Annotated in this window: 93 protein-coding genes, 3 tRNA genes, 2 rRNA genes and 2 other RNA genes (2 of these 100 cut by a window edge); 34 read left to right on the top strand and 66 right to left on the bottom strand. The window is 52.9% G+C overall.

All coding sequences use genetic code 11. The features are described 5' to 3' along the window. Positions 1–113, top strand: the final stretch of a protein-coding gene (barA, locus tag LQ901_RS02230) for a two-component sensor histidine kinase BarA (protein ID WP_233671944.1). 2725 nt of this gene lie to the left of the window's left edge; the window shows 113 of its 2838 coding nt (coding positions 2726–2838); its start codon lies beyond the left edge, outside the window; it ends in the stop codon at positions 111–113. A 175-nt stretch (positions 114–288) separates the two neighbouring features. On the opposite strand, the gene acpS is transcribed toward barA, so the two are convergent. The 11 genes from acpS to rpoE all read right to left on the bottom strand — a co-directional run bounded on the left by acpS (position 289) and on the right by rpoE (position 9559). After that, positions 289–669 (bottom strand): holo-ACP synthase, encoded by a 381-nt coding sequence (gene acpS / locus LQ901_RS02225; protein WP_010864370.1) that lies wholly within the window; start codon positions 667–669, stop codon positions 289–291. Beyond that, positions 669–1400 carry a pyridoxine 5'-phosphate synthase gene (gene pdxJ, locus LQ901_RS02220; protein ID WP_106911923.1) on the bottom strand — a complete coding sequence of 244 codons (732 nt, stop codon included), beginning with the start codon at positions 1398–1400 and terminating at the stop codon, positions 669–671. The genes acpS and pdxJ overlap by 1 nt, the downstream gene beginning before the upstream one ends. Then, positions 1393–2109 (bottom strand): DNA repair protein RecO, encoded by a 717-nt coding sequence (gene recO, locus LQ901_RS02215; protein WP_152108472.1) that lies wholly within the window; start codon positions 2107–2109, stop codon positions 1393–1395. Before recO ends, pdxJ begins: the two co-directional genes overlap by 8 nt. Positions 2110–2130: 21 nt before the next feature. Beyond that, on the bottom strand, positions 2131–3039 hold the full coding sequence (gene era / locus LQ901_RS02210; RefSeq protein WP_010864373.1) for a GTPase Era: 909 nt from the start codon (positions 3037–3039) through the stop codon (positions 2131–2133). Then, on the bottom strand, positions 3036–3713 hold the full coding sequence (rnc, locus tag LQ901_RS02205; protein WP_010864374.1) for a ribonuclease III: 678 nt from the start codon (positions 3711–3713) through the stop codon (positions 3036–3038). Before rnc ends, era begins: the two co-directional genes overlap by 4 nt. Before the next feature lie 15 nt (positions 3714–3728). Next, positions 3729–4625 carry a signal peptidase I gene (gene lepB / locus LQ901_RS02200; protein ID WP_039045167.1) on the bottom strand — a complete coding sequence of 299 codons (897 nt, stop codon included), beginning with the start codon at positions 4623–4625 and terminating at the stop codon, positions 3729–3731. A gap of 13 nt (positions 4626–4638) precedes the next feature. Beyond that, entirely contained in the window at positions 4639–6432 is a 1794-nt protein-coding gene (lepA, locus tag LQ901_RS02195) for a translation elongation factor 4 (RefSeq protein WP_010864376.1), read from the bottom strand. Positions 6433–6515: 83 nt separating this feature from the next. Continuing rightward, on the bottom strand, positions 6516–7019 hold the full coding sequence (locus LQ901_RS02190; RefSeq protein WP_084977666.1) for a SoxR reducing system RseC family protein: 504 nt from the start codon (positions 7017–7019) through the stop codon (positions 6516–6518). Between the two features lie 101 nt (positions 7020–7120). Beyond that, complete coding sequence (rseB, locus tag LQ901_RS02185; RefSeq protein WP_112866378.1) at positions 7121–8227, bottom strand: sigma-E factor regulatory protein RseB; 1107 nt, start codon at positions 8225–8227, stop codon at positions 7121–7123. Then, a complete protein-coding gene (gene rseA / locus LQ901_RS02180) occupies positions 8227–8835 on the bottom strand; it encodes an anti-sigma-E factor RseA (protein WP_010864379.1) in 609 nt (202 codons plus the stop codon). The genes rseB and rseA overlap by 1 nt, the downstream gene beginning before the upstream one ends. Positions 8836–8983: 148 nt before the next feature. Beyond that, entirely contained in the window at positions 8984–9559 is a 576-nt protein-coding gene (rpoE, locus tag LQ901_RS02175; protein WP_010864380.1) for an RNA polymerase sigma factor RpoE, read from the bottom strand. A gap of 244 nt (positions 9560–9803) precedes the next feature. Here rpoE and nadB point away from each other — a divergent pair, with 244 nt between their 5' ends. After that, positions 9804–11462 carry an L-aspartate oxidase gene (nadB, locus tag LQ901_RS02170; protein ID WP_084977662.1) on the top strand — a complete coding sequence of 553 codons (1659 nt, stop codon included), beginning with the start codon at positions 9804–9806 and terminating at the stop codon, positions 11460–11462. Between the two features lie 187 nt (positions 11463–11649). Here nadB and LQ901_RS02165 read toward each other — a convergent pair whose 3' ends face one another. Both LQ901_RS02165 and sdhE read right to left on the bottom strand, forming a co-directional pair. Next, complete coding sequence (locus tag LQ901_RS02165) at positions 11650–12186, bottom strand: protein YgfX (RefSeq protein ID WP_178026491.1); 537 nt, start codon at positions 12184–12186, stop codon at positions 11650–11652. After that, positions 12167–12433, bottom strand: a complete 267-nt coding sequence (sdhE, locus tag LQ901_RS02160; RefSeq protein ID WP_112866422.1) for an FAD assembly factor SdhE — start codon at positions 12431–12433, stop codon at positions 12167–12169. Before sdhE ends, LQ901_RS02165 begins: the two co-directional genes overlap by 20 nt. A gap of 278 nt (positions 12434–12711) precedes the next feature. Between sdhE and ygfZ the strand changes: the two genes are divergently transcribed. Beyond that, a complete protein-coding gene (gene ygfZ / locus LQ901_RS02155; protein WP_112866380.1) occupies positions 12712–13704 on the top strand; it encodes a tRNA-modifying protein YgfZ in 993 nt (330 codons plus the stop codon). Positions 13705–13897: 193 nt separating this feature from the next. On the opposite strand, the gene LQ901_RS02150 is transcribed toward ygfZ, so the two are convergent. The 3 genes from LQ901_RS02150 to LQ901_RS02140 all read right to left on the bottom strand — a co-directional run bounded on the left by LQ901_RS02150 (position 13898) and on the right by LQ901_RS02140 (position 18405). Further along, a complete protein-coding gene (locus tag LQ901_RS02150; protein ID WP_233671943.1) occupies positions 13898–16612 on the bottom strand; it encodes a glycosyl hydrolase family 18 protein in 2715 nt (904 codons plus the stop codon). A 323-nt stretch (positions 16613–16935) separates the two neighbouring features. Further along, on the bottom strand, positions 16936–17589 hold the full coding sequence (locus tag LQ901_RS02145; RefSeq protein ID WP_047708995.1) for a hemolysin III family protein: 654 nt from the start codon (positions 17587–17589) through the stop codon (positions 16936–16938). A 309-nt stretch (positions 17590–17898) separates the two neighbouring features. Beyond that, positions 17899–18405 carry a DinB family protein gene (locus tag LQ901_RS02140; RefSeq protein WP_233672382.1) on the bottom strand — a complete coding sequence of 169 codons (507 nt, stop codon included), beginning with the start codon at positions 18403–18405 and terminating at the stop codon, positions 17899–17901. Between the two features lie 309 nt (positions 18406–18714). Here LQ901_RS02140 and LQ901_RS02135 point away from each other — a divergent pair, with 309 nt between their 5' ends. Next, a complete protein-coding gene (locus LQ901_RS02135; protein ID WP_233671942.1) occupies positions 18715–19923 on the top strand; it encodes an acetylornithine transaminase in 1209 nt (402 codons plus the stop codon). A 164-nt stretch (positions 19924–20087) separates the two neighbouring features. On the opposite strand, the gene dcuC is transcribed toward LQ901_RS02135, so the two are convergent. The 8 genes from dcuC to LQ901_RS02095 all read right to left on the bottom strand — a co-directional run bounded on the left by dcuC (position 20088) and on the right by LQ901_RS02095 (position 31861). Then, a complete protein-coding gene (gene dcuC, locus LQ901_RS02130; RefSeq protein ID WP_010864389.1) occupies positions 20088–21440 on the bottom strand; it encodes an anaerobic C4-dicarboxylate transporter DcuC in 1353 nt (450 codons plus the stop codon). A gap of 576 nt (positions 21441–22016) precedes the next feature. Next, entirely contained in the window at positions 22017–24941 is a 2925-nt protein-coding gene (gene gcvP / locus LQ901_RS02125; RefSeq protein ID WP_233671941.1) for an aminomethyl-transferring glycine dehydrogenase, read from the bottom strand. Between the two features lie 209 nt (positions 24942–25150). Beyond that, positions 25151–25567, bottom strand: coding sequence for a glycine cleavage system protein GcvH (gcvH, locus tag LQ901_RS02120; protein ID WP_047708992.1), 417 nt, complete (start codon positions 25565–25567; stop codon positions 25151–25153). 182 nt (positions 25568–25749) lie between these two features. Beyond that, positions 25750–26847, bottom strand: coding sequence for a glycine cleavage system aminomethyltransferase GcvT (gene gcvT, locus LQ901_RS02115; protein ID WP_233671940.1), 1098 nt, complete (start codon positions 26845–26847; stop codon positions 25750–25752). A 468-nt stretch (positions 26848–27315) separates the two neighbouring features. Continuing rightward, positions 27316–28521 carry an FAD-dependent 2-octaprenylphenol hydroxylase gene (locus tag LQ901_RS02110; protein ID WP_039045176.1) on the bottom strand — a complete coding sequence of 402 codons (1206 nt, stop codon included), beginning with the start codon at positions 28519–28521 and terminating at the stop codon, positions 27316–27318. Beyond that, positions 28508–29755, bottom strand: coding sequence for a 2-octaprenyl-6-methoxyphenyl hydroxylase (gene ubiH / locus LQ901_RS02105; RefSeq protein WP_233671939.1), 1248 nt, complete (start codon positions 29753–29755; stop codon positions 28508–28510). Before ubiH ends, LQ901_RS02110 begins: the two co-directional genes overlap by 14 nt. A gap of 64 nt (positions 29756–29819) precedes the next feature. Next, complete coding sequence (gene pepP, locus LQ901_RS02100; RefSeq protein ID WP_152128145.1) at positions 29820–31148, bottom strand: Xaa-Pro aminopeptidase; 1329 nt, start codon at positions 31146–31148, stop codon at positions 29820–29822. 143 nt (positions 31149–31291) lie between these two features. Then, positions 31292–31861: a UPF0149 family protein gene (locus LQ901_RS02095; RefSeq protein WP_039045179.1), complete on the bottom strand. Its 570-nt coding sequence runs from the start codon at positions 31859–31861 to the stop codon at positions 31292–31294. A 209-nt stretch (positions 31862–32070) separates the two neighbouring features. On the opposite strand from LQ901_RS02095, the gene zapA reads away from it, so the two are divergent. The 5 genes from zapA to LQ901_RS02070 all read left to right on the top strand — a co-directional run bounded on the left by zapA (position 32071) and on the right by LQ901_RS02070 (position 37994). Further along, positions 32071–32406, top strand: coding sequence for a cell division protein ZapA (gene zapA, locus LQ901_RS02090; RefSeq protein WP_010864397.1), 336 nt, complete (start codon positions 32071–32073; stop codon positions 32404–32406). A gap of 152 nt (positions 32407–32558) precedes the next feature. Then, positions 32559–32742, top strand: a non-coding RNA gene (gene ssrS / locus LQ901_RS02085) — 6S RNA. Positions 32743–32996: 254 nt separating this feature from the next. Further along, positions 32997–33677 (top strand): 5-formyltetrahydrofolate cyclo-ligase, encoded by a 681-nt coding sequence (locus LQ901_RS02080; protein WP_233671938.1) that lies wholly within the window; start codon positions 32997–32999, stop codon positions 33675–33677. 204 nt (positions 33678–33881) lie between these two features. Beyond that, a complete protein-coding gene (locus tag LQ901_RS02075; protein WP_233671937.1) occupies positions 33882–34943 on the top strand; it encodes an efflux RND transporter periplasmic adaptor subunit in 1062 nt (353 codons plus the stop codon). 9 nt (positions 34944–34952) lie between these two features. Further along, complete coding sequence (locus LQ901_RS02070; protein ID WP_115150014.1) at positions 34953–37994, top strand: efflux RND transporter permease subunit; 3042 nt, start codon at positions 34953–34955, stop codon at positions 37992–37994. 153 nt (positions 37995–38147) lie between these two features. Here LQ901_RS02070 and ric read toward each other — a convergent pair whose 3' ends face one another. The 6 genes from ric to fbaA all read right to left on the bottom strand — a co-directional run bounded on the left by ric (position 38148) and on the right by fbaA (position 45138). Next, complete coding sequence (gene ric, locus LQ901_RS02065) at positions 38148–38849, bottom strand: iron-sulfur cluster repair di-iron protein (protein ID WP_233671936.1); 702 nt, start codon at positions 38847–38849, stop codon at positions 38148–38150. Between the two features lie 347 nt (positions 38850–39196). Continuing rightward, a complete protein-coding gene (serA, locus tag LQ901_RS02060; RefSeq protein WP_010864402.1) occupies positions 39197–40426 on the bottom strand; it encodes a phosphoglycerate dehydrogenase in 1230 nt (409 codons plus the stop codon). A gap of 279 nt (positions 40427–40705) precedes the next feature. Beyond that, the gene (gene rpiA / locus LQ901_RS02055) at positions 40706–41365 is read right to left on the bottom strand and encodes a ribose-5-phosphate isomerase RpiA (RefSeq protein ID WP_010864403.1); all 660 of its coding nucleotides are present in this window, start codon (positions 41363–41365) and stop codon (positions 40706–40708) included. A gap of 229 nt (positions 41366–41594) precedes the next feature. Continuing rightward, positions 41595–42311, bottom strand: a complete 717-nt coding sequence (locus tag LQ901_RS02050; protein ID WP_233671935.1) for an oxidative stress defense protein — start codon at positions 42309–42311, stop codon at positions 41595–41597. 602 nt (positions 42312–42913) lie between these two features. Next, positions 42914–43792, bottom strand: a complete 879-nt coding sequence (gene mscS / locus LQ901_RS02045) for a small-conductance mechanosensitive channel MscS (RefSeq protein ID WP_010864405.1) — start codon at positions 43790–43792, stop codon at positions 42914–42916. A gap of 269 nt (positions 43793–44061) precedes the next feature. Continuing rightward, positions 44062–45138, bottom strand: a complete 1077-nt coding sequence (gene fbaA, locus LQ901_RS02040; RefSeq protein ID WP_010864406.1) for a class II fructose-bisphosphate aldolase — start codon at positions 45136–45138, stop codon at positions 44062–44064. 24 nt (positions 45139–45162) lie between these two features. Between fbaA and LQ901_RS02035 the strand changes: the two genes are divergently transcribed. Further along, the gene (locus LQ901_RS02035) at positions 45163–45402 is read left to right on the top strand and encodes a hypothetical protein (protein WP_156128858.1); all 240 of its coding nucleotides are present in this window, start codon (positions 45163–45165) and stop codon (positions 45400–45402) included. Positions 45403–45463: 61 nt separating this feature from the next. Here the strand turns inward: LQ901_RS02035 and pgk are convergent, their stop codons facing one another. From pgk to LQ901_RS02005, 6 genes are all read right to left on the bottom strand, one after another. After that, a complete protein-coding gene (pgk, locus tag LQ901_RS02030; RefSeq protein WP_039045184.1) occupies positions 45464–46627 on the bottom strand; it encodes a phosphoglycerate kinase in 1164 nt (387 codons plus the stop codon). 102 nt (positions 46628–46729) lie between these two features. After that, positions 46730–47743 carry an erythrose-4-phosphate dehydrogenase gene (gene epd / locus LQ901_RS02025; protein WP_010864408.1) on the bottom strand — a complete coding sequence of 338 codons (1014 nt, stop codon included), beginning with the start codon at positions 47741–47743 and terminating at the stop codon, positions 46730–46732. 306 nt (positions 47744–48049) lie between these two features. Next, the gene (gene tkt / locus LQ901_RS02020; RefSeq protein ID WP_152136916.1) at positions 48050–50047 is read right to left on the bottom strand and encodes a transketolase; all 1998 of its coding nucleotides are present in this window, start codon (positions 50045–50047) and stop codon (positions 48050–48052) included. Positions 50048–50304: 257 nt separating this feature from the next. Beyond that, positions 50305–50751 carry a flavodoxin gene (locus tag LQ901_RS02015; RefSeq protein WP_010864410.1) on the bottom strand — a complete coding sequence of 149 codons (447 nt, stop codon included), beginning with the start codon at positions 50749–50751 and terminating at the stop codon, positions 50305–50307. 63 nt (positions 50752–50814) lie between these two features. Beyond that, the gene (gene truC / locus LQ901_RS02010) at positions 50815–51648 is read right to left on the bottom strand and encodes a tRNA pseudouridine(65) synthase TruC (RefSeq protein ID WP_010864411.1); all 834 of its coding nucleotides are present in this window, start codon (positions 51646–51648) and stop codon (positions 50815–50817) included. Further along, positions 51648–51971 carry a YqcC family protein gene (locus tag LQ901_RS02005; RefSeq protein ID WP_010864412.1) on the bottom strand — a complete coding sequence of 108 codons (324 nt, stop codon included), beginning with the start codon at positions 51969–51971 and terminating at the stop codon, positions 51648–51650. The genes truC and LQ901_RS02005 overlap by 1 nt, the downstream gene beginning before the upstream one ends. 108 nt (positions 51972–52079) lie before the next feature. Between LQ901_RS02005 and LQ901_RS02000 the strand changes: the two genes are divergently transcribed. Next, complete coding sequence (locus LQ901_RS02000) at positions 52080–53117, top strand: DUF3549 family protein (protein WP_152136436.1); 1038 nt, start codon at positions 52080–52082, stop codon at positions 53115–53117. Between the two features lie 2006 nt (positions 53118–55123). Beyond that, the gene (locus LQ901_RS01995; protein WP_084977621.1) at positions 55124–55408 is read left to right on the top strand and encodes a hypothetical protein; all 285 of its coding nucleotides are present in this window, start codon (positions 55124–55126) and stop codon (positions 55406–55408) included. A 106-nt stretch (positions 55409–55514) separates the two neighbouring features. Here the strand turns inward: LQ901_RS01995 and syd are convergent, their stop codons facing one another. Continuing rightward, complete coding sequence (gene syd, locus LQ901_RS01990) at positions 55515–56081, bottom strand: SecY-interacting protein (RefSeq protein ID WP_010864416.1); 567 nt, start codon at positions 56079–56081, stop codon at positions 55515–55517. A gap of 60 nt (positions 56082–56141) precedes the next feature. Between syd and queF the strand changes: the two genes are divergently transcribed. The 5 genes from queF to xni all read left to right on the top strand — a co-directional run bounded on the left by queF (position 56142) and on the right by xni (position 63822). After that, entirely contained in the window at positions 56142–57005 is an 864-nt protein-coding gene (queF, locus tag LQ901_RS01985; protein ID WP_047708978.1) for an NADPH-dependent 7-cyano-7-deazaguanine reductase QueF, read from the top strand. A 119-nt stretch (positions 57006–57124) separates the two neighbouring features. Then, on the top strand, positions 57125–59467 hold the full coding sequence (locus LQ901_RS01980) for a lipopolysaccharide assembly protein LapB (protein WP_115150021.1): 2343 nt from the start codon (positions 57125–57127) through the stop codon (positions 59465–59467). A gap of 51 nt (positions 59468–59518) precedes the next feature. After that, complete coding sequence (locus LQ901_RS01975) at positions 59519–61066, top strand: diguanylate cyclase (protein ID WP_010864419.1); 1548 nt, start codon at positions 59519–59521, stop codon at positions 61064–61066. A 131-nt stretch (positions 61067–61197) separates the two neighbouring features. Next, on the top strand, positions 61198–62562 hold the full coding sequence (ppnN, locus tag LQ901_RS01970; RefSeq protein ID WP_116545910.1) for a nucleotide 5'-monophosphate nucleosidase PpnN: 1365 nt from the start codon (positions 61198–61200) through the stop codon (positions 62560–62562). Positions 62563–63027: 465 nt separating this feature from the next. Continuing rightward, entirely contained in the window at positions 63028–63822 is a 795-nt protein-coding gene (xni, locus tag LQ901_RS01965) for a flap endonuclease Xni (protein WP_152136438.1), read from the top strand. 77 nt (positions 63823–63899) lie between these two features. On the opposite strand, the gene rlmM is transcribed toward xni, so the two are convergent. The 3 genes from rlmM to LQ901_RS01950 are packed head-to-tail and all read right to left on the bottom strand — an operon-like array spanning position 63900 to position 66376. Continuing rightward, positions 63900–65021, bottom strand: coding sequence for a 23S rRNA (cytidine(2498)-2'-O)-methyltransferase RlmM (gene rlmM, locus LQ901_RS01960; protein ID WP_010864422.1), 1122 nt, complete (start codon positions 65019–65021; stop codon positions 63900–63902). Further along, positions 65014–65403 carry a DUF423 domain-containing protein gene (locus tag LQ901_RS01955; protein ID WP_152136439.1) on the bottom strand — a complete coding sequence of 130 codons (390 nt, stop codon included), beginning with the start codon at positions 65401–65403 and terminating at the stop codon, positions 65014–65016. The genes rlmM and LQ901_RS01955 overlap by 8 nt, the downstream gene beginning before the upstream one ends. 58 nt (positions 65404–65461) lie before the next feature. Further along, complete coding sequence (locus tag LQ901_RS01950; RefSeq protein WP_010864424.1) at positions 65462–66376, bottom strand: transcriptional regulator GcvA; 915 nt, start codon at positions 66374–66376, stop codon at positions 65462–65464. 378 nt (positions 66377–66754) lie between these two features. Here LQ901_RS01950 and csdA point away from each other — a divergent pair, with 378 nt between their 5' ends. Together csdA and csdE are read left to right on the top strand one after the other, a co-directional pair. Further along, a complete protein-coding gene (gene csdA / locus LQ901_RS01945; RefSeq protein WP_233671934.1) occupies positions 66755–67972 on the top strand; it encodes a cysteine desulfurase CsdA in 1218 nt (405 codons plus the stop codon). A gap of 21 nt (positions 67973–67993) precedes the next feature. Then, a complete protein-coding gene (gene csdE / locus LQ901_RS01940) occupies positions 67994–68434 on the top strand; it encodes a cysteine desulfurase sulfur acceptor subunit CsdE (protein ID WP_064978126.1) in 441 nt (146 codons plus the stop codon). Between the two features lie 141 nt (positions 68435–68575). Here the strand turns inward: csdE and LQ901_RS01935 are convergent, their stop codons facing one another. From LQ901_RS01935 to mltA, 3 genes are all read right to left on the bottom strand, one after another. After that, positions 68576–68773 carry a hypothetical protein gene (locus LQ901_RS01935; protein WP_152136912.1) on the bottom strand — a complete coding sequence of 66 codons (198 nt, stop codon included), beginning with the start codon at positions 68771–68773 and terminating at the stop codon, positions 68576–68578. 69 nt (positions 68774–68842) lie between these two features. Then, complete coding sequence (tcdA, locus tag LQ901_RS01930) at positions 68843–69667, bottom strand: tRNA cyclic N6-threonylcarbamoyladenosine(37) synthase TcdA (RefSeq protein WP_039045197.1); 825 nt, start codon at positions 69665–69667, stop codon at positions 68843–68845. A 57-nt stretch (positions 69668–69724) separates the two neighbouring features. Beyond that, positions 69725–70786: a murein transglycosylase A gene (mltA, locus tag LQ901_RS01925; RefSeq protein WP_064978508.1), complete on the bottom strand. Its 1062-nt coding sequence runs from the start codon at positions 70784–70786 to the stop codon at positions 69725–69727. Between the two features lie 137 nt (positions 70787–70923). On the opposite strand from mltA, the gene LQ901_RS01920 reads away from it, so the two are divergent. From LQ901_RS01920 to LQ901_RS01900, 5 genes are all read left to right on the top strand, one after another. Further along, on the top strand, positions 70924–71076 hold the full coding sequence (locus tag LQ901_RS01920; RefSeq protein WP_233671933.1) for a hypothetical protein: 153 nt from the start codon (positions 70924–70926) through the stop codon (positions 71074–71076). A 150-nt stretch (positions 71077–71226) separates the two neighbouring features. Continuing rightward, positions 71227–71303, top strand: a tRNA-Met gene (locus LQ901_RS01915). A 651-nt stretch (positions 71304–71954) separates the two neighbouring features. After that, entirely contained in the window at positions 71955–72686 is a 732-nt protein-coding gene (locus LQ901_RS01910) for a nucleoside recognition domain-containing protein (protein WP_010864430.1), read from the top strand. An 11-nt stretch (positions 72687–72697) separates the two neighbouring features. Continuing rightward, the gene (locus LQ901_RS01905; RefSeq protein ID WP_010864431.1) at positions 72698–73159 is read left to right on the top strand and encodes a YjiG family protein; all 462 of its coding nucleotides are present in this window, start codon (positions 72698–72700) and stop codon (positions 73157–73159) included. Positions 73160–73176: 17 nt separating this feature from the next. Beyond that, positions 73177–74289, top strand: a complete 1113-nt coding sequence (locus tag LQ901_RS01900; protein ID WP_233671932.1) for a M20 family metallopeptidase — start codon at positions 73177–73179, stop codon at positions 74287–74289. A 401-nt stretch (positions 74290–74690) separates the two neighbouring features. Here LQ901_RS01900 and LQ901_RS01895 read toward each other — a convergent pair whose 3' ends face one another. After that, positions 74691–74909: a hypothetical protein gene (locus tag LQ901_RS01895; protein WP_133240532.1), complete on the bottom strand. Its 219-nt coding sequence runs from the start codon at positions 74907–74909 to the stop codon at positions 74691–74693. Between the two features lie 383 nt (positions 74910–75292). Between LQ901_RS01895 and argA the strand changes: the two genes are divergently transcribed. After that, positions 75293–76627, top strand: a complete 1335-nt coding sequence (argA, locus tag LQ901_RS01890) for an amino-acid N-acetyltransferase (RefSeq protein WP_064978128.1) — start codon at positions 75293–75295, stop codon at positions 76625–76627. Positions 76628–76786: 159 nt separating this feature from the next. Here the strand turns inward: argA and recD are convergent, their stop codons facing one another. The 12 genes from recD to LQ901_RS01830 all read right to left on the bottom strand — a co-directional run bounded on the left by recD (position 76787) and on the right by LQ901_RS01830 (position 97389). After that, complete coding sequence (gene recD / locus LQ901_RS01885) at positions 76787–78724, bottom strand: exodeoxyribonuclease V subunit alpha (RefSeq protein WP_152136442.1); 1938 nt, start codon at positions 78722–78724, stop codon at positions 76787–76789. Positions 78725–78735: 11 nt separating this feature from the next. Continuing rightward, positions 78736–82569 (bottom strand): exodeoxyribonuclease V subunit beta, encoded by a 3834-nt coding sequence (recB, locus tag LQ901_RS01880; RefSeq protein ID WP_233671931.1) that lies wholly within the window; start codon positions 82567–82569, stop codon positions 78736–78738. A 192-nt stretch (positions 82570–82761) separates the two neighbouring features. Further along, a complete protein-coding gene (gene ptrA, locus LQ901_RS01875) occupies positions 82762–85638 on the bottom strand; it encodes a pitrilysin (protein ID WP_370635674.1) in 2877 nt (958 codons plus the stop codon). A gap of 62 nt (positions 85639–85700) precedes the next feature. Beyond that, the gene (gene recC, locus LQ901_RS01870) at positions 85701–89165 is read right to left on the bottom strand and encodes an exodeoxyribonuclease V subunit gamma (protein WP_233671929.1); all 3465 of its coding nucleotides are present in this window, start codon (positions 89163–89165) and stop codon (positions 85701–85703) included. 364 nt (positions 89166–89529) lie between these two features. Then, complete coding sequence (locus LQ901_RS01865) at positions 89530–90504, bottom strand: ABC transporter permease (RefSeq protein WP_064978133.1); 975 nt, start codon at positions 90502–90504, stop codon at positions 89530–89532. Further along, on the bottom strand, positions 90504–91607 hold the full coding sequence (locus LQ901_RS01860; protein ID WP_064978134.1) for an ABC transporter permease: 1104 nt from the start codon (positions 91605–91607) through the stop codon (positions 90504–90506). The genes LQ901_RS01865 and LQ901_RS01860 overlap by 1 nt, the downstream gene beginning before the upstream one ends. Next, a complete protein-coding gene (locus LQ901_RS01855) occupies positions 91604–93214 on the bottom strand; it encodes an ABC transporter ATP-binding protein (RefSeq protein WP_064978135.1) in 1611 nt (536 codons plus the stop codon). Before LQ901_RS01855 ends, LQ901_RS01860 begins: the two co-directional genes overlap by 4 nt. Positions 93215–93369: 155 nt before the next feature. Continuing rightward, positions 93370–94368, bottom strand: coding sequence for a BMP family protein (locus tag LQ901_RS01850; RefSeq protein WP_064978136.1), 999 nt, complete (start codon positions 94366–94368; stop codon positions 93370–93372). Between the two features lie 130 nt (positions 94369–94498). Then, the gene (locus LQ901_RS01845) at positions 94499–94930 is read right to left on the bottom strand and encodes a prepilin-type N-terminal cleavage/methylation domain-containing protein (protein WP_064978137.1); all 432 of its coding nucleotides are present in this window, start codon (positions 94928–94930) and stop codon (positions 94499–94501) included. Continuing rightward, the gene (locus LQ901_RS01840; RefSeq protein ID WP_152136444.1) at positions 94914–96032 is read right to left on the bottom strand and encodes a hypothetical protein; all 1119 of its coding nucleotides are present in this window, start codon (positions 96030–96032) and stop codon (positions 94914–94916) included. Before LQ901_RS01840 ends, LQ901_RS01845 begins: the two co-directional genes overlap by 17 nt. Continuing rightward, on the bottom strand, positions 96029–96892 hold the full coding sequence (locus LQ901_RS01835; protein ID WP_064978139.1) for a type II secretion system protein J: 864 nt from the start codon (positions 96890–96892) through the stop codon (positions 96029–96031). The genes LQ901_RS01840 and LQ901_RS01835 overlap by 4 nt, the downstream gene beginning before the upstream one ends. Beyond that, complete coding sequence (locus LQ901_RS01830; RefSeq protein ID WP_064978140.1) at positions 96889–97389, bottom strand: Tfp pilus assembly protein FimT/FimU; 501 nt, start codon at positions 97387–97389, stop codon at positions 96889–96891. Before LQ901_RS01830 ends, LQ901_RS01835 begins: the two co-directional genes overlap by 4 nt. A 103-nt stretch (positions 97390–97492) precedes the next feature. Between LQ901_RS01830 and LQ901_RS01825 the strand changes: the two genes are divergently transcribed. After that, on the top strand, positions 97493–97864 hold the full coding sequence (locus LQ901_RS01825; RefSeq protein ID WP_064978141.1) for a type IV pilin protein: 372 nt from the start codon (positions 97493–97495) through the stop codon (positions 97862–97864). Positions 97865–97903: 39 nt separating this feature from the next. Here the strand turns inward: LQ901_RS01825 and LQ901_RS01820 are convergent, their stop codons facing one another. Further along, on the bottom strand, positions 97904–98746 hold the full coding sequence (locus LQ901_RS01820; RefSeq protein WP_064978142.1) for a M48 family metallopeptidase: 843 nt from the start codon (positions 98744–98746) through the stop codon (positions 97904–97906). 179 nt (positions 98747–98925) lie between these two features. Between LQ901_RS01820 and LQ901_RS01815 the strand changes: the two genes are divergently transcribed. After that, positions 98926–100188 carry an MgtC/SapB family protein gene (locus tag LQ901_RS01815; RefSeq protein ID WP_233671928.1) on the top strand — a complete coding sequence of 421 codons (1263 nt, stop codon included), beginning with the start codon at positions 98926–98928 and terminating at the stop codon, positions 100186–100188. 277 nt (positions 100189–100465) lie between these two features. Here the strand turns inward: LQ901_RS01815 and dnaJ are convergent, their stop codons facing one another. Together dnaJ and dnaK are read right to left on the bottom strand one after the other, a co-directional pair. Then, entirely contained in the window at positions 100466–101599 is a 1134-nt protein-coding gene (gene dnaJ / locus LQ901_RS01810) for a molecular chaperone DnaJ (protein ID WP_010864449.1), read from the bottom strand. A 91-nt stretch (positions 101600–101690) separates the two neighbouring features. Next, positions 101691–103610 (bottom strand): molecular chaperone DnaK, encoded by a 1920-nt coding sequence (gene dnaK, locus LQ901_RS01805; protein WP_010864450.1) that lies wholly within the window; start codon positions 103608–103610, stop codon positions 101691–101693. A gap of 358 nt (positions 103611–103968) precedes the next feature. On the opposite strand from dnaK, the gene LQ901_RS01800 reads away from it, so the two are divergent. Further along, positions 103969–104568, top strand: a complete 600-nt coding sequence (locus tag LQ901_RS01800) for an acetate uptake transporter (protein ID WP_197665205.1) — start codon at positions 103969–103971, stop codon at positions 104566–104568. A gap of 138 nt (positions 104569–104706) precedes the next feature. Here LQ901_RS01800 and grpE read toward each other — a convergent pair whose 3' ends face one another. Continuing rightward, positions 104707–105297 carry a nucleotide exchange factor GrpE gene (grpE, locus tag LQ901_RS01795; protein WP_010864452.1) on the bottom strand — a complete coding sequence of 197 codons (591 nt, stop codon included), beginning with the start codon at positions 105295–105297 and terminating at the stop codon, positions 104707–104709. Between the two features lie 139 nt (positions 105298–105436). Between grpE and nadK the strand changes: the two genes are divergently transcribed. From nadK to bamE, 3 genes are all read left to right on the top strand, one after another. Beyond that, positions 105437–106318, top strand: a complete 882-nt coding sequence (gene nadK / locus LQ901_RS01790; RefSeq protein WP_010864453.1) for an NAD(+) kinase — start codon at positions 105437–105439, stop codon at positions 106316–106318. A 136-nt stretch (positions 106319–106454) separates the two neighbouring features. After that, a complete protein-coding gene (gene recN, locus LQ901_RS01785; RefSeq protein ID WP_064978143.1) occupies positions 106455–108116 on the top strand; it encodes a DNA repair protein RecN in 1662 nt (553 codons plus the stop codon). Between the two features lie 91 nt (positions 108117–108207). Continuing rightward, a complete protein-coding gene (bamE, locus tag LQ901_RS01780) occupies positions 108208–108561 on the top strand; it encodes an outer membrane protein assembly factor BamE (RefSeq protein WP_010864455.1) in 354 nt (117 codons plus the stop codon). Between the two features lie 209 nt (positions 108562–108770). Here bamE and LQ901_RS01775 read toward each other — a convergent pair whose 3' ends face one another. Further along, a complete protein-coding gene (locus LQ901_RS01775) occupies positions 108771–109061 on the bottom strand; it encodes an RnfH family protein (RefSeq protein WP_010864456.1) in 291 nt (96 codons plus the stop codon). Then, positions 109054–109488: a type II toxin-antitoxin system RatA family toxin gene (locus LQ901_RS01770; RefSeq protein ID WP_010864457.1), complete on the bottom strand. Its 435-nt coding sequence runs from the start codon at positions 109486–109488 to the stop codon at positions 109054–109056. The genes LQ901_RS01775 and LQ901_RS01770 overlap by 8 nt, the downstream gene beginning before the upstream one ends. Before the next feature lie 146 nt (positions 109489–109634). Between LQ901_RS01770 and smpB the strand changes: the two genes are divergently transcribed. The 3 genes from smpB (at position 109635) to LQ901_RS01755 (ending at position 112357) form a co-directional block, all read left to right on the top strand. Beyond that, positions 109635–110120 (top strand): SsrA-binding protein SmpB, encoded by a 486-nt coding sequence (smpB, locus tag LQ901_RS01765; RefSeq protein ID WP_010864458.1) that lies wholly within the window; start codon positions 109635–109637, stop codon positions 110118–110120. 80 nt (positions 110121–110200) lie between these two features. Further along, positions 110201–110564: a transfer-messenger RNA gene (gene ssrA / locus LQ901_RS01760) on the top strand. A 266-nt stretch (positions 110565–110830) separates the two neighbouring features. Further along, the gene (locus tag LQ901_RS01755) at positions 110831–112357 is read left to right on the top strand and encodes an EAL domain-containing protein (protein WP_064978144.1); all 1527 of its coding nucleotides are present in this window, start codon (positions 110831–110833) and stop codon (positions 112355–112357) included. A 224-nt stretch (positions 112358–112581) separates the two neighbouring features. Here LQ901_RS01755 and LQ901_RS01750 read toward each other — a convergent pair. From LQ901_RS01750 to LQ901_RS01735, 4 genes are all read right to left on the bottom strand, one after another. Beyond that, positions 112582–112657: transfer RNA gene (locus LQ901_RS01750), tRNA-Trp, on the bottom strand. A gap of 7 nt (positions 112658–112664) precedes the next feature. Continuing rightward, positions 112665–112741: transfer RNA gene (locus tag LQ901_RS01745), tRNA-Asp, on the bottom strand. A gap of 46 nt (positions 112742–112787) precedes the next feature. Further along, positions 112788–112903 (bottom strand): 5S ribosomal RNA (gene rrf / locus LQ901_RS01740). Between the two features lie 145 nt (positions 112904–113048). Continuing rightward, positions 113049–115343 (bottom strand): 23S ribosomal RNA (locus LQ901_RS01735) (it continues 609 nt past the right edge of the window).

Below are 115343 nucleotides of genomic sequence, written 5' to 3'. Positions count from 1 at the left end.
TAGAACAACAGCTGCGCCACGGCGTGGCTCCCGCAGAGCTAGAGCCGGAATGGCTGGAGTTACTCGATGAAATTGCCAATGTGCGTCATGAGGCGGCTGAAGTTTTATCCTGACGCCAGCGCAAGCATCAGCGTATATCGCTCGTAGGATGAGGCATTCGCGTTTAGTCGACGCATCCGCCGATATTAAAAAGCCCACCGCTTTCGCTTGTGGGCTTTTTTGTGGCTCGCCGTTGTGATGAGCCAGTTTATATCATCAGTGATACCCAGTACTGACATCACACGCCGGTCAGCACTCTAACAGCACCGTTGCGACCGCATAGTGCCGCTCATCGGCAATAGTGACATGCAGATGGGTAATGCCATAGCGCGCGGCCATTTCAGCCGCCACACCGTGCAAATGCAAACAGGGTTTACCGAGCGCATCATTGCACACTTCAAACTGATTAAACGCCAACCCGCTGCGAATACCGGTTCCTAGCGCCTTCGCCGCCGCTTCTTTGACCGCAAAACGCTTAGCCAAAAAACGCACCGGCTGCGCACTGGCCTGATATTGCGCCAACTCATTAGCCGTTAAAATGCGCTGCGCCAGCCGATCGCCAGAGCGCTCATGCACCTTAGCAATCCGCTCGATTTCAACGATGTCAGTCCCTAGGCCGAAAATCGCCATTATGCACGGGCGTTTTGCATGATTTGCTTCATGTCGGCCACGGCATTTTTCAGGCCATCAATTACCGCGCGACCAATAATGGCATGCCCGATATTCAGCTCATGCATTTCTGGCAGCGCCGCAATGGCCGCTACGTTGTGATAGGTCAGGCCATGTCCGGCGTTCACCATCAGGCCACGACCAGCGGCATATTCAGCGGCGGCAGCAATCTTGGCCAGCTCCATCGCTTGCGCCTCTTCAGTTTCGGCATCAGCGTACGCGCCGGTATGCAGCTCGATAAACGGCGCACCCACCGCCACGGCAGCATCAATTTGCTGCATGTCAGGGTCGATGAACAGAGAAACTTTAATATCCGCAGCGTGCAAACGTGCCACGGCAGCGGTCATTTTTTCCAACTGACCAGCCACATCCAGACCGCCTTCGGTGGTCACTTCTTCGCGCTTTTCCGGCACCAAGCAGCAGTAATGCGGACGAACCTCACAGGCGATATCCAGCATCTCCTCGGTCACGGCCATCTCCAGATTCATACGGGTCTGCAGCGTCTGGCGCAAAATCCGCACATCACGATCGGTAATGTGACGACGATCTTCGCGCAGGTGTACCGTGATCCCATCGGCACCGGCTTGCTCGGCAATAAACGCCGCATTCACCGGATCTGGATAAATCGTTCCGCGGGCATTACGAATAGTGGCGATATGATCGATGTTCACGCCCAGCAACAGCTTAGACATTTTTCGTCTCCTTGGAAAAATGACGGAAAAGTTCCCGACTTTTTAATGGTTTGCCGCCAAGATACGGTTTTAGCGCCATCCGTGTAAAGCGTTTCGCCGCTTTGAGCTGCTCGGCGCTGTCAAACTGACGTGCCGCCAACGCTTGCAACTGATCGCCGGTAAATGACAAAGGATCGACAATCATGGAGGCGATAAAACCTTTTTCGCTGCGATAGCGATAAGTCATGCTCGGCTCGACCGCGAGCCCGCTACCGGCACAATGCAGAAAATCCACCCCATAGCCGAGTGCTGGCAGTAACGCCAGTTCAAAACGGCGCAATGCCGGTTCTGGATTTTTTGGGTATTGGGCCAGCTCGCGCAAGCAGGTGAGATAATCGGTGAAGACCCCGCTATACGGAGTTTGTGGCTCCAGCACACGGGTAACCAGCTCATTGACATACAACGCGCTGTACAGTGCGATGCCACTGAAAGGCAGCGCTAAAGCAGCCGGCTCGGCGCTGCGTAAGGTTTTCACCTCACCACGACCGCTCCAGCGTAATAACAATGGCGTAAAGGGCTGCAAGCAGCCCTTTAACTGAGAACGACGACTTCTGGCACCTTTGGCCAGCATCCGCACCCGCCCCTCTTCTTCAGTGAAGATATCCAGCAGTAAACTGGTTTCACTGTAAGGACGTCCGTGCAACACAAAACCGCGCTGCCAGCCTTCCATCGCAAGCCTCGTCAGTGAGGCTTAGAGATCGTCGGTGTAGCCCAGACTGCGCAAGGCGCGCTCGTCATCGGCCCAACCGGATTTCACTTTCACCCACAGTTCAAGGTGAACTTTGGTGTCGAACATCTCTTCCATATCGCGACGCGCTTCGGTACCGATGACTTTGATTTTGCTGCCTTTGGCACCAATCACCATCTTCTTCTGACCATCACGCTCCACCAAGATAGCGGCATTGATGTCATAGCCGCCCATCTCGTTTACCACAAAGCGCTCAATCTCAACCGTTACCGAATACGGCAGCTCTTCACCCATAAAACGCATCAGCTTTTCACGGATGATTTCAGAGGCCATAAAGCGCTGAGAGCGGTCGGTTACGTAATCTTCTGGGAAGTGGTGAGTGCCTTCCGGCAGATGGTCATGCACGATACGCGCAATTTCATCAACCCCAGTGCCATTTTCCGCAGAAATTGGCACCACTTGCAGGAAGTTCATCTTCTCGGACAACATTTGGATATGCGGCAGCAAAATCTCTTTTTGCTTGATGCAATCCACTTTGTTGATCGCCAAGATCACCGGACAACGCGCTTGTTTTAGCTTGCCCAGCACCATTTCGTCATCGTCGTTCCAGTTGGTGCCTTCGACCACGAAAATGACCAGCTCCACATCACCAATCGAGCTGCTGGCCGCCTTGTTCATCAGGCGGTTAATCGCACGCTTTTCTTCGATGTGCAGACCCGGGGTATCCACATAAATTGCCTGATAAGCGCCTTGCGTATCGATACCGACAATACGGTGCCGCGTGGTTTGCGCTTTACGCGACGTGATGGAGATCTTCTGTCCCAGTAACTGGTTCAGTAGTGTCGATTTACCCACATTTGGGCGACCGACAATCGCCACAAATCCGCAATGCGTTTTTTCAGTTTCGGTCATACCTGCTCCAACTGCTTCAGTGCCAGATCGGCCGCGGCCTGCTCGGCTTTACGTCGGCTTGATCCCACGCCCACCACTGGTTGCGCCATTCCTTCGACTGAACAATGGATGGTAAATTCCTGATCGTGCGCTTCACCACGCACCTGTATTACCTGATAGACCGGCAACGGTAAACGACGCCCTTGCAGGTACTCCTGCAAACGGGTCTTTGGATCTTTTTGGCGATCGCCCGGACGAATTTCTTCCAAGCGAGCCTGATACCAGCGCAAAATCAGCTCACGCACCGCTTCCAGACCGGTATCCAGATACACCGCGCCAATAATGGCCTCCACGGTATCGGACAGAATTGATTCACGACGGAAACCGCCGCTTTTCAATTCGCCGGGGCCCAGACGCAAGTATTCGCCCAGCTCAAACTCACGCGCCAGCTCAGCCAGCGTATTGCCACGCACCAATGAAGCACGCATACGACTCATATCACCTTCGTCCACTTTCGGGAATTGGTGATACAAGGCATCGGCAATCACAAAGCTCAAAATGGAATCGCCCAGAAACTCCAGGCGCTCGTTATGTTTACCGCTGGCACTACGATGGGTCAGTGCCAGTTGCAGGAAATCAATATTTGTAAAGGTATAGCCCAGCTTACGCTGCAGCGTATTTAATGATGCATTCATCAACTACATAACCGATTAATGAATCGCCCCAATCCGGTTCAGGCGCACACCGGTCGGCCACTGGCCCGGTTCTTTATCAAAACTCATCCAGATAGCGACCGCTTTACCTACCAGATTAGCGCTCGGGACAAAGCCCCAGAAACGACTGTCCTGACTGTTGTCACGGTTATCCCCCATGACAAAGTATGACCCCTGTGGCACGACCCACTCACCCACCGGCTCACCCGGTTGTGTGTAGTAATAGGCGGTAGCCTCTGGAGCATACGGATTGATCAGGATATTGTGCGCCACCGGCCCCAACTGCTCAGTTGCTTGAATCAACTGCTCATTACGTTGGAAGAACTGACTCGGGTGCACATTGCTGTACTCGAGTTTGGTCAGCGGCTGACACTCTTTTCCTGATGGACAGGCTGGCTTGATATACAGCTGTTTATCTTTATAAACCACTGTATCGCCCGGTAATCCGACTACGCGTTTGATGTAATCTAAGCTCGGATCTTCTGGGTATTTAAATACCGCAATGTCACCGCGCTTAGGTTCACCCGTTTTAATCAGCGTTTTCTGGAAAATCGGGTCTTTAATACCGTAGGCAAACTTCTCCACTAGGATGAAGTCGCCTACCAGTAAGGTTGGCATCATAGAGCCGGACGGAATTTGGAACGGCTCATAGATGAAAGAGCGCACCACCAACACCACCGCAATCACCGGAAAGACGGAAACGCACGTTTCGACCCAGCCCGGTTGTGGAGCCACACTGTTGAGTGTGGCCTCATCAATATTGCCGCCGGCCTTCGCGCGAACGTCCTCGACTTTGGCTTTACGCTTGGGGGCCCAAACAAATTTGTCCAGACACCACACGATCCCGGTAAATACAGTCACCAGCACCAGAATCAGCGCGAAGGTGTTAGCCATGCCCACTCCTTAATTAATCTTTACCAACATGCAGAATCGCCAAGAAGGCTTCTTGCGGCAGCTCGACGTTACCGATCTGCTTCATGCGCTTTTTACCTTCTTTCTGCTTCTGCAACAGTTTCTTCTTACGGCTCACGTCACCACCGTAACATTTGGCCAGTACGTTTTTACGCAACTGCTTCACGGTAGAACGGGCAATAATTTGGTTACCGATCGCCGCCTGAATCGCAATATCAAACTGCTGACGCGGGATCAGTTCTTTCATCTTCTCAACCACTTCACGGCCACGGCTCTGTGCGTTGGCGCGGTGGGTAATGATAGCCAAAGCATCGACGCGATCGCCGTTCACCATGATATCAACACGCACCATGTCAGCCGCTTGGAAACGCTTGAAGCCGTAATCCAATGACGCATAGCCGCGCGAGGTTGATTTCAGACGGTCGAAGAAGTCGAGCACCACTTCACCCATCGGAATTTCGTAGGTCAGCGCCACTTGATTGCCGTGATACACCATGTTGGTCTGCACGCCACGTTTTTCAATACACAACGTGATCACGTTACCCAGATATGGCTGTGGCAACAGCATATGACACTCAGCGATTGGCTCGCGGATCTCGGCAATGTTGTTCAGCGGTGGCAATTTAGCCGGGCTGTCTACATAGACAATTTCGCCGCTGGTCATCGCCACTTCGTACACTACGGTTGGTGCGGTGGTGATCAAATCCAGATCGTATTCACGCTCCAGACGCTCTTGGATGATCTCCATGTGCAGCAGACCCAAGAAACCACAGCGGAAGCCAAAGCCCAGCGCCGTTGAGTTTTCTGGTTCGTAGAACAAGGACGCATCGTTCAGGCTAAGTTTACCCAACGCATCACGGAAAGCTTCATAGTCATCCGAGCTAATCGGGAACAGACCGGCATACACCTGCGGTTTTACTTTCTTAAAGCCTGGCAGGGCTTTTTCCGCCGGGTTACGTGCCAGCGTCAGGGTATCACCTACTGGCGCGCCCAGAATGTCTTTAATACCGCACACAACCCAACCTACTTCGCCACAGTTCAGCTCAGTACGGTCGATTTGCTTCGGTGTGAAGATCCCCAGACGGTCAACGCCCCATGTCTGGCCGGTGCTCATCACCTTGATCTTGTCGTTTTTGCGCAGGCAACCGTTTTTGATACGTACCAGAGACACCACGCCCAGATAGTTATCGAACCAAGAGTCGATAATCAGGGCTTGCAGTGGCGCTTCCGGATCGCCTTCAGGCGCAGGAATGCTTTGAACCAGACGCTCCAACACATCCGGCACGCCAACCCCGGTTTTCGCCGAGCAGCGCACCGCATCGGTGGCATCGATGCCCACGATATCTTCAATTTCTTCCGCTACCCGCTCCGGCTCAGCCGCTGGCAGGTCAATCTTGTTCAGAACCGGTACCACTTCCAGATTCATATCCAAAGCGGTATAGCAGTTCGCCAGTGTCTGGGCTTCTACGCCTTGACCGGCATCCACCACCAGCAGCGCACCTTCACAGGCGGCCAGTGAGCGGGATACTTCATAGGAGAAGTCAACGTGACCCGGCGTGTCGATGAAGTTCAGCTGATATACCTGACCATCACGGGCGGTATAATCCAGCGTCACACTCTGCGCTTTAATGGTAATACCGCGCTCACGCTCCAAATCCATGGAGTCCAGAACTTGGGCTGCCATTTCACGATCAGACAAGCCGCCGCAGATTTGAATGATACGGTCAGACAGCGTCGACTTACCGTGGTCAATGTGGGCTATGATGGAAAAGTTACGAATATGCTTCATCAGTATTTGCGCGACCTTTGCTAGGAATCAGAGCAGAATCAGGATTAATAATTTAAGTGAATGGATTCTACCTGAATCACCGGTCAGTCGCTATCCTTGCGCACATTCACTTGCAGATTCACTGCGTCGGCAGAATTACAGCTCAGCGGCACCCCTAAATTTCGCAGGATCACCGGTTGATATGTGGCCTGACGGCTCAGATGACGGGCTAAATAACGTGACACGCCAATCCCGACAGCCGTTCCGGCCATCGCGACAGCAATAATAGGCAGCTCATTGGCAGTAAAGAGTGATGCCAGCACCGCACTGATAATCAAACCGAGTAGCGGCACGCAATACATAACGAAGGCAGAAGAGAGCAGGCTGCGCTCGGAAATCCCGATTTCAACCTGCTGCCCGACCTGCAGCGGCTCGCGGCAGGTCAGTTGCAAAGTATGTTGATGCGGATTATCGCCCGTGAGTTTTTCCAGTGCGCTCATGCCGCACTGGCTGGCGCTAGCGCAGCCACTACATCCAGACTTTTGTTGGCAACTGACAGTCGCCACCCCGTTTTCATACGCCACTACCGTGGCTAATTCGCGGATCATAACGGATGGCTCATCAGGTGATTACACATAAACCCGTTGCTCGGTACTTTCAGCACAACCACTCTCGGCACAGTTATATCAATTATGACGCAAAGCGCCCACTATTGCGCAGCTGGCGCAGAGCTACCGGCGAACTTCACGCCGTGGGCGATACGCTTCGCGGTTGCCGGCGGCAATTCGCCAACAACGGTCACCTCGTACTGGCCTTGCTGCTCGGTCTGTACCGTACGGCGGCCTTGACGCACCAGCTGTTCGCGAATATTACGCCCTTCGGCAGGCGAAACATACACGGTAAAGCTAAACAGCCCATCGGAGTACAATTTAGACTCCACCGGAACATCGACATTTGGCAGACGATGACGGCTACGCGAGATCTCCGCAAAGCCCCCTGGCAACCATGACGGCGACCAGCTCATATCCAGCTTGGTTTGCGGCTCGAAGGTGATCACTGGCGGTAATGCCACTTCATTGAGTTTGGCCATGGCTTTCGACAACTCAGGCGCAATCAGGTAGGAAATCACCCGATACTGCTCCAACGTTTCGCCATCGCGATCCAACAAATCAGCCCGTAGCAGTAATTTACTCTCTTCGTCTAACCACACCACATAGCTGTAGCGAAAATCATCGCGCGGCACAATGCGCACCACTTGCGCAGGGCGATCGACCACCCGCGCCCGACCGACCGGCACAAAATCATAGTACTGGCTGAGCAGTTGGAAATCGGCATGCAATACCGATGGCATGGAATCAACGATATGCGAGCTGCGGATCGTAAACGGCTCCACGCCCGGCTCGAAATAGCTGATTTCACCACCGCGTTGCAACACTTCACGTCGAGGGCCATCGAGCTGCAACATCTGGCTCAAATCCAGATTGTTCACGCGCGCATGGCGGTAACGCATAGCGTCGATACTGCTTTTGTTCACGCGAATAAACGACATCTCATAGCTGAGATCCTGCGCCGCTTGCGTCATGCGCTCCAGCATTTGCTGCGCCGAAGGCGACGCCGCAGTGGTGCTCGCACTGGCAGAAGAGGTAGCGGGAGTCGTTGCCGTATCAGCCACTGGTGCTGGCGCAGATGAGGATTCGACAGGAGACGGAAGTGGTTTAGACACTACAGAGGACGGATCGGCCGTCCCCTGTGAGGAGAATGCGGAGGTGCTGTAACAACCCAGCACTGCAAGCAAAAAAACAACCCATTGCTTCATTATCGCTGCGCATTCCCGACTTGCTGTGCCATGTCGCCCTGACGCTGCTCGATATTTTCGGCATTCAGACGACGTTGTAACTCATAATCTTGCAGCATGGCGCTGATGCGCTTGCGCTGCTCTTGCAGTTGCTGATCGCTTGGCATACCGGAGGTCGGTACGCTGTAGCTCACCGGCGATGCTTGTCCACCAATCGGTAAGGTATTGAAGACTGGCATGTCTTGCGCCGCACCGTCTGGCTGATTGTAATACTGTACGCCCACGATCACGCCCAGCGATACGCACGCCGCCAGCCCTAACTGGCTGACATTGCTCAGTACCGGACGGATCTTGTTCCAGAAGGACAGCTTGTGCCAAGTTTCCGGCGTCGGCTGCTGCTCTGGTACCGCATTAGGCACCAACAGGGTTGGCTCATTTTCCAACTCGGCGGCAACCCGGGCAGTAATATCAAAATGCAGTACCTCTGGTACGTCACCGCGCAGAGTATCACGGATTAAATGATAGTCGCGCCACGACTGCTGCAGTTCACGGTCAGCGTACAGTTCACTTAACAGTGCGCTATCTACCGTTTCGCCGTCCATCATGGCGGAAAGTTGCTCTTTCTGCATGCCTATTACCTATTATTGCTTATCCTACCCGAGGTTACATTCCAGTACTGTCTGCGCCATTCAAACCACTCACACACTTCACATAACAGGAGCACACAGAGAAAAACCGGATACGCACCAACCTCTTTTCATTTTGATATTGCTGCTATTAGCGCTGAATTAACGGCTGGATCTTACTGTCGATAAATTCACGCGCACGGAAGATCCGCGAACGAACCGTTCCTACCGGGCAATCCATGATACTGGCAATCTCTTCATAGCTTAGGCCATCTAGCTCACGTAAGGTAATTGCCATTTTCAGATCTTCCGGTAAAGCTTCAATAGCACCAAATACCACCCTCTTCAGTTCATCTGACAACATCAGATTCTCTGGGTTCGATATTTCTTTTAACGCACTACCCGTTTCGTAACTTTCTGCGTCTTCAGCATCGACATCACTGCTTGGTGGACGCCGCCCCTGAGCGACCAAGTAATTTTTGGCCGTATTGACCGCCACACGGTACAACCACGTATAAAAAGCACTCTCGCCACGGAACGACCCCAAAGCACGGTATGCTTTGATGAAGGATTCCTGCACAACATCAGGCACATCGCCCTGTGGGACATAACGGGAAACCAATCCAGCCACCTTATGCTGATAGCGGGCAACCAGAAGATTAAAAGCGCGTTTATCCCCCTGCTGAACACGTTCGACCAACACTTGGTCTGTCAACTGCTCGCTCATCCGAGGTGTCTTCTCCAAAACATTCTTTGTACAGCATCTCGTATTACTCCGCCGCCCACGGGGTGACACAGCGTAATATTGAGCCAGCTGATTTATTTGATTTAATTATCCCGCAGAAGTTCAACGTTGTACTAAATTCTGTGAGCTGAACTTCGCTGATGCTGTAAAAACGGTAACAAATATGGGGTGAGCTGATCTACCATACGCTCACTTATTAGTCATCTATCAGTATCTATCATACGTTATGGAACAATCCCTTGAACATCTTTGTGATGTGCTCGTGATCGGAAGCGGCGCTGCCGGTCTCTCTTTTGCCCTTCGGGTCGCGGCACACAGCAAGGTGATCGTACTGAGCAAAGGACCGCTTGCTGAAGGTGCCACATATTACGCCCAAGGCGGCATCGCTGCGGTGTTCGATGAAACTGACAGCATTGAATCACACGTTCAGGATACACTGATTGCCGGTGCTGGGCTGTGCGATAAAGCAGCAGTTGAATTCATTGCACAAAATGCACGAGATTGTGTGCAATGGCTCATTGATTATGGCGTACCGTTTGATGTGGAAGAGCACGATGGCGCGCAAAAATTCCACTTAACCCGCGAAGGCGGCCACAGCCACCGCCGTATTTTGCACGCCGCCGATGCCACCGGCAAAGCGGTGCAAACGACCTTGGTCGATAAAACCCGTCTACACCCTAACATCCAGTTGTACGAACGCTACAACGCTGTTGATCTGATCACGACCGCTAAACTGGAGTTAACCGATAGCACACAGCAATCCAATCGGGTGCTGGGCGCCTATGTTTGGAACCGTGAGCTGGAGCGGGTCGAAACCATCCGTGCGAAAGCGGTGATCCTAGCCACTGGCGGTGCGTCCAAGGTGTATCAGTACACCACCAATCCAGATATTTCCTCCGGTGATGGCATCGCCATGGCATGGCGTGCAGGCTGCCGCGTGGCCAACATGGAATTTAACCAGTTCCATCCGACTTGTTTGTACCATCCACAGGCACGTAATTTTTTGCTGACCGAAGCACTGCGCGGGGAAGGCGCCTATCTGCGCCGCCCTGATGGTAGCCGTTTCATGCCAGACTTTGACTCGCGTGCTGAACTGGCTCCGCGGGATATCGTGGCACGCGCAATTGACCATGAGATGAAGCGTCTCGGGGCTGATTGCATGTACCTCGATATCAGCCATAAACCGGCAGAATTTGTTCAGGCGCATTTCCCAACCATTTATGAAAAATTGCTCACGTTAGGTTTGGATCTGACCGCCGAGCCTATCCCGATTGTACCGGCAGCACATTACACCTGTGGCGGGGTGATGGTCGACCAACACGGGCGTACTGATGTCGATGGGCTGTATGCCATCGGCGAGGTCAGTTATACCGGCTTGCACGGCGCCAACCGGATGGCGTCCAACTCGCTGCTAGAATGCGTGGTGTATGCCTGGTCAGCGGCGGAAGATTTGCTGCAATGGCTACCGTATGCCGATGTGGTCGATACCCTGCCGGCGTGGGATGAAAGTCAGGTCGAGTGTTCAGATGAAAAAGTGGTGATCCAACACAACTGGCATGAGCTGCGCCTTTTTATGTGGGACTACGTCGGGATCGTGCGAACCACCAAACGGTTAGAGCGCGCACTACGCCGCATCAATATGCTCAAACAAGAGATTCAAGAGTATTACGCGCATTTTCGTGTCTCGAATAACCTGCTGGAGCTGCGCAACCTAGTACAAGTTGCCGAGTTGATTGTGCTGTGCGCCCTGCAGCGTAAAGAAAGCCGCGGTCTGCACTACACGCTCGATTATCCGCAAACGCTGGATGAATCGCGGCCTAGCGTGTTGACCCCGTCAGCCGGTCAGCCAACTGAGGCGCTTTCCGACGCAAATCTTCTCCAGTAAGCCGCCTCTCACCCTGTAGTGGCGCGGTGTCGGTCGCGCCACTATCTGGCGATCAATATCGTGCAATATCGCACGAATATATGTCGCTAACTATCACTGACTGAAAGCAACGCAACAACCAAGATTGCGCAGTTATCTCAGGGGAACATCGGTGGGTAAGTCGAGGATGTGGCAGACAGAGCCGGATTTAGCGATACTCCGCCAATAACTGTTCGGTCTGTACTAACTTACCACATAAGCGTCGCCACTCGGCGTTTGACAGCATATCTGGCAATAACCAAATCGGCTCGCGGCTAAAACGCACAAACTGCGGCCAACGTGCCGAGCTTCCCTTTGAGGTATCGGCTGAGTTATACGCTGCTGTATCGATATCCGTTGAGGCGTCGATATGCTCTCGACGTACCCAAATCACGACGCCCGCTCGCCCTAAAAACAAGGCGGAACGATACGACCAACGCTGACCTTGCCAGCTGATGCCAAGCCCCTCATCCCACGCCAAGATGCCGTGTTGTGCTCTCAAGCGCCGATAGCGATGCCGAAACTCAATGCTAAGGGCCACTAACAACGCGCCGCCCAATAGCCACCACAGCGAACTGAGCGACTCGCTGAACAATGTCTCAGAGACTAAGTAATAGCACGCCAGCAGCGCCAATACACCATAACCGGCGCTCAGAAGTTGTACGCTGCGGCGTGAGGGCCGCACATTAAACGGCAGTAAATCCACGCGCTTTATTCCGCGCTTTAATCAACGCGACCATGGCTTCCAGCGCCGGTTCTTCTGGACGGGTATTGTTCATAAACCAGCGGAACAAATCCGGATCGTCACGCTCCAGCAAACGGATAAAGGTCGCTTTATCTTCATCGCTCAAGCCTTCGTATTCATGCTCAAAAAACGGCATGATCACCACATCCAGCTCCAGCATACCGCGGCGGCACGCCCAGCGAACCCGGGCACTATTATTCACATCAATCACAACTTAAACTCCGTCCCGTCATTAAAAAGGGCTGCCCCTTTTTGCACAGCTTTCGATCCTAGCACTGATCTTGAAAATTACCGCCGCGCAGCGCCCAAAATTTGTGACTAAGTTCAGTGTTTTGAGCAGTTTTCAGCGACAGAATTTCACCCTGCCCCGTAGTCAGCTCAGCAGCAGGACGCTATATTGAGAGCCATAAGCACACCTTTTCTGCATGTAACCCGGCCCTCAACTATCGGGCCGCACTCAGATTATCAGATGATACGGACACCACTATGACAGCCTCTGTTACTGCTCCTTTTGCCGCCGCCCCGTTGCTACCGGCCGCTCAATTGCCATTGACGTTGATGTCTTTGGAGCATTTGGCGTTATTGACCATCACCGGACCGGATGCAGCCAAATACCTGCAAGGCCAAGTCACCTGTGACGTACAAGCACTGGCACCCGAACATTACACGCTGGGCGCACATTGTGATGCCAAAGGAAAAATGTGGAGTGTTTTCAAATTGTTCGCGCTGGATGGCGGCTTTGGCTGGTTGCAAGCAGCCGACTTAAATGAACGCCAACTGCCGGAGCTGAAAAAATATGCCGTGTTTTCCAAACTGACTATCAGTGAAGATAACAACTACACCTTGCTGGGATTGGCGGGCGCTGATGCACGGCAAGCCTTAGCGGCGCTGTTTAGCCGTTTACCGGATGCTGATGCTCCATGTGTCAGCAGTGAGCACTGCACGCTACTGTGGCAAGCGCAGCCTCAAGAGCGTTTTACGTTGTTGGTGCCACACACGGAGTTAAACCGGGTGTTAGATGGCTTACAGCAAGCCGCGCCGAGCTATAACAACCACCAGCAGTGGTTAGCGCTGGATATTGAAGCAGGGGTACCGCAATTATCCGCCGCGACCTGCAATGAATTTATCCCGCAAGCACTGAATCTGCAGGCGCTGGATGCGGTCAGCTTCAGCAAGGGCTGTTACGCCGGTCAAGAGATGGTGGCGCGCGCCAAATACCGCGGCGCCAACAAGCGCGCGCTGTATACTTTAGCCGGTGATGGCCATACCGCGCCACAAGCCGGTGATAGCTTAGAGTTACAACTGGACGAGAACTGGCGTCGAACCGGTACGGTGCTGGCCGCAGCACTGTTGCAAGACGGTCAACTGCGGGTACAAGCGGTGCTGAATAACGAGCTAGATAGCAATGCACACCTGCGCGTTGTCGGTGACAGCGACAGCAGCCTGCATCCGGTCGCGCTGCCTTATAGCCTCGAATAAATAGCGTCGAATAATATCGCCCGCGCCACGGCATACAAAACAGCGCGATAGGCGTAGGTTAATGATAAAAAACCCCGCAATGCGGGGTTTTTACTGTGGCAGCCACTAAGGCTTCTATCTTTAAGACATCTATCTTTAAGACATCTATCTTTAAAACGTCTACCGTCGAGCCTTCATCGATTGGTGCACGCGATTAGCTTACTTTTTTCCACGCACCAGACTGGCTGCTTCCCGGCACTTCACCTTGTGTCCACCACTGTGCCTGCCAAGTCGCGCCGTTATAGGTTACTTTGGCGCCGCCCGAGTAAGCGGTGGTCGCATTCCAGCTTGCCACCGTCGTACTGCCACCACTGCCATTACCGGAAGAAGCACTCACCACCTCCCATGGACCGCCTTGGTCTGGCTGATTGCCTTGCGTCCACCACTTGGCTTTATACTGCACGCCGTTAAACAGCACGGTATCGCCACCAACATAAACTTTAGCCGGATCCCAGGTGGTCTGGCCGCTATTACCGCCAGTCGATGGTACGTCTTTGACTGTCACCACCACCGATTTGGTCACGCTGAGCTTGCCATCACTGACCGTTACCGACACCGTGTAGTTACTGTCAGCGGTCACGCTTGGCGCAGTCAGTGTAATACTGGCGGCATTGGTCGCATTGGCCGTTAAACCGGCAGTATTCCAGCTATAAGTCAACGGATCGCTTTCGGCATCTTTAGCGTCCGCGGTCACCACTAACGTTTTCCCTTCATCAACGGTTAACGTTGCCGGCAAGGTCAGGGTTGGCGCAGTATTCAGTGGTGGCGTCACTGCCGCTTTGACCGTGACAGCAATGGTTTTGTTCACCACATTGCTGCCATCGCTCACTTTCAGCACCAGATTATAGACGGCGTCTTTATCCACCTGTGGCGCAGTTAAGGCCAGCGTCGCTTTGGTGAGATCGGGCGCGCTAAAGCCGGCCGGTAATGTCCACGCATAGGTGAGCGTTTGGCCTTCCGGATCGGATGCCGATGCCTGTACGTTGATACTCTTACCACTATCTACACTCAGTGCACTGCTGACACTCACCACCGGCGGTTGGTTGGAGGTGCTGCCACCGCCGCCACTACCGGCGACAGGGTGCGACAGTGATTCATGCATCGCATTAAGGATATCGCCGTTATCGCCGTCAATCTCCCATGAGAACAAACCGCCCAATCCGTTGGCACGGACATAATTGCCCTTGGCCAATACCGAGCGTGGGTTATCGTACGTGATCAGCTCACCGGTTGACTGATTCCAAACGTACGGGGCTTGCGCTTGCTCATCATACCCATACTGGAAACCATTCACGCCAGTGCCATTGGTCGAGCCTAATGCGCGTTTGAGAATATCCCAATAATCCACCACGCCCGCTTCGAAGGTACCTTTAACCGCGCCAGCTCCGGTGCCAGACATCGGGTTACCGGCAATCTTCAAGCTCGCCGGCATGACCCCACTCCAACCACGGCCATACATGGCAACGCCAACGTTCAACTTGCTGGCTAACACTTTTTTCGCCAACATCAGTTTGATGGCGTTATCAGTGTTGTAATCCGGCTTGTTGGTGTAATCCTTCCCACTGGAGTCTTTGCCCGTGCCTTGGCAGCGAGCTGCTTCCAAGTGAGAGCCACAGTACAGCGCCGCCTGATGGCCGGGCTCATTATTCCATGCCCCATAGAAGTCATAGGTCATCACATTGAAGCGATCGACATACTGCGCCGCATCCGCATAATTGATGATGCCAATTTTGTCGTAACCGGAGCCAATCGCGGAAGTCAGCTCATAGCGCTTACCGGTTTCGGCGCCCACCCGATCCAGCATTTCACGCAGCTCGCGCATCAAGGTGACATAAGTGGCACCGTCTTTAGCCGGATCGCCCAGTTTCGGATTCACCCCCTTGCCGCCCGGGTACTCCCAGTCAATATCCACCCCGTCAAAGAATTTCCAGGTACGGATAAACTCCTCCACCGAATCAACGAACACTTTACGTTTCGCATCATCGCCAAAGAAGAAGAATGGATCGGAGAGCGTCCAGCCGCCGATAGAAGGCAGGATCTTCAGGTTCGGATAGCGTTTTTTCAGCGCCATCAAACTGCCGAAGTTACCCTTATAGGAATCAAACTGCCCTTGCCCGGGTTGTGGCATTTGCAGCGCAGCCCACGGATCATGGATAGCAACTTTGAAATCCTCACGCCCCAAGCACGCACGCTGCAAGGCATTGAAACTGTTGCCGTTATCTACTTCCTTCAGGCCATCATTGATACCATTGCCACCGCAAATCGGGGTAAAACCGTAATAAATGTGGGTCAGATTCTGCGCGGGGATTTTCGCTACCGGATATTTGCGATCGTATACGCCCCACTCAACAAAGTAGGTGCCGACCTGCATGCCACTGGTATTGGTGTAGGTTTTGTTATTCGGATCAACGCTCATGGTCAGCGGATCTAAATGACTACCATCGGTATCCGCCACCACGATCGCTTTGGCATCACTCAACGTACAACTCTCGCTGGCGCCACTGCCGCTACACAGCGCAACCTGCATCTGGTATTTGCCGCCTTTTTTCACATACACGGTGGCACTGTCTTTTTGCGAGGCGGCTGCACTAACACTTTTTTCAAATACCGATTGGCCATTGAGCAGCACTTTCCAGCGATCGCCTGCCTCGCCAGACCAGCGATCCCACGCGACCGGCACCGGCGCGCCATCTTTATTGACCTTCACCAGCGCGTTGTACGATGTCGCTTCCTGATTGACTTGCACAATCGCAAAGTTGGTTTCACTCCAGGCCAATACCGGTTTACCGGGCGCGGCCTGCGCCTGACCAATGCCAGCCAGCATCAGCGAACAACATAGAGCAGAAAGGGGGAATCCTTTAGATTGCATTTACCCGTATCCTTGTAAGGTAGAGCAAACATAAATGACGGTAAGCGGGCTACAGCCGCGAAGGGTACAACGTAATAACCGGCAGAGCTCTCTCACCATCCCAACAGGTGTTACATTGTCTTGGCTTATTTTTAGACAATAAAAATGATTGTCTGCACTTAACAAAAAAGCAACATGGGAAGGTGTGAAAAGCGGGGCTTACAAATTTGGCATGCGCTGACAGCGAAATGCTTCTCATTTTAAGGCAAAACCGCCGGTGCACAGTGGCAATCCAGCGGTTTTAGGCTACGCAAATAACAGCGAAATCAGCAACGTTAGTCAGGTTATTTTGCAATATAAAAGTATATCGCGAGGAAGTGACACACAGCGCCGCCGAGGACAAACAAATGCCAAATGGCATGGCTAAACGGCAGACGTTTGGCCAGATAGAAGATCACGCCCAAACTGTATAGTGCGCCACCCGCCGCCAAAAGAACCAAACCGCCGAGCGGTAACGAGATGGCCAGTTGATAAATCACTACCAGAGATAACCAGCCCATCAGTAAATAGGTGCTGACCGACAGAATCTGAAAGCGGTGCACGAAAAATAACTTAAACACGATGCCCACTGCCGCGAGCGCCCAAATCACCACCATCAAACCTGTCGCTAACGGGGTATCTAGCGCCACCAGCAAAAAGGGAGTGTAGGTACCGGCAATCAACAGATAAATGGCACAGTGATCAAAGGTTTTCAGCCAACGCCGCGCTTTGGGGATCAAAATGGCGTGGTAGAGGGTCGAGGCCAGAAACAGCACTATCATACTGCTACCGTATACCGCATAACTGGCCAGTGCTCGGGTCCCCTGATGCTCTACGGCGCCCTGCATCACCAGCAGCACCAACGCCACAATCCCGAAAATAACCCCTAACCCGTGAGTGATACTGTTCACCCATTCTTCGTGAACAGAATACGCCGTAGATGAACTAACCGATGACATACAGTGACTCCGACACTCAACAATACCTGACCTGGTGGCCATCCATCATGCCGCATGACGTGCTGAGCACGTCTGCGATGATGACAGTATACCCTTCTCGGCGTACACGTGTAAGCTGAAAATACAAAAACTGCACGGCCTCGCCATTCAGCATGGCAGTAGCGAGAAAACCCCCGTAAGCAAACCAATAAGAAAAGTAGATAAGCAAAATGACGTGAATGAAATGCAGGAAATCCGTGACGTAGGCGCAGCCATCAGACGATGACTGCATCCACAAAGGCTCGCAGCGCAAACCTCTCTATCACAGAATTAGACGTGGTCAGTGATGACCTCAGCGTGCTGTGCTGCCGCCTGCGCGACTTGTGCGCGTCGAAAGGCAGCAAAATCAATTCCCGGCGCGGGGTAACCTTGATTGGTCATCACCGCTGAGATTTGGCCGCGATGGTGCACCGCATGCAAAATGACTTCACTGATTTGAATATCGGCGTCATGGCGCTGGCTTGGTGCTAATTCCGCCAGCTGAGTGGTGATCGCCAGCCACTGGTCACAGGTCTGCTCCAGTTGCTCAAACAACGCCGCAGTATCGATAGTGACAATGGTATCCGGCGCCAAATCCGGTACCGGCTGGTGCAGCACTCGAGCTAATTGCTGACGTTCAGAAACCAACAAATGATTGAGTGTATTGAGAATTGAGCCAAATGACAGTCCACTGTCTTGTACGAGCAACGCGGTGGGTAACCCACGTAACTGACGCTGCAAAATACGGTATGCCCAGCGGTGGTAGAGCAGTTGCTGCTGAAGGTGATGCGGTAACATACTCACAATGCGCTCACTCCTTGGCTGACAGATCTTCACGGGCAAAGAGGCACCGGCGTGGTGCGACTCTTTGGCTGGGCGGATTCTAACCGTTAATATACGAGTTGTTAACGTTTAAGATTTGTACAGCAGATAAAGCCATCCAAAGATAGAAAAAGATCACAAACTCCTGCCGCACCTGTTCACGCTAGTGCAACTTTCCATTGTGGTGATGCCGGAATTTTTAGTCACAAAAAACGATTGAACATTCAGTTTTTATTCACTACATTGCCAAAATCAGACCGCACAAAGCAAATGCAGGGAGCAGAGATGACCACACTGAACACGGACGCGTTGATGACCATCACCCACCGGCCGGAGCTCTATTTCACCCACGGTAAGGGACACTGGCTGTACAGCAGCGATGGCACCGCGTATTTGGATTTTGTCCAAGGCTGGGCCGTGAACTGTCTGGGCCATTGCCCTGATGAGCTGGTCCAAGCGCTAACCCAGCAAGCACAAACCCTGATCAATCCAAGCCCAGCCTTTTTTAACCAACCCATGGCGCAATTAGCCACACGCTTAGCGACCCTATCAGGACTGGAGCAGGTGTTTTTTACCAACTCAGGCGCCGAAGCCAATGAGAGTGCCATCAAGCTGGCTCGCCGCTACGGGCAAAAACATAAAAATGGCGCTTATCAAATCATCACCTTTGACAACAGCTTTCACGGACGAACATTGGCCACCATGTCCGCCACCGGCAAGCCGCAATTTGCGGCGCTGTTCGAGCCAAAAGTGCCCGGTTTTATCAAAGTGCCGTATAACGATTTAGACGCTGTGCGCCAAGCGGTCACAGACCAAACTATTGCGGTAATGTTGGAACCAATCCAAGGTGAAGCGGGCGTTATCCCAGCCCAGAAAAGCTTTATGCAAGGGCTACGCGCACTCTGCGACGAGCTCGGTTTATTGCTGATTGTCGATGAGGTGCAAACCGGCATTGGCCGTACCGGTACCCTGTTTGCTTTTGAGCATTACGATATCGTGCCGGATATGGTCACGCTGGGTAAAGGGTTAGGCGGCGGGATCCCGCTGGCCGCGCATTTGGCGCGTGTGGAGGTCGCTTGCTTTGAGCCCGGCGATCAAGGTGGTACCTATTGCGGTAATCCGCTGATGTGTGCTGGTGGGTTAGCCGTGGTGAACACGGTGGCACAGCGCGACTTTTTACAACAGGTACGCGACAGCAGTGCGCAGCTACGCGCGGGTCTGGAAGCGTTAAGTGCCGAACTAGGAATGGGCGAAGTGCGTGGTCACGGTTTATTACTGGCGCTGGATGTGAAATATCCGATAGCCGAAGAGGCGGTTGCGGAAGCCCGCTTGCAGCAGTTGCTGCTGAACGCGCCGCGCCCGAACCTGTTGCGCTTTATGCCTGCGCTGACCTTGAGTGGGCATGAAATTCAGTTGATGCTAGGACGTTTGCAGCTGATTTTACGCAGCCTGATGGCGCAATATCAGAAAAAACCACAACCGAATCTGGCCTAAACTGGCGCAAAGTAACAATCACCACGCGCGTCTTATCGCTATCGGGATAGGAGCAACACTCGGTTATCCTGCAAAAAAATGCCCGGCTATCACGGCAGATAGCAGGGCATTACCATTAAATGATTATCTTAGTTACCTAAGATCTCTATATCTAAGAGACAGGCTTATACCGGCACCATAATCTCGGTTGCGATAATAACCACAATCAAGCCAACCAGTACGGGCACTGAAGTACGCTTCACCACTTCAAACGGAGACAGTTTCGCCATACCGGATGTCGCCACAATAACCCCAGAAACTGGAGAGATGGTACGACCCAAGTTGGACGCCTGCAGCATCGGGATAATCAAGAAGGCTGGGTTAATCCCCATCTGCGCCGCCAGTTTCGGGATCAGCTCGACAAACGCATAGAAAGGCGCGTTACCTGAACCGGTAGTGAAAGCAGCCAATGTGGTAATAATCACCAGCACCATCATCATCACAAAACCGCCGTTGCCGAACGATTGTGCCAAGCCGAGCAGGTTGTTGATAAAGCCCACTGTAGTCAGGCCTTGCGCAAAGACCCCTGCTGCCACCAACAGCATCACCACGCTAGCAAACGCATCGGCCATGCCGCGGTATGCCACTTCCAGACCTTTAAACACCTCTTGCGCGCTGAATTTACGAATAAATTCAATCAGCGCAGTCATGATCATACAGATGACCAAAATAGTGATGATGTGCAATTTCGGGCCCAGATCACCGTTAAAAATCAGCACCCCGATAATCGGCGTAAAAGGCAAAATCGCGTAGAACGATGGGGCATTAACTTGGATTTCGCTAACATCCAGACGCTCATGGCTGACGCCTTCTTTGTTATCCAGATAGCGCTGCCAGAAAAAGTGCGCCACTGCCATACACAAAATCGCCACGATGGAGATTGGCAGCGTGGTTTTAAACGCAAAATCAATCAGATCCAAACCGGCGGCGTTGGCTGCTACCACCACATCACCGGAGGTTGGAGACAAAATAATCGCTGCTGGGGAGGCACAGATTGCCGCCGCCGCACCACGGCTGATCCCCACGTTGACCATTAATGGGAACAAGGTAGCCATCAGCAACACGCCCAAGCCGGTTGCCGATGACACGGCCAGCGACATCAAGCAAGCCACAAAATAGGCCGCCACCATCAGTACATACGGGGATTTGATCTTCTGCAGTGGCTTAGAGGTCAGCTTCACCACCATATCATTCGCCCCGATATGGGTCATGTAGGTAGCAAAACCGCACAGCATCATGATCATCATGCCAAGATCGCCACCGCGATTCATCAGCAGATATTTCACATACTCCACCACATCGGTCGCCATATTACCGGTGGATTCCACCCCTTTTGGCAGCACCGAATGCCCCAACAAGGCGGCAATAATCAGCAGCAACAGGCCACCGGTCATCAGTACACCGGTGGCTGAATAACCTTTGAAGATATACCGCCCCACGCCGGCGGCCACAAGAATGCCGATTAACAGCTCCAGCATAACAATCCCTCGATATGATTCAGATTCAAGTACAAATTAAAGATAGGCTAACAACAGTGAATAACTCTAAATGAGCCGGTTTATGCCGACTATCTTTTTACGAATGCCGCGTGATGAATATCTCTATTTATCAGACGAATTGGAAAGCATAGCACGCTTTCAAACAATTATGTAACAGTCAGACCGGTTAATGGCCGGTATCACGGTGCATTGTGCTGGCAAAATCGGCTGTTTCACGCGTATCGCGTGCTTGTCATCAAGGAATATAAAATGAGTGTTTATCGCGCATGCTAGCGATTTTCCACTGGTTAAAATCGAGTTTACACTGCGCAATACGTCATAAAATGGCGTCCGGACACCAAAATATGCGCCAAGCGATTAAAACTCATAGCTAAGCCCACAGTAAGAACGAATATTGGCGCAAAAATCACGGAGCCAAAAAGCACCAGAGAAAAGAAAAACGCCGACAGCATGTCGGCGTTATAGCAAGAGCGTGGGCGCTACGATTTAGTGTGATTACGCAAAGAGCGGCACGAAGTACTACGGCAAAGTACTACGCTAAATGACTCTGCGAAATTACTCCGCTGACAATGCACCATATTCGGCAGTTGGAATACAGGCACAGAACAGGTTGCGGTCACCAAATACATCGTCTAAGCGTTTCACCGTTGGCCAGTATTTATCACTGCGTAAACCCGTCACAGGGAATGCGGCAACCGCACGCGAATACGGGTAAGACCACTCATCGGCGCACAGCTCAGCTTGGGTGTGCGGGGCATTGACCAACGGATTATTATCACGCGGCCACACGCCCTGCTCAACCTGAGCTATCTCGTGGCGGATCGCCAGCAAAGCATCGGCAAACCGATCCAGCTCCGCCAAACTTTCCGACTCCGTCGGCTCGATCATCAAGGTTCCCGCAACCGGGAAGGACATCGTCGGCGCGTGGAATCCGTAGTCAATCAAACGCTTGGCCACATCCATCTCGCTGATCCCGGAGCGCTCTTTCAGCGGACGCAAATCCAAAATGCACTCATGCGCCACCCGCCCTTGTCGGCCGCTATAGAGCACCGGATAGGCCGTCGACAAACGGCTAGCCAGATAGTTGGCATTCAAGATAGCCACTTCGGTGGCGTGACGTAGCCCTTGGCTGCCCATCATCCGGATGTACATCCAACTGATCGGCAAAATCGAGGCCGAGCCAAACGGCGCCGCCGATACCGCAGGGCCATTGCCACACAAGCCCGGCAGCTGCAAACAGGCATGGCCCGGTAAGAACGGTGCTAAATGGGCTTTGACCCCGATAGGCCCCATACCCGGTCCGCCACCGCCGTGTGGAATACAGAAGGTTTTATGCAAATTAAGGTGCGAAACATCCGCGCCAATATAACCCGGGCTAGTCAGCCCAACCTGCGCATTCATGTTGGCGCCATCAAGGTATACCAGTCCGCCAAGGCTATGCACAATCTGGCACGCCTCGCGAATGGTTTCTTCATACACGCCATGGGTTGAAGGATAAGTGACCATGATGCAAGAAAGCGCTTCACCGGCTTGCTCGGCTTTGCTACGTAAATCGGCCAAATCGATATTACCCTGCCGATCGCAGGCCACCACCACCACCTGCATGCCCGCTAGCTGCGCCGAAGCCGGATTGGTACCGTGCGCCGACGCGGGGATCAGGCAGATATTGCGCGCCGCTTGCCCTTGCGCGCAGTGGTACTGACGAATGGCCACTAAACCGGCATATTCTCCTTGCGCGCCGGAGTTCGGCTGTAAGCTCACCGCATCATAACCGGTTAACGCGGCCAGCCAGTCGGCCAGTTGGCGCAGTAAAATCTGATAACCTTTGGCCTGCTCTGGCGGACAAAATGGATGCAACGCCGCAAACTCTGGCCACGTGATTGGCAGCATCTCGGCGGTGGCATTGAGCTTCATGGTGCAAGAGCCCAGAGGGATCATAGCGCGATCGAGCGCCAAATCGCGGCGCGCCAAACGCTGCAAGTAACGCAGCATTTCGGTTTCGCTGTGGTAACGATTAAACACCGGATGCGTCAATATCGGCGCACTACGCACCGCGCCCAAACGTGATTGCGCAGCCACCTGCCCGTCGAGCACCGCCCATTCAGGCACCTCTTGCTCGCGGCCGCTGACGATCTGATACAGATCGGTTAAATCCGCTAATGTTGTGGTTTCATCTAGCGTGATCCCTACGTGGCCAGCACGATCGAGGCGCAAATTGATGCGCCGTGCCAACGCACGTTCGCGAACCGCGGCGGTATCACTAAGTGCAAAGGTCAGAGTATCAAACCAGCGCGTATGAAGCGGCGCTATCCCGATATCCGTCAAGGCTTGCGCGAGCATGCCGGTCAACCGGTGTACCCGCTGCGCAATACGGCTAAGCCCCTTAGCGCCGTGATACACGGCGTAGAAACCGGCCATGTTGGCCAGTAACACCTGTGACGTACAGATATTGGAATTGGCCTTTTCGCGCCGGATATGTTGCTCGCGTGTTTGCATCGCCATACGCAGCGCAGGCTGACCAGCGGCATCACGAGACACACCAATCAAGCGCCCCGGCATGGCACGCTTATACGCATCACGGGTGGCAAAAAAGGCCGCATGTGGCCCGCCGTATCCCATCGGCACCCCAAAACGCTGCGCCGAACCAAACACAATATCAGCGCCCAGCCGCCCGGGCGCTTCTTGTAACACCAGGGCCAACGGATCAGCGGCCACACTCAGTAAAATCTGCTCCGGCTGCAAGATGGCCGATAACGCCGCCAGATCTGGAATATCGCCACTGCTAGCCGGATATTGCACCAAGACGCCACACAGCATCGCACGCTCGCCGCGCTCTAGCGCCATCAGCGCATCCAACGAGCCACGCTGTAAGCTGATTCCTAACCCCTCGGCACGAGTTTGCAGCACGCCCAATGTTTGCGGGTGGATATCGTCCAGCACCCAAAATTGCTGCGCGCCTTTACGCTTACACACACGCGCGCTCATCGCCATTGCTTCCGCCGCTGCTGTGGCCTCATCCAATAATGAGGCCGAGGCGACATCCAAACCGGTGAGATCGAGGGTCAGCTGCTGGAAATTCAACAAGGCTTCTAAACGCCCCTGCGCGACTTCCGGCTGATACGGGGTATACGCGGTGTACCATGCGGGGTTTTCCAGCACATTACGCAAGATCACCGGCGGCGTGACTGTGTTGCTATAGCCCATGCCGATAAAGCTGCGAAAAATCTGGTTTTGCGCAGCGATGCGTTTGAGCTCTTGCAAAGCCTGCGGCTCATCCGCAGCCGGCAGTGACACCGGAGGTCGCGAGAGCAAAATATCCGCTGGTACGGTCTGAGTGATCAGTTCTGATAAGCTGGCGACACCGAGGCTATGCAGCATCTGCTGCTGCGCCTGCTCATCTGGGCCGATGTGACGGGCAATGAATGCATCGGGGGCAAATAACGCCGGCACCAACGGGGTCGGCTGCGAGGAAGTGGTCATAAGTGGCAGTCCTGAATCAGCCGAAGCGGCCTCGTCCAGACCGACTTTCGGCAAAGCGCACGAGAAAACAGCCATCGCGCAGGCGAAGGCCGCCATACCTAAACTGCCGAGCAACGCGATGCTGACGATACCATCGCACAATAATACAATCGGCGACTAACGTATCGCCGGCACAGGTTGCTCGGGCATATCGCCATCAATGGCGCGAATTACTCTTCGTCTTCGCCGCTGTCATCATCTTCGGCAGCGATCAACTGGGCGTACTCCTCGGCGCTCAACAAATCATCGAGCTCACGCGGATCGTCAATGCGCAATTGGAACAACCAGCCATCGCCATACGGATCGCTATTGACCAACTCAGGCTGATCGGCCAGATCCTCGTTGACTGCAATCACTTCCCCCGCCAGCGGAGCATAGATATCCGATGCCGCTTTAACCGACTCCGCCACCGCACAATCATCTCCAGCAGCCACGCTGGAGTCGGGATCCGGTAAGTCAATAAACACCATGTCACCTAATAGGGCCTGCGCATGATCGGTGATACCCACGGTATAGCATCCGTTGCCGTCTTCACGCACCCATTCGTGGGTGTCGGTATACCGTAATTCAGAGGGAATATGGCTCATAACAAAATCCTTTCGTATCGGTTAGAGACGTTTATACCCTTCCTACTTGAAGCTGCAGCGGTGTTGGCTACGTTCGTTCACCCCAATCACATAGTTTGCCTATGCTCATGGGGATTCACTCACTTGCCGCCTACCTGCAACTTCACGTTGTTTGGGTATATTTTTAGACTCATATTTAAGGCTCAGCGGACGATTGCTTTGCCATGGCGCACCCAACCTGGTGCGCCGACCGTGACCGGCAACGCGCGGTTACGGATCAGCACGCTGGCCTGCGGCGGAATATCGGCCGGCACGCGAGCCAGCGCGATGCTATAACCTAATGTAGGCGAAAAACTGCCACTGGTGATCACGCCTTGCTCTTCGGCGCCCAAGGCATTGATAAAATGTACCGTCTGACCGTGGCGCAGCACCCCTTTTTCCTGCAAAGTGAGCCCCACCAATTTGTGCGATCCTTGCTCACGTACCTGCTCTAGGGCATGGCGGCCAATAAAGTTGCGATCTTCCGGTTGCCAGCTGATCGTCCAGCCCATATTGGCGGCCTGCGGGGTCACGCTCTCATCCATGTCCTGTCCATAGAGATTCAGCCCCGCTTCTAAGCGCAGCGTATCGCGTGCGCCTAAGCCACACGGGGCAACGCCTTGTTCGCAAAGCGCTTGCCACAGCGCTGGTGCTTGCGCGGCAGGCAGCATAATTTCATAGCCGGCTTCACCGGTATAACCGGTCGCCGCCACCAACCATTCGCCCATCGGCAACGCAAAAAAAGGTTTCAGGTTTACCAAGGCACTGCGCTGTTCAGGCGGTAACAGGGGCTGTAACTTTGCCTGTGCCTGCGGGCCTTGTAGGGCCAGCAACGCCAAATCATCGCGTAGACGCACGTCCACTTGGTAATTGCGTGCATGGGCGCGGATCCACGCTAAATCTTTGTCGCGCGTCGCGGCATTCACCACCAAACGGAAATAATCTTCGCGCAGGAAATAGACTATTAGATCATCGAGCACCCCGCCTTGCTCATTGAGCATCGCGCTGTATAGGGCTTTACCCGGCGTAGTGAGGCGCGCGACATCATTGGCCAGCAAGATGCGTAAAAACGGGCGGCAATGTTCACCATGCAGGTCAATAATGGTCATGTGTGACACATCAAACACCCCTACACTGCGGCGAACCTGATGATGTTCTTCCAACTGCGAACCGTAGTGCAGCGGCAGCTCCCAACCGTGGAAGTCAACCATGCGTCCACCGGCGGCCAAGTGCTGCCGATAAAGAGGCGTATGCTTTGCCATGATAGCCATCCTTCTTCTGTGGTGCGTTGTTGTTATCATGCCGTTTAACCGCTGAAAGGTGGCCTTGCCACCTCTCGCTATAGACACCCAGTCACGGCCAGTATCACTGCATTATGTTACAAACACATCTTCGCATTGATGTTAAAACGTTAACAAACTATATACCGGCTTGTCCGAGAACCCTATCGGATAAATAACAGGCAGTGAGCCGGATCAAATGCAAAATTGCAGCGCGCCTTTTCCCTACCTCCAAATGGAAATAACCACAGAGTGAGGATCAAGAGATAAGACAACGCGATAAGCGCAAAGACAGAAGACAGAAGACAGAAGACAGAAGACAGAAGACAGAAGACAGAAGACAGAAGACAGAAGACCAAAATAAAACCGGCGCTACTGCGAAGACAGTAACGCCGGTTCAATCTGTTTAAATTCAATAAGGTACAGTGATGGCCCTTAACGCTGCAGCCGTTAAGGACGCGCCAGTTGCGGTAGCTCACCGCTTAGGCCACAGGCATGACGGATCAGCTGTGGTTTAACGCCCGGTAATTGGCCGGCCAGCACTAAACCCACATCGCGCAGCAGTTTTTTCGCTGGGTTATCGCCAGCAAACAGATCGCGAAAACCCTGCATAGCCGCCAACATCAAGGCCGCCTCGCTTTTACGCCAGCGTTCATAACGGCGCAAATGCGCATGCAAGCCGATATCGCGCCCACTTTGATGCAAACGCACAATCTCCTGCGCTAGCGCCGCCGCATCTTGTAAGCCGAGATTCACGCCCAAACCCGCCAGTGGGTGAATGGTGTGCGCGGCATCCCCCACCAACGCCACACGGTGCGCGGCAAAGCTGCGCGCGTAACGGGCAGTCAGCGGGATCACCTGACGCTCAGAGACCAGCTCACACAGCCCCAAACGCAAATCAAATGCCGCGCTTAGCTGAGCGTTGAACTGTTCGGCAGGTAGAGCCTGCAACTGAGCCGCCTCTTGCGGTGGTAATGACCACACAATCGAACACAGATTAGGTTCACTCAAGGGTAAAAAGGCCAGTGGCCCTTGTGGGCGGAAAATTTGCCGCGCGCAATTCTCATGCCCTTCGGCGACGCGAATATTGGCCACCAGCGCGCTATGGCCATAATCCCAAAACGTCAGTGGAATATCAGCTTGCTGACGCAGCCACGAGTGCGCGCCATCAGCGCCAACCAGCAGACGGGTAGTCAGCATCTGACCATCATCCAAGGTGAGGAAGGCTTCATTTTCCCCGAATGCCGCTTGTTTCAGCTGCGCTGGTGCCAGCAGTGTCACGCCCTCTAAACGGCTGACATGCTCCCACAGCGCTTGCTGGATCACGCTATTTTCAATGATATGGCCTAAGTGCGGCGCATTGATCTCATTCGCGGCAAACGCGATACGACCAAAGCTGTCTTGCTCCCACACTTCCATCTTGGCGTATGGCGTACTGCGACGCGCCATGATGGCCGACCACACACCCAAACGCTGCAAAATATTCTGACTGGCCAAATTGATGGCCGATACGCGCACATCCGGTTGCGCAGGCAGCGTGCTCGGCGGCAGCTGACCTTCCAGCACCGCCAGACGTAATCCGCTGTCATGCAGGGCCGCAGCGACGGTCAATCCGACCATTCCGCCGCCAATAATCACCACATCATAAGCCTGCACACGGCACTCCTTTTGTTGATTCACTCTCCCCCAGCATACGGCGCGCGAGTTGGTCACGCCACGGGGTCAGGGCCTGCATTAAGAGCAGACCGGTATTGCGTCCTGCCACTAACGGTGCGTAGCTGTTGGCAAACAGCCGCACCAGTCCGTCAGTAGTATCAATGGTGGTTTGCTGGTCATCGCGGCGGCGGCGTTGGTAGTGGCGTAGCACCTGATAATCACCAATATCGACCGCGGAGTTTTCCACATTGTTTGGCAACGCATCAGCCAAAGTCTGTGCCAGCGCCATCACATCGCGCAAGCCTAAGTTAAAGCCTTGGCCGGTAATCGGATGCAGTGTCTGCGCCGCATTACCTACCAGTGCTAAACGGTGATGCACATGTTGAGGATGCTGATATAACGCCAGCGGATAAGCATGTCGCTCACCGACCGCAGTAAAGCGCCCCAAGCGCCAACCAAACGCCTGTTGTAACTGCTGCAAAAAGGTGGCGTCATCCCACGCCAACACCGATTCACGCTGTGCGCTCGGATGGCACCACACCAGTGAGCAAAGATTGTCGGCTGGCGCACCATCGCCGGTCGCTAGCGGCAACAGCGCGAGCGGGCCGTGCGCGGTAAAGCGTTCAAAAGCTTGCCCCTGATGCGCCACGGCACTGCGTACATTGGCAATAACGGCAACCTGTTCATACGGCTGCGCTGTCGGGCGAATGCCGCACTGCGCCAACACCTGAGAGTGCGTACCGTCCGCCGCCACCAGCAACTGAGCCTGCAACGCCTGACCGTTGTCTAAGGTGACCGTAACCTGCTCAGTTTCTCGCTGCACGTCACGCACACTGGCTGGACAATGCCAGTGAATCGATGGGCGTTTAGCCAGCAGCTGCAGTAACGCCTCACCGGCGCGGCGCAGCTCTACCACCTGACCGAGTGCCGGCAAGGCATAATCCGCGGCGTCCAGCTGCACACGCCCAGCGTGACCGCGATCGGATACATGGATGCGCCGAATCGGTGCCGCATGAGTCGCTAATGGCGCCCACAGCCCCAATTGTTCGAGCTGCTGACAACTGCCATGCGCCAACGCGATGCAACGCGCATCAAAGCCGCTACCGCTCATCGCTTGCGGTAACTGCGCCTCAATGACATCGATACGCACACGACCTTGACTCAAGGTATCAAGCGCCAAGGCCAGCAGAGTACCGGCCATGCCGCCGCCGGCAATGATCACGGAAGGCTGCATCCTACTTCTCCTTCACTTGTACTCACTTAACGGAATAAGCAACTCTGTTCATGTAAACGAATAATTAATGCGCACTAACGCTGTGGCGTGCCGCAGCCATCAGCGCTTCAATGGCGTCAGGGTCTTTCGGAGCCCCGGAGGTCAGCACCTGATTGCCCCCTTCCACCATCAGCAGGTTATCTTCGATACGAATACCGATCCCGCGATAGGCTTCGGGGACATCCGCATCCGGCGCAATATACAGCCCCGGCTCGACCGTCAGCACCATACCGGGTTGCAAAATACGCTCGCGGGCAGGGGTGCTGTAATCGCCCACATCATGCACATCCAAGCCTAACCAATGGCCAAGGCCGTGCATATAAAATGGTAAGTAGGCTTTCTCTGCGATCAGCTGCTCGGTTTCACCGTGCAAAATGCCCAGCGCCACCAGCCCTTCGACCATAATGCGCAGCACCAGATCGTTGGCTTGCTTGATGCTATGCCCTGGCACCAACACCTCAATCGCGGCCAACTCGGCGCGTAATACGATGTCATACAGCGCACGCTGGGCAGCGCTAAACTTACCGCTCACAGGGAAAGTCCGGCTGATATCACCGGCATAACCTTGGTATTCGGCGCCCGCATCGATCAGCACCAAATCGCCATCGCGCAGCTCGCTCTCGTTTTCGGTGTAATGCAAAATACAGGCGTTATCACCACTACCGACAATGCTGTTATAGGCAGCAAAGCGGGCACCATGACGGGAAAACTCGTGCTGAATTTCCCCTTCCAGATGGTATTCGAACAAGCCTGCGCGCGCTTTTTCCATCGCGCGGCAATGGGCTTTCGCCGAAATCTCCGCCGCGGTGCGCATCAGGGCAATTTCCGCCGGCGATTTGAACAGGCGCATCTCGTGCACCAGCGGACGCCAATCCATCTGGGTATTGATGGCACGCAGCCCTTGGCGAAAACCGTTACGCAGCGTAGTTAACACTTGCGCCACCGCTTGGTCGGCGTAGTCATACTCGCCTTCAGCGTGATACAGCACGTCCAAACCACTGAGCAAAGCAGGCAGCTCTTGTGCCAGCGCGGGATAGGCAAACGCCTGATCCACCGCCAGCGCCGCGGGAGCAGCACTTTGGCCTAAACGGCGGCCATGCCACACTTCCGCCAACGGATCTTTTTCCCGGTTGAATAACACGCTACGGGTACCATGCGCGTCTTTGATCAGCAGCAGTGCTGCTTCCGGTTCATTTAACGGACAGAAATACCAAAAATCACTGTTTTGGCGAAACAGGTAGTCGCTATCACGGCTGCGAGTCCGCTCTGGTGCGGCAAAAAAGAGCGCCGCACTGTTCGGTGCCATCTGAGCCAACAGGGCCTGACGGCGGTTAATCCATTCTTGAATATCCATTGTGTTTATCCTCACATAACCTGATGCGCGATGACCTGCTCGCTTATGTTCTGTACCTGCTTTTCTGTAGTTGCGCGTTATTTTTTCCGTGGCCTAGAGCCATGGCATCAATCCATGCCATCGCAATGTTCAGCAGTGAACCATCAATGCAGCGTTGGTTTAGCGTTCTCGCCGGCCAATGGCGCACAAGCAAAGGTGTTAAAGCACAGCATCGCGCCCATACGGACGTATTCGGCCACTTCTTCCAGTGACTGCTCCAGCTCTTCTTGATCTTCATCCAGATCGTAACCCAGCTGCGAAATGCTGGTGAGGTCATCAATCATCTCACCCACTTCAGCATGCCCTTTTTTCAGGCCCGGCTGCGCCACGCCCAATCCAACCAGGAATTGGCTTACCCATTCAGCCAGCGCATCCACGCGATCAAACACCGACTCATCATCTTCTGGCAGCAACAAGCTAAAACCAAACTCTTCCTCATTCAGGGTTTGTTTGATTTGCAGATACATGGTGCGGGCCACTTTCGCCAGTTCAGACGGATAAGCTTGACCATCGTTGGTCAGATCGTGCATCCAGACCTGCCAGCTGTCATCTTTAATACCGCCACACAGCAAGCCGCTCAGCAGGCCGTGCAATTCTGCCGCGCTGATGGCGATGCCTTCGGCCATCAAAGAAGCGGTCAGGGAGGAGTAATCTGGAAGCGCGCTCGTATTCATCTGTTGAGATCCCGTTTTTGCGGTATAAAGCTAAGAGTGATATTGGTATGCTATCACCAGCCCACGCCTGCCGCCAGAAAGCGCTTGAATCTTATGAGGTCCGCCGATATAGTGGCGCCCGCTTGTCATGGGGCAACCCGGTGTCATGTACGAAATATCGACACTTCTGGTACAGGCTTTTTAACGTAAAAACCAGGCAGGAGCTTGGCATGAGCACAGCAGAACCGGTTGATATTCAGATCCTCGGGCGCGTAATTCGCGTAAATTGCCCGGAAGAACAAAAAAATGCGCTATTTCGCTCTGCTGATGAGTTGAATAAGCGCTTGCAAGAGCTAAAGCAACGCTCTAAAGTGACGAATACCGAGCAACTGGCTCTGATCGTAGCCCTGAATATGGCTAACGAACTGGAGCTGGAACGCCGTAAGACTCAAGAATATGCTGCCAGTATGGAACAGCGAATTCGGATGCTGCAAAGCACCATCGAGCAGGCACTCGTAGAACAGGGACAGTTAACGCATACGCGTCATGGCACAAGATTCGAATAATCTGCTTGTCTGTCGCGAATAAGCTGGTATAACAAACGTAAGGCCGATATCTGATATGCAACGCGTCGGGTATCACCGTCTGATTAGTGAGTATGATTTAGCTAATGTAGACAAGGCCAGTCAGGGATTGACGCCAGCCGTTGAACAAGAATTTGTCCCTGAGATGTTCGCCAGTGGGTTCGTCCCCTGAGCCGATATTCAACATCTCCAGAGTCCGTCGACTATGCGGCCTGTGAGCATGCTCAGTTCGCTGAGAAGCCTAATGGTTGTAACGATGGGCTCACCTTGAACCGCGGGTTCAAGGGCTACTACCCGCAGCGGCATCTTGGGGACTCTCGCTTTTCTTCTGTATCACTCTTCTCTTTATCCTTTACTCCCAAGTTTTACTCGCACGCTCGCGCTACCTGCTCATATTCTCAGTATTCTCTGATCCCCCACACCGCTGATATACCACCGACACAATTTTTGTACCTCCCGATTGGCACGCAGACTTAAGCTGCTATGCTGGCATAAACCGTCATGCTCACCGCTTTCCCATCCGCATGATGGCTCGTTAACTTTATTTTCTTTTGACCAGCAGGACTGCCTTGATGAGCGCCCATTCCGTTACCCCAAACGTGCCGCATGCATTGTCACCGGATCCGCACAGCGCGGCGCTGTGCCAGCAACTGCGCCGGACGGTACGTGAACGACGCCGTCGGTTGTCAGCACCGCAACAGCATGCCGCGGCCCACGCACTGGCTGAGCGGGCATTGCAGCATCCGCGTTTTCAGCAGGCGCAGCACATTGCGCTGTATTTGGCGGTCGATGGTGAGCTAGATACCCAACCGCTGATTGACGCGCTGTGGCAGCGCGGCAAGCAAGTCTATCTGCCGGTGTTACATCCGTTTAGTCGCGGTCATTTATTGTTTTTGGCCTACCGCCCCGATAGCCCGATGCGCGCTAACCGCTTTGGCATTTTAGAGCCAGAATTGGATTTGCATGCGGTCTGTCCGCTGCATCAGCTGGAGTTAATCGCCACGCCGCTGGTAGCGTTCGATGCCCACGGTCATCGCCTGGGCATGGGCGGCGGCTTTTATGATCGCACTTTGGCACCAATCCATCACAGTAGTCAGCCGCACGCCTTAAATAGGGTGCATGCCGCACGCCCTTATCCGATCGGGCTGGCGCATGATTGCCAGCAGGTGGCACACATCCCTCGCCAAATTTGGGATATTCCATTACCAGAGATTTTAACGCCGACGCGACATTGGGATTGGTGCAACAGCTAAGCTGACTTACCGGCAAAACCACGCTCGACACCAACCACGGTGGTGACGCTTTATCCCTTTCTTTAATTCGCTGTGCAGGTTCTTGAACTTAAGAGCTTGAACGCTGGCTGACTATCAATCACACGAATCGCAAAACCTTGTTACATTATTGCTGCGACAATAGCGCACCTCATCATCAGGACGAGCATTTAATAAGGTTGTTGCATGAAGTTGCGCATTGCTTTGCCCCTTATCACCCTGACCCTGTTACTGCAGGGCTGTAAACCGGATGCCGAAGCACCCCAAGTGCCGGTATCACGCCCCGTGAAGCTATATACCATCGCTACCGAAACCCATAACACCGCGACCCTGCCAGGTCGTCTGGAAGCGGGGCAACGGGCGGAGCTGGCCTTTGAAGTGGCTGGCCGACTGGTACAGCTGCCCGCTCAGGAAGGGCAAGCCATCAAGGCCGGTCAGGTACTGGCGCAACTGGATAACCGCGACTTCGCCAGTAAAGTGCGTAGCGCGGAAGCGGAATATCAGCGTGCACATGCCGATTATCTGCGTGGCCAGACCCTGTTTAATGGCAAACAAGCCATTTCCCGCGCCGAGTTAGAAAAACTGCGCACCCAATCAGCGGTGGCAAAATCTGCGCTGGAGCAAGCCCGTAAAGCGCTGCGCGATACACAAATCACAGCGCCGTTTGATGGCATCGTGAGCCGCGTGCTAGTCAACAACCACGAAAATATCAATGCCAAGCAGCCGGTCGTGATTGTGCAGGATGTCAGCTATTTTGAGATCCGCTTGCACGTTACCGAGCGTAATTTGCTGGAGCGCCATGACCGCAATACGCCGCTGTTTGCCCGTATCGAAGGCATTCCAGGACGTGAATTTGCCTTAAGTTTCCACTCTGTGGCGAAAGAGCCTGATCCGCTGACCGGTACCTATGAAGTGGTGCTGCGCATGCCTGCACCAGCCGATTTGAATCTGTTCTCCGGCATGACGGTGACCGTTGGCGCGGGCAATCCACCGGCCAGCGACCAAGCCAATGCGCATTGGTTGATCCCCGCGGTCGCCGTACTGAGTGACAGCGACAACGGTGAGCACTATGTCTGGCGTTATAACCCGACCACTCAGTTGACCGAAAAAGTGCCGGTAAAAACCGGACAGATTCAGGGCAACAATATAGAAGTTATCAGCGGCCTGAGCGCCGGTGAACAAATCATCATTGCTGGCGTGCACGCGGTGCAGGCAGGCATGCCGGTTCATCCGTTGGTCACGCAATAAGGAGCGCGGATGAATCTCGTCAGATTCTTTATCGATAAAAAAGTCGTCAGCGCCTTTTTGGTGATCTTGCTGCTGCTGGCTGGTTATTCCAGCTTTCAAAAGCTCGGCCGCTTTGAAGACCCAGAATTTACCATTCGGGTAGCTGCCATCACGACGCCATTTCCGGGCGCCAGTGCGGAGCAAGTCGCCACCCAAGTCACCGACAAAATTGAAGAGGCGCTACAACAGCTGCCAGAAGTGGATGAAATCCGCTCTAACTCTTATCGCGGACTCTCCAGCGTGCAATTTGAAGCGCGCGTAGCCTACGACAAAGAGAGCCTGCAGCAAATCTGGGACAAACTGCGCCGCAAAATGCAGGCGGTGGAACGTCAATTGCCACCGGGAGCCGGCCCAATCCTGATTGATGATGACTTCGGGGATGTGTACGGCCTGTTCTATGCCTTAACGGGTGAGGGCTACAGCTTTAGCGAGCTCAAACAGACCGCCGATATGCTGCGCAAAGAGCTGGCGTTAGTGCCGGGGGTAGCGAAAGTGGCACTGTGGGGCGATCAGCCCGAGCAAGTGTATCTGGAGATCCCAACCGGTAAGCTGGCTAACCTTGGCTTACAACCAGAGCAGATTTATCAGCAGCTGCGTAATGCCATTACCCCGACTGCCACCGCCAATATTGATGTCGGTCCTGAGCGACTGGCGGTCGGCCCGATGAACACTATTGCGGATGTCAGCGCGCTGAACGAACTGCTGCTCAGTGACGGCAAAGGCCAGACTTTCCGTCTTGGCGATATCGGTCAGGTGTCATTGGGCTATCGCGAGCCGGCCACCAGCCTGCTGTACTTTGATGGTCAACCGGCGATTGGTCTGGGGATCAGCAATATCTCCGGCGGTAACATCGTAACCCTTGGTGAAAATGTCAGCGCCCGTTTGGCCGAACTAGAATCACGCATTCCGCTGGGGATGCAGCTCAAGGTTATCTCCCATCAGGGCGAAACCGTGGATGCCTCGATTGGCGATTTCGTCGATAACCTGATTGCCGCGGTACTGATTGTGGTGGTCACCTTGCTGCTGTTCATGGGCATGCGCTCAGGCCTGCTGATTGGCTTTGTTCTGCTGCTGACCGTGGCGGCGACCTTGATCATCATGCAGTTCGATGGCATCGACATGCACCGGATCTCACTCGGCGCGCTGATTATCGCCCTCGGCATGCTGGTGGATAACGCCATCGTAGTGACCGAAGGGATTTTGATCCGCAGCCAGCAAGGTGAATCGCCGCGCGATGCAGCACTGAAAATCGTCAAGCAAACCCAGTGGCCACTGCTCGGTGGTACAGTAGTCGGCATCATGGCGTTCAGCGCCATTGGCCTGTCACCGGATAACACCGGTGAATATGCCGGTAGCCTGTTCTGGGTGATTTTGTACTCCATGCTGATGAGCTGGTTGCTGGCCGTTACCCTAACGCCACTGTTCTGCGTATTGCTGTTCAAAAACACCAAGCCAAACCCGAACGCCGGGACTGGCAAGTTTTTGCTCGGTTATCAGCGCCTGCTGGCGGCCTGTATCCGTCTGCGCTGGCCAACGCTGGGCGCGTGTTTAGTCCTTCTGGTGCTGGCCGTGGTCGGCCTCAAATATGTGCCGCCGGGCTTCTTCCCTGCCTCAACGCGCGCGCAATTTGTGGTGGATTACTGGTTGCCGCAAGGCACCAACATCGAGCGTACTAACAAAGAAGTCGGCGAAATTGCCGAGTTTGTACAGACTCTGCCAGATGTGACTGCCACTACCACACTGGTCGGTGCCGGTGGCCTGCGCTTTATGTTGGTGTATGGCGCGGAAGAGCCGAATACCAGCTACGCCCAGTTACTGGTGGATGTGGATGACTGGCGCAAGATTGATGCCCTGATGCCGCAAATTCGCAGCTTCATCGAGCAAAACTACCCAGATGCAATGCCAAAAGTCTGGAAGTTCCAGCTCGGCCCAGGTGGCGGCTCGAAGATTGAAGCGAAATTCAGTGGTCCAGATCCGAAAGTGCTGCGCTCACTGGCCGCCAAAGCCCGTCAAATTTACATCGATGATGGCGGTATGACGGCGATTAAAGATGACTGGCGTCAGCCGGTGAAAGTGATCCAACCGGTCTGGAATGAAGCGAAAGCGCGTCAAAGCGGCTTTAACGCCAGCGATTTGGATCTGGCCGCCAGCAACTACTTTAACGGCACCACCATTGCCCAATACCAGCGCGGCAGTGATCTGTTGCCGGTAGTCGCGCGTCCGCCAGCGGCGGAACGTGATCAAGTCGATGCGCTGTATAACGTGCGCGTCTTGCCGGCTGGCAGTCAGCAGACCGTGCCGCTGAGCCAGTATTTGCTGCGTCTGGAGCCACAATGGGAAAACGCCATTATCCGCCGTGTCGATCGCTTCCCGACCATCAAGGTACAAGGCGATCCGGCCACCGAGCTCACCGGAGTGGTGTTTAACCGCGTGCGCGCGAAAGTCGAAGCGATCCCACTGCCACCGGGTTACAGCCTGAGCTGGGGCGGTGAGTTTGGTGATTCGTCCGATGCCAACGCGGGGATCATGCAAATCCTGCCAATCGCGTTTGCAGCGATGGTGTTTACTGTGGTGGCGCTGTTTAACGCCATTCGCCAGCCGCTGATTATCTGGATGATCGTGCCATTGGCGGTCGTGGGGGTGAGCTTTGGCTTGGTGGTGACGCAAACGCCGTTTGAGTTTATGGCCATGCTGGCGTTCCTCAGCCTCACCGGTATGCTGATCAAAAACGCTATCGTGTTGGTCGATCAGATAGATTTGGAGATCCGCGAAGGCAAACCGCGTTTGCGCGCGGTGCTGGAATCATCCCGCTCGCGGGTGCGACCGGTCGCCATGGGGGCTATCACTACCATTTTGGGGGTGGCGCCACTGCTGTTCGATCCGTTCTTCAAATCCATGGCGGTCACCATCATGTTCGGTCTGGGCTTCGCGACGGTTCTGACCTTATTTGTGGTGCCAGTGGTGTACACCGTGTTGTTCCGCATTCGCGCTAATGAGATGACGCACAGCTAATCTAGGCTAACGAGCGATGCGAGTACGCTTGCTATGCAAGTAGGTTAGCCAAGTAAGCGATACTCGCAGGCGTAACCCAAAAAACGGCCATCTATAGATGGCCGTTTTTTTATTCTCTATTCCATCGCAGCTATTCCGTCGCCGCCCTGCAATTTATGCAGCTGATGCCGCTTTCGCCAGCATGCGAGGGAACAGAATGTTGTTTTCCAGATGGATATGCTGGTGCAAATCGGCCTCAAACTCGGCCAAGGTCGCCAAACACACGCGCCACGTAGTGCACGCATACTCTGGTGGAACAAAGCCTTGGGTCATGTCCCGCAAACGCGCCATGATTTGGCCAGCATCTTGATGTTCATGCTCCATCGCGCGGATTGGGTTACCGATATGACCAAAGCAGGTTTCACGCACCACACCTTGACTCAAATCTCGCATCGCCGGGAACAAGATTTGCTCTTCTTTCATCAAATGCGGCACTAAGTCATCCATCAACGCGCGGATAAACCCCGCCAACGGGCGAATTTCCGGATAACGCTCACCGTGAGCGCGCACCATCTTCTCACTGTATTCCAACAGCAGCGGCGCGGTGCGGCGAATGTAAGCATGGTGGGTATCCACAATATGCTGGATCAGCGCTTCATCCGTGAGCTCCGCCCACACCGTTTCTGCGCTACCTTGTTCGGTCAGCGCATTGAGCGCCACCACCACCGCCTGTGGCTCAACGCCAGCCCGCTCACACGCTGCCGCCAAGGTGCGACCTCCGCCACAACAAAAATCCACGCCAAAACGGCTAAACACATGTGCCGCGCGAAAATCTTGCACCACGAGCTCGCCCACGCGGCAAGTCAGCCAATCCATATATCCTCCTGTTGCCTTGGCTCTTGTGTATTGATGCACCTAGGTATTGAACTAGAACTTGGGTATTGCACTAGAACTTAGGTATTGAATTAGCACTTGAATGGTGACTCGCGCACATCACGCGTTTCTCACACCGGCCAGCACAATACCGCACCAACACAGAGCACGACATAAACGGTATTTAAAATGCATCATTAACATGCATATTATATACACCTTTTATTTTGTGCAAGCGCAACAACTAACCGGAAAGAAAAACGACAGCAAATGCAGAGATAAAAAAACCGGCCTTAAACAAGACCGGTGGGAAAAGATACGCAAAGACTGCGCAAAACAGGGAGAGAGGATCAGTACAAAATTCGTGCGCGAATGGTGCCAGGGATCTGCTTCATGCGCAGCAGCGCCCGTTCCGCCTGCTCGGTTTCCACATCAATCACCACATAACCAATCTCTGGCGTGGTTTGCAGGTATTGTGCGGCGATATTGGCGCCTTCTTCGGCAAAAATCTGGTTAATCTGGGTCAAAATGCCCGGACGGTTTTCATGAATATGCAGCAGACGGCTGGCATTGCCATGCCCTGGCAACGACGCTTCAGGGAAGTTCACCGCCGACAAGGTTGAGCCGTTATCCGAATACTTGATAAATTTACCGGCCACTTCCAGCCCGATATTCTCCTGCGCTTCTTGGGTTGAACCGCCGATATGCGGCGTCAGCAGCACGTTATCAAACTCGCACAGTGGCGAGGTGAACGGATCTTTATTGGTAGCCGGCTCAGTGGGGAACACATCAATCGCCGCCCCTGCCAGATGGCGCGAAGCGAGCGCATTACACAGCGATGGAATTTCCACCACCGTACCGCGCGACGCATTGATCAAAATCGAGCCCGGCTTCATGAACGCCAGCTCCGCCGCGCCAATCATCTCTTTAGTCGACGGAGTTTCCGGCACATGCAGTGACACCACGTCACTCATGTTCAGCAGGTCAGTTAAGCTAGAAACTTGGGTGGCATTACCGAGTGGCAGCTTGGTTTCGATATCGTAGAAAAAGACATTCAGCCCCACCGCTTCGGCCAAAATACCAAGCTGGGTGCCGATATGCCCATAACCGATGATCCCCAGCTTCTTGCCGCGCGCTTCATAAGAGCCATCGGCAGCTTTGTTCCACTCACCACGGTGAGCGCGCGCATTGGCTTCAGGGATACGACGCAGCAGCAGCAAGATCTCCCCCAGCACCATTTCAGCAACCGAACGGGTATTGGAGAACGGCGCATTGAATACCGGGATCCCGCGTTTTTGCGCGGCCACTAAATCCACTTGATTCGTCCCGATGCAAAAGCAACCGATTGCCACCAGCTTCTCAGCCGCCGCAATGACCTCGGAAGTCAGTTGGGTGCGCGAGCGCAGTCCGACAAAGTGAGCATCGCGGATCGCCTCTTTCAACGCCGCGGTATCCAGCGCACCTTTGTGGTATTCGATATTGCTATAACCGGCCGAACGCAATAAATCCACCGCTTTTGGATGCACCCCTTCCAGCAGTAGGAATTTAATCTTGTCCTTCTCCAGTGAAACCTTGGCCATACTTACGTCCTTACATCATTCCTTTAATGTTGATTTTCTTGCGCTGAATCACATCCGCACAATCTTAAAATCAACATAACAGAAAAATTCCACAGGGGTAAGTACACATTTCATCCATTGTGGTAGAAAAATAACCGCGAACTTAAGAGGGATTTAGAGACAAACAAAAAGGCATTGCTCCTTGCTCGGCTACCGTAAAATAGCACGACAAAAAACAATGCCTTATCGACCGGCGCCGCCTCATCAGCCTGCGCCAGCCAACGCTAAACGCGACCGCGCTTAATCTTTCAGGGTTTTCACGCCATCTGCGGAACCCACCAGCACTACATCGGCACCGCGCTGTGCAAACAGACCTACGGTCACCACACCCACAATGTTGTTGATCTGGTTTTCCAAGCCTTTCGGATCGACAATCGACAAGCCATGCACATCCAAGATCACGTTGCCGTTATCAGTCTTCACGCCCTGACGGTACACTGGATTACCGCCCAGCTTCACCAACTGACGCGCCACATACGAACGCGCCATCGGGATCACTTCCACCGGCAGTGGAAACTCGCCCAGCACATCCACCTGCTTGCTCGCATCCACGATACAAACAAACTGCTTAGCAATAGCAGCCACAATCTTCTCACGCGTCAGCGCTGCGCCGCCGCCTTTGATCATTTGCATGTACGGGTTGATTTCATCCGCGCCATCCACGTACACATCCAGTGAGCCCACTTCGTTGGCATCGAACACTTCAATGCCGAGCGCACGCAAACGCGCTGTAGAGGCTTCCGAGCTGGATACCGCCCCTTTGATCTTATCGCTCATAGTACCGAGCGCATCGATAAAGTGGTTTACGGTGGATCCTGTACCTACCCCGACAATACTGCCCGGCTGCACATAATCAAGTGCCGCCCAGCCAACTGCTTTTTTCAATTCGTCTTGTGTCATCCCGCTATCCTCCGAGAATGGGTGTGCGGCAATTATACCGTCATCCGCCGCCCCCTGCTTGCTTCTCTTAATCGGCGAACCAGCTTCTACTGGGAAGTGCGCTTTACTGACGCTTTTACACTCGCGCGACCCGCACCATTCGAAGAGATCACTTTGCATGAGTAAAGCTGCATAAACACAACAGGCGCCAAACGGCGCCTGCTTTTACACAATGTCAGCCGATACCGGCTTATTTGTTCAGCGTGTAAACCACATCCACCTGATCGGTAAAGTGCAGGTTTTGCTGCTGATAAGTTTCGTTCACTTTAGCGTTATCTGGCGCAGCAAAGGCTGCCATACGTAGCATCGGTGGCATTGGACGCGGCTGCGGATTGGTGTCATAGCGAATGCGATACACTTCCCCCAACTTCACGCCAAAACCACTGGCCACCGATTTGGCTTTGCTCTGGGCATCTTTAATCGCCGCTTCACGCGCTTGCTGCTGGTACGCCGCCGGATCAGATACGCCCATCTGAATGCCCTGAATATCATTCAGGCCCGCTTTCAGTGCGCCGTCCATCAGGGTATTCAGCTTACTCAAGTCCATCAACTTGACTTCCACGTTACGGATAGCGCGGTAGCCGATGATTTTTGGGCTCTGATCTTTGACATACTCATATTCAGGCTGAGTCTGCAAATTGGCCGCATTGATGTCTTTGGTCGCTACCCCGTTTTTCTCCAGGAAGCTAAAGTAGGCCGCCACTTTCTCATCCGCCAGCGCCTTGGCTTTGGCGGCGGTAGACGCGGTTTGGTTGACCTCAATAGACAGCGTTGCCATATTCGGCTTGGCATCAATCACGCCATACCCGATAGTGGCCAAAGTTGGCCGTTCCGGTAACTCGGCTGCCATACTCACTGCTGGCGCCATGGCCAACACTACTGCGATGGTTAATGCTTTCAGATTCACATCAGACTCCTTGCTATCGCCTGTTTGGGATGGTTCACGCTGGCGCAGTTATTCATGCCGTTTTTATCCATGAGTGTATACCCATGTCTCCTGTACCTAGGTTCTCATACGTTTTCATGTGTACCTAAGCCTAAGCACTGCGCCATAACACGTGAACAACCGCATTTATCTAGAGCTTATACTGTGTTGATTAGACTGCAAAAAAACAGCCCTATTCCATTTTTAATGTAACCAGAAATAACCTGCTGCGGGCTAGGCCGCTTAGCGACAATGACGCCGCATTTTCTATCATCACTCGCCTTGTGTTAAGCCAACATTCGCCCAGAAAAAAAGCGCCTAACGGCGCTTTATATTCTGATTCATCATCGCACTCAAACACTCGACGCGTTATCCGGTTAAACGCTACCGTTTCAAAAACAGCGAGAATATCGAAAGTGTCGAGGCAAAATAACCGCCTAGCGTGAATTATTACAACGCTATCAATAGCGCCTATTTATTCAATCTCAGCCGATATTTTACTCACTGGGTAAAACTCAAATTAGTTTCACCCAGTGATTATTTTCCATCAGACAATCGCGTATTAGTGCTTATTCGCTCAGCGATTATTGATCGTTACTGACGGTACGCATATGGACATCCATCTGCGGATACGGAATATTAATTTTGTTGGCATCCAGCGCCTTTTTAATATTCTCCATCAGGTCAAAATATACCGCCCAATAGTCAGCATTTTTCACCCACGGACGCACCACAAAATCCAGTGATGACGCACCCATAGTCATCAGACGAATAGTGCAATCCATATCGGCCAGCACGCGAGAGTCGGCTTTTACCACCTCAGTCAGCACCGCTTTTACCTGATCGATATCGGCTTCGTAGCCTACGCTGATCACCAGATCAATACGGCGCTTCTCTTCCAAAGAGAAGTTGATAATGCGACCGCTCATGATGCTGGCGTTCGGGATAATCACGGTTTTGCGGTCTGCCGTGCACAGCACGGTAGAGAAAATCTGTACGCTCTCAACGGTACCGCTCACGCCGCCCAAATCCACCACGTCACCGGCGCGGAACGGACGGAAGCCGACAATCAGCACACCGGCCGCGAAGTTAGACAGGGAGCCTTGCAGCGCCAAGCCCACTGCCAAGCTCGCCGCACCGATCACCGCAATCACTGACGATGTCTGTACCCCGACGCGACCTAATGCCGCCACCAAGGTGAAGATAATAATGGAGTAACGCACCAAAGAGCGCACAAAATGGCTGACCGCGCGATCCAGGCCTTTTTTCTCCATCAAGTTATGCACGCCATTAGAAACAATGCGCGCAACTAACCAACCGAAAATAAAAATCAGGAATGCCGCAACCAGATTCACAGCGTACTGGATCAGTAATGCCTGATTATCAACAACCCAACTACTGGCATGCTGAATACTGTCCACCACATCAAGCGGCTTAAGAACGGACGGGTCAATATTTTTCATGACTTTGCCTTACCATTTTACTATTCGCTTTGCATATCAAGCGGAAGAAGAAATAAAGAAAAAATACAGCCTATTGCACCAAGAATAATAATGTCACTGTTTTAAAAAATGGTGAATATTACAGCTGCAATGCGGGCGAATAGTATCGCAAATAATGCACGGGGGAAATACAGATATGCAGATTAATGCTGACAGGTTTTTATCTTTGCGTAAAAAATAACCCCAGCATTTCTGCTGGGGTTAGAATATATCACTGATATTAAATCAGATTACAGAACATCAATCGCGTTCAGTTCTTTGAATGCTTTTTCCAGACGCGCAATCATGCTGGTTTGCGCAGAACGCAGCCATACACGTGGGTCATAGTATTTTTTGTTCGGCTTATCCGCGCCTTCTGGGTTACCCAGCTGGCCTTGCAGATACGCTTCGTTCTTCTTGTAGTACTCCAGAACACCTTCCCAAGTCGCCCACTGGGTATCGGTGTCGATGTTCATCTTCACCACACCGTAGCTGATAGACTCGGAGATTTCTTCTGCAGTAGAGCCTGAACCACCGTGGAATACGAAGTTCAGAGACTTAGCTGGCAGACCGAATTTCTCGGAAACGTACTTCTGAGAAGCATCCAGAATGGATGGAGTCAGTTTCACGTTACCTGGCTTGTACACACCGTGTACGTTACCGAAAGATGCCGCGATAGTGAAACGTGGGCTGATTTTGCTCAGACGCTCGTAAGCGTAAGCCACGTCTTCTGGCTGAGTGTACAGGGAAGACTGGTCCAGATGGCTGTTATCTACGCCATCTTCTTCACCACCGGTGCAACCCAGTTCCAGCTCCAGAGTCATGTTCATCTTCGCCATACGAGTCAGGTACTCGCAGCAGATGTCGATGTTTTCTTCCAGAGACTCTTCAGACAGATCCAGCATGTGAGAAGAGAACAGTGGTTTGCCAGTTTCAGCAAAGTGCTTCTCACCGGCAGCCAGCAGGCCGTCGATCCATGGCAGCAGTTTCTTCGCTGCGTGGTCAGTGTGCAGGATCACAGGCACGCCGTAAGCTTCAGCCACTGCGTGAACGTGCTTAGCACCAGATACCGCACCCAGGATGGCTGCTTGTTGACCTTCCAGTTTCAGACCTTTACCGGCGAAGAACTGCGCACCACCGTTAGAGAACTGAACAATCACTGGCGCACGAACTTTCGCCGCCGCTTCCAGTACCGCGTTCACAGAGTCAGTACCGACTACGTTTACCGCAGGCAGCGCAAAGTTGTTGGCTTTTGCCACTTCAAACACTTTCTGAACGTCATCACCGGTGATAACGCCTGGTTTTACGAAATCAAAAATCTTAGACATGTTCCTAGTCCTGTTTCGTCAGCCGTGATTGTAGAAAAAAGTTTTACTCTGTCGGTTTTGACCGCCAACACGGCGGCGGTACCCCGGCAATGCCAGCCTAAAGCTGAGAAAGAAGTGGCACGCGCCGTGTTTCTTTCCATACGCAACCGATTACATAACAGTATAACCGATGTTGCTTGCCCGATGGCCAAACCTGCCGTTAAACAGAAAACCGGCGTACCTGATGTGCTTGCTATCGCGCTCAAAACAAACAAGGTTGCCTGAGGGATACCAGCGGCACGCCTGAAGAATAGAAGCCGGAGACTCGCCCCGGCTTCAGATTAAATTACGCTTTTGCGCGCGCTTCCAGCATGGCAACCGCTGGCAGTACTTTACCTTCCACGAATTCCAGGAAAGCGCCGCCGCCAGTAGAGATGTAGGAAACTTTGTCTGCGATACCGAACTTGTCGATAGCGGCCAGGGTGTCACCACCGCCAGCAATAGAGAAAGCTGGCGATTCAGCAATCGCTTTAGCGATCACTTCAGTACCTTTAGCGAACTGATCAAATTCAAACACGCCAACTGGACCATTCCACAAAATGGTCTTCGCGTTCATGATGATGTCAGCCAGCACTTTTGCTGAATCAGGGCCGATGTCGAAAATCATGTCATCATCAGACACTTCAGCAACCGCTTTGATGGTCGCTGGGGTTGACTCAGAGAACTCTTTACCCACCACTACGTCAGTGGTCACTGGGATATCACACTTAGCGGCCAGCGCTTTAGCGGTGTCAATCAGATCGTTTTCGCACAGGGATTTGCCCACATTGTGGCCCGCTGCTGCGATGAAGGTGTTAGCGATACCGCCACCTACCACCAGCTGATCGGCGATAGTCGACAGAGACTCCAGCACAGTCAGTTTGGTAGACACTTTAGAACCGCCCACGATAGCAACCATCGGACGAGCAGGGTTCTTCATTGCTTTACCCAGTGCATCCAGCTCAGCAGACAGCAGCGGACCGGAGCAAGCAATTGGTGCAAACTTAGCCACACCGTGCGTAGACGCTTGTGCACGGTGAGCAGTACCGAATGCATCCATCACGAACACGTCACACAGCGCAGCGTATTTCTTAGACAGTGCTTCGTCGTCTTTCTTCTCGCCTTTGTTAAAGCGAACGTTTTCCAGTACCACCAGCTCACCGGCAGCCACTTCTACACCATCCAGGTAGTCTTTCGCCAGACGTACTGGTACAGACAGCACTTCTTTCAGGTAGTTAACTACTGGCAGCAGGGAGAATTCTTCGTTGTACTCACCTTCGGTCGGACGACCCAGGTGGGAGGTCACCATCACTGCTGCGCCTTGTTTCAGCGCCAGTTCAATGGTAGGCAGGGAAGCACGGATACGGGCATCAGAAGTCACTTTGCCTTCTTTTACCGGTACGTTCAGGTCAGCACGGATCAGTACGCGTTTACCAGCCAGATCCAGATCAGTCATGTTGATAACAGACATGGTGAGTCCTCTATTTAATTCCATGAAGATTTTCAATGCCGACCATCAGCGTGTGTGGCCGACACCTAAACAATCAGTCAGTTTCCGTTCACTCTTCGCGAGTCACCGGGCTGTAGCCATGGCCAGCGTGGTATCGAGCATGCGATTAGCAAAACCCCATTCGTTATCACACCAAACCAGCGTCTTCACCAGACGCGTACCGCTCACCCGGGTTTGTGTCCCGTCCACGATAGCGCTGTGGCTGTCGTGGTTAAAATCAATTGAGACTAACGGCGCTTCCGTATAATCCACTATACCACGTAATACCCCTTGCGCTGCCTGCGCGAGGGCGTGGTTTACGTTGCAAACTTTCACATCCGTGCTCAAGGTCACACTTAAATCCATCGCGGTGACGTTTATTGTGGGCACCCGCACAGCGATGGCTTCAAACCTGTCGGAAAATTTCGGAAAAATCCGACCAATCCCGCGCGCCAGTTTGGTGTCTACCGGAATGATAGACTGACCCGCCGCGCGAGTCCGGCGCAGGTCACTGTGGTATGCATCAATCACCGGCTGATCATGCATCGCCGAGTGAATGGTGGTTACCGTGCCCGAATCAATGCCGAAAGTTTCATCCAGCACTTTAATAATCGGCACGATGCAGTTAGTGGTACACGAGCCGTTGGAGACGATCCGGTCGCTGGCTTTCAGCAACTGATGGTTCACGCCATAAATGACCGTCGCATCGATATCGGTATCCGCCGGATGCGAGAACAGCACCTTGCCAGCACCGGCGCGCAAATGCGCTTCGCCATCGGCACGACTACCAAATTTACCGGTACAATCGAGCACCACATCCACCTGCAATTCTGCCCACGGCAGTTGTTCAAGTTCGCGGATATGCAGTAGCTGAATCGTATCACCATCTACATCTAATGTCTCGCCATCAATGCAAACCGAACGCGAAAATCGTCCATGGGTCGAATCGTATTGCAACAAATGTGCGATCCCTTCCGGTGCGGCGAGTTCATTAATCGCCACTACCTGCATCTGTTCGCGTTTTCCACTTTCGTACAGCGCGCGCAGAACGCTGCGTCCGATCCGGCCAAAGCCGTTAATTGCCACACGGATAGTCATAATTATGGGGTGTCCTTTAAACAGAGGTCTTCCGGCAGGAAGCAAAACCTTGAGTATGCGGGATCTATTGTCTGATGAAATTGATTAGACTGGCAATCTGCCATGATTTTACCCAGCGAGCAGACATTTTTTTACTGCTCGCGCTTTGCCTCTTCGCTCTCGTCTCTTGCCCCTCGCATCCTTTCAACCATAACGGATATAAAACGCATATCGCCCACATAAAAAAACCGGTATAAAAAAAGCCGCCCGTAGGCAGCTTTTTGTTTTTATGCAGTGCTGTTAAGCAATAACGATAAGAAAACTGGATTACAGAATTTCTTTTGCTTTAGCTACCACGTTTTCTACGGTGAAGCCGAACTCTTTGAACAGCAGCTCTGCCGGTGCAGACTCACCGAAGGTAGTCATACCCACGATACGGCCACCGAAGCCCACATACTTGTACCAGAAGTCAGCGATACCCGCTTCTACCGCAACACGCGCGGTTACTGCAGCTGGCAGTACAGACTCACGGTAAGCGGCGTCTTGCTTGTCGAATACGTCAGTAGCCGGCATAGACACGACACGCACCTGACGACCTTCGGCAGTCAGCTGCTCAGCCGCTTGCATAGCCAGCTCAACTTCAGAGCCAGTGGCGATGAAGATCAGCTCAGGCGTACCCGCGCAATCTTTCAGCACATAACCACCGCGGGCGATATTAGCCAGCTGCTCGCTGCTGCGATCCATCTGAGTCAGGTTCTGACGCGAGAAGATCAGTGATGATGGACCATCTTGACGCTCAATCGCGTATTTCCACGCTACCGCAGACTCAACTTGGTCACATGGACGCCATGTGCTCATGTTTGGTGTCAGACGCAGAGAAGCGATCTGCTCAACCGGCTGGTGAGTAGGACCATCTTCGCCCAGACCGATAGAGTCGTGGGTGTAAACGAAGATAGAACGCTGCTTCATCAGGGCAGCCATACGCAGTGCGTTACGGGCATATTCCATGAACATCAGGAAAGTCGCGCCGTATGGAATGAAACCACCGTGCAGAGCGATACCGTTCATAATGGCGGACATACCAAATTCACGCACACCGTAATGGATGTAGTTACCGCCCATGTCAGCACCAGTCAGAGACTTGGAGCCAGACCACATGGTCAGGTTAGACGGCGCTAAGTCAGCGGAGCCGCCCATGAACTCTGGCAGCAGCTTACCAAACGCTTCCAGCGCGTTTTGTGACGCTTTACGGCTAGCAATCTTGGCTGGGTTAGCTTGCAGGTGCTCGATAAAGGCTTGAGATTTCTCCGCCCAATCTGCTGGCAGCTCGCCCTTGATTACACGGCGCTCAAACTCAGCGGCCAGTTCTGGGAACGCAGCACGGTACGCAGCAAATTTCGCATCCCAGTTATGCTCTTGTGCTTGGCCCTTCTCTTTGGCATCCCACTCAGCGTAGATATCTGCAGGAATAACAAACGGCGCTTCTTTCCAGCCCAGGAACTCACGTGCCGCAGCAATTTCGTTGTCACCCAACGGTGAACCGTGGCAATCGTGGGAGCCAGACTTGTTCGGTGAGCCAAAACCGATGATGGTTTTGCAGATGATCAGAGATGGCTTGTCAGTCACCGCTTGCGCTTCTTCTACTGCCGCTTTAATCGCTGCCGCATCGTGACCGTCAACCGCGCGCACTACGTGCCAGCCGTAAGACTCGAAACGCATGGCGGTGTCATCAGTGAACCAGCCTTCTACGTGACCATCGATAGAGATACCGTTGTCATCATAGAACGCCACCAGCTTGCCCAGACCCAGAGTACCGGCCAGAGAGCAGGCTTCATGAGAAATACCTTCCATCAGGCAGCCATCACCCAGGAAGCAGTAAGTGAAGTGGTCAACGATGTCGTGGCCAGGACGGTTAAACTGCGCGGCCAACGCTTTTTCAGCCATCGCCATACCTACGGCGTTGGTGATGCCCTGACCCAGAGGACCGGTAGTGGTTTCTACGCCTGGCGCGTAACCGTACTCAGGGTGACCTGGGGTGCGAGAGTGCAGCTGACGGAATTGCTTCAGATCGTCGATAGACAGATCATAACCGGTCAGGTGCAACAGGCTGTAAATCAGCATAGAGCCGTGGCCGTTAGACAGCACGAAACGGTCACGATCAGCCCAAGCTGGGTTGCTCGGGTTGTGCTTTAGAAAATCACGCCACAGAACTTCGGCAATATCAGCCATCCCCATAGGGGCGCCTGGGTGGCCAGAGTTGGCTTTTTGTACTGCATCCATACTCAGTACACGGATGGCATTAGCAAGTTCTTTGCGAGAAGGCATGTTCTACTCCTGGAGATTAGCAGGGCGGAAGAATGAAATCGGAGATCTATTTTCTCAGAGTCGCCATTAAAACGGCAAGCGCCGACTGAATAACGTGTTAGCGATCACAGTTTTATATGACTAATTACAGATTCTTTGCAGGAAATCGATTAACTAAACGAGTCAGCAGGTAGAAAAAACAACCACCTGTAATGGAGGGGAGTCACTGCCGCCCGCCACGCGAGCGGCAAAAACAACCGAAAATGCAGAATGAAACGCTATAGCGCGCTGGAGAAAGCTTCAATCCACGAGCGAGCAGATAATTCTGGCTCGGGATGTTCGGTGGCGTCCAATTCCAGACGGTTCATTACCCGCTGTGCACCTTGCTCTTGCAGCAGAGCATCGAACTTGCGTCCGGCGCCGCAGAAGGTTTCATAGCTACTATCACCTAATGCGATCACGCCATAGCGCAAGCTTGGCTGCCACAGCCCCGGCTCTTGCATGGCTAGATATAATGGCGCAATGGTATCTGGTAAATCACCTTGTCCGGTGGTGGATGTCACCACCAGTACCACAGCCTCGAGGTATTGCTGCCAGTCTTCCAGCGAGCCTTCCTCATAGATATTGGCATCATGCCCTGCGGTACGCAAAATCCGTTCGGCCTCGTCAGCCACCAGTTGTGCATTGCCATACACGGTGCCAACAAAGATCCCCACCCTAGCCATAGAGTTCCCTTGGTTATGAAAGTTAACTCATCTTGGCGTGTGGTGGGGTTTTGTGCAAGCCGGTTATGTCACAGGATTTTGCGCAGGCCAGCCAAATTGTTGCATCAGGCTCTGCCAGGTGTCGTCCCACGGCGCGTTAATCTGCAGCAATTCACCGGTTACCGGATGCGGCAGAGTCAAACTGCTGGCATGCAACATCAAGCGACCAGCGCCACAATGCTCTTTCAACGCCCGATTTTGCTTAAGATCGCCATGGGTGGTATCGCCCATAATCGGATGACGCAGATGGCTCATGTGGCGACGCAGCTGATGCTTACGGCCAGTTTTCGGCTGGAGCTCAACCAAGCTGTAGCGCGATGTCGCGTAACGACCTGCGGAATACGGCATCTCGACCGTTTGCAAACCGCGATAGTGGCTAACCGCCGGCTGCGCCGTGCGCTCTTGGCTAGCAAACTTATCAGCAATCTTGTCCAGCTCTTCCACCAACGGATAATCCAGCTCCGCTTCCCCAGTCAGATAGCCACGCACCACCGCATGGTAGGTTTTCTTGATCTGCTGGGTTTCGAACATGCCGCTCAAGATACGCGCCACATCACTGGACAACGCCAGTAACAAAACGCCTGAAGTTGGCCGATCCAGACGGTGCACGGTATACACATGCTGACCAATCTGATCACGCACGGTTTGCATCACCACCACTTTTTCATGCCGGTCAAGCCAGCTGCGGTGCACCAGCCAACCGGCCGGTTTGTTGATGGCAATAATATGCTCATCCTGATACAACACCGGCAGTACCGGTGCGCTTTCGGTCACGGCATCGGACGCGGTCTCAATCGACTCTGACGGCAACAGCGCGCTATCTGGGCCAGAGGCCGGGCAAGAAGAAAAATCGTGCATTAGGTTTCCTGATTGAGTAGTTCATCCAGCGCACGCAGTGGCGCCAGCAACCGGCTAATCTGCTCCTGCTCTTTGAGCGCTTCTTCAAAATACGGGGTGATCGAAAAGCGAGTCGGTAACCCCGCGCCAGCGTCCAACAACGCATGCATGCGCGGTAAAAAGACCCACTGCAACCACTCCTGCGCTTCCATGGTATCGATACTGAACGGCTCGACACTCTGAAAAGCCTGTGGCTCTGGCGGCAATTTCTGCCACAAAGCCAATTCCATCATCACCAGCCGGATATCCTCCAGCAACTGACGAACTTGCTGCTCGCGTTCCATAATCCTTCCTCCGGTAAAAAATGGGGGCCAAGCATACCACTGAACCCGGAACCTCCCTATAATTTAACGTTTACTGACTCAACCGTAACCCGCGAAGACTACGACGCCATGACTGCAGCCCTGACAGAATTGCTCACCCGCGCACAGGTAAAAGCCTGTTTTTACGATCTGGGCCGTCGCCCGTATCCTTTATCGTTAGCTACCTTCGGCATGCTCGAGAATCAACAGCGCCCTTATCCTTATCCGCTGCGCGGCCAAGCGCATTTGGCACTGTGCTGCCAACGCCCCAGCGAAAGTGAACCGTCCATCTGGTTTTTACAGATTAATTTAGATGAGCGCGGACTGCTGATCCCGGAAGAGTGCGCTCGTTTTGCGCGCCTGCTGCTTAATACTCTCGGTGCCGATCTCAGCCGCGAGCCGCAAACCGAAGAGGAGAAAAACGCACTGGCGCAGCATCCGCAGCACTGGCAACCGTCTCCTGAGCGGATGGCAATGTTCCATGCGCTGCTAGCGCGAGATTTGCACCAACCCGCTTCCCGCTATTATGAGCATGCGCAATTTTATCTCAGTGGCAAGGCAGGATGGGAAAATTGGCACGGTGTCGGGTTACAAGGGTTAGCGGATGTGGTGGTGCGCTGTGGTCAAGAGCAAAACCATGCCTTGCTGTGCCAAGCCTTAGCTCACGCACCCGAGCAAGCCTTGCAAGGGATCTGTTTGTGCTTGGAGCAAAGTGATATTAGCCGCGAGATGGCGCAAGTCTTATTACAACGCCAGCACTTACAGCATCAAAACCCTGAGGCCGATACTGAAAGCCGCCTATTACTGTTACGTGCATTGGCCTACGCGCCGGATCTGCCGGAGATCCGCGATTTTATCACGCAGCAATTACGCCAAGCCGATGTGAATGCCTGGTTGATCGTGCTAACCGCGCGCTTGATCCACCGCTTGAGCGATCCACAGATCTTGCCGGTGTATCTGGAAGCGTTAGCGGGATCACCACTGTTTGGTCGGCTATACCCAGAAGTGATCACCCAGCCATTTTTGCGTAGCCAGATTTTTGCCATGCTACAAAGCGAAAGTGCGCCACGTGCGCTGATTGATGCGTTAACCGCATTACAGCAACAACTGCAGCTCAGAGCAGAATAAGTCGAGAATAAAGCGAATTAGATTAAGAGAGAAAAGAGAAAGGGGCACCGTATGGTGCCCCTTCCTGGTCTTGCTACAGCTGATCCTGCTGCGAATCGGTGCTCCCTGCATCATTCCGTGATACCGCCAAATCCGTTGGCTGAGTCCTTCTCGGGTTCTCCGCATCCGTGGAGCTGTCCTTTTAACCTTCCCGGTTATCTTCCTTGGCCATCCCTATGCGGTCAGACTTCTTGTCTGACGTCCATCTCCGTCCTGGAGGTGTCCTTTGCTTTATCCTTAAAGCATCCGCTCCCTCGTCCTGAGGCTGCATCCTCATTTCATCCTGAAATGTGTCCTGCATCATCCTGATACGTTTACAATCCGGTAAACGAGGCCCGAATCCTTCGGGTGTCCAATCCTGTATGGGCTCCGCCATACGTCTTCTTCCTGAAGACATCGATATCCGTTCGATGAATTAATCATATCCCCTTTTATTCTCTTCTCAATCCACTGTGCGCTTACAGCGCCAAACATTTCTGGATGTTTCGTGAGAATAAATATCTTAACTGCATGATTAAAAACAAATTAGATAAAAAAGCAAACGATAAAAAGCACAGCACAAATGAGGATAATCCCACACTGCGTGTAGGATATCTCGCACAAATTCAGCAGAGATATCGCAAACAGCAAAACAACGTTACCGGTAACTTGTCAAGGACTTTTGTCCGCATTTACTGATTTTTTGTGTGACAAGTGCACTATTTGTACAACAAGAAATGTCGAAACTGACGGCGGTTGTTGCAAAACAATCCGCAAACTGGCAGGAAGTGCACTGAAGAAGGGCAATGCGCCTCTGCTCACAGCCCAGCGCAAGGGCCGTGCGGTGATGTGAACTTTATGTATAAAAATGCAATTGGCTATGACGTAAAAAAAGACCGGTACTCACGTCAGTCAATGCCGCACCGCGAATGCCAACCACAGCGCAAAAGCCAATGGACAGCCTCAGTATCCCTCACATAAGAAACTTGCATGAGAAACTTATATAAGAAGAAAGGGGTATCGTCGAAACGATACCCCTCTCAGGTCTTGCTACAGCCATCCTGCTGCAAAGTGTGCTCCCTGCATCACTCCGTGAATCTCACCATATCCTATGGCTTGTCCTTTATGCTCTTCAATCCGTGAAGCTGTCCTTTTGTCGTCCTGACAATCGTCCTTGTACCGTCCTTGCGTCGCCGTACTGTCCTTATTCCGGCTCACTTCTCCATCCTGGAGGTGTCCCTGACTTCATCCTGAAGTATCCACTTCCTCATCCTGAGGCGCATCCTGATTCTTCATCCCGAAGAAGTCCGTTGTCATCCTTAACCAACCCGCATCCTTACCGGTTGCATCTGCATTACTGCAGCATCCTTGAGATATCCTGATCACGTGAACTCATCCTGAATTCCGGCTTTTTCATCCTGAAACAGCCACCGCATCCGTGGTTATCCTTGTCGTTATGCTTGCTTCCTGCCGACGCCCTTAAGACTACCTTTCTGCATAGTTTTCACAAGCGATATATCAAATAGTTATGTGTGATGTATTCGATTACTACGCAAAACATACAAATTAACTAATTGAATTATATTAAAAACGCTTTTTACATAGCGCAGTAACCGGTCAAAACCCGTTCCATAACTCGCACAACTACTGTAGGAAATATCTTACAAAGCACATAGCTAATATCGCAACTTGCTGAATCGGTTTTAGAATAAGTCAACCCCATTGGCACAATTCGCTAAATTGAGCACGCACTGCTAAACGCCAAAATCGACATAATGTCTATTTTGATCTAGACCTTGATTGACGTTTTGCAGCAACACTGGCCACGTTCAGACCCATACAACCCACGATGCGCGTGATGATGCGATTAACGATCATGGGGTAAGGGCTTTTTTGTTAGATAAAGAAGCGTTACATAAAGAAGCGTTATATAAAGAAGACTGAACGAGCGACGTGCACGCAAGATCGAGATAAGGAAAGGAAAAGCGATGAATGATGTAAGCCGCGAACTGGAGCAAGTATTACAGCAGCTAAAAGCCGAGGGAAAACAGCCTTCGGTAGCCCTGCTGAAAAGCCGTCTCAGCCAGCCAGTCCCACTGCCGGTGATTGTCAGTGTACTAGCGCGCGATAAAGCCGGCCATAATCCGCTCGCAACGCCTGCGGCGGCAACGACTGAGCCAACACTTGCGGAGCGTGTAAGCCAGTTAGAGCAGCAGGTTGCGACGCTACAAGCGCAGTTAACTACGCTCCTGTCAGCCCAAAATACGCAATAAGCGTAGACTGAGACAACAGCACGTTGGCGTTAGGTAACAACCGACCTCACGCCAACCGCTGCGCATAGCAGGTTACATCTCGATTCTAGACATAACCATCAGGCACTTACAGCTCAGCGATACGCGGCTGCAAACTGCCCAAAAAGGCGACCAAATTGTCAGCCAGCACCGTGTGCTCGCTACTACCCAGACGCTCAAGAACTACCGCGCCAGTGAGGTTACAGACCGACACTATCTGGTTATCATCATCGGTCAGCGCAACAAATAAGGTTGGCGTGCATTTTCGCTGCCGCTGTGCCACCAGATGCCCAATCAGATTTTCCTGTAAACGAGACCAATCCTCTTCGTTCCAGACCTGCAACAAAATCAGGGCATGATTCTGCCAATTCACGGCCATATCGGCGGCAAACTGGGCGCTGAAATAGGCGTGGATATCCTCTCGAATTTGAATATCGAGTGCCTGTTCGACGGCCTGTAGGTTGATGTCCTGACAACGCGGTTGTGGCTGCCAATACACCCGCTCACTATCCTGAGACACCACACAAGGTGATGAAATATCGCACAAACTGACACTCTGCGGCAGCGTTTGCATGTTATTCTGCCAACACTGCTCATAGCGCAGATTTAACTGTTGCAGGGCATCTATCACTTGCTGTTGCACTTGATCTCGCATCGTCTTACTCAGAATTTGGGGTAAACTGCCAGATATTGTAACCGACACTGAGCAGAAATCATGACCAAATACCACAATGATCCGGCGCTGCAGGGATTAACGCTGGGAAAATCCACGGACTACTGTGATCAATACAACCCGCAGTTGCTGCAACCGGTACCGCGAGCGCTCAATCGCGACGACCTGCAGCTGACCGGCTCGTTGCCTTTTTCGGGTGCCGATCTGTGGACGTTGTATGAATTGTCATGGCTGAACAATAACGGTGTGCCACAAGTGGCCATCGGCGATGTGTATATTCCGGCCACCAGCCGCAATCTGGTGGAGTCGAAAAGCTTTAAGCTGTACCTGAACAGCTTTAACCAGACCCGTTTTGCCGATTGGGAAAGCGTGGCGGCCACCTTACAACGCGATCTGAGCCAGTGCGCTGAGGGTGACGTAAAAGTGCTGCTGCACCGCGTGGATGCCTATCCAGGTCAAGCGATTGCCGATTTCCCTGGCGAATGTATTGATGAGCAGGATATCGTCATTGATGACTACCATTTCAATGCCGATTATCTGCAAGGTGCTGCCAGCCAAGCCAACGGTGAGCCAATGCCCGTGGTTGAAGAAACACTGGTCAGCCATTTGCTTAAGTCTAACTGCCTGATCACCCGTCAGCCGGATTGGGGCTCTGTCAGCATTCATTATCGCGGCCCGCAGATTAATCGCGAAGCCCTGCTCCGCTATTTGATCTCGTTCCGTAGCCATAATGAGTTTCATGAGCAGTGCGTTGAGCGGATCTTTACCGATCTCAAACGTTTTTGCGCGCCTGAAAAACTGACCGTGTTTGCGCGCTATACCCGCCGCGGTGGATTAGATATCAATCCGTTCCGCTCTGATTGGGAAGCGATGCCGGCGCAAAACCGCCGTTTGGCGCGTCAGTAATGTGATCGTTCACGATGCGGTATGCTTGGTTTCAGATACCGCATCCGTTACACTAAGAATAATTATTTTAGCCAATAAAAAAATCAATTTACTCTTAACAAATAACTAAGATATTTGCGATGTGGCGTGTTTTTTTTCTTCTGTTGTTCTCTTTTTTTTCTACCGGTAGCTATGCCATATCCCTTGATGATTTATCAACGTATGAGCCGACGCCGGAATTAGTTCAGGCAGAAGAACTGTTAAAAACAGACCCAGCGCTGGCGCTGGAAAAACTCAATGCGTACATTGAGAAGCCTGATCGCGGCCTGACCGCCAGTAATTCGGTGCGTAACCTGAGCCTACAATACCTGCAACAAAGCCGCGAAAATATGCTTCAGGCGCTGTTGCTAAAAAGCCAAGCACAAAACAAAACCGGAAATCGCCGCGGCGCCTTAAAAACGCTAGATTACCTGATGCAACTGGCGAAGAACCTCAATAACTCGCATATCCAAGCCAAAGCCACATTGCTCAAGGCGCAGTATCTTTGGTTACAAACCGGTAATCCCCAAACTGCGTTACAGACACTGGCGCAATCCCACCTAACGCAAAATTTAACGCACTTATCTGCCAGTGTGCAGGTGCAATATCAGCTGCTGATGGCATCGATTTACCTCGATACGCTCTCGCCTTCACACCAAAAAGGCAGCATTCCACAAATTCAGGCATATCTGCACGATGCGCACGCGCTACTGAATAAAGTCAGTGAACCGCGCTTAAAAATTGAATATTACTTGGCAGAAAGTCGTCTAAATACTCTGTTGCAACATCGCAATGCCACACAAGAAGCATTAATGACCGCGATGGGCCTCGCCATTGCGCATCGAGAAGACGATTTGGTGGCCGATGCCCAATTGCAACTGGCTAACTTCTATGTCACGTATGGCGGCTACTCACTGGCCTTGAACTATGCCTCGCGCGCCGCGGGATTTTATGAAAAAGTGGGTGAAAAAAGCAGCCTGGCGAGTGCATTAAAGCTGATTGGTCATATCCACAGCTATGAAGATCGCCCTAATTTGGCGTTGGTCAATTACCTCAATGCCATTGATCTGGCCAATACAGCCCCCAATCCAGGAAAGTTGATTGATATTAAACTCGGCACGGCGTTTGTTTATTTACAGTTAAACGAGTTAGAAAAAGCCAAAGAATATATCGATCAGGTTGATAACATCATTAGCGCAGATAAAAAAGCGGGCCCATTGCTACACCCGGTCTATTTGCTATTGAAAGGCGAATATTTACTGCGTAGCGATAAAATAAAACCAGCATTAAGTGTCATCAATGAGGGGTTAAAAGAAACACCACCCGACGACCTGAGCTTGCGTAAATATGCATATTCATTATTGATTCAAGGTTATCAGAAAATAGGTAATCGTAATCAGGAAAATGCGTATTTACAGGATAAAGTTAAATTACTCGAACAGATTCGTTCGCAACAAGTCGAGTTCAATGCCGAAACCCTGCTACAGCATGAGCAGTTGATTGACAAAATTAATACCAATCATGAATTACAAGCCAGCTACCAGTCACTGGAGCGGCAATATTCACGTGGCCGCAAACTTAATCAATTACTGCTCTGTGCCATATTAGTGGCGGTTGTCGCCATGTGTTACTTCATGATTGTCACTTCCGCTTATCGTGGCGCTCTGAGTCGTAACCGCAAAATCGGTTTTAGTCATCCACGTACTCACTTGGCCAATCAGCGCAAGCTAAATGCCACGCTACCGGGTTACTTACAAGGCACGGTGCGCTTGTGCGAACAAGCAATCACGGGCGAGCAGACCAACGTGTTGGACGACAACCCGTTTAAAGATTTACGCCTGAAAGTGGCGCTGATCCGCCTAAATTGGTTAACTGAACTACGGTTACGACCTGATTTCAGTTATCAAGCCATTGTGAAACTCGAAGGCGAGCTTGGCGACTACCTGCAAGCAACCTTAGGCAGCCGTGGACAGCTGTTCCATCTGAATGACAGCGGCTTTTTATATGTCGAGCCGGGTGATGTGAGCCCGTCACCGGAAGAGTTTGCCGAGTACCTGTTGCGCACCTGCGAGCAATTCCCGCAGTACAAAGCGCCGGCCGGACAAATCAGTATTGGTGCCTGCCACTACCCACTGCTGCCACGGGCAATCAGTGGCGTACAGTTACCAGAATTGCTTAACGTGTTACAATTGGCGCAAACCGCAGCCGCACAACTTAATCAGCAATATGACCAGAACCATTGGGTGATGTTGTTACCGATCCCGACCGCCACTCCGGCGTGTTTCCAAGGGGATCTGTATGTTGCCTGTCTGGACGCTATCCGGCGCGGGCTGATTAAAGTTGCCCATTCCGATACCCCCAATCCGGTCGACTGGGTCACCTTACTGGCACAATACTCGTCGCCAGCTCACACTCCTGCGAGGCTGGCCACAGTGGGTGAATAGTCAATGCGGTGAATTAGCGGTATATTCTGTCAACATTAACAGGCTAAATCTATGACTCAAACTCCGCAGGCTCAGGCGATGGATAGCATGACTGATTTACACCGGCAACTGGCTCAAATTCAGGATCACTATCAGCAACTGTCACGCAAAAGCATGCGGGAAAGTGAATTGTTACGTCGGGTATTGGGCCGACTGGCGCAATCACTGGAAGGATCGGACAGCGAGCTGGATCGCTTGTTGACCGACATCCGAATCGATCTCGATCGCACCAAAGACACCTCGTTGATGATCCCCCGTCTGGCTCTGCTAGAGCGTCTGGCATTTAAATACAGCCAGCAGCGTCTGACCCATAACAAACGCATCAATGAAGCGGTGCTGCATACCGCCGAATGTCTGAAAGCCACCGCCGCGCTGCCACCGCAGCTGCGCCAAGATGTGGTGATGCTGCTCGATCGCCAGCAAAATCCAGAGCAAATTGATCGCATCGAGCGGATCTTGAGTCTCTCTGAGCGCGCTATTCGCTTGCTGGCCTCATTAGGCGATCAGCAAGATGCGCGCCCTGCACCAGCAGCCCTGCAGCAAGACACGCTGCAAAAAATGTCTGATGAGCTGCAACACCTGATCTCCGAACTGGATTTTGACTCTGATGCCGGTGAGCGTCTGCTCGAGATCCGCAATCAGCTGCTGATTGGTACCAGCGTGCAGCAATTGGTGCACTACAGCTTTGAAATCATCGAGCTGATTTTGCAAGGCACCCGCACTGAGCGACGTTTATCGCGCCGTTTTCTGGCGGCACTGAACGATGATTTAAGCGCCTTGCATCAAAGCATGAATAAATCGATGGAATCGGCCTACAGCGACCACAAAGGGATGCAAGGCTTGAACCGCGAGATGCAAGACACCCTGCAATTGCTGGAGCGCGCACCGAATCTCTCCGGCGAACAGGTGCAATTTGCCTTGCAGCAACTGCGCAGCATTACCGAGCGTCACCATCGCTTGTGTCAGCAGATGTACAGCTCCATCGAGCGTTCACAAAGCAACGAAGGACGCCTGTGCGCCATCATCGAGCAGACCACTGATTACCGTAATCGCTTGCTCGATCAACAGCACCGGCTATTCCTCGATCATCTGACCAAAGTGTACAACCGAGCTGCGCTGCAAGAGCGTTTGGATTTGGAGTACAAACGCTGGCAGCGCTATCAGCAGCCGCTGTGGTTTGTCATGGTGGATATCGACCGCTTTAAAGATCTGAACGATACTTATGGGCATCTGGCCGGCGATAAAGCGTTAAAAATCATTGCGCGCGCCATTCAACAATCGCTGCGCGAAACTGACTTTATCGCCCGTTTCGGTGGCGAAGAGTTTGCCTTGCTGATCTCGGATATGTCGCCGGACGAACTGAGCATCAAGCTCGAAGAGATCCGCGAGAAAATCAGCCAGTTGCCATTTAAGTTCCACGCTGACAAAGTCTCCATCACAGTGTCGCTCGGCGCCAGTGAGTTGCAAAGTGGTGACACCATCAGCACTTGGCAAGAGCGAGCGGATAAGGCGTTGTACCACGCGAAAAACAACGGCCGAAATCAAATCTTCATACATTGAGAGTTGGCATCACCGGCCGCGCAGGCTAACGTGTCGGTACGGCAATCTCGCTTAGGTTGCCGTACACAACATGTAAAGTGAATACGCCTCACTATCAGGTTGCTGTCGTTTTCAATTGAAAGGAGGCATTCTTGATTACTCACCTCAATCCCATCGGTACGATGGATCAACTTTCCCAGCTCGAAGTGGACATGCTCAAACGCACCGCGTCCAGCGAGCTGTATCAACTGTTTCGTAACTGCTCCCTCGCAGTACTGAACTCGGGTAGCCAGACCGATAACAGCAAGGAGCTTCTGGCCAAACACAGCAGTTTCGACATCAACGTGGTGCGCCGTGAGCGCGGCGTTAAACTCGAATTGATCAATCCGCCGGAAACCGCGTTTGTCGACGGTAAAATTATCCGCGGTCTGCACGAACACCTGTTTGCGGTGCTGCGCGATATTCTGTTTGTAAACGGCCAGCTGGCCGCGATGCCACACCTGCAACAACAGCTGCAAAAAGACTCTGTGCATATCACCAATCTGGTGTTCGCTTTGCTGCGTAACGCCAAGGTGTTGCACACTGGCGAATACCCGAACATGGTGGTGTGCTGGGGCGGCCACTCAATCAATGAAGGCGAATACCAGTACGCCCGTATGGTCGGCCATGAGCTTGGCTTGCGTGACCTGAATATTTGCACCGGTTGTGGCCCTGGCGCGATGGAAGCGCCAATGAAAGGCGCCGCGGTTGGGCATGCAAAGCAGCGCATCAAAACCGGCCGCTTCTTAGGCATTACCGAGCCGTCGATTATTGCCGCTGAGCCGCCTAACCCACTGGTGACCGAGCTGGTGATCCTGCCGGATATCGAAAAGCGTTTGGAAGCCTTTGTGCGTATGGGCCACGGCATCATCATCTTCCCGGGTGGCGTCGGTACGGCTGAAGAGCTGCTGTATATCCTCGGCATCATGCTGCATCCGGATAACCGCGAGCAGCCAATGCCGATTGTGCTCACCGGCCCGAAACAGAGCGAAGCTTATTTTCGCACCTTGGATGCCTTCATTGGCAAAACCTTGGGCCCTGAGGCGCAAGCGCGTTACCAAATCGTGGTCGATAATCCGGTGAAAGTGGCGCAAATCATGAAAGAAGGCATGCCGGCGGTGAAAGAACACCGCATGCAAACGGGCGATGCTTACAGCTTCAACTGGTCACTGAAAATTGATGATGCATTCCAGCAGCCGTTTGAGCCGAGCCACGAGAATATGCGTCAGCTTAATCTGCATCTGGCACAGCCGGCCGCTGAATTAGCCGCAGATCTTCGCCGTGCGTTCTCCGGCATTGTAGCTGGTAACGTTAAAGATAAAGGGATCCAAGCTATCGAGAAATTCGGCCCGTATCAGATAGATGGTGATAAGCAACTGATGCAGGATATGGATCAATTGCTGGAAAGTTTTGTCCACCAGCACCGGATGAAACTGCCGGGCAGCGCCTACGTGCCTTGCTATGAAATATTGAAATAACCGCTAGTCGCGCGCCGCTGGCTGGTGTCGCGCTCTACGGGGTTTTCCCTATATCGCTATCATTGCCGCACAACGGATAAACGCAGCGTCATCTTTCACGATACGCTGCGTTTTTTATCCCCCCACCTGCGGTTATTCGCCGTTATCTGGCCCTATCCTTTTCCCAGCCTTATTTGCGCTACCATGCCGCGCTCAAGTACCATCAACGAATGACGACAGCCTGACGGCTGCCATGTTTTTGATTAACCTGACCAACCGCTCTCTTTTCCCTGCTAGCAGAGCAACGCTTAGCAACAGGGAATTATACCCAAACAACGTGGAGTTGTAGGTAGGTGGCAAGTGAGTGCATTCCCATACGCATAGGTAAACGCTGTGATTGGGGTGCACGAACATCGCCAACACCGCGGCTACTTCAAGTAGAAAGGACATAGGTAGCGTCAGGCTAACGTGAGATGGGTTTACCCGATGACGATTCATTTACTGGTGGTGGATGCCCTCAATCTTATCCGCCGCATTCATGCCGTGCATGAAAGCCATAAGACTTCGCCCGAACAGCCAGTGGATATGGCGCGCTGCATCAGCCAAAGCCGCAATGCGCTCGAGCAGCTGTTGCAGCATACTCAGCCAACGCATGCCGTGGCGGTGTTTGATAGCGCGCTGCGCGAACCCGGCTGGCGTCACCAGCTGCTGCCCAGCTACAAAGAGGGACGACCGGCCATGCCGGACGATCTGGCAGCAGCATTAACGCTGTTTCAAGACGCTTTTGCCGAACAGGGCGTGGCCAGTTTAACCGCACAAGAGGATGAGGCCGATGATTTGGCCGCCACGCTGGCATGGCAAGTGTGCAGCCGCGGGCACCAAGCCACCATCGTATCCACCGATAAAGGCTATTGCCAGTTACTGGCGCCTACCTTGCAAATTCGCGACTACTTCCAAAAGCGCTGGTTGGATCTGCCCTTTGTTGAGCAAGAGTTTGGCGTAACACCGGCTCTGCTTCCCGACTATTGGGGATTAGCCGGTATTAGCAGCAGTAAAATTCCCGGAGTTGCGGGGATCGGTGGCAAAACCGCCGCCACACTGCTCAACCGCTATGGCTCACTGGAGGCTGTACTCGCGGCCACCGATCATTCACCGGCGCTGCTCAAAAAGCTGAGTGACCAAGGCGAGATGGCACACCTGTGCCGCCAAGTGGCAACGCTGCGCCGCGATCTGCCGCTTGGGATTAACTTGCAGCAGTTACGTTGGCAAAAAAAATCCTGACCTCAAGGTCAGGATTTTCTGTTTCACTTAGCGCATATTCTGCTGCTCAAGCGCACCATCGTCATGCGTAAAGGCCATTACTCGTCATCGCGATAGCGGCGATAAGCATTGGCTTTTGGACTGGTCGCCGCCCAAATACGGCGCACATGCACGGTGATCTCTTCACGGTCATGATACAGCTGCTTAGCGGCAATCTGCGCATTGACGCCATTGTCTTTCAGCGCCGTCTGCATTTTTTCCAGAATATGGCTCACTTCCTCATAGCGCTTTTTCATTGGCAGCTTGAGGTTGAAAATCGCCTCACGGCACCAGCCGTTCACCAGCCAATCGGTCATCAGCGCCGCCACTTTGGCCGGTTTTTCCACCATGTCACACACCAACCATGCAATATTGGAGCGTGGTGGCTGGAACTTAAAGCCATCTTCACGGCAGTGTGTCACCTGACCGGTCATCATCAAACTTTCGGCCATTGGGCCGTTATCCACTGCGTACACAAACATGCTTCGCTGTACCAGCTGATAGGTCCAACCGCCTGGGCAAGCACCTAAATCTACCGCCCACATGCCAGAGCCCAAACGCTCATCCCACTCATCATGTGGCACAAACAGGTGCAACGCTTCTTCCAGCTTCAGGGTAGAGCGGCTTGGCGCATCGGATGGGAATTTCAGACGCGGGATCCCCATGTACAACGGCGAGTTGTTGTTGCTGTAGGAATAACCGACATAGCAGCAGCCCGGCGCGATGAAAAACACATGCAGCACCGGACGATACGGATTTTCCTTGTTCAGCAAGATACCGGCTTTACGCAGCGCCGCGCGCAGCGGAACTGAGAATTTACGGCAAAACTTAGACAGCTCTTTGGCTTCATTGGTGTCTGGCACTTCTACGCGCAGCTCACCCGGGCCTTCAATCACGTTAGTCAGCATGCCAACGATCGGGGTGATCCGATCTTCTTGCGGCAGATCTTTAAGCAGTTCACCCACCACGATCATCTGGCGAGCAAAGATCAACGTCTTAAACGGGATCTCCTGCGCCAGCTTATCGGCGTCTTCATACTGATAACACTCAAACAGCACATAGCCGCTGTTATCTTTTACGCGGGCAAAACCATAGACCCCGAGTTGGGCGGCTTTATCCGTAATCTCCGCCGCACACTCTTTCTCAAAGCCTGGACGACAATACAGCGCCAGTTTATTCATGCGCGGTTCTCCTCAACTGTAATAATTTGCTCAGCAGCACCAGCCAACCGGCCAGAAAGCTCACGCCTCCGATCGGAGTTAACCACACCAGCCAATGTAGACCGGACAATGCGTAGGCATACAAGCTGCCACTGAATAATAAAATGCCAAGTACCCACCACAAGCAGCCGAGATCCAGCCGCTGACGCGGATACTGCAAACCGAAAACTCCCACCGCCAGCAGTGCTGCGGTGTGAAACATCTGATAATTCAAACCCGTCTGGATCAAGGTCATCTGCGCCGCAGCCAGTGAACGGCTCAGCACATGAGCACCAAAAGCGCCAAACGCGACGACAAAAAATCCGCTCAGTGCACCAAACGGCAGAATAAATCGCAGCATCATGCTCTCCTTATCATCCCTGTCTGCTGTTAAGACCGCCGCGCCAGCATGGCGCTCACGGTTATACGCTGCGAAGTCGCAGCATGTCTTGTTCTTGCTGCGCCCGCGACAACATCCATTGCCGGAAGGCGGCTATTTTACCCAGTTCCGCCTGCGTGTCATGGCAAACCACATAAAAAGCGTTTTTACTCATCAACACATCATCAAACGGACAGACTAAGCGACCGGCTTTCAGCTCCGGTTGCGCCAGCACATTATTGGCCAGCGCCACCCCTTGGCCATGAATCGCCGACTGCAGCACCAGCGCCGTATGGCTGAAAATCGGCCCTTGATTAACGTTGATATCGGTCAGCCCTAACTGGCGGGTAAAGGCTTGCCAATCACGGCGCGAGGTATCATGCAATAACGTATAGTGCACCAAATCATGCGGCGAAAGCAGCGGATGCTCGCCGGTCAGCAGCGCTGGTGAACACAGCGGGATCAGATACTCGTTACATAACAGGTCAACGCGCAGCCCGAACCACTTACCGCGGCCATAATAAATCGCCACGTCCACATCATCGGTCAGCGAACCTTCATCAATGTCTACCGCCTTGATGCGCACATCAATATCGGGGTGCGAGGCATTAAAATCGGCCAGCCGCGGCACCAGCCATTGAATGGCGAAACTGGCCGGCAAGCTGACGGTCAAGGTGCCCTTGGCGGTACGTGCTAACAATTTTTCGGTGGCATCGGACAGCGCCGTGAAAATTTCCTTCATATCGAGGAAATAGGCCTGCCCTTCTTCGGTCAGCAGCAGCGAACGATTACGCCGCCGGAATAATTTTAGCCCCAGAAATTCTTCCAAAGCCTTAATCTGATGGCTGACAGCAGCCTGTGTAACAAACAGTTCTTCGGCTGCCCGGGTAAAGCTTAAATGGCGCGCGGCGGCTTCAAAAACTTTGAGCGAGTTGAGCGGCGGAAGTCGTCTTGACATACCCATAACCATTCAGCAACATATTAGATATTCTAATGTTGGGCATTATAATTTGTCCGTTGTTGAAGGGCTAGCAAATCCCTATATTAACCCACGCGGTCTGAGCCTAAACGGCAAGTAGCTCTTCGGAGATACTTTAGGTTCAAAGACATGCAATGTTGTGTTTGCACGTTGTCCGGTTTTACCGGGCAGGTGACGAAAGTCACCATGTTTCACTTCCTGTACAATTTTGACCCTGTCTGTCAATAGTGAATTCTTTCCGCACTGCCTTTTGGCGGTGCTTTTTTTTATCTGTCATTTAGCCCGCCCTTGCACTGTCGCCGTGATCGCGCCAAGATCACCGCCAGAATTGATTGCCACTCAGATCAGATTACCGTCATGACCTTTGCTTTTGCTCCCGACTCGTTCCGCCGCCAATTTCCGGCATTGCAGGATAACGCTGGCGTCTACCTCGACAGCACCGCCACCATGCTCAAACCGCTGCCAGTGATTGAGGCCAGTGATGCCTATTACCGCAGCAATGGCGCAACCGTACACCGCAGCCAGCATCAGGCAGCCGCCAGTGCTACGCGCCGCTTTGAACATGCGCGAAGCGCGTGCGCAGCGCTACTCAATGCACCCGACCCGCGCCAGATTATTTGGACGCGTGGAACCACCGAATCCATCAACATGGTGGCCAATGGCTATCTGCGCGATCGCCTGCAACCGGGTGATGAGATCTTGGTCGGTGCGATGGAGCACCACGCTAATTTGGTGTCCTGGCTGCTGCTGGCAGAACAAACCGGCGCGACAATCGTTCGTCTGCCGATGACCGAAGAGTTGCTGCTCGATATCACGGCGCTGCCAGCACTGCTGAACGCACGCACCAAACTGGTGGCCGTGGGCATGGTGTCGAATGTCACCGGCAGTCGCCAGCCGGTAGAAGCAATTATCCGCGCGGCGCACGCGGTTGGCGCGGTGGTGATGTTGGATGCAGCGCAGGCGGTGGCGCATGAAGCGGTGGATGTGCAAGCTCTGGATGCGGATTTTGTCGCGTTCTCAGCACACAAGCTCTACGGCCCGACCGGGGTTGGTGTGCTGTACGGCAAGATGGCGCTGCTGGAAAACATGCGCCCGTGGCATGGCGGCGGCAAAATGATCCAGCAAGTCAGCTTCGATGGCATTACACTGGCGCCGATCCCGCAGCGTTTTGAAGCCGGTACCCCCAACATCGCCGGTATTCTGGCTTTTGATGCGGCCCTCGAGTGGCTGGCACAGCAAGATCTGGCTGCCGCCGATCAGCATGCTTGCGCCCTCGCCGCAACGGCGGTGCAGCAGATGCAAGCCATTGATGGGCTGCAGCTGTATCGCCCGCCACACGCCAGCACGATCATCGCCTTTAATGTCGCAGGACTTCATCATGGCGATCTGGCCACGTTGCTAGCGGAACAAGGGATTGCGCTACGCGCCGGTATGCACTGCGCGCAGCCGCTCACCGAAGCACTCGGCGTTTCCGGTACCGTGCGCGTCTCTTTTGCCCCGTACAACAGCGAGGCAGACGTCAGCGCCTTTATTAGCGCCTTACAGCGCGCCGTCGCGCTGCTACGCGAGGAATAACGAATACGCGAGGAATAACGGATGTTAGGTTCACACCCTTTTGGTACCCAAATCACGTGGCCTGAGCTAGAAAGTCGCTTTTCAGCCTGCAAATTGTGGGAAGACCGCTATCGCCAACTGATCCTGCTCGCCCGTCAGCTGCCGAGCCTGTCAGAGCAAGAGCGTGGCAGTCAGCTCGAGCTGTATGGCTGCGAGAATCGGGTCTGGCTGGGGATGCAAGTACAGCCCGATGGCCGCTTGCACTTTTATGCTGACAGCGAAGGGCGCATCGTAAAAGGCTTGTTGGCGGTCATTTTGACCCGTATCGAAGGCTTATCTGCAGAAGATGTGCAGGCTCTCGACATTCCCGCGGCACTGGCCAGCCTCGGCATTGCCGATCAGTTGTCTAGCTCACGGGCGCAAGGCATTGAGGCGATCAGTGCCCGTCTTCATGAACTGGCTCGTACCGCGCACGGCGCTTAAAACGCTAATTTTTGCCAGCGACGCCAACAAAAACGGCAGCCACCACATTTCGTGGAGCTGCCGTTTTTACGTTATAGAACGCGGCGCTAGGCCGCGAGACTCATCACTGTCATACATCAACGCTGTATTACATTGACGCGCTTACTCGCGCGGCCCACCACGCTCATCATTATTCTGCCCCGGCATTGGATAAAAGCTCCCTAGCGGCGACATCTTCATCATCTGCTGCGACACCTGTGACCAGAATTGCATTTGCAGGTTCTGCCACAGCACTTGATGGTTTTGCGTCAGCTCAGTGAGCTCTTGCGGCGTCAGATCTAACTCTACCCGTAATTTCATCGCGGCATCCCTTCTGGTTGGTTGCTGACTGTCTAGCTTAAACGTCTTCCGTTACGCTTATTCTTGCTATTAAATTGCCTCTTGCGCCCGAGCCTGCGCTTTAGCCAGCAAACGCTGGATCACGCGCGACACGGCAATAAAACCGAAGCTGGCCGTGACCATGGTCGCAGCACCAAAACCGGACGCACAATCCATCCGCTTCGGGCCTTCTGCCGTTTGTTTGGCCTGACAAGCGCTGCCATCGGCTTGCGGGTAAATCAAATGCTCAGATGAAAACACGCAATCAATGCCGAATTTGCGCTTCGGATTTTTGCTGAAGTTATACTCTTGGCGCAAGATCCCGCGCACTTTGGCCGCCAGCGGATCTTGAATGGTCTTGGTTAGATCAGCCACTTGGATCTGCGTCGGATCAATCTGACCGCCCGCACCGCCCACCATAATGACCGGGATCTTATTGCGCTTACAGTATGCCAGCATAGCCGCTTTCGGGCGCACACTGTCAATCGCATCAATCACATAATCATAGCCACGGCTTAAATACTCGGCCTGATTATCCGGCGTGATGAAATCATCAATCAAATGCACCGCACAATCGGGGTTGATAGCGCGGATCCGCTCGGCCATCACCTCGATTTTAGCGCGCCCCACTGTGCCGCTCATGGCATGGATCTGGCGGTTGATGTTGGTGACGCACACGTCATCCATATCAATCAGGGTGATCGCGCCGACCCCCGTGCGTGCCAGTGCTTCTGCCGCCCATGAGCCGACACCGCCGATGCCCACTACACAGACATGCGCCGCTCGCAGGATCTCCAACTCGCTGCGCCCGTACAGACGGGCAGTACCGCCAAAGCGTTGTTGATACTCCGCAGATGCGGTCTGCTGCTTAGACATCTCAGCTCCTCGCTTGAATTCATGCTGATGTTACAGTTTTAGTATGCCGGCACAGGCTTATAAGCGCCCATCGGCGGGCGATTTCAGCACCCATACCCGGCCAAAATGTTGATAGAAACCGGCTTCTTTCCCAGCGTCATCACCGACACCGTGGTAAATATCAAAGTGGTTGCCTTTGACCGCGCCGCCCACATCCAGCGCCAGCATCAAACGCATCTCATGTTTGCCGGTAAAACGCCCCTGCCCATCCAACAAAGGCACTTCGGCCAGCAATACGCTGCCCGGCGGAATTAAACTCTTGTCACCGGCCACTGAGGCCTTGGCCACCAGAGGAATACCACTAGCACCCACCACCGGCGCGGCAGCGCGCGGTTCAAAATAGACATAAGACTGGTTTTGCTCAAACAGCTCTTGCACCTGCTGCGGCGTGTGTGTATTGGCCCACTTGCGGATCGCATCCAGTGACATCTGCTCGCGTGGCACTTCGCCACGATCAATCAGCACACGACCAATACTGGTATAAGCATACCCGTTTTTCCCGGCATAACCGAAGTAAGCCAGCGGCTCACCATTGCCAAAATCCACATAACCGCTGCCTTGTACTTCCATCATGAAGTTATCCAGCATCGAGGCGCTGTAGGCCAACTCCAAGCCTTTACCCTGTAAGGCACCGTTATAAATTTCGGCGCGGGTAAAGCGGGCATTGCCTTTAGGCAAGGCATACAGCGGATAACGGTATACCGCATCTGGCTTATGCCGCGCTTGCAATACTGGCGTGTAATACCCAGTAAATAGCACGTTGCCTTGATTATCGCCCCCCGCCATCAGGTAAGGTTGCAAGCCAAATTGCGCTAATTTGCGCGGATCTGCCCCTGCATCGAGCCAACGGTAAATATCGGCATAGGTGTGTTGCTGGCGAAAGTGCAGTGACGGCGAACCGAATTTCACATTTTCAACCTGCTGGGAAAATTCATTCTGGTTTTGCGGCAGCAAACGGCTATTCACCTGTGCGACCGGTTTCAATGGCTGGGTAATTTCGCCATCTTTATATTGCTGACCGCGATCTGTCGGTGGCGCTTTCGGGGCACAGCCCGCCAAGGCCAGCAACAGGCACGCCATCAGGCCAATCCCGCAGCGCGATGGGCGCAACGAATAGGTGGCGCGGGCCACTGTTGCCTCGGCAGAGGCGGTGAAACGGGCAAATACAGGTCGCACGTCAGACTCCCTTCTTTCATAACTGGATAGCGGTAATACCGGTGAACACCGGAAAATCGGCGAAAAATAGCAAACGGCGACGCAGAAAGAAATCACTTTCTGTGATCAGTGCTGGATTATCGGTACGGGATATTTACACCACCATCATGCGCCATTTGGAAACGCTCGCCAAGACACCAAGCAGTGACAACTGACTGCACTAAGCCAGCAGCCCAGCGAGCAGCGTCTTCCCTATTTTGTGGCCTGAATCAGGTTTTAACGTGGCTTTGTCGCAAAAAAACGAATTTTCGTCACATAAAAAGCTTGCATTCCCGCGGCTGGAGCGTATTATGCACTGCATCGGACGCGGGGTGGAGCAGCTTGGTAGCTCGTCGGGCTCATAACCCGAAGGTCGTTGGTTCAAATCCAGCCCCCGCAACCAATTCTTCTGACTGTTTCGGGTCAGAAAGCAGAAGCCACCGTAAGGTGGTTTTTTTGTACCTAAATTTCAGTCACGTCCATAGTTACCTCTCTACGTTCCTGCTCTATCTTTCCCCCTACTCTCTAATTCCTACTTAGATGATTTCCTCGTCTTCGCTTTCTTTGTTTTTTTCACTCTCTTTGTTTTTTCATTTTCTTTGTTTTTTCGCCTTCTTGAGTGCGTGCTACTGGCATTCACTTTTTGTACTGCGGTGCACGAAAGCCAAGAGCGGGCAGTAAAAAATTCTGCGATAAAATTCTGCTAACTGCCCATATTGCCGAATCAAAGTGACAGCTTCCTTATCGAAAAACATGACTATGTGCACGATCCCTTGTCTCCAGTGGATTACATGGCAGAATTCCACACTATGCCAACATGGCGTAAACATATAACTCCACAAAAATAAACACAGACAGAGGCATATATCTTATATGTGGGATTAAAAAGCATGACGTAGTTAAAATTTACAATTGGTCATACTTTTTCAATTTACAAAACTTGATCCATATCAATTTTTATCTCCCCGCCATCCCTATGCTGCCCGCATGAGCCGAATAAATGACTGTTCGCATATTTAACCTGGTTAACAGCCCAGAGCTTTGGAGAATGCCCATGAGTACACCCACCGATCAGAATAAACCCGTCCGCTGGGGCGCCTATGTAGCGCTGGCCTTTGCCCTGATTTTCTTCTCCGGCGCGATGAAAAGCACCGGCTGGCAAGGTGTGTTTGACTTCACCACCCTGAACGGTACCTTCGGTAAACTGGTCAGCGGCGTGAAACAAACCGGCGATGCCATCACCACCTCCACCTCAACCCTACGTGGTGCAGGCGGTGACGGTGCGATGGAAGGCTTCCTGTTTGCCTTTGGTCTGATCCCAACCGTAATGTTCGCGCTGGGTGTGATTAACGTACTGGAGCACTACGGTGCGCTGGATGCCGCACGTAAGCTGCTGTCTCCGCTGCTGCGCCCACTGATGGGGATCTCCGGTAACACCGGTCTGGCCATGATTGGCAGCCTGCAAAGTACCGACGTAGGTGCTTCTCTGACCCGTGCACTGGCCGATGACAAACAAATCACTGAACGTGAAAAAGACGTTTTCACAATGTTCCAGTTCTCTGCTGGCGCAATGCTGGTGAACTTCTTCTCCTCCGGTGCGGTGCTGTTCACCCTGGTGGGTAGCGATGGCAACTTGGCCGTTCCTGCATCTATCGGTACCTGTGTGGCGGTGATGTTCGTGATGAAGATTGTCGGCGCTAACCTGTTCCGCATTTACCTGAAAGCGACTGAAGGTAAAGGCGACTCCGAATCTGACACCACCAAGCCTGCCCAGACTAACGCCTAAGGAGCATCCTGATGACTACTCAAACTAAACCAATGATCACGGATATCTTTGTTGCCGGTGCGCGTAAAGGTTGGAACATTGCAACTACCAGCACCGTACCCAATATCCTGATGGCTTTTGTTATCATCAAGGTGCTGAAAATCTCTGGTGCGCTGGATCTGATGGCCGGTGTATTTGAACCTGTGATGGCGCTGTTCGGCCTGCCAGGTGAAGCAGCGGCGGTGCTGCTGGGCGGCTGGATGTCAATGGGCGGCGGTGTTGGTGTGGCAGTGAGCCTGTTCACTGATGGCATCCTGACCGGTGAGCATCTGGCCATTCTGGCTCCGGCTATCTACCTGATGGGCTCCCAAGTGCAATACGCGGGTCGTATTCTGGGCGTAATCGGCACCCGTGCCAAACTGATTCCTGTCATGATCGGTATTTCCGTACTGAATGCCTTCGGTGCGATGTTACTGATGCGTGTGATTATCTAAATCGAGGTGTATTGGATATGCAACTGAACGCTTATCTGGAAGAACTGAAACCGCTGATCAATATCGACTGCGGCACCAGCACGGTAGAAGGCGTAGCCGCCGTTGCTGAGATGATGGCACAGAAATACCGTGACTTGAACTGGCACACCGAAGTGGTTGATCTGGGCGCGAAAGCCGGCCCAGGCGTGCTGGCCACTAACCAGCCAAATCCAGACCATTTTGATGTGCTGCTGATCGGGCACATGGATACCGTATTCCCTGTAGGAACCGCGGCTGAGCGTCCAATGAGCACCGATGCCGAGCGCGCTTACGGCCCGGGCGTCTCTGACATGAAAGCCGGTCTGCTGAACATTCTGTGGGCACTGCGTCATCTGGATCAAGAGACGCTGCAGCGTCTGTCCATCGGCGTGCTGATGAACCCAGACGAAGAGATTGGCTCTATCCACTCTCACGAATGGATCGAATCGGTCGCGAAGAAAGCCAAGAAAGTGCTGGTAGCCGAAGCCGCCCGTGCGGATGGTTCTCTGGTTAAAGCCCGTAAAGGGATGGCGCGCTACAAGATCACTTTCCACGGTAAAGCGGCGCACGCCGGTAACGAGCCAGAAAATGGCCGCTCGGCCATCAGCGAGATGGCGCAATGGATCTTGGCTATCAATGCGATGACCAACTTTGAGTCCGGCACCACCTTGAACGTCGGGATCGTCAAAGGCGGTAACGGCGCCAACATCGTGCCTGATCACGCTGAATTGCTGGTCGACGTACGTTTCTGGGACAACGCGGAATACCACGAAGTCCACGCCAAGCTGACCGCTCAGCAAGAGCAAGCATTCATCGATGGCGTACGTATCACGCTGGAGCGCGAAGCGCACAAACCGGCGATGACTCCGTCTGCACAAACCGAAGAGCTGATGGCACTGGTTGAGCGTTGCGGCGCAGAAGAAGGTATTGAGATCACTTGGAAAGCGGTCGGCGGTGGCTCTGATGCTAACCTGACAGCAGCACTGGGGATCCCGTCACTGGATGGCTTAGGCCCAATCGGCGCTGGCTTCCACAGCCCAGATGAGTATCTGGTGCTGGACAGCATCCTGCCACGCGTACGCCTGTTACAGCGCGTTCTGCGTAGCCTGTAAGGCAAAACTAGGTTGACTAACGGCTCCTCGTGAGCCGTTTTTTTTGTGGTGCGTTTTTTTACAGCGTGCCTTTCTCTACACCCGGTTTAGCTATACCCAAACGACTTGGGTTGCTTATTTGTCCGCGCCCTCTTGCCCACGCTTCTTCCCCTCACGTCGAGCACTGCACACGCTCATCTCACACGCGAATAATCATGCAATAGCACTGGTAGATAAAACAGACAATGAGATGTAAATCACATTTTCATGTATTACGTTTTTGAACACTTAAAAATCAACAAGTTAAAATGGTAAGCAAATCTTTCAGTTCGTTACTGATTACGATACAGTCGAATAGGACACAATGAACGCTATTAAGCAATGGTGATAACGATGTTGAGGTTAAGGTTATGATGATTATTTCAGGTATTATGTTTGTTCTGGCTATTGGGCTGCTCGGCAGCTACGTGGTAATTACCCAGCGCCTGCTGCGCCAGTGGAAGATGCTGCCAACCAAACAGGAATATCTGAAAGCCCATCCGGGCTGCGAACTCTTCAGCAAGATAAAATGCAACCATTGTCATAGCCGGAAAATACATCACTTCGGCGTCGACCGGGCGTACTCCTTCCGTCGTCAGCATGTGTGCACCAGTTGCGATAGCGTGCTGTACCGTAGCGAGTCATTCCAGTTCCCGGGTTTAGACGGCATCTTTAGCATGCCGAATCGGAATTCGTCACACTGATTCCACTGCGCGTCCCCTGTCGCAACAGCGTGGGGACGCGTAAAATCCGCTCTTCCCTCCATGCCTTACCGCGCATCCTGCTACTACTCATCTCACGTAAAGCATTTGTTACTGCTCACGCATTATTTCTAAGTGCGCCTAGCGCTTTCGCGCCGACTTTTTAGACACAAATGTTAAATTTCTTTCCGCGTATTGCAAATCCGCCCCATCAAGAATAAAAAAGCAAAACAAGGGAATATTTATTCAATACTGTATTTTTTTGCGGACACGAGGACGCCCCATTGAAAGAACGCAGCATGGAGCTGGTACACGGCTTTCGTCAGTCTGCCCCGTATGTGAATGCACACCGGGGTAAAATCTTTGTCATCATGCTCGATGGCGAAGTGGTAGAGCACGCCAATTACAAAAACATTATCAGCGATCTGGGTCTGATGCACAGCCTCGGCATCAAGCTGGTAATTGTATATGGCGCGCGACGCCAGATTGACCTGCTGCATGAACAACACGCCTATCCATGCCGCTATCACAAACACACGCGGGTTACCGACAGCCGCTGCTTAGAGCTGGTCAAACAGGCCGCCGGTCAGCTGCAACTGGATTTGACGGCCCGTTTATCGATGAGTCTGTCTAACACCCCGATGGCCGGTGCGCACCTGAACGTAGTCAGTGGCAACTTTGTGATTGCCCAGCCGCTGGGGGTAGATGATGGCATTGATTACTGCCACAGTGGCCGCATTCGCCGGATTGATGTCGATGGTATTCGCCGTCAGCTCAACAGTGGCAGCGTGGTGCTGCTGGGGCCGGTGGCGGTATCGGTCACCGGTGAGAGCTTCAATCTGACGTCGGAAGAGATTGCCACCCAACTGGCAATTAAATTGGAAGCCGACAAAATGCTGGGCTTTTGCGCCGAACAAGGGGTGATGGAGCCGGACGATCCACAAAGCGTGATCTCCGAGTTATTCCCCAGCGAAGCACAGCAGTTGATCCAGCAGCAAGAGGCGCTCGGCAACTACCACTCGGCCACGATCCGTTTTCTGCGCGCCGCGGTCACCGCCTGTCGCGCGGGGGTCAAACGCTGCCATTTGCTGAGCTACGTGGAAGATGGCGCGCTGTTACAAGAGCTGTTTTCTCGCGATGGGATCGGTACCCAGATCGTGATGGAGAGCGCCGAGCAAGTCCGCTCGGCCACCATTGATGATATTGGTGGGATCTTGGGGTTAATTCGTCCGCTGGAAGAGCAAGGGATCTTGGTGCGTCGCTCTCGTGAACAGCTGGAGATGGAGATCAGTCAGTTCACGTTGGTCGAGCGCGATGGTTTGGTGATCGCCTGTGCCGCGCTCTATCCCTTCCCTGAAGAGGAGATGGGCGAGATGGCATGCGTAGCGGTGCATCCCGAATACCGCAACTCCTCGCGCGGCGAAGTACTGCTCGAACGGGTGATGGCGCAAGCTAAACGGATGGGGCTGAAGCAGTTGTTTGTGCTGACCACGCGCAGCATTCACTGGTTCCAAGAGCGGGGCTTTTCACCAGCGGGGGTTGAAGTGCTGCCTGAGCGTAAGCAGGCGCTGTATAACTATCAGCGTAAATCGAAAATCCTGATCACTGACGTGGTCTAACGCATGCCCAGCGCCCGTTTGCGCTGTTCGCGACAAACGGGCGTCGCGGCAAACGGGACGCTGAGTGAGCCTTATCTTTATCCTTCATATTTATCCGGATACCACTTGCGTAGTCAATCCGGCAGGCAACATGGCTATCGCCATGCGTGCGCCACGAGCTCAATAGCCGCGCTGTAAACGGGCAGCAAAACCACTGTGGCGCAAGGTGCGCGTTTGTACTGCTCGGCGCAACACCTGCGCCTGTGCATACAGTGACAATTGCTGTTTAGCTCGGGTAATCGCGGTGTACACCAACTCTCGCGTCAACAGTGGCGTATAGCGCGGCGGTAACACCAGCAGCGTATGGGCAAACTCCGAGCCTTGCGATTTGTGCACCGTCATCGCATACACCGTTTCGTGCACCGGTAAACGACTCGTCAGATAGGCGCGCACACTGCCATCGGGCATTTCAAACCACACCCGCAGTCGTCGCTTCCCTTCGCGATCATAGTCTTCCAGCGTGATCCCGATGTCCCCGTTAAACAGCCCCAAGGCGCTATCATTTTGCATGATCATCACCGGCCGCCCCGGATACCAGCGGCTTTGCTCATCGCGCCGGATCAAGCCCGCCTGCTCTAAGGCTTGTTCAATACGCTGATTCAGGCCACTGACCCCAAACGGCCCTTCGCGCAGCGCGCACAATAACTGAAACTGGCCAAACTGGTGCAAAATAGCGCGCACCGCCGACTCATCCAGCAGACTGCCCTCTGGGGATGCCTCCAGCAAAGAGCGCACTGCCGACAAATAGGGGCGATAACCACTCACACACTGGCGTAGCAATTGCGGGTATTCTTGCGCAGTCCACGTCTGCTCACTCAACGCGCAATAATGCAAATCGGCACTGCTGGCGCTATTGCTCAATAATGCCTGTACCGCCTCTGCATCGCCTACGTTTACTGCACTGGCTAGCTGACCAATGCCAGAGCCAGCGGCAAAGCGATAACTTTTACGCAGCAAACAAATCTGATCGCGCAGCGGCTCGCCGCGCGGCTGCACATAGGCCGATAAATCACTGCCAGTGAGCGCGCCAAGGCGTTCGGCTTGCGCAGGGCTATAGCCTTGCTGCGTAAGCTGACAGATATCGCCTAAAATCGCCCCCGCTTCTACCGAGGCTAACTGATCGCGATCGCCCAATAAAATCAAACGCGCATGCTCCGGCAAAGCTTCGACCAAGCGCGCCATCAAAGACACATCCACCATCGAGGCTTCATCCACCACCAGCAGATCCAGATGCAGACGGTTATCACGATGATAGCGAAAACGGCTGCTGTTCGGCTGCGCCCCCAGCAAACGGTGCAGGGTTCCCGCCTCCGCCGGAATACGCTCACGGATCGCCTCCGGCACCGGCAAACTGGCGCGCGCGGCGCTGATTGACTCACTTAAGCGCGCCGCGGCTTTACCGGTCGGCGCCACGAGTTTGATCCGCAATTTGTGCTCACCGGCTTGCAGCAATAACGCCGCCAACATCCGAGTCACGGTAGTGGTTTTACCGGTACCGGGGCCGCCCGAGATCACGGCCATGCTGCTGGTACACGCCAGCGCAGCAGCGGTTTTCTGCCAATCGACTTCCGCAGTCTGCGGTTCGGTACGCGCAAACAGGGTATCGAGCATGCCGCGTAATGGCGCGCTCGGCGTATGTTGCTGTAACAGGGCGCTTTGCTGCACGCTGCGTTGCAAGAAAGCGATGATCTGCCCTTCGTCCTGCCACAAGCGGTGCAAATAGAGATAATCGCCATCCAAGACCAGTGGCGTTGGCTGAGAGCCATCCCCGATGGCAGGACAGGTGCGTAGTAACGCTGGCCACTGCGCAAGTGGCAGCAGCCCGATGGCTTGCCATAGATGTTGCGTATCGCGCAAACCAAATAAGCGCTGTGGATGCAAGCGGCGCAAATCCAGACAAATATGCCCGCTACCGGCCGCAAAACTGGTCATCGCCGCAACTAAAGCCAGTAATGGGCCTTGCGGTGCAGGTAAGTCGGCCGCCAGATAGCGAGCAAATTGATAATCCAATGGCCGGATCACCTGCTTGGCCACCAGCGCTTGTAATTCTTGTAGCATCTGCGCTCTCCTTATTCGCCAGCGACAGCGGCGTCACTCGACGCGGCAAACAGTTGATCCAATTCGTTAATCAGCTGCACATCGGGCCGACAATGGAACACGCCGTTCGCGCCATGTTGCTCATCACCGTTAGAATCCGCCCCTTGCATGCCACGTAAAAACAGGTAATACACTCCACCGATATGACGCTCATAGTCGTAATCCGGCACGCGTGTTTTCAAATAGCGGTGCAGTGCCAAGGTGTACAGCTGATATTGCAAGTCATAGCGGTGATCGAGCATGGCGCGTGCCAGCGCATCCGGGGCGTAATCGGCCGCCGCATCGCCCAAATAGTTGGACTTATAATCGAGCACATAAAAGCGCCCCTGCCAGCGAAACACCAAGTCGATAAAGCCTTTAAGCATGCCTTGCACGTTGGCAAACTCCAGTCGCTGCGGCGCTTGGCGCGTGAGCGGATCGTAGCGCCGACACAGGCTATCTAGCCGCGCAGCGTGCAGTGGAGAGTCAATCGGCAGGTAAAACTCCAACTCCACACGCCGATCTTGTGGCCCGATTTGATTGAGGGTTAACGCCTCACCATCGAGCGGGGTCGATAGCACCTGCGTCAACCAATGCTGCAATACCGGCTGCCATTGAGCGTCCAGCCCGTGGGCGTCGCTCATCAGCGCCAACGGCTCAGACCACGTATCCGGAGCAGTAAACTCTAAGGTTTCAAACAAGCTGTGCAAAAACGTCCCTGGGCGAGCGCCGCGCGGGAAGGTAAACGGCGAGTATTCGATTTCTGGCACGTCTGGCTCGGTTGACTGCGCGGGATCGATTGACGCAAGTGCATTGGAGTCTGCATCTGACGTGAGCTTACCAGCCCAGTCACTTTCTTTATCACTGGAGCTATCAACGGCACTATCAATGGCGAGCGTACCGAGCCACTCGGCGGCCATATCAGCCTCGGCAACCGCCAACACAGTGCTATTTTCTGGACTCATCGCCGACTCTGCCGCGAGCGCCGCCGCACTGACCGGTTGCTCGCCGGCGGCGTCCTGATCAAAATGCGGTAGCCAGTCCACCGCTTCTTGGTGACGGCTTAAGTGCGAGTAGCTGGTGATCCACCAGTTACGGTCGATATGACCGGTAAACTGCGCGGCGGCCAAGGTCGGCGCGCTTTCGCTCACCGGTGGCATAAATTGCGCCGCCTCAGGCAAACCGGCAAGTGCCACATTACCATTCCCCACTTCACAAAGATGACGGCAGCAGCTATCCAGCAAGGCGGCATCACCGGCTTCGCCGCGTTGCAGCAAATAGCCAAACGCGCTTTGGTGTACATCGGTGCTGTCACGCTTGCCATTACCCACCGTCAGTGCCGCGACGCCCACTTGGCAGTGATAAATCGCGCGGGTCAGCGCAACGTAAATCAGGCGGATATCTTCGGCCAAACGCTCATATTCGGCGCGCTCCGCCGCGAGCGGATCGCCGGTTAAATCCAGCACCGGCTGTAAGCTGTCATCGTGGTACAAACTGCCATCAGCTTTACGAAAACCGCAAGCAAAGGGCAGCCATACCAGACCGTATTCCAAGCCTTTGGATTTATGGATGGTGACGATTTTGACCAGATGGGCATCGCTTTCCAAACGCAGTTGCTGCTCATCGCTACCGTAAGCCGGCTCAGCCAGTTGCAGCGCGAACCAGCGCAGAAGTGCATGCTCACTATCTAACTCGGCGGCCGCTTCTTGCAGCAGCTCGCCCAAATGCAGCACGTTGGTCAACCGGCGCTCACCGTCAGCGCCCGCTAACAGCGTTTCCGCCAATTCGCGCTCGCGCAGTACCAGATGCAGCATCGGCAACACGCCTTGGCGCTGCCAGCAGCGGCGATACATTTCGAACTCCGCGACCACCTTTTCCCAGCGCTCTTCATCTTGGTTGAGCGCATCTAATTGGGCGGCACTCAGCCCCAGTAAGCTACTGGCCAGAGCCGCGCGCAGTAAACGCTCTTGTCCCGGTTGTAAACAGGCTTGCAGTAAGCGCAGCAAATCGGTGGCTTCCGCCGTACCAAATACGCTATCGCGGTTTGACAGATACACCGAAGAAACACCGCGCGCGCTCAGGGCTTGTCGCACTAAGGCCGCTTCACGGCCAGTACGCACCAGCACGGCGACATCTTGCGCCTGTACTGGCCGAACTTTATCTCCGCGCACAATCTGCCCACGCCCTTCGACGCCAGCTTGTAGCCAACCGGCGATGGAGTTGGCGCACGCCGCCGCCATCTGCTGTTGGTAATCGCCGCTGTTACAGCGCTCCCCCGGCAAACGACACAACGTGAGCGCCGGTTGCACTTGCTGCTCGAGCGTGAAATGCAACCCATTGGCCGCCGGCGATGCTTGTACCGGCGAAAACGGGATATCGGCGCGGAATAAAAATGGATCTGGCGAGAGGCTAAACAGGCGATTGACCGCATCCACCATCCCCGCCGACGAGCGCCAGTTGGTGTCTAGCGTATAGTGGGCACTTACATTGCGACGCGCCTCGATGTAGGTAAAGATATCCGCGCCACGAAACGCATAGATAGCCTGCTTCGGGTCACCAATCATCAATAAACCGGTATCACTGCGCCCACCATACAGGGTATGGAAAATGTGGTATTGCTGCGGATCGGTGTCCTGAAATTCATCAATCATCGCCAACGGATAACGCTGACGGATAGCCTCAGCCAGCGCCGGACCACTTTCTTGCTGCAGCGCCTGCGACAAGCGCGTCAGCAAGTCATCAAACGACATCTCACCGCGCTCAAGTTTATGCCGCTGCATCGCGCCGCGTAACTCAGCGATAGCCTGCGCCAGCACGATATCGCGCAAAGTAAGTGTTTGCTCACACAGCTGCTCAACCTGGTCAAATAAGGCTAGCGACGGGCATTCGCCTTTTTTCGTCGCCTCGTGCAACCGCGACTGTGCAAAGCGTGCCAGCGAGTCAGGATAGCGATAATCACGAGTCGGCTGCATTGCCCATGCGGTGATTTCACCCACCCATTTGCTCACCCAATCGCCACGATACTTGTTCTTGGCAATTCCAGAGCTGGCAATCAGCGCCTCAATCTCACCCGCATTCGCCAGCCAAGCCTGCTTAAGTGCATCAAGCTGCGCGACAATCTGCTGATGGCGCGCCGCCAGATCGGTATCCTCGCCATGCCGATGAATGCGCGGTGCCGGTCCACTTAAGTAACGCACTACCTCATGTTGCAGCGCTTCAGGTGAAGCCCACTCTTGGCTGATCACCGCCGCCATATCGCGCGACAGCGGATAAAAATGACGTCGCCAAAAGTCCGTGACCACCTGCCGCACCAAGCTTTGCTCATCGGTCACCAAGGTTTGCTCAAACAAACTGCCGGACTCAAAGGCATTTTGCGTCAGCATCCGTTGGCAAAAACCGTGGATGGTGTAGATAGCCGCCTCATCCATCTGCCGCTCAGCCGCCAGCAAAGTCTGCGCCGCTTCAGTACAATCGGCGGGAGCAATATCCATCATCTGTGCCAACAACGGATCTTTTTTCCCTTTCTCCGCTAGCAACAGGTCTCGCAGCGCTGGCTGCTGCACCATTTGCATCAATAGCAAACGTCCTTCACGAATACGCGCGCGGATCCGCTCACGCAGCTCACCGGTTGCCGCCTCGGTAAAGGTCACCACCAAGATTTCATCGACCCGTAGCGGACGCGTAAAGGCGGCATCGCCGCCCAAACCGAGCAACAAGCGTAAATAGAGCGCCGCAATGGTATAGGTTTTCCCAGTACCGGCGGACGCTTCAATCAGGCGTTCGCCATATAAGGGCAGGCTAAGCGGATTCAGAGGTTGCGCAGTCATGCTAGATTCCTGTCTGACGGCGAGATAAAAAAGACTTCAATGTGAGTAGGTTATGATACCAGTGTGACCGATGATTAGGCCAAACGGATTCGGCAAGCGCTTCACAAAATCGCACCCGATAGCTAACTTCCCCAAAAATAAAAGCCGGACAAGCCGGCTTTTAATGCGCAGAGTTCTTAATGCTCAGAGCTCTTAATGTGCTGCGCTGTTACTGATTTTATCCAGCGCCTGTTGCAACGCCGATACCGAAGCCTCAGCACTCCACTCGGCCGGGTGAGCAAAGCCCTCTTTGCCTTTACCGCCTTGTACTTGCGACAGTAATGACAAGCCCGTACCGCGCATCACCGCCTTATGGTAGAAGCTGTACACCTGCGGCTGGGTTAGTTTTTCCAGAGCTGCAATCAGCTGCGCACGCCCATTAAAGGCCGCATTGCCACGGCTGAAATCACCACTCAAGCGCTGCGCTTCTTCATCCAGCGTTTGTGGTGGCTGGCGCAATTCATTGAGCAACGCATTTTTGAACTGGGCAAACTCCTCCGCCGGCATGCTCTGTAAACGCGCATCGGCTTGCTTGAAGAACGCCTGATAACGCTCGAACAAATAAGCGGGGGTCTTCTCTGGAGTTTGCAGAACAAAGTTCAGACCCCACTGGCGACCAACCGGCATCGCGTAACTGAATACCGCATAACCCAGTTGCTCTTTGGTGCGCAGCTGATTGAAGAACAACGGCTGCAAAATTTGTCCCAGCAGGGCCGCTTGCGCTTGGCTATCACGCTCGCTGTAGCCAGTCGGCACGTACAATGCCGCCAGCGCGGAGTCCGAGGCCGAGATGCGGCGTGCCAAATAACCATGATGCGCACGGCTCACCACCACGGTTTCGCCATACCACGCCTGCTTACCTTGGGTTTGCAGTTGTGATTTGATCTGTGTGGCCAGATTCTTCACCTGCTCTTCGCTGAAATTACCCACTGCCAACAAAGCTGGCGTAGATTGCTGCAGCAACTGCTGACGGTACTGCAACAGCTCATCCAGCGTGATGCTATCGAGCAGTGCTAAACGCTCGCTACGCTCAAAATACGGCACCGCCGAGAGTGATTGCAGCGGTTGCACCGCTTGCTGGTAAGCACGCATTTTCTCCACGGAGTCCAAACGATCGCGATACCACGCCTTCGCTTGCGCCAGCTGCGCCGCGGTTGGGTTAAAGTCGCGATAGCCTTGCAACAGCGCCAGCATCAGTTTTGGCAGATGCTGAGTAAAACCACTGGCGCTGACTTGCAGGCCATTGTCATTACCGCTGTTAAAGCTGATCCCGCCGATAGCCGCCTGATAGCTCAGTTCATCCAGTGACAAACTGGCCAAATAGTCAGTCAGGGCAAACAACACCTGATGGCGCGGGCTGTTATCGGCCTGCGGATTGCGCAGATCCAGCGTCACAACCCCTTTCGGCTCATCGACAAAGTACTGGCTCGGTGCCAACCATGCCTGCAGATCGTTTTTCGCGATCACCGCCACCGGTTGACCATTATCGGTTTTAACCGGTTTTTGCAGACTAAAATCATCTGGGATATACGGATTCAGCGCCGGCAGTTTCAGGTTCAAAGCCGCGCCTTGCTGCTGCCACAACGTGAATTGCTCTGGAGTAATCCGGCTTACCGAATACGGCGCATTCACAAAATAAGCTTTCTTGTTGTGCGGCTCTTGCGGGCTGATATACCAAATTCGTGCGTGCTGCGGCGTCATGCTCGCCAAGCGTTCACGGATCGCATTTGGGTCAAATTGATCGGCTAACACACCGGAGTTCAGCACATTTTGCACCGGAACCCGCAGCATGTTGTCGGATAAATCCTCCACATAGCTCATATCGCGCGTGATTGACTGATAACGGAAATCCAGCATCAGTACATCGGCAATCTCATCGAAATAACTCTTCTGAATGCCTTTTTGCTCCAGCTCACGCAGATAGCGGAACACAGACGCCACAATTTCATCGCGGTGCGCCAGACCTTTATCGGTCAGCGAAATGTAGATACTGAACGTACCGGCATTACGCGCCAACATCGGATCGGCATTGCTCTGAATGCCATCAGCTAACCCTTGGCGCAGCAGCCAGTCAGCCAACGTACCCGGGCTGCGGTTATCCAGCATGTAACCGATATAGGTGTTCACTTTATTGCGAAACGCGGCGCTGTCATTCGGGATAGTAAAATCAATGCGCAGTGCTTTGATTGGCTGCACCGGCACGTAGTGCAGGATAATCCCTTCTTCTTTTTCGGTGGTCAGCGGCACAGTCACTTGGGGCGCATTAATCTTATGATCGGCAATGCGACCAAAGCTGGCATCGGCCAGTTTCGCCATTTGCTCCAGCGGCTGGTTGGAGTACAGCACCGCTTGCATGATATTGGCCGAATAATAGCGCTGATAGAACTTACGCAGCTCAGCATGCAGCTTACTGTTCGGTTTATCCGACAGGGTTTCCAGATTGCCGCCGGAGAAGCGCGCCGTCGGGTGTTTCGGGTTCAGGGTTTCTGAATCCACCCCGGCCATACGCATGCCATCACGCGAACGCGCCATCACCAGCTCCGCATTCACCGCATGACGCTCTTTATCGCCATTTTTGGCATCCAGCAGCGGCTCGGCCAACGCATCGGCCAAGCGGTCAACCGCCGGATCAAAGGCGCTGTTTTCCACTTCCAGATAATACGAGGTGCGATACGGCGCAGTGCTGGCGTTATGGCTGCCACCGTTTTTATTCAGGAACAGGGAAAAGCCATCCGCTTCGGGATATTTCTTCGATCCCATCAGGATCATGTGCTCCAGATAGTGTGCCAACCCTAACTGACTGTTTGGATCGTCCATCGAGCCCACCGGCAAAGTGACCGCCGCCAAAGATTTCGTGGCTTTGGGATCGGACACCAGCAACACCGTCATGCCATTATCCAGACGGATCGGCTGATACTCGCGGCTATCGCGCTCACTTTTTTGTACCGGCTCAGGCAATACCTGCCAAGCCGCCAATGATTGCTGACTCCAAAGCAGCGGCAGGCAGACCAACAGACTCCATACCCACATTTTCCAACGCCACGGTTGGTTCAGTTGCCGCATCAGGCATCCTCCCTCTTTAACAGTTCAGGTCACGCACTCAAGTGCTGCATAACCGGTAATAAATAACGTGTGGCCTGCGCAGTAATTTGCGCCAGCGCATCGTCACTGAGACCACCGAACAAACGCTGCAAATACGGGTCTTCCCCTTCACCGTTATGTTGGTATCCGCCCAAATAACAATCGCGTAACGCCCGCAGGGCTTTTTGCTGACTCTCAGCATCGTCGGCTATCGCGCCATCACGATAACAGCGGCTAAGCCATGCCCAGCCGGTTTTCGGCAACAGTGACAACGGAGTCTGTAACCCCAGCTGATAGCCTTCCAGTAAGCACGTCAAATGCGCACGCGCCTCAGACTCCGCCAGTGGCGCAAAGGCATACTGACTCTCATCACGCCCCAGCATACGGCTCACGCCCGGCTCGACTGCGTGCTGATGGCACACTAGGCAATAGACCAGATGCTCCAACCATAAGTTCAGTGCATCTACAGCATTTAATGTGCCAGGACGCCAGCGCAGTAGTCCGTTATCTTGCACGCCTTGCAACCAACCGCGCAGTTGTAACGACGCGCTATCGTCGCCTAACTCCAGCTCTACTTCCCAATCGAAGGTGTCTTGTCGCTCATGGGCAATACGCGCTGACAAGGCCTGCATATCCGCTAACAGATTTTCCCAAATCAACTCGCCAAAGCTGCCGTACGGCAAACGCCCTTCGGCGCGCAGGCGGCGAAAAAACTGCTCAGGTGACTCGTGATTGAGCAAAATATTCAGCAGCTGCTGATTGATGCCATAGCGGCCTAGACCATCCAGACCAAACGGCTCATTATCCGGCACCCCTGCTTGCGGCGCGTCAAAACTGACGCGCAGGCGCTGGCGGAAAAACGCCCGAACCGGATGACGATAAAATTGCCGCACCGCATCGAGCTCCAGTTCGCACTCACCGGCTTCCGGCTGCCAACTTTGCGCCCAGAACGCCGGAGCCGGCGTTCCCGAACGGGATGCCGACGGCAGCCACTGCCCCGCAAAACTGCTCGGCGAGCTTGCCTCGGCGTTCGCCGCCGGCGCCGCACCACCTTCGTCTTTTGGCTCCGCCATAAAGTTACGTGGACTGAACGGCGTAAGTGTCTGTTCTGAGACTAAATGTGCCTGCAAATGCGGCTCGGCGTCAGTGTAAAGTTGTAACAACTTTTGCGGCGATGCACTGGAGGTCTGCGCCTCAGAACAAGCCGCTTTAATCGCGGCAGCATCCGCAGCCAAAATCCGACTTTGTAGCAAATAATCGAGCAATTCACTGACCAGTACCGACGGTGCTCGTGGCGTATTATCCTGCGCCGAACGCCCGACATAGCTGATATACAGCTGCTGTTGCGCGGACAAAATCGCTTCCAAAAACAGGTAGCGGTCATCATCACGCCGCGAACGATCGCCACGCTGACTACGCCCCGCCATCAGGTCAAAACCCAGTGGCGGCAGGCTGCGCGGATACACGCCATCATTCATGCCCAGCAAACACACCACTTTGAAAGGAATTGAGCGCATTGGCATCAGGGTACAGAAGTTCACCTGACCGGCCAGAAAACGCTGACTGATCCGCTCATTATCCAGTGCCGCCGACAGCGCATCACGCAATACTGCCAGTGATAACGGAGCATCAAAGCGAGCCAGCGCAGCCTGCTCCACCAGCCGCTCAATTTGGCGGGTGATCAGCGCCAATACCGGTTCGGTTTCGGTATCACTGACAAACAGCTGACTGAGAAAATCACTCAGCAGCGCCGCCCAAGCCTGTGGCGTGTGCGCGCGGCTGAAGGCTTGTCGCCACAGCGCCAAGGTTTCCAGTAACGCCGCCAATTGCCCCACCAGCGCGGCACGTAAACCCGACACCTCATCATAGGGTAGCTGATCATCGAACAGACCGCTGTCGGTGCGCATGGCATAACCCAGCAACATGCGCTCGACCCCAAAGCGCCAAGTATGGCTGCCGGTCACCGGTAAGCCCTCAGCGGCCACCGCCGCATCATCCAGCCCCCAGCGAATACCGGACTCCTCCACCCACTGGCGCAGCAACACTAAGCCCTGCTCATCAATGCCAAATTGACGTGCCAGCGCCGGCACTTCCAGCAACGCCAAAATTTCCTCAGCGGCAAAACGGCTATATGGCAGCTGCAGCAGCTGTAAAAAAGCCTGCAAAATCGGGTGCGCTTGACTGGCACTGCGGTCAGAAATGGAGAACGGAATTCGCTGTACCTGCTCACTTGCGCCAGTTTTCGCTCCCGCCGAAAATACTGCCTGAATGTAAGGGCTATAGCGGTTAATATCCGCCACCATCACCAGAATATCGCGCGGCGTCAGGTCCGGATCAGCTTGCAGAAGGTGCAGCAAATGGTCGTGCAGCACTTCCACTTCGCGCATCGGGCTATGACAGGCATTGATGCGAATCGAGTGATCGTTTTGCGCCACCGGATGGCGTGGATGCTCGACATCCGGCATCAACACCGTGCCGTCATCCAGATTTAAGATATCGCGCTGCAACTGATGCAGCAGATTATCGGTCTGTGGCTCAACGAACGCTTCAATGTCATTCGGCTCTAATTGCGCCAGCAGATAAAAGTTATCGCGCCCCAACTTGCCCATCGACGCGAGCAGCGGATTGCCAATATTCGGTGGTGGCAAAAATGGTCGCGTGGTATCCCCATCGCGAGAGCGCCATTGGCGAGCCACCCATTTCGGATCTTGAATATCGCCCCAATAATGGCGGCTTGGGTTGGTAAACATCAGGTGCACATCGCAGTGCAAGCTGAGCGCCTTGAGGGCGCTGAGGTATACCGGCGGCAAGGCCGAAATCCCGAAAATGAACAGCCGTTTGGGGATCCCTTGTGGGCGAGTGGGCGCCTGCTCGAGCGCTTGAATAAACTTTTGGTACAAGTTTGCTCGGTGCCAGTGTGGTTGACCAAGCTCGGCCGTCAAACGCACCAATTCACGCCACAATACCGGCTGCCACGGATGCTCATCAGCCAACTCGGCGACCGTTTCGCCGCGCTCCCAACTGGCAATCCACTCCGGGCGATACACCAAATATTGGTCAAACAAGTCCGCCACACGCGCTGCTAGCTGATACAGCTTGCGCTGGTTCTCATCGGCATGTAAATCGCCTTGCAGATAGTGGCGTAACGGCTCAAACAAAGGGTCATCTAGCTGCGCAGGCAACAGCGTCATCAGCTTCCACGTCATGGCCTCTTTGCCAAACGCACTTTGCTTCGGGATATCCGGCAACACGCAGGTAAACATGTTCCAGATAAAGGTCGCCGGCAATGGAAACTCCATGTTCGCGGCAATACCGAACTCCTGCGCGACCTGCAAACGCAGCCACTGCGCCATCCCCGGGCTTTGCACCAACACCACATCCGGTTCAAACGGATCGTCCAGCGGATTAAGCCGCATCAATTGACACAACAGGGATTTGAGCAGATCCAGCTGATTGGAGTGGTAAACAGTGAACACGGGTAACCCTCAGACATCCATGATGACACACGTTGTCAGCTAACCGCCGAGCGGCTGCCAATACCGATTATTTATTATGATGACAGATTCAGGCGACTAAAAGACAAAAAACACAAATAAAACATTAACAAGGAAGGGAAAAGGTAGCAGAAAATCAGGCCGATCACGCAACAAGCCACAAAACTCGCTTATTGCTATTACACGCCGTAGTCGCCGTGGCACCGCCTGTTTCATGTCACGCAAATTTCCGGCCAGCGCGCACAAATCGTCACGCACCGGCCCGAGATTAAGCAGTATTAACGTGGCATGTAAACTCGCTAATGCCCCGCACTCATAGACATCAGCGACATCAGTTCGTCATCCCTCAACGCTCTTTAATGTACGGCTTACCCACCGCTTTGGGCGCGACTGAACGGCCGATAAAGCCGGCCATCAAAATCACGGTCAGCACATACGGCAGCGCCGAGAAGACTTGGGTTGGCAATACGCCAATGCCCGGCACCGAGACCCCTTGCATACGAGTTTCCAGCGCAGTGAGAAAACCGAACAGCAAACAAGCCCACAATGTTGGCCACGGTCGCCACTTACCAAAAATGACTGCCGCTAACGCGATATAGCCTTGTCCGGCGGTCATCTCACGCCCAAAGCCCGCATTTTGCGCCACCGACAAATAGGCTCCGGCAAAACCGCACATTACCCCCGCCAACATCACGCCGCTATAGCGTAAACGCGCCACCGAAATCCCCGCGGTATCCACCGCATTTGGCTCTTCCCCCGCCGCACGCAGACGTAACCCAAAGCGCGTTTGAAACAGCACCCAGCCAGTCACCACCACCGCCACGAATGCCAGATAGACCAGCAAGGTATGGCCAGAAATCAGCTCTTCATACAACGGGCCGATAATCGGGACATGGGCTTTCATCCATTCGCTAGCTGGTAGGGTCTGCACCAAAAAACGCTGCCCGCTTTCCAGTGTTGGCGTCTGCCCACCACGCCCAAACCATGCATGCCCGAGCGTGATGGTCATCCCCGAAGCAAAGAAATTCACCGCCAACCCAGAAATCACCTGATCGCCGCGCTGATTGATACAGGCATAGCCATGCACCAGCGACAATAAAACCGATGCGCCAATGGCGGAAAACAGCCCCAGCCACACAGAGCCACTCACCGCCGACACCGCCGCCGCCATAAAAGCGGCAAACAGCATCTTGCCTTCCAAGCCGATATCCACTACCCCTGAGCGTTCCGAGAAAATCCCACCCATCGCAGCAAAAATCAGCGGTACCGCCAGACGCAACGAAGAATCTAGCGTAGAGAGAGTCCAAGTAAACACATCCATCAGCTTGGCTCCTTCGGTTCAAACCAGCGCTCAACCGGCACCCGAATCAATCGATCTAGCGCGCCGGTAAAGAAAATCACCAACCCTTGGATCACCATAATCAGCTCCGGATTAAGCTCCTGCATCTCAAATTGCAGCTCGGTGCCGCCTTGGTACAAGGCGCCGAACAGCAGCGCGGCCAGCACTACCCCAACCGGATGATTACGCCCCATCAAGGCTACCGCAATGCCTATAAAGCCAAAGCCATTAGTGAAGTTCATGATCAGGCGGTTTTGCGCGCCATACACCTCATTCACCGCCATCATGCCGGCCAAAGCCCCCGACAGCGCCATCACAATCATCACGATACGCGCCGTATCAATGCCCGCATATTCCGCCGCTTTCGGGTTTTCTCCCACCACCCGAATGGCATACCCCAAACGGGTGCGCCACACTAGCCACCACACCGCCCATGCCGCCAGCAAGGCCAACAATAACGATGGGTTAAGCAGGGAAAAGGGCAGCTCAATCCCATGTCCGGCGGCCCATTCATGCAACTTAGGGAAAACCGCCGAGGGCGCAAAATAGCGCGAATCAGTGGCATTACCGCCTAATTTGGCGATGTGCTCCACCACCAGATAGCCCATCAGTGAGGCCGCAATAAAGTTGAACATGATGGTGGTCACCACCGTGTGTGAACCGCGGCGCGCCTGCAACCAACCGGGGATCGCGCCCCACACGGCGCCAAACAGTGCGGCCATTAAAATCACGACCGGCGCCATTACCCACATCGGCCAACGCTGATCAAAGGCTAAGCACACCAATGTAATCCCAAGCCCGCCCAGATACGCCTGCCCTTCCCCACCGATATTGAATAACCCCGCCTTAAAGGCCAGCGCGACCGCTAATCCGGTAAAGATAAAGTTAGTGGCGTAATACAAGGTGCTCGACAAGCCGCCGTTTTGTAAATTCAGCGCCCCATCCACCATCACATCAAACGCCCGTAGCGGGTCTTCGCCCACCATCAGCACCACCAAACTGGAAACGCCCAGCGCCAGCAACAGCTGCAACAGCGGGATCAGTGCGCTACGTACCCACGCCGGCGCCATTTTTCCCTGCATCATGCCTTCTCCCCATCTTGCGACGCACGCTCGGGAAACTGGCTGCTGGTCATCAGCAAGCCGAGCTCCCGCTCATTGGTCTGCGCCGCTTTCACTTCCCCGGTGATCGCGCCATCGACCATCACCAAAATACGATCGGCCAGCGCCATAATTTCATCCAACTCGACCGACACCAGTAGCACCGCCGCGCCAGCGTCACGGGCTGCAATCAAATTACGATGGATAAATTCAATGGCGCCGATATCCACCCCGCGGGTGGGCTGGCCAACCAATAAGACCTGCGGCTGACGTGACATTTCACGTGCCAAAATCAGTTTCTGCTGATTACCGCCGGAAAAATTGGCGGTTTTGAGGGAAGGTTGTGGCGGACGCACATCATGCGCCTGCATCAGCGCCTGAGCTGCATTCTCAACACGGAGCGGATCGAGCGAGTGACGCCCATACGCCGCATCATACTGGTAACCCAAGATGGCGTTTTCCGCCGCCGAAAAACTTTTCACTAAGCCTTGCCGCAGACGATCTTCCGGCACATGAGCCACCCCGAACTGACGCAGTTGCCGCGCATCGCGCCGATCCTTGGGGCCCAGATTCAGATTGCCTTTTTGCGTGGTCAGTGTCAGCTCACCGATTTGCGGTGTCAGAGTTCCAGCCAACACTTCCAGCAGCTGCGACTGGCCATTTCCCGACACACCGGCGATCCCTAAAATCTCACCGGCACGCAGTGCAAAACTGACATCCTTCAAACGCCACACGCCTTGCGGATCGCGATAGCTTAAGTGCGATGCGCGCAAACAGACCTCACCAGGGTGGCTCGGCGCTTTATCGACCCGCAGCAACACTTTGCGCCCAACCATCAACTCCGCCAAGGCCGGTGGCGAGGTTTCCGCCGTTCGGCAATGCGCCACCATCTCACCGCGACGCATCACAGAGACCGCATCAGTGATCGCCATGATCTCTTTAAGCTTGTGGGTGATCAGCAAGATCGTTACTCCTTGCGCACGCAAGGTATGTAAAATCGCAAATAACTGCTCGGCTTCTTGCGGCGTGAGGACCCCCGTCGGTTCATCCAAAATCAAAATGCGCGCCCCGCGGTACAGCGCTTTTAAGATTTCCACCCGCTGCTGCATGCCAACCGGTAACTCGCCAACTACGCTGTCGGGATCGATAGCCAAACCATAACGCGCCGCAATCTCCTCCAACGCCTGACGCGCCTGACGACGGCTATGACGCAGCAACGCGCTGCTCTCCGCCCCCAGCATGACGTTTTCCAGCACCGTAAAGGTTTCCACCAGCATAAAATGCTGATGCACCATCCCAATTCCGCAAGCAATGGCTTGCTGGGAGTTATGGATAGTGGCCGGTTGACCATCAATCAGGATCTCGCCACTATCGGCTTGATAAAAGCCGTACAGGATAGACATCAGGGTTGATTTGCCGGCACCATTTTCACCGACAATGCCATGAATAGTACCTGCCGTAACCTGCAGGCAGATATCGTGGTTGGCCACCACCGAACCAAAGCGTTTGCTGATGTGGCGCAGCTCAATAGCCAACGCCCCTTGCTCAGGCTTTGCTAATGACTCCGGTAACGGCTGGGAGGGTTGTTGCATCCGCCAAGTCCTTTGATCACAACAGCCGGACATCATGTCCGGCAGAACAACATTCGATCACCGGTAACGCACTCATTCACGACAGCGCTACCGATACCGCTTAACGACATGCCTAGCGCATCACCACGCATCACACATGCCAGAGCCTCAGCGCCTTAGTATTGGCAGGACTGCGTCAGATTGTAATCGTGCACTTTCACCTTGCCATCGATCACCGCTTGACGCAGATCGTTCATCTGTTTTTCCATCTCTGGCGTCACCAGTGGACGGTTGTATTCATCCAAAGCCCAACCAACGCCTTGCTCTTTCAGCCCCAGAGATTGCTCACCGGCGGTGAATTTGCCGTCTTGCGCATCTTTAAAGGCATTGTAGACCGCAACGTCGACCCGCTTAACCATCGAAGAGAGCATCACCCCCGGATGCAGGTAGTTCTGATTAGAGTCGACCCCGATAGCATATTTCTTGCCATCCGCGGCAGCCTGATAAATTCCAACCCCCGTGCCGCCCGCCGCAGCGAAGACGACATCCACCCCTTGGTCAAACTGGGCTTTCGCCAGCTCCGCTCCTTTCGTCGGATCGTTCCACGCCGATGGGGTCGAGCCGGTCATGTTCACTTGCACTTTCACCGCCGGCTGCTGATATTTAGCCCCTTGCTCAAAGCCACAGGCAAAGTTACGGATCAGTGGAATATCCATGCCACCGATAAATCCCACATGCTGGCTCTGCGATTTCATCGCTGCCAGCGCGCCGACTAAAAAGGCCCCTTCTTGGTCTTTAAACACCACCGAACGGACATTCGGCATATCCAACACCGCATCAATCAGCACAAACTGTGTGTTAGGGAACTGCTTCGCCACTTTTTCAATCACCGGAGCTTGCTGGAAGCCCACCGCCACAATCGGGCTAAAACCCTTTTGCGCCATACGCAGCATCGCTTGCTCACGCTGCGCTTCATTGGTTATCTCGAACTCACCGTAGTTAATGCCAGTTTCTTTCTTAAACTGCTCCGCCCCGTTATAGGCTGACTGGTTGAACGATTTATCAAATTTGCCGCCCATGTCATAAATGACCGAGGGCTTGAGGGGTTGAGCGTGGGAGGAAAAAGAAACTGCCATCGCAATAGCAAGATATGAGATCGCATTCCATTTGCGCATACATCACTCCATGAATTAGCCGAATAAAACTGCAATACGTGTACAGATAATACTCTGCTCTCCAATCTCAGCTACTCATCAAGCATGTTAAGTGTGCACAACATCACATTCATTCATGGCAGCCGTAGCACTAAGGCACATAATGTTGGCCCGTAGCTAGACTGCGTGAAAGGCTGACTTTTCCTGCTTCATCTTTATACGCAAAATTGATGTTAACGGTATATTTAAAAACATCTAGCGCCGTATTCGGACAAGATAAGGAACAGTGTTGTGAAAAACTGTACCCGTTTACACTGAACAATGTAGGAAGTGAACTACCGCTGATACATTGATTACTAGGTGCACATTTAGCATCTTTTTTTCTGATTTCCTTCGATTTACTCTGCACTTCATCTAATACATTATTTGCAGCCTCCGTAGCAATCAACGTCATGTTGGAAAACTCCAACGTTGTTGACTGTTTTATTTGGTAGCCAATCAAAGCACTGGTTGATACACCCAACACCAATACAGCGATGAGAACCTCTATCAGACTAAATCCTTTTTTATTGATAAAAGTCATACCAGGTTCCTTTCATTGCCATTGCACCGATATCAATTTTTTTCTCCACATCTAGAAGCTTGTGGTAATCATAATAAAGGGTGAAAGCACCATCACCATTGGATACTTTTGCGTCAGAAATAAAAGAACCTCTAATAACTAATGACCCTCTAAAATCAAATTTCAACGATAACTGCTCGCTTACTGGTTTTGGCCTTGAATCAATAAATGCCATCAAGCCATCAACCGTCATAGCTACGCCAGCAGGCGCAGTAGTCAAGGTAACTGACTCATTACCTTTCGATTTACTGATCACCAATAACACATTATTCATGCTTGATGTTTTAAAAGCACAACTACTTGCTCCTGCTCCTAGATCTATCCAGATAGATTTATTATTTAGATCAATAGGCAATTGTTCACAAGAAGAAACTTGAATGTCAAATACATTCTTATTTAGCCCAGATAGATAATGCGATGATGGTGAACCACCATTAAAAGTCACACTTTCTTTATTGGCTAAATTATATTGAGCACATAATCTTACCTGCTCACTCGTCAACGGAGGTTTACAGACTTTGGCTTGACCAGAGGATATCACTCCAGAAGGCGGAAATGGCGCTGCAGTATGGGGAGGTGTATATGCTGTCATATCGGATGATGCATTAGATGAACCATTAACCGTAAAATCAACATCTCCTCCCGCAATCAATCCAGCATCAGGTGCTGTAGAATATCCTTTCGAAACAATCACGGCTTGTGACGCAAAAACAGTACCTATATGGTCTTTATCAGACTCTTGGTTATAGCTATACGATTCAATAGAATGGAATACGCTGCCTAATTTATTAATTGGTTTTATTTTTACTAGGTTACCGCAGTCAACGATTACATCTGATGTATTAGAAATATTGTTATTTTTTATCCAACTAACTGCACACGCTATACCAGATTGAGAAATATTTTTATTTTCTAAATATCGAATCCGATCCTGATTGGTCTGCACCATCGAGTTGACCATCGCACCATATCCCAAAATCGACACAGCGACCACCGCCATCAACATTAATGTTACTGTCAATGTTGCAAACCCTTTTTCAGGCGTACTGGTTAATTTCATCATTGTGCAGGATTCTCCAATGTCACTATTCGAGTGAGAGTGACAACTCTGACGCTATCTTTTATTCTTCCAGTAATTTCAATTTTAAATGCCGGGAAATACAATGCTCCTTTACCATTGCCTATAAAATGCTCGGTATAATTCGTAATCTCTTTAACCGAAAAGGCATCGATAGCAATATTTTTTTTCGTCACAGATGTCCAGTTGTTAGCCGAACTGCAAAAGCCATTGTTTTTATCAGCGAACAACCATGCGGCACATCCATCTCCGCTTCCTGTTGGCTTCTCACATGTATCAATAGCCGTTCGCGTTACACCAGTTTCTCGAGTAGCAATATAGCCATCACCATCACGCCCCTTGATCCAGCGATAACCGAATATCTCATCCGTTACGTTTTTAGTGTTATTTAATATTTTTCCTGTTGTCGCATCAGTAGTGACACAAGGTGTTCCGTTATTAGCCTTTCCAATACACCCATCTTGATTTAGGTCATAGGTAAGGAGCACACAAGCCTGATTAGTACCTAAATCAGTAAAGGTCAAAAAACGATGAAATTCTGTTTTCCCCGTTAATGCTACTGATTCTGCCGTCAGAGAGCTTTGAGATACAGGTAGAAGGGATGTGATATGTGTTACGTTACTGTCGGCTAAAGACACTTTCCCTGGCATAAAAAATCCGGCACGCTTAATATCTCGCTCCATCAGCTCAAGGATTTCATTAATTGCTGTATCTACTTTATTGTTCTCTTGTACTGTCGTTTGAAACGAAACTACCGATGACAGTACGGCACCACTAGCAAGAATAATTAAAGAACCAATAAGTATAGAAACCATCAATTCTATTAGCGTAAAGCCTCGAGTCATTTTGAGCGTCTCTCAAAGTTAATTCCGCCATAACCATTAACTGAGAAATCAAACAATGTTTTGTCGTTTTCCAAAACAAGATTAACTTGATTAACCACTGTTCTCCGACCACCATTAATTTCCATGTATTTTTTAAAACCAGACAGAGGCTGATATTGCCTCAACGCAACATTCCCTCCTGACATCAACATCAATCGATAAGGATAATCACTAGACTTACACAATTTTTTAATCTGACCATCATTGATATCAATCATAGCTTTAGATGATGTCAGGCATAAGCTATCATTAACATATCCGATATAAATATAATTTTTACGTCCTTCGCGAAATGCGATATTTTGAACCTGAAGTAAGTATGCATAAACATTATTTGCTACTTGTTCTAACTGACGATCATCACGCAGCTGCCTATATGATGGTAAAGCAACAGATAACAATACTGTCACCACGGCCATTGCAACCATCAATTCAATTAGTGTCAGCCCTTTCTGCATGACTCTCTCCTTATTATTCGCTACTATTATCGCCTACAGCTTAAATAAAACGAGCAATCACACATTTTACTTAGAGATGGATTCCAATTATTAGGGAAATAGCATGAAAAACGGTTTCACACTTATTGAGCTTATGATTACTGTTGCAGTTATTGCCATAATTTCTGCAATCGCGATTCCGTCTTATCAAAATCATATCCTGAAATCACGACGCTCAGAGGCCATAACACAACTACTGCAAGCACAACTTAAACAAGAAAAACAATGGTTAACCTCCACCCCACACAAATACTCAAATAACATCAACGAACTCGGTATTAGCAACAGTAGCTATTACACATTTAGTACTGAAGCTCAGGATAATGGCTATCAACTGAAAGCCACCGCAAAAGGTTCACAGCTCAAAGATAGCGCTTGCCTAAGCCTCACTATCAATCAACACAGTGATAAAACACCAAGTAATTGCTGGGAGTAGCCAAGTCTCCTCCCAACCAAGGGCCATAAATGTGGATGTTTACGCCTTACACTGCGGACGCCGCCCTGCTGCATGCGCTTGTTGCATCAACGGTAAAGCTCTAGCTTCCCATGCTTGTAGTTGGCTGATGCGGGTCTGACTCGACGGGTGCGTGGAGAGCAGCGCAACTGGCGCAGTGCCTTCTTGCGCCGCCATGCGCTGCCACAAAATCACGGCCTGACGCGGGTCAAAACCGGCCTGTGCCATCAAGGTTAAGCCTAAGTCATCGGCTTCACTTTCTTGCGCTCGGCCATACGGCAACAGCACACCGACCTGAACCCCTAAGCCAAGCGCCGCCATAGCCTCTTGCCCGTATGCCTGCTCACCTAATACCGAGCCGGCGATGTTCATTCCGAGGGCCGCCAGCTGTGAGCGCGATAACCGCTCATTACTGTGCTGCGCCAGCACATGCGATACTTCATGGCCAATCACGGTCGCCAGCTGATCTTGATTTTCAGCCACCTTCAGCAAGCCGCTGTAAACGCCAATTTTTCCGCCCGGCAGAGCAAACGCATTAACCTCTGGGCTATCAAACACCACCACTTCCCACTGCTGAGCACTAACTGCCGGATCGCCGGTATAAGCCGGCAAGGCCGAAGTCACCGCATCGGCGACACACTGCACATAGCGGCGAGTTCGTGCATCTTTCACCACCGGTTGCTGCTGTTTTAGCTGACTAAACGACTGTTCGCCTAACTCCGCCATCTGCGCCGGTGAGTACATCAACACTTGCGAACGACCAGTCGGCGATGAAGCACAACCGGCTAGCCCGCAGGCCAATAACGATACCAACACGCTGCGTTTGAGTATTTTGTGGACTGAAGGAAGACATCCCTGCTGCATAACAAACTCCGTCAGGTTTTCCTAAGCTAACCATTGAGGTGAGATTTACTGCTGCGCACATTACCGCCCAGCTCAGCGAACTGCAAGCGTAGTACTAGCGCAGAGGATTGATGATAATTTGTCCACTGCAGTCGTGCGGAGTATGCTGAAAGAATAAGCCTACGCAGGGAGTCGACATCATGGAGCAGAACCCGCAATTAGCCCCGTTCTGGACACTACTGATCGCACTGTGTCTGGGCGCGGTCATCGGTCTACAGCGCGGTTGGACACTACGCAATGAAGAAACTGGGCGACGCATTGCGGGGATCCGCACCTACTCACTGATCGGGCTAACCGGCGGGATCAGCGGCTTACTGTCGCGCGCCTTCAGCCCGCTCGTCTTAGGTTTTGTACTGCTGGCGCTGGCAGCAATCATTGCACTGGCCTACCACTATCGCCAACAGCAGCACATGAATCTCAGCATTACCGACTCAGTCGGCATGCTACTCACTTGCCTGCTTGGTGCGCTGGCCACCGCCGGCTATCCGCTGTTGGCCGCGCCGGCGGCCGTACTGACCACGCTGATTTTGGATAACAAGCAAGAGCTGCACAATGCACTGCAAAAATTACAAGAGTACGAATTAGATGCAGCTCTGCGCCTGCTGCTGATCTCGGTGGTGATGCTCCCGCTGCTGCCCAATGAAGGTTTTGGCCCTTGGCAGGCCATTAACCCGTACCAGATTTGGTGGATGGTGGTGCTAATTGCGGGGATCTCATTTATCAGTCACTTCGCCATCAAAATCGGCGGTCCGCAAAAGGGTATTCTCTTTACCTCGGTCTGTGCGGGGTTTAGCTCCTCTACGGCACTGACGCTGCAATTTTCCCACCTGTCGCGCCAAGAGCCTGAACTGAGCCCACTGCTAGCCAGCGGAATTTTGCTCAGTTGCGGCACCATGTTTCCGCGCGTTCTGCTCGTCTGCTTTGTGCTCAATCCAGCGCTATTCCGTGAGCTGTGGCCGGCGATGCTGCTAATGATGCTTGGCTTTTATCTGCCGGCCTGCGTTATCTGGTGGTGTCACCGCCACCAGCAATATCAGCAACCAGCCAGCAGTCAAAACCCGCTGTCGCTCTCGGCGGCACTGTTTTTCGGCTTATTGCTGCTGCTGATTATTGTCCTGTCCAAAGCGTTAGGACTGTGGTTTGGTCAAGCGGGCACCTTGCTGCTGGCTGCGATATCAGGTTTAACCGATGTGGATGCCATCACGTTGGCCCTCGCGCAGCAAAGCCGGCACGGTGCGCTGACCATTGCGGTACAAGGGATTTTTATTGCTGCTGCCGTCAATAGCGTGGTCAAGATGGCCATGACTGTGTTTATCGGTAATCGCCGATTGGGATTTTTGACCGGCGCACCGGTACTGCTTTCGGTACTCGCCGGCAGTCTGCTCTTGCTGCGCACCTTTTAATGTGCCGGTAATGAACACGCGCGTTAACAGGAGCAGAGATAAGGAAAAAAGAAAGGAAAAACCTGCGTCTTAAGCATCGGCAAAGCAAACAAAAAAACAGCCATCGCCCAACTAACACGCATAAAATAACGCGCATAAAAAACCCCGTCACGCCAAGGCGGACGGGGTTTTCAGTCAGCTATCTTCTCTAATCGTCTAAAACTTCACGCACTAGCGTCTTAACTCGTTCTCACCTCTCGGCACCACGATATGACACCGTGAGATGATAGAACTGCGCTTAGCGAGTCAGATCGTCGAAGAATTTCTTCACGCCATCAAGGAAGCTTTTTTCTTTCGGGCTATGCTTGCTGCGAGCATCACCGGTGAAGCTCTCTTCCAGCTCTTTGAGCAGCTCTTTTTGGCGCTCGCTCAGTTTCACTGGCGTTTCCACTACCACGCGGCACATCAGATCGCCCACTGCGCCACCACGGACAGATTTCACGCCCTTACCACGCATACGGAACATACGGCCAGTCTGGGTTTCGGCTGGGATCTTCAGGTTAACCCGACCATCCAAGGTTGGCACTTCAACTTCGCCGCCCAATGCTGCCATGGTGAAGCTAATCGGTACTTCACAGTACAGGTTGTTGTCTTCACGTTTGAAGATTGGGTGATCTTTAACGTGTACCTGTACATACAAGTCGCCAGCTGGCGCGCCAAACTCACCGGCTTCGCCTTCACCGGACAGACGAATGCGATCGCCAGTGTCCACCCCTGCCGGGATCTTAACCGACAGTGTCTTGGTCTTCTGCACACGGCCTTCACCGTGGCACTTGTTGCACGGATCTTGGATGATCTGGCCACGACCATGACAGGTTGGACAGGTCTGCTGCACCGCGAAGAAGCCTTGGCGCATCTGGACTTGGCCGGCACCGTGACAGGTCGGGCACGTGGTAGCCTTAGTACCGGCCTTAGCACCGCTACCATCGCAAACATCACAAGCTACCATGGTCGGTACCTTGATCTCTTTGGTTACACCTCGAACCGCTTCTTCCAGAGTCAGTTCCATGGTGTAACGCAGATCCGCACCACGGCTGGCACGTTGCGAACGGCGGCCGCCACCGAAAATGTCACCAAAAACATCACCGAAAATATCGCTGAAATCTGCACCGCCGCCAAAACCGCCTGCGCCGCCCATGCCACCTTGCTCGAACGCCGCGTGACCATACTGGTCATATGCCGCTTTCTTTTGAGCATCCGTTAAGATCTCATACGCTTCTTTAATTTCCTTGAAGCGGTCTTCGGATTCTTTGTCGCCCTGATTGCGGTCCGGGTGATATTTCATTGCCAGACGCTTGTACGCCTTTTTAATTTCCCGTTCATCCGCCTCGCGGGAAACTCCCAGAATCTCGTAATAATCGCGCTTCGCCATAATCTCTTTCACCTGCCCCTACATGAATGTACGGGCGCAGGATCTGCATCCAACGCCCGTACCATGTTCTCACAATCCCTTTATCAAGGAATTATTTTTTGTCTTTAACTTCTTCGAACTCAGCGTCAACAACGTCATCGTCTTGTTTTGCTGAGCCGGTATCCGCGCCGGATTGAGCCTGAGCTTGTGCTTGCGCTTCTTGCTGGCCCAGTTCCATCAGCTTGGCAGATGCTTCAACCAGAGCTTGAATTTTCGCTTCGATGTCGGCTTTATCTTCGCCTTTCGCCGCTTTTTCCAGCGCAGTCAGCGCTTCTTCGATCTTGGTCTTTTCATCTGCTGGCAGCTTGTCACCCAGCTCGGTGATTTGCTTACGGGTACCGTGGATCAGGTGATCCGCTTGGTTACGGGTCTGTACCAGCTCTTCAAACTTACGGTCAGCATCCGCGTTAGCTTCAGCATCACGTACCATTTGTTGGATTTCTTCATCGCTCAGACCAGAAGATGCCTTGATGGTGATCTTCTGCTCACGACCGGTGTTCTTGTCTTTAGCAGACACGTGCAGGATACCGTCGGCATCGATATCGAAGGTGACTTCGATCTGCGCTGTACCACGTGGTCCTGGCTGGATACCTTCTAAGTTGAACTGACCCAGAGACTTGTTATCACCGGCACGCTTACGCTCACCCTGCAGAACATGGATGGTTACTGCAGTTTGGTTGTCCTCAGCAGTAGAGAACACTTGGCTGTGCTTGGTCGGGATAGTGGTGTTCTTCTCGATCAGCTTGGTCATCACGCTGCCCATGGTTTCGATACCCAGAGACAGAGGTGTTACGTCCAGCAGCAGTACGTCTTTCACGTCACCGGCCAGAACACCACCTTGAACCGCCGCACCGATAGCTACTGCTTCGTCTGGGTTCACGTCTTTACGTGGCTCTTTACCAAAGAATTCAGCAACTTTCTTCTGAACCATTGGCATACGAGTCTGACCACCCACCAAGATCACATCATCGATCTCAGAAACAGACAGGCCGGCATCCTGCAGCGCAACTTTCAGTGGCTCCAGAGAACGCTGAACCAGATCTTCAACCAGTGATTCCAGTTTGGCACGGGTCACTTTGATGTTCATGTGCTTAGGACCGGTGGCATCTGCAGTGATGTACGGCAGGTTCACGTCGGTCTGCTGTGCAGAAGACAGCTCGATCTTGGCTTTTTCTGCTGCTTCTTTCAGACGCTGCATCGCCAGTGGATCGTTACGCAGGTCGATACCCTGCTCTTTCTTGAATTCGTCTACCAGATAGTTGATCAGACGGTTATCGAAGTCTTCACCACCTAAGTGAGTATCACCGTTGGTTGCCAGTACTTCGAAAGTCTTGTCGCCATCCATCTCGTTGATTTCGATAATGGAGATATCGAAAGTACCACCACCTAAGTCGTACACAGCGATGGTGTGATCACCACCTTCTTTGTCCAGACCGTAAGCCAGTGCCGCAGCAGTTGGTTCGTTGATGATACGTTTTACTTCCAGACCTGCGATACGGCCGGCATCTTTGGTTGCCTGACGCTGCGCATCGTTAAAGTAAGCAGGTACGGTGATAACAGCTTCAGTGACTGGCTCACCCAGGAAGTCTTCTGCTGTTTTCTTCATTTTCTTCAGAACTTCAGCAGACACTTGTGGTGGCGCCATTTTCTGGCCTTTCGCTTCTACCCACGCATCGCCATTGTCCGCTTGAACAATTTTGAATGGCATGATGCTTTCGTCGCGCTGAACTTCTTCGTCAGTGAAACGACGACCGATCAGACGCTTGATAGCAAACAGTGTGTTTTGCGGGTTAGTTACTGCCTGACGTTTTGCCGGTTGACCTACCAGGATTTCACCGTCTTGAGTGTAAGCGATGATGGAAGGCGTGGTGCGATCACCTTCGCTGTTCTCAATAACACGTGGCTTGTCACCATCCATGATGGCAACACAGGAGTTGGTAGTACCCAGGTCAATACCGATAATCTTGCCCATAGTGCATCTCCAAAACTTTAACTTAAATTCTGTTTAATCCGGGCTAAGCCAGTCCACATTCTTGTCTGTGTTCTCTTAGGCTCACCCGTCGCTCTTGCGGTTGATTAATAAGTGGGGTCGCATTTTTGAACCTCAAGGGGGAGAAGCGAAATTTTTTTAATTTTTTTTGCCCCCCGCAGTGAAACTGGACGACCGGGTATTTTTTCAACCGTGTATTGATTATTTCAACAATAAACGTATCATTCGCGCGCGCAGTTAAGCGCATTAAAATTTTCTTACATTTTCCCCTAATTTTTATTTTCCGACGGTATACCGTCTTTTTTTGGGTATTGGTGTAAACCAATCAAAGGAGAACTTCGTGTCCAACTGCAATCTGGCCAATCCGGCTCCTCTCGGTCTGATGGGTTTCGGTATGACCACCGTGCTGCTGAACATTCACAACGCCGGTTTCTTCCCTGTCAGCGCCATGATCATGACCATGGGTATTTTCTACGGCGGCTTAGCGCAGGTTATCGTCGGGATTATGTGCTTTAAGAAAGGGGATACCTTCGGAACAACCGCATTTACCTCTTACGGTCTGTTCTGGCTGACGCTGGTATTCCTGTGGCTGCTGCCAGCGATGGGTCTGACCGCACCAACTGAACACGCGTTCATGGGTCTGTACCTGGGCATGTGGGGCATCTTCACCCTGTTCATGTTCTTCGGTAGCCTGAAATACTGCCGCGCAAAGCAATTCGTCTTTGCCAGCCTGACCGTGCTGTTCTTCCTGCTGGCGGCGCGTGACCTGACCGGTAGTGAACTGATCGGTACCATTGCTGGCTTCGAAGGCATCATCTGTGGCTTCAGCGCAATCTACTTTGCGATGGCTCAAGTGCTGAACGAAACCTATGGCCGTACCGTACTGCCTGTAGGTGAGCTGAAAAAAACTCAGCCAGCGGCGCAGCTGCAAACCGCGTAATTAGCGCCTCTACACGTTATCCATAAAAAAGAGCACCCTCGCGGTGCTCTTTTTTTATTCACAGTCTGCAACGAAGATCAGCGATATTCCGCAGACTTAGACACTGACTCACGCGCTAACGTGAGTCAGTAACGGCCATTAAGCCTGAGTATCGACGCTGTTACCCTTGGATACCATCACCATCGCTGGACGGATCAGACGACCGTTCAGGGTATAGCCTTTTTGCAGCACCATCACGATGTGATTGGCTGGATGTTCGGCAGATTCCACCATGCTCATCGCCTGATGCACATCAGGGTTGAATGGGCAGCCAACTTGGTCAACAGGCTCAACACCGAACTTGTTCATCGCGCTGTACAGTGATTTCAAGGTCAGCTCAACGCCTTCAATCATGGCGTGCAGATCGGTGTTTTGCTTGTCAGCCAGCTCAACGGCGCGCTCCAAGCTATCGATGACCGGCAGCAGCTCGTTAGCAAACTTCTCCAGCGCAAACTTGTGCGCCTTCTCGACATCTTGCTCAGCACGACGACGGATGTTGTCAACTTCAGCGCGCGCGCGCAAAACACTATCACGCTCATTGCTTTTGGCTGCATCCAGCTCTTTTTCCAGCTCAGCGATACGGGCATCGCGCGGATCAGCACTCACTTCCAGCTCAGTTTCTTCAGCAGACATCGCAGCTTGCTCGGCTTCAGTCTGTTCAGTTTGTGGATTAATCTCTTGTTGGCTCATGAATTTCTCCGCGATTTGGCATTCTCAACCTTAGTTAGCTTATTATGGGGACGAAAAGCGGTGATTCAAGGGTAAAATCCCGGCCAACGGCCGCCGGATTATCCGGCCGAGATCTCAGTTACAGCGAAAAGGCACAAAAATGAATTCAGGATTTACATGTATAGCTCTGGTTGGTCGTCCTCGCCATCAAGCTGGACTAGCAACTCATGAGACCCTATATCGCTGGCTGACGGCTCAAGGCTACCATGTTCTGTTAGAGCGCCAAGTCGCTCATGCCCTGCAAATCACCGATGCGAACACCGCCAGCTTGACCGAAATTGGCCAGCAGGCTGACCTCGCGGTGGTTATTGGGGGGGATGGCAATATGTTGGGTGCCGCACGGGTATTAGCGCGCTACGGTGTGGCGATGATTGGTGTCAACCGCGGTAACTTGGGCTTTTTAACCGATCTCGACCCAGAAAATGCACAAACTCAGTTAAGCGAAGTGCTGGCCGGTGATTACCTCACCGAAGACCGCTTTTTACTGGAAGCGGAAGTGTTCAGTGGCGATCGCCCTAAACGCGCCAGCAGCGCCATCAACGAAGCAGTGCTGCACCCCGGTAAAGTCGCGCACATGATAGAGTTTGAGGTTTACATCGATAACCGCTTTGCGTTTTCCCAACGCTCCGATGGCCTGATTATCTCGACCCCAACCGGCTCCACCGCCTACTCACTGTCCGCTGGCGGCCCCATCCTGACCCCGAATCTGGATGCCATCACCTTGGTGCCGATGTTCCCGCATACCCTGTCCGCGCGCCCGTTGGTGATCGACAGCAACAGCCACATTCGATTGCGCTTTTCCCAAGGCACCACTAGCACGCTGGAAATCAGCTGCGACAGCCAAATTGCCCTGCCTATCCAGCAAGGCGATGAAGTGGTGATCCGCAAAAGCCCGCACCGCCTGCGCCTCATTCACCCTAAAGAGTACAACTACTTCAATATTCTTAGCAGCAAGCTAGGGTGGTCGAAAAAGCTGTTTTAAATCGTCACAACCCTGACCTCGCCTCTTAGAGTCCGAGTAACCAGCGGGAATCTTGCCGTGCAGATCTTTACTGTATACAAAACCAGTATATACTGTCTTTGTATACAGTAATGGATATTTGCACAGAGGCTCTCCGATGCTGGCTCAATTAACCGTCAATAATTTTGCTATCGTGCGTGAACTGGCGATGGATTTCCATGCCGGAATGACCACCATTACCGGCGAAACCGGTGCCGGTAAATCCATCGCCATTGATGCGTTAGGATTATGTCTCGGAGAGCGTGCAGAAGCGGCAATGGTGCGCGCAGATGCCAAGCGCGCTGAAGTATCGGCCAGCTTTTTATTGCAAGGCAACCCAGCCGCCCGCCGCTGGTTGGAAGATAACCAACTGGATGAAGGCGATGACTGTATCCTGCGCCGCGTGATCAGCGCTGATGGGCGCTCGAAAGCCTTTATTAACGGCACGCCAGTGCCCGCCTCACAGCTGCGCGACTTAGGCCAACACCTGATTCATATTCACGGTCAGCATGCCCACCAGCGTCTGCTCAAGCCCGATTATCAGCTGCAATTACTGGATGCCTATGCTGGTCACCAAGGGCTGCTGGATGAAATGCGTCAGGCTTATCAAACCTGGCGCGAACAAAAAAATGCCCTCAAAGCCTTCGAGCAAAACCGCAGCGAGCGCGAAGCTCGTCTGCAACTGCTGCAATATCAAGTCAAAGAGCTGGATGAGTTCGCACTGCAAATCGGTGAGTTTCAGCAAATTGATGAGGAGTATAAGCGGCTGTCCAACAGCGGTGAGCTGCTGCAACTGAGCGGTGAATCCTTACAGATTTTGTACGAAGCGGATGAAAACAGCATTTTGAGTCTGATGCGTTTAGCCGAGCAGCGCGTCAGTCAGTCTGCCGAGTTGGATCCGCAGCTGCAACCGCTGGTACACATGCTGGAAGAAGCAACCATCCAACTGCAAGAAGTCAGCGATGAACTGCGCCACTATTTAGACCGCCTCGATCTAGACCCGCAGCGTCTGCAATATCTGGAGCAGCGCTTAGCCAAAGCGGTGCAGCTGGCACGTAAGCATCATATTCAACCCGATGAGCTGCCGGAGCTGCATCAAAGCATCCGCGATGAGCTCGATACTTTGCGCGAACAAGATCTCGATAGCGAGCAGCTCGAGCTGCGTGAACAAGCCTACCGCGAAGCGATGCTACACAGCGCCGAGAAACTCAGCCAGAGCCGTCAACGCTATGCCGGTGAGTTGGCGAGCCTCATCACCCGTAGCATGCGCGAGCTGTCGATGGAAAATGGCAATTTCTTTATTGAACTCAACGCCAGCGAGCAGCGTCTGACGCCGCTTGGCTTTGATCACATTGAATTTACCGTCACCACCAACCCCGGCCAACCGGCACAAGCACTGGGCAAAGTAGCATCGGGGGGCGAACTGTCACGGATTTCACTGGCAATTCAGGTGATCACCGCACGTAAAGTCGATACTCCTAGCCTGATTTTCGATGAAGTGGATGTGGGGATCAGCGGCCCAACCGCCGCGATTGTCGGCAAGCTGCTGCGTCAGCTCGGCGAGTCCACCCAAGTGTTGTGTGTCACCCACCTGCCGCAGGTCGCCGGTTGTGGCCATAATCACTATTTTGTCAGCAAGTTCACCGATGGCCAGATGACTGAAACGCGGATGACTTTACTTAGTAACGAAGCGCGCTTGAATGAACTGGCCCGCTTGCTTGGCGGCAGCCAAATCACAGAGAATACCCTCGCCAATGCGCGTGAACTGCTGGCAGCGTGATCCGGTCGCACAGATCACATATCTGTTTTTACTTTAGCGTCCGGGTTGATTATTATCACGGGTAACTCGTTTACAGGAATACTGACTCGCTATGCGCTGTAAAACACTGATTACTGCATGTCTGCTGACCATGCTCACCGCAGGTTGCTCCACGGTCGAAAAAGTGGTGTACCGCATTGATGTGGACCAGGGTAACTACCTGGAGCAAAAGGATGTCGCACAGCTGCGACAGGGAATGAACAAAGATCAGGTGCTGTATCTGCTCGGTACGCCACTGCTCAATGATCCATTTGGCAGCGATACGTGGTACTACGTGTTCCGCCAGCAAAAAGGCCACGATGCACCAACCCAGCAAACACTGGTTTTGAGCTTCGACAGCCAAGGACTGCTGAGTCAGATTAAAAATCAAGACCAACTGCCCGCTAACCTCGAGCACAATAGCTAATTAGCAGCCGCGAACTCTTGATTACCACGCTGGCGAGAAAAACCACGTCAGAAAAGAAAATAGAAAAAAACCGGTCCGAGTCATTGCTGACTTACTAAGACCGGTTTTTCTTTATCTTTTATCTGGCTTTTATTGTTTGTCGACTATTGTTTTACCAACAGTCACGTGTTTATCGACAGCCATGCAGCGCATCACGATGAGAAAACAAACTAGGCGTTTTTCTTCGCCCGCTCGGCACGCAGACGACGCATCTCTTTCGGATCGGCCAGTAAAGGACGATAAATCTCGATTCGATCACCGTCATGTACACGATCGGAAAGCTTAACCATCCGGCTGTACACACCAACACGATTGACCCGCAAATCGATATCCGGGCACATCTGTAATATCCCCGAGCGCAGAATAATCTCTTCCACCGTGGCCGTATCCGGCACCGACAAACTTAATACGCGTTGTACATTCGGCAAGGCATACGCGACTTCCACATGAATCTCAGCCACCGTACACCTCCTTCGCGCGCGAGGTAAATGCATTAACCATATTACCGGCCAGCTCTTTAAAGATCCGGCCAAATGCCGCTTCTACCAGCACACTGGTAAATTCGAAGTCCAGATGCAGCTCCACTTTACACGCATCCTCACTGAGCGCAGTAAAATGCCAACCACCGCTGAGCTTACGAAACGGACCATCGACCAGATTCATCTGAATTTTCTGATTTTGCTGTAACGTATTTTTCGTCACAAAGGTCTTGCTGATCCCGGCCTTCGACACATCCACTGCCGCGGTCATCTCATCTGACGCCTGCGACAAAATCCGGCTGCCAACACACCCGGGCAAAAACGCTGGATACGCACTCACATCATTGACCAGTGTATACATCTGCTCAGCACTGAACGGAACCAGCGCCGAACGACTGATCTGGGGCATAGCAATACCTCACAACACAAAAAACGCCCCGATCATAGCATTCAATTTCACACTCCCAAAGTCAGAGATGGTTCATCACCGGTAAAAGACGGTAGAATAGCAACCATATTCAAAGCATCAGGCTCGGCCTGAGTTAAGGTGGTCTTATGACAAAGAAAAATGCCAATAAAAAAGCGGGGTCGTCGACCATTGCGTTAAACAAACGAGCCCGCCACGAATATTTTATCGAAAATGACATGGAAGCCGGCCTGTCACTGCAAGGCTGGGAAGTCAAATCACTGCGTGCGGGCAAAGCCAACATCAGTGAAAGCTACGTATTGCTAAAAGACGGCGAGGCCTTTTTATTTGGCTCGACCATCAACCCGCTGTCTGTCGCGTCCAGCCATGTCGTGTGCGATCCAACCCGCACCCGCAAATTGCTGCTCAAGCAGCGCGAGCTGGATGTTCTGTATGGCAGCGTCAACCGCGATGGTTATACCTTGATGCCACTGAGCCTGTACTGGAAAGGGCCATGGGTGAAGGTCAAAATCGGTCTGGCCAAAGGTAAAAAACTGCATGATAAACGTGCGGATATCAAAGATCGCGAATGGCAAGTGGCCAAAGAGCGGATCATGAAGCACGCAGGGCGCTAATCCAGCACTTTTTTAGCATTATTTAATGCGATAAGTTGACGCATCACTAAAAGATTCTGGTATACTCAGAATCACAACTTGGGGCTGATTTTGGATTCGACGGGATTGGCGAAACCCAAGGTGCATGCCGAGGTGCGGTAGGCCTCGTTAACAAACCGCAAAAAATAGTCGCAAACGACGAAAACTACGCACTAGCAGCTTAATAACCTGCATAGAGCCCTCTCTCCCTAGCCTCCGCTCGTAGGACGGGGATCAAGAGAGGTCAAACCAAAACGAGATCGCGTGGAAGCCTTGCCCGGGGCGGAAGCGTTAAATCTAATCGGGATAGTCTATCAGTGGCGTGTCTGTCCGCAGCTGGTCGGCGAATGTAAAGACTAGACTAAGCATGTAGTACCGACGGCGTAGTAATTTCGGACGCGGGTTCAACTCCCGCCAGCTCCACCAATCGATTGGAAGGGCGATAACTCATTGAGTTATCGCCCTTTTTGCATCTATTCCTCTGCTTAACACCAATATCCAGCCCTCTCTAGTGCTCCAACAGCCACAGAGCAATGCACAGGCCGCGCGCCTAGAGATTATCTTCCTTTATTAAGATCACAATATTTCGGCGAAAACTTACCAAAATCAGGCAAACAGGCGTAGCCTAAAAATATCTTACGGACCGCTGTTTTTGATTAAATGCACCATCTGTATGGCTAAGGAGCCGTTACATGCTCAATCGCCTGAGCCATAAACTCACGCTATGTATTGCGATTATCCTCATCCCATTTTCCTTACTGCTATGGCTGATGTACAGCGACTACATTCGACAGATCAACCACGATGCAGAGTACACCGCTAAAAAAACTACCGAAGCCGTCAATGGTCTATTAAGCTATGCTGAACAAGCTAATCAGACCATTTTGGCTAAGCCGCATGATTTGGCCCAATGCGATAACATTGTACTAGCGTTACGCAAACAAGTTGCCACCGTACCTTATGTTCGCTCAGTCAATCTAGCGCAACACGGTGCAATTTACTGCTCATCTCTATATGGCGCGGTACACGTTCAAGATGAATATACGCGCTACCATAATGGCAAACTGCTGCTACTTCCAGGCACCTTGGTCAAATCAAACTATCCTCTGATCGTTGTGCGCAACACGAAAGGAAATATCGCCGTCCTCAGCAGTATCGGCAGCATCTATTTTCAGAGTATCCTGCAACAGCAGGAAAGTCCGGAGCTATTGATAGCGCTTCGCATTGATGATCATTGGCTATCGAAAGACGGGAAGTTCAGTACTCAAAACCCATTCGCGCATGGGATCAATCACCGCACATATCTATCTTCTGCCTTCCCGTTTGCCATCGAGACCTCACTCAACTATCCCTCATTCTGGCAAGCCTTTTGGCACAATAACCAACCCTATATCTGGGGGTTATTCCTCCTTCTTTGCGCCTTCAGCGCCGGCATTGGTTATTTGTTGAATAAGCCTTACCCTTTTTCCACCGAACTAAAACGAGCCCTGCTGAATAACGAATTTATTCCATATGCACAAACCATCATTGATGCCAAAACTCGGCAAGTGATCGGTATTGAAGTCCTCATGCGCTGGAAGCATCCGCAACAAGGCTTGATCCGTCCAGATCTGTTTATACCGCAAGCTGAAGAATCAGATCTGATCATTCCGATGACCAGCGCGTTATTCAAGCAATCCGCCAGCGTACTCTCTCGTTATCAACAACAGCTACCGGCAGAGTTTCACATTGGCTTTAATATTACCGCTCGTCATTGCCAGCATCAGAGCCTCCTAGATGATGTGCAGGTCTTCTTGCACACCATCCAAGGTACGGATATCAAATTAGTCCTAGAACTCACTGAGCGCCAAGCTATCGAGCATACCGCCGATACAGCAGCGCTTTTTGATGCTTTACAGGCATTAGGGGTGATCTTAGCCATTGACGATTTTGGTACCGGCCACTCGACACTGAATTATTTTCAATATCTGCATGTTGGCAGTCTCAAAATTGACCGCTCTTTTGTGAATCAAATTGGGGAAGGCTCATTATCTGAACATATCATCGAGAATATCGTCGATCTTGGGCACCGCTTATCTCTGGCCATGGTGGCAGAAGGCGTCGAAACAGAACAACAAGCGCAATATCTCACGGAACGAAATGTGACTTATCTACAAGGTTATCTCTTTAGTAAACCAGCACCACTTGAGCAGGTACTCGCATCACTTATTCACTCATAGGATTATGCAGGAATGCAGGAATGCAGGAATGCAGGAATGCAGGAATGCAGGAATGCAGGAATGCAGGAATGCAGGAATGCAGGAATGCAGGAATGCAGGAATGCAGGAATGCAGGAATGCAGGAATGCAGGAATGCAGGAATGCAGGAATGCAGGAATGCAGGAATGCAGGAATGGTGTTCGATACATAATAAAAAAGCCAGCATTTCTGCTGGCTTTTTTATCTGGCAGGGGCGGAGGGACTCGAACCCCCAACATTCGGTTTTGGAGACCGACGCTCTACCAATTGAACTACGCCCCTAAATCAGTGGCGGTGCGGACGGGACTCGAACCCGCGACCCCCGGCGTGACAGGCCGGTATTCTAACCAACTGAACTACCGCACCACCGATTCTTTTTCCAACCCAATCAGTATAGGTTGCTAAATTTAATGCCTGGCAGTTCCCTACTCTCGCATGGGGAGACCCCACACTACCATCGGCGCTACGGCGTTTCACTTCTGAGTTCGGCATGGGGTCAGGTGGGACCACCGCGCTATCGCCGCCAGGCAAATTCTGTTTCTCTATCGCGTACACACTATGTTGTTGTGTCTCGCGCCAGAGCTAAAATCTAAAAACAAGCTAAATAACTGATGTATTGTTCTTTTGAACAAGTAACTGTGACTTCATTCTTCCAACATCACTTTGGCGTTGTATGGTTAAGCCTCACGGGCAATTAGTACAGGTTAGCTCAACGTATCGCTACGCTTACACACCCTGCCTATCTACGTCGTAGTCTCCAACAACCCTTTAGGAGGCTTTAAGCCTCAGGGATGACTCATCTCGGGGCAAGTTTCGCGCTTAGATGCTTTCAGCGCTTATCTCTTCCGCATTTAGCTACCCGGCAATGCCACTGGCGTGACAACCGGAACACCAGAGATGCGTCCACTCCGGTCCTCTCGTACTAGGAGCAGCCCCCCTCAATCATCCAACGCCCACGACAGATAGGGACCGAACTGTCTCACGACGTTCTAAACCCAGCTCGCGTACCACTTTAAATGGCGAACAGCCATACCCTTGGGACCAACTTCAGCCCCAGGATGTGATGAGCCGACATCGAGGTGCCAAACACCGCCGTCGATATGAACTCTTGGGCGGTATCAGCCTGTTATCCCCGGAGTACCTTTTATCCGTTGAGCGATGGCCCTTCCATTCAGAACCACCGGATCACTAAGACCTACTTTCGTATCTGCTCGACCTGTCCGTCTCGCAGTTAAGCTAGCTTCTGCCTTTGCACTAACCGCATGATGTCCGACCATGCTTAGCTAACCTTCGTGCTCCTCCGTTACTCTTTAGGAGGAGACCGCCCCAGTCAAACTACCCACCAGACACTGTCCGTATCCCGGATTACGGGACAACGTTAGAACATCAAACATTAAAGGGTGGTATTTCAAGGTCGGCTCCACGCAAACTGGCGTTCACGTTTCAATGCCTCCCACCTATCCTACACATCAAGGCTCAATGTTCAGTGTCAAGCTATAGTAAAGGTTCACGGGGTCTTTCCGTCTTGCCGCGGGTACACTGCATCTTCACAGCGATTTCAATTTCACTGAGTCTCGGGTGGAGACAGCCTGGCCATCATTACGCCATTCGTGCAGGTCGGAACTTACCCGACAAGGAATTTCGCTACCTTAGGACCGTTATAGTTACGGCCGCCGTTTACCGGGGCTTCGATCAAGAGCTTCGCTTTCGCTAACCCCATCAATTAACCTTCCGGCACCGGGCAGGCGTCACACCGTATACGTCCACTTTCGTGTTTGCACAGTGCTGTGTTTTTAATAAACAGTTGCAGCCAGCTGGTATCTTCGACTGATTTCAGCTCCATCCGCGAGGGACTTCACCTACCATCAGCGTGCCTTCTCCCGAAGTTACGGCACCATTTTGCCTAGTTCCTTCACCCGAGTTCTCTCAAGCGCCTGAGTATTCTCTACCTGACCACCTGTGTCGGTTTGGGGTACGATTTCTGGTAACCTGATGCTTAGAGGCTTTTCCTGGAAGCGTAGTATCAGCTACTTCAGCACCGTAGTGCTTCGTCATCACGCCTCAGTGTTAATGAAAGACCGGATTTGCCTAGTCTCTCCACCTTCACGCTTAAACCGGGACAACCGTCGCCCGGATAGCCTAACTTTCTCCGTCCCCCCTTCGCAGTTACCACAAGTACGGGAATATTAACCCGTTTCCCATCGACTACGCTTTTCAGCCTCGCCTTAGGGGTCGACTCACCCTGCTCCGATTAACGTTGAACAGGAACCCTTGGTCTTCCGGCGAGCGGGCTTTTCACCCGCTTTATCGTTACTTATGTCAGCATTCGCACTTCTGATACGTCCAGCATACCTCACAGTACACCTTCAACCGCTTACAGAACGCTCCCCTACCCAATAACACCTAAATGTCATTGCCGCAGCTTCGGTGCATGGTTTAGCCCCGTTACATCTTCCGCGCAGGCCGACTCGACTAGTGAGCTATTACGCTTTCTTTAAATGATGGCTGCTTCTAAGCCAACATCCTAGCTGTCTAAGCCTTCCCACATCGTTTCCCACTTAACCATGACTTTGGGACCTTAGCTGGCGGTCTGGGTTGTTTCCCTCTTCACGACGGACGTTAGCACCCGCCGTGTGTCTCCCGGATAGCACTCTACGGTATTCGGAGTTTGCAAAGGGTTGGTAAGTCGGGATGACCCCCTAGCCTTAACAGTGCTCTACCCCCGTAGGTGTTCGTCCGAGGCGCTACCTAAATAGCTTTCGGGGAGAACCAGCTATCTCCCGGTTTGATTGGCCTTTCACCCCCAGCCACAAGTCATCCGCTAATTTTTCAACATTAGTCGGTTCGGTCCTCCAGTTAGTGTTACCCAACCTTCAACCTGCCCATGGCTAGATCACCGGGTTTCGGGTCTACACCTTGCAACTAATTCGCCCTATTAAGACTCGGTTTCCCTACGGCTCCCCTATTC

The sequence above is a fragment of the Plesiomonas sp. PI-19 genome (assembly GCF_021368255.1).
Classification (GTDB): Bacteria; Pseudomonadota; Gammaproteobacteria; order Enterobacterales; family CAMTGL01; genus Plesiomonas; species Plesiomonas shigelloides.
Note: the sequence above shows the minus strand (reverse complement) of the source record. Positions and strands in the feature narration are given on the sequence as shown.

Bases quoted from the DNA above. Each gene is read 5' to 3' on its own strand.
- smpB (WP_010864458.1), top strand. From the start codon at position 109,635: ATGACAAAGAAAAATGCCAATAAAAAAGCGGGGTCGTCGACCATTGCG.
- mscS (WP_010864405.1), bottom strand. From the start codon at position 43,792: ATGAAAAATATTGACCCGTCCGTTCTTAAGCCGCTTGATGTGGTGGAC.
- LQ901_RS01840 (WP_152136444.1), bottom strand. From the start codon at position 96,032: ATGATGAAATTAACCAGTACGCCTGAAAAAGGGTTTGCAACATTGACA.
- truC (WP_010864411.1), bottom strand. From the start codon at position 51,648: ATGCACGATTTTTCTTCTTGCCCGGCCTCTGGCCCAGATAGCGCGCTG.
- rpiA (WP_010864403.1), bottom strand. From the start codon at position 41,365: ATGACACAAGACGAATTGAAAAAAGCAGTTGGCTGGGCGGCACTTGAT.
- zapA (WP_010864397.1), top strand. From the start codon at position 32,071: ATGAGCACAGCAGAACCGGTTGATATTCAGATCCTCGGGCGCGTAATT.
- LQ901_RS01815 (WP_233671928.1), top strand. From the start codon at position 98,926: ATGGAGCAGAACCCGCAATTAGCCCCGTTCTGGACACTACTGATCGCA.
- LQ901_RS01975 (WP_010864419.1), top strand. From the start codon at position 59,519: ATGACTCAAACTCCGCAGGCTCAGGCGATGGATAGCATGACTGATTTA.
- LQ901_RS01995 (WP_084977621.1), top strand. From the start codon at position 55,124: ATGAATGATGTAAGCCGCGAACTGGAGCAAGTATTACAGCAGCTAAAA.
- lepA (WP_010864376.1), bottom strand. From the start codon at position 6,432: ATGAAGCATATTCGTAACTTTTCCATCATAGCCCACATTGACCACGGT.
- era (WP_010864373.1), bottom strand. From the start codon at position 3,039: ATGACCGAAACTGAAAAAACGCATTGCGGATTTGTGGCGATTGTCGGT.
- recO (WP_152108472.1), bottom strand. From the start codon at position 2,109: ATGGAAGGCTGGCAGCGCGGTTTTGTGTTGCACGGACGTCCTTACAGT.
- bamE (WP_010864455.1), top strand. From the start codon at position 108,208: ATGCGCTGTAAAACACTGATTACTGCATGTCTGCTGACCATGCTCACC.
- LQ901_RS02000 (WP_152136436.1), top strand. From the start codon at position 52,080: ATGACTGCAGCCCTGACAGAATTGCTCACCCGCGCACAGGTAAAAGCC.
- dcuC (WP_010864389.1), bottom strand. From the start codon at position 21,440: ATGCTGGAGCTGTTAATCGGCATTCTTGTGGCCGCCGGCGTGGGGCGG.
- ubiH (WP_233671939.1), bottom strand. From the start codon at position 29,755: ATGCAGCCTTCCGTGATCATTGCCGGCGGCGGCATGGCCGGTACTCTG.
- LQ901_RS01820 (WP_064978142.1), bottom strand. From the start codon at position 98,746: ATGCAGCAGGGATGTCTTCCTTCAGTCCACAAAATACTCAAACGCAGC.
- gcvH (WP_047708992.1), bottom strand. From the start codon at position 25,567: ATGAGCCATATTCCCTCTGAATTACGGTATACCGACACCCACGAATGG.
- LQ901_RS02145 (WP_047708995.1), bottom strand. From the start codon at position 17,589: ATGTCATCGGTTAGTTCATCTACGGCGTATTCTGTTCACGAAGAATGG.
- ric (WP_233671936.1), bottom strand. From the start codon at position 38,849: ATGGATTGGCTGACTTGCCGCGTGGGCGAGCTCGTGGTGCAAGATTTT.
- LQ901_RS02080 (WP_233671938.1), top strand. From the start codon at position 32,997: ATGAGCGCCCATTCCGTTACCCCAAACGTGCCGCATGCATTGTCACCG.
- pgk (WP_039045184.1), bottom strand. From the start codon at position 46,627: ATGTCTGTTATCAACATGACTGATCTGGATCTGGCTGGTAAACGCGTA.
- gcvP (WP_233671941.1), bottom strand. From the start codon at position 24,941: ATGACCACTTCCTCGCAGCCGACCCCGTTGGTGCCGGCGTTATTTGCC.
- LQ901_RS01855 (WP_064978135.1), bottom strand. From the start codon at position 93,214: ATGCAACAACCCTCCCAGCCGTTACCGGAGTCATTAGCAAAGCCTGAG.
- ygfZ (WP_112866380.1), top strand. From the start codon at position 12,712: ATGACAGCCTCTGTTACTGCTCCTTTTGCCGCCGCCCCGTTGCTACCG.
- LQ901_RS02150 (WP_233671943.1), bottom strand. From the start codon at position 16,612: ATGCAATCTAAAGGATTCCCCCTTTCTGCTCTATGTTGTTCGCTGATG.
- LQ901_RS02015 (WP_010864410.1), bottom strand. From the start codon at position 50,751: ATGGCTAGGGTGGGGATCTTTGTTGGCACCGTGTATGGCAATGCACAA.
- LQ901_RS02135 (WP_233671942.1), top strand. From the start codon at position 18,715: ATGACCACACTGAACACGGACGCGTTGATGACCATCACCCACCGGCCG.
- LQ901_RS01830 (WP_064978140.1), bottom strand. From the start codon at position 97,389: ATGCAGAAAGGGCTGACACTAATTGAATTGATGGTTGCAATGGCCGTG.
- nadK (WP_010864453.1), top strand. From the start codon at position 105,437: ATGAATTCAGGATTTACATGTATAGCTCTGGTTGGTCGTCCTCGCCAT.
- xni (WP_152136438.1), top strand. From the start codon at position 63,028: ATGACGATTCATTTACTGGTGGTGGATGCCCTCAATCTTATCCGCCGC.
- recN (WP_064978143.1), top strand. From the start codon at position 106,455: ATGCTGGCTCAATTAACCGTCAATAATTTTGCTATCGTGCGTGAACTG.
- pdxJ (WP_106911923.1), bottom strand. From the start codon at position 1,400: ATGTCTAAGCTGTTGCTGGGCGTGAACATCGATCATATCGCCACTATT.
- LQ901_RS01865 (WP_064978133.1), bottom strand. From the start codon at position 90,504: ATGGATGTGTTTACTTGGACTCTCTCTACGCTAGATTCTTCGTTGCGT.
- epd (WP_010864408.1), bottom strand. From the start codon at position 47,743: ATGACTATCCGTGTGGCAATTAACGGCTTTGGCCGGATCGGACGCAGC.
- LQ901_RS02095 (WP_039045179.1), bottom strand. From the start codon at position 31,861: ATGAATACGAGCGCGCTTCCAGATTACTCCTCCCTGACCGCTTCTTTG.
- serA (WP_010864402.1), bottom strand. From the start codon at position 40,426: ATGGCCAAGGTTTCACTGGAGAAGGACAAGATTAAATTCCTACTGCTG.
- LQ901_RS02190 (WP_084977666.1), bottom strand. From the start codon at position 7,019: ATGATCCGCGAATTAGCCACGGTAGTGGCGTATGAAAACGGGGTGGCG.
- LQ901_RS01835 (WP_064978139.1), bottom strand. From the start codon at position 96,892: ATGACTCGAGGCTTTACGCTAATAGAATTGATGGTTTCTATACTTATT.
- LQ901_RS01910 (WP_010864430.1), top strand. From the start codon at position 71,955: ATGAGTACACCCACCGATCAGAATAAACCCGTCCGCTGGGGCGCCTAT.
- lepB (WP_039045167.1), bottom strand. From the start codon at position 4,625: ATGGCTAACACCTTCGCGCTGATTCTGGTGCTGGTGACTGTATTTACC.
- LQ901_RS01845 (WP_064978137.1), bottom strand. From the start codon at position 94,930: ATGACTTTTATCAATAAAAAAGGATTTAGTCTGATAGAGGTTCTCATC.
- dnaK (WP_010864450.1), bottom strand. From the start codon at position 103,610: ATGGGCAAGATTATCGGTATTGACCTGGGTACTACCAACTCCTGTGTT.
- recD (WP_152136442.1), bottom strand. From the start codon at position 78,724: ATGCTACAAGAATTACAAGCGCTGGTGGCCAAGCAGGTGATCCGGCCA.
- grpE (WP_010864452.1), bottom strand. From the start codon at position 105,297: ATGAGCCAACAAGAGATTAATCCACAAACTGAACAGACTGAAGCCGAG.
- tcdA (WP_039045197.1), bottom strand. From the start codon at position 69,667: ATGTCTAAGCAGCAGACCGCATCTGCGGAGTATCAACAACGCTTTGGC.
- rlmM (WP_010864422.1), bottom strand. From the start codon at position 65,021: ATGAATAAACTGGCGCTGTATTGTCGTCCAGGCTTTGAGAAAGAGTGT.
- syd (WP_010864416.1), bottom strand. From the start codon at position 56,081: ATGCGAGATCAAGTGCAACAGCAAGTGATAGATGCCCTGCAACAGTTA.
- tkt (WP_152136916.1), bottom strand. From the start codon at position 50,047: ATGCCTTCTCGCAAAGAACTTGCTAATGCCATCCGTGTACTGAGTATG.
- LQ901_RS01935 (WP_152136912.1), bottom strand. From the start codon at position 68,773: ATGAAATTACGGGTAGAGTTAGATCTGACGCCGCAAGAGCTCACTGAG.
- rpoE (WP_010864380.1), bottom strand. From the start codon at position 9,559: ATGAGCGAGCAGTTGACAGACCAAGTGTTGGTCGAACGTGTTCAGCAG.
- LQ901_RS01860 (WP_064978134.1), bottom strand. From the start codon at position 91,607: ATGATGCAGGGAAAAATGGCGCCGGCGTGGGTACGTAGCGCACTGATC.
- mltA (WP_064978508.1), bottom strand. From the start codon at position 70,786: ATGGCGTGCCTGTTGCTGGCCTTGGCGGGCTGTGCCCCGAAAGCGCCA.
- LQ901_RS01900 (WP_233671932.1), top strand. From the start codon at position 73,177: ATGCAACTGAACGCTTATCTGGAAGAACTGAAACCGCTGATCAATATC.
- queF (WP_047708978.1), top strand. From the start codon at position 56,142: ATGACCAAATACCACAATGATCCGGCGCTGCAGGGATTAACGCTGGGA.
- rnc (WP_010864374.1), bottom strand. From the start codon at position 3,713: ATGAATGCATCATTAAATACGCTGCAGCGTAAGCTGGGCTATACCTTT.
- acpS (WP_010864370.1), bottom strand. From the start codon at position 669: ATGGCGATTTTCGGCCTAGGGACTGACATCGTTGAAATCGAGCGGATT.
- LQ901_RS01980 (WP_115150021.1), top strand. From the start codon at position 57,125: ATGTGGCGTGTTTTTTTTCTTCTGTTGTTCTCTTTTTTTTCTACCGGT.
- gcvT (WP_233671940.1), bottom strand. From the start codon at position 26,847: ATGGCAAAGCATACGCCTCTTTATCGGCAGCACTTGGCCGCCGGTGGA.
- rseA (WP_010864379.1), bottom strand. From the start codon at position 8,835: ATGCAGAAAGAGCAACTTTCCGCCATGATGGACGGCGAAACGGTAGAT.
- fbaA (WP_010864406.1), bottom strand. From the start codon at position 45,138: ATGTCTAAGATTTTTGATTTCGTAAAACCAGGCGTTATCACCGGTGAT.
- LQ901_RS02140 (WP_233672382.1), bottom strand. From the start codon at position 18,405: ATGTTACCGCATCACCTTCAGCAGCAACTGCTCTACCACCGCTGGGCA.
- csdE (WP_064978126.1), top strand. From the start codon at position 67,994: ATGTTAGGTTCACACCCTTTTGGTACCCAAATCACGTGGCCTGAGCTA.
- LQ901_RS01905 (WP_010864431.1), top strand. From the start codon at position 72,698: ATGACTACTCAAACTAAACCAATGATCACGGATATCTTTGTTGCCGGT.
- dnaJ (WP_010864449.1), bottom strand. From the start codon at position 101,599: ATGGCGAAGCGCGATTATTACGAGATTCTGGGAGTTTCCCGCGAGGCG.
- rseB (WP_112866378.1), bottom strand. From the start codon at position 8,227: ATGAAGCAATGGGTTGTTTTTTTGCTTGCAGTGCTGGGTTGTTACAGC.
- LQ901_RS01825 (WP_064978141.1), top strand. From the start codon at position 97,493: ATGAAAAACGGTTTCACACTTATTGAGCTTATGATTACTGTTGCAGTT.
- nadB (WP_084977662.1), top strand. From the start codon at position 9,804: ATGGAACAATCCCTTGAACATCTTTGTGATGTGCTCGTGATCGGAAGC.
- ptrA (WP_370635674.1), bottom strand. From the start codon at position 85,638: ATGTGGGTATGGAGTCTGTTGGTCTGCCTGCCGCTGCTTTGGAGTCAG.
- LQ901_RS02075 (WP_233671937.1), top strand. From the start codon at position 33,882: ATGAAGTTGCGCATTGCTTTGCCCCTTATCACCCTGACCCTGTTACTG.
- LQ901_RS01850 (WP_064978136.1), bottom strand. From the start codon at position 94,368: ATGCGCAAATGGAATGCGATCTCATATCTTGCTATTGCGATGGCAGTT.
- LQ901_RS01950 (WP_010864424.1), bottom strand. From the start codon at position 66,376: ATGTCAAGACGACTTCCGCCGCTCAACTCGCTCAAAGTTTTTGAAGCC.
- csdA (WP_233671934.1), top strand. From the start codon at position 66,755: ATGACCTTTGCTTTTGCTCCCGACTCGTTCCGCCGCCAATTTCCGGCA.
- LQ901_RS02070 (WP_115150014.1), top strand. From the start codon at position 34,953: ATGAATCTCGTCAGATTCTTTATCGATAAAAAAGTCGTCAGCGCCTTT.
- LQ901_RS01955 (WP_152136439.1), bottom strand. From the start codon at position 65,403: ATGATGCTGCGATTTATTCTGCCGTTTGGTGCACTGAGCGGATTTTTT.
- LQ901_RS01755 (WP_064978144.1), top strand. From the start codon at position 110,831: ATGCTCAATCGCCTGAGCCATAAACTCACGCTATGTATTGCGATTATC.
- pepP (WP_152128145.1), bottom strand. From the start codon at position 31,148: ATGGATATTCAAGAATGGATTAACCGCCGTCAGGCCCTGTTGGCTCAG.
- recB (WP_233671931.1), bottom strand. From the start codon at position 82,569: ATGACTGCGCAACCTCTGAATCCGCTTAGCCTGCCCTTATATGGCGAA.
- LQ901_RS01770 (WP_010864457.1), bottom strand. From the start codon at position 109,488: ATGCCCCAGATCAGTCGTTCGGCGCTGGTTCCGTTCAGTGCTGAGCAG.
- LQ901_RS01895 (WP_133240532.1), bottom strand. From the start codon at position 74,909: ATGCTGACGACGGAAGGAGTACGCCCGGTCGACGCCGAAGTGATGTAT.
- LQ901_RS02005 (WP_010864412.1), bottom strand. From the start codon at position 51,971: ATGGAACGCGAGCAGCAAGTTCGTCAGTTGCTGGAGGATATCCGGCTG.